The following is a 110,774-nucleotide window of genomic DNA, read 5'->3' as shown; positions in this document are numbered from 1 at the left end:
CTGACACACCGCTTTCGCGAGCAAGCCCGCTCCCACAGGGGCCTGCGTCAAATTTTAATCTAGTGCCCGCCGAGGTAGGCGTTGCGCACTTCCTCGTTGACCAGCAGCTCTTTACCGGTGCCGGTCAGGCGGATCTCCCCGTTGACCATCACATACGCCCGGTCCGACAGGCGCAGCGCATGGTTGGCATTCTGCTCCACCAGGAAGATGGTCATGCCGGTGGCCGCCAGCTCGCGCAGGGTGGCGAAGATCTGCTTCACCACAATCGGCGCCAGGCCCAGGCTCGGTTCGTCCAGCAACAGCAGCTTGGGCCGGCTCATCAGCGCACGGGCAATGGCAAGCATTTGCTGCTCGCCACCGGACATGGTCATGGCCCGCTGGTTACGCCGCTCCTTGAGCCGTGGGAACAGCTCGAACATGCGCTGCATGTCTTCTTGGGCGAACTTGTCACCAATGGGGATGGTGCCCATCAGCAGGTTTTCCTCGACGGTCATGTCGGGGAACACCCGCCGCCCTTCCGGCGATTGCGCAATGCCGTTGGAGGCGATGTAGTGGGACGACTTGTGGGTGATGTCGACACCGTTGTAGATGATCTGCCCCGACTCCGCCCGTGGCTGGCCGAAGATCGACATCAGCAGCGTGGATTTACCCGCGCCGTTGGAGCCGATCAGGCTCACGGTTTCACCTTCGTTGATGTGCAGCGAGACTTTTTTCAGGGCCTGGATCGGGCCGTAGAACACGTCCAGGTCCTTCATTTCGAGGATAGGCCCGTTCATACAAGCTCCTCTTCGTCGGCGCCCAGGTAGGCCGCAATCACTTTCGGGTCGTTGCGGATCGCGTCCGGCCCGCCTTCGGCGATCACGTTGCCGTGGTCCAGCACCACGATGTGGTCGGAAATACTCATCACCATGCCCATGTCGTGTTCGATCAGCACCACCGTGAGGTCGTGTTCGTCGCGCAACAGGCGAATCATCGCGCTGAGGGCTTCGGTTTCCTGGGGGTTGAGGCCCGCTGCCGGTTCGTCCAGGCAGATGATCTGCGGCCGGGTGCACATGGCGCGGGCGATTTCCAGGCGGCGCTGCTGGCCGTAGGAAAGCTCACCGGCCAGGCGGTTGGCGCAGTCCACCAGGTCCACCACTTCCAGCCAGTAGAAGGCGTGGTCGAGGGCGTCGCTTTCAGCCTTGCGGTAGCCCTTGGTATTGAGAATGCCCGCCAGCATGTTGCGGTTAACCCACATGTGCTGGGCCACCAGCAGGTTTTCCAGCACCGACATTTCCTTGAACAGGCGAATGTTCTGGAAGGTCCGGGCCAGGCCGGCGCGGTTCACCAGGTGGGTGCCGCCGAACATCTTGTAGTAGACGCGGCTGAGGAAGCTTTTCGGCGAAACAAAGTCGACAGGCTGGAAACGCTCGCCGAGCAGCTGGATCACATTGGTTTGCTTGCCGCGCACGTTGAGTTCGATCTTGCCGCCGCTGGCTTTGTAAAAGCCGGTGAGGCAGTTGAACACCGTGGTCTTGCCGGCGCCGTTGGGGCCGATCAGGGCGAAGATCGAGTTGCGTTCGACCTTGAGGCTCACATCGCTCAAGGCCTTGATGCCACCGAAGTGCATCATCAGGTGTTCCACGGAGAGCACGATTTCCTTGCTCATGGCGCCACTCCTTTACGTGGGGTCACACCGGTACGGCTGATGCGGATCAAGCCGCGCGGTCGCCAGATCATCATCACCACCATCAACACGCCAAACAGCAGCACGCGGTATTCGGAGAAGCTGCGCAGCAGTTCCGGCGCGACGGTCAGGACGAACGCCGCGATCACCACGCCCACCGTCGACCCCATGCCACCCAACACCACGATGGCCAGGATCAGCGCCGACTCGAAGAAGGTGAACGAGGACGGGTTGACGAAGCCCTGGTAGCTGGCAAAGAACACCCCGGCCAAACCGGCTGTAGAAGCACCGATGGTGAAGGCCGAGAGCTTGACCAGCACGTGGTTCAGGCCCATGGAACGGCAGGCGATTTCATCTTCGCGCAAGGCTTCCCAGGCGCGGCCCACCGGCATACGGGTCAGGCGGTGCTTGATGTACAGCACGGCCAGCACCACCAGAAACAGCACGATGTAGATGAACATGAACTTGATGTTGGGGTTGTAATCGATGCCGAAGAACTCGTGGAAGGGAATCCCGCCGTCCTTCGCCTTGCGCCCGAACTCCAGGCCGAGGAAGGTCGGCGACGGCACCGGCATGCCGTTCGGGCCACCGGTGAACGACAGCCAGTTGTTGAGCACCAGGCGGATGATTTCACCAAAGCCCAGGGTCACGATCGCCAGGTAGTCGCCGTGCATGCGCAACACCGGGAACCCGAGTATGCACCCTGCCAGCGCCGCACAGATTGCCGCTAGCGGCAGCACTGTCCAGAAGCCGAGGCCCAGGTATTGGTAGCCCAGCGCCAGGCCGTAGGCCCCGATGGCGTAGAACGCCACGTAACCCAGGTCTAGCAAGCCGGCCAGGCCGACCACGATGTTCAGGCCCAGGCCCAGCAACACGTAGATCAGCCCGAGGATCACCACGGTCAGCAGGTACTTGTTGGCGAAGATCGGGAACACGATGGCGATCACGATCAGCGCCGGGATGATCCAGCGCAGGCGTGACTTGTAGTCCGGTGGCAGCACATGCACGCCGGAGCCACTGCTCTCGAAGCCTTGCAGGATCTTCAGGCCCTTGGGGGTTTGCAGGAACAGGCTCAGGGCGAAGCGGCCGGCCATCACGATGGCGACCAGCGAGGCCACGCGGGCCGGTTCCAGGTTGAAGCTGTAGCCGTCGAGGACCACGCCGACGATCGGGCCGAATACAATCAGCGAAATCAGCCCGGCGAGGATCGTGTCGACCACACTTTTCTTGATATCAATCGATTTGGCAGCAGACATGTTTACACCTTCGCCACGAGTGGGCGACCGAGCAGGCCCTGGGGACGGAAAATCAGAATCACCACCAGCAGGGAGAAACTGAACACGTCTTTGTAGTCAGAGTTGATCAACCCCGAGAACAACGACTCGGAAATACCCAGGATGATCCCGCCAAGCATGGCCCCAGGCAGGGAGCCGATGCCGCCGAGTACCGCTGCGGTAAATGCCTTGATGCCGATGATGAAGCCGGCATAGAAGTCGAAGGTGCCGTAGTTCAAGGTGATCAATACGCCGGCCAGGGCGGCCATGGCGGCACCGATGACAAACACGTAGGAAATCACGCGGTCGGTGTTGATGCCGAGGATGGAAGCCATCTTGCGGTCTTGCTGGGTGGCGCGGCACATGCGGCCGAGCTTGGTGTATTTGATGACATAGGTCAGCAGGGCCATGCCTGCGAAGGCTGCGACCAGGATGAAGACCTTGGTGTACGTCAACTGAACAAAGCCTGTGCCGAAGTCGACACGCCAGGCCCCGGCCAGCAGGGTGGGAATACCTTGTTGCTTGGCGCCCTGGGCGATCTGGGCGTAGTTCTGCAGGATCAGGGAGATGCCGATGGCGCTGATCAGCGGTGCCAGTCGGGTGGAGTTGCGCAGCGGTTTGTAGGCGACACGCTCGATGACCCAACCGTAAACGCCGGTGACGACGACGGTGAAGATCAAGGTGCCGAGAATGAGCAGCGGGAAGGATTCGATGCCGAAGTAAGCCAGCAGTGCCAGACTGATCGCCGCGAGGTAAGCGGAAATCATATAAACCTCGCCATGGGCGAAGTTGATCATGCCAATGATGCCATAGACCATTGTGTAGCCGATGGCGATCAGGCCATAGACCGACCCGAGGGTCAGGCCGTTGACCAGTTGCTGCAGGAAAATACCATCCATAACGCAATCTCACGCGGTGAGCACCTGCACACCGGTGGGTGTGCGGCGCTTCTGGAGGAAAAGACAGATTTGTGGCCGGGCTCAAACAACCACAGTCCATGTGGGAGCTGGCTTGCCTGCGATGCAGACACCGCGGTGCTTCAGGTGTACTGCTGTGATGCAATCGCAGGCAAGCCAGCTCCCACAGGGATGGAGGGTGTTCAAGCTGTCGCGTTGATTACTTCTGTTTTTCCAGCTGGTGGTATTTGCCGTCTTTATCCCACTGGTAAACCACGTAGTCGGAGATTTTCAGGTCGCCCTTGCCATCCCAGGCTTTTTCACCCATGACGGTTTTCACCGGGTGAGCCTTGAGCCACTTGGCCGCGTCTTCGCCCTTGTTGGATTTGGCGCCGTTGAAGCCAGCAGCCAGGGCCTGGATCGAAGCGTAGGCGTACAGGGTGTAGCCTTCAGGTTCTACGCCGGCTTTGCGGAATTGCTCCACAACGGCCTTGCTGTCTGGCAGCAGGCGTGGGTCGGCGCCGAAGGTCATGTACACGCCGTCTACGTATTGCGCGCCGCCAGCGGTGGCGACCAGTTCGTCGGTCACGACACCGTCATCGGACATGAACTTGACGTCTTTGAGGCCCGCTTCACGGATCTGGCGAACCAGAGGACCGGCTTCCGGGTGCAGGCCGCCGAAGTACACGACGTCAGCGCCGGTGGAGCGGATCTTGGTGACCAGGGCGCTGAAGTCTTTCTCGCCACGGGTCAGGCCTTCTTCCAGCACAGGTTTCACGCCGCGCTTGGTCAACTGGGCAGCGGTGGCGTCAGCCAGGCCTTTGCCGTAGGTGTCTTTGTCGTTGATGACCGCGACTTTCTTGCCCTTGAGCACGTCGACGATGTAGTCGCCGGCCACGATGCCTTGCTGGTCGTCACGCCCGCACATACGGAATACCGCGCCCAGGCCACGCTCGGTCACCTGCGGGTTGGTGGAACCCGGGGTGATCATGATGATGCCTGCTTCGTCGTAGACCTCGGACGCCGGGATGGTGTTGGAGGAGCAGAAGTGCCCGACCACGCCGATCACTTTGTCCTGGTCGGCCAGGCGGTTGGCCACGGCCACGGCTTGCTTGGGTTCGCAGGCATCGTCGCCGGCCACCAGCTTGATCTGCTCGCCGTTGACGCCACCGGCCTTGTTGATCACATCGGCTGCCGCTTGGGCACCCTTCATGTACTGCTCACCGAAAGCTGCGTTGGCGCCCGTCATCGGGCCCGCTACGCCAATCTTCACGTCAGCTTGAACAAACGTAGAAACACCCAGTGCCGCTGTCACGGCGAGGGCCAGAAAACCTTTCTTGTAAAACGTCTGGGACATGAGTGGTGCTCCGAGGTTTTTGTTTATTGGCACTACGAGTTCACTGCAAACTTTCACGAGAAAGCCCAGAGCAAGGCGCGTGCCATTACGTTTTTATTAATCAAAAAGACACGGTGTCATTGTTATTACAGGCGTTTCGACTCCTTTTGCCAGGACGTGCAACCGTCTAGCATCAAGAGGTGCAACCAATGGATCCAAAAAGTACAACCCTGACGGGTCGCACCTGCAACCAGGCGTATAAACGACAGTTCCTGCACCTGTAACAATGTGCGTAACGGAACTGCACATTTACAGTGCGTGATTGCTACGACTTGCACCAATACAGATTAGTAGCCTGCTAAGAAAATGCAGGCTTCTGAGCGGTATTTCGCTGATCAGATCACGATCCGCAGGCATTGCCCGGCGTGATACAGCGAGAATCCGGCTTCATACAGGCAACTGCGCAGGCCCACCCCGGCCAGGGGACGCATCGGCGCGAAGGGAATCGGCAAGGCCTGGGGATTCTGGTGACACAGGTAATCGGCAAACGCCTTGCCGACCACGCTGCCGGTGGTCACGCCACGCCCGTTATAGCCCGTTACTGCCACCAGGCCCGGCGCTGGCTCGAACAGGCGCATCAGGTGGTCCGGCGTGAAGGCGATGCAGCCGGTCCAGGTGCACTCCCACTGCACCGATTTGAGGTACGGGAAGTAATGCTGCTGCACCCGATCGGCCCACGCCTTGAGGAACCACGCTGGTTTCTGATTGCCGTTGCCCAGGCTGCCGAGCAACAGGCGCCCGTCGGCATCGCGGCGGATGCTGCTCAACACCTGACGCGTGTCCCACGACCCCTGGCCACCCGGCAGGATCTGCTGGGCCGCGTCGTCCGTGAGCGGGGCTGACGCCACCTGGTAGTAATAGCCGGGGAAGAAATTGCGCCGCAGTTCGGTCCATTCGCCTTCGGTGTAGGCATTCGAGGCGATCACCACCTGCGCCGCCTGTACCGAACCCTGGGCGGTCTGCACCGACCAGTGCGCGCCCTGGCGCTCAAGCTGGGTGACCGGGGAATGGTCGAACAACTGCCCGCCCAGGCCGACGGCCGCATTCGCCAGACCGGTGGTGTAAGCCATCGGGTTCAGGGTGCCGGCCCGTCGGTCGAGCAAGGCAGCGGCGATCTTTTTAGTACCCGTGGCCTGCTCGCAGGCCTGGCCGGTGAGCAATTCCACCGGCGCGCCCCGGCGCTTCCATTGTTCTTCACGGCTGCGCAGGTCCGCCTCGCCCCGGGCGTTGTGCGCCATGTGCAAGGTGCCTTCACGGCGCAGTTGGCAATCAATGGTGTATTTGTCGATGAGGCTGAACACCAGGGACGGTGCCGCGCCGAGCATGCGGTTGAGCTGGCTGCCCACCGCTTCGCCGAAACCGGCTTCGATGTCGTCTGGCGGGATCCACAGGCCGGCGTTGACCAGCCCGACGTTGCGCCCCGAACCGCCGTGACCGGTGCGATGGGCCTCCAGCACGGCAACGCTTTTGCCCTGTTCCAGCAAGTGAATGGCCGCCGACAAACCGGTGATGCCGGCGCCGATCACGCACACATCCACCTTGACCTCGCCCTTGAGCGCGGCGCGATCCGGCCGGCCAGGGGTGAGTTGTTCCCACAAACACGTTTCGCGCAATGCCATTGCCAGACTCCAATGAGACCTAACAAACAACCATTATTCTGAATTGCAAACCCAATCAACTGTGGGAGCTGGCTTGCCTGCGATGGCGGCGGCGACTGATACACCGCTATCGCAGGCAAGCCAGCTCCCACATTTTTAACCGCGTTTCGACAGTGGATCAGTCGAAAGTGATGCCCTGTGCCAGCGGCAACTCCAGCGAGTAGTTCACGGTGTTGGTCTGGCGACGCATGTACCCGCGCCACGCATCCGAACCCGACTCACGCCCGCCACCGGTTTCTTTCTCGCCCCCAAACGCGCCGCCGATTTCCGCGCCGCTCGGGCCGATGTTGACGTTGGCGATGCCGCAGTCGCTGCCCACGGCCGACATGAACTGCTCGGCCTCGCGCACATCGGTGGTGAAGATGCACGACGACAAGCCTTGGGGCACGGCGTTGTTCAGGCGCAGGGCTTCAGGGAAATCCTTGTAGCCGATCACATAGAGGATCGGCGCGAACGTCTCGGTGCACACCACGTCGCTCTGCTCGGGCATTTCCACGATGGCCGGCGACACGTAGTAGGCGTTGGGGAATTTGTCTTCCAGCTGACGCTTGCCGCCGAACACCTTGCCGCCTTCGCTCAAGGCTTGTTCCAGGGCGTCCTGCATGTTGTCGAAGCCGTGCTTGTCGATCAGCGGGCCGATCAGGTTGCCTTCCAGTGGGTGGCCGATGCGCACTTTGGAATAGGCAGCCTTGAGACGGGTGACGATTTCTTCTTTCACCGACTCATGGGCGATCAGCCGACGCAGAGTGGTGCAGCGCTGGCCAGCGGTGCCGACGGCGCTGAACAGGATGGCACGCACGGCCATGTCCAGGTCGGCGCTTGGGCCGAGGATCATCGCGTTGTTGCCGCCCAGCTCCAGGATGCTGCGGGCAAAGCGCGCGGCGACTTTGGGGGCCACTTCGCGGCCCATGCGGGTGCTGCCGGTGGCGCTGATCAGGGCCACGCGCGGGTCATCCACCAGCGCGGCGCCGGCGTCGCGGCCGCCGATGATCACTTGGCTGAGGTACTGCGGGGCATCGTTGAAATTCTTCAGCACGCGCTCGAACAACGCCTGGCAGGCCAGGGCGGTGAGCGGGGTCTTTTCCGAGGGTTTCCAGATCACCGCGTTGCCGCAGACCAGCGCCAGGGTGGTGTTCCACGCCCACACGGCCACCGGGAAGTTGAACGCACTGATCACGCCGACCACGCCCAGCGGGTGCCAGGTTTCACGCATGTGGTGGCCCGGGCGCTCGGAGGCGATGGTCAAGCCGTACAACTGGCGCGACAGGCCGACGGCGAAGTCGCAGATGTCGATCATTTCCTGCACTTCACCCAGGCCTTCCTGGGTGATCTTGCCGGCTTCCCAGGACACCAACTCGCCCAGGTCGGCCTTGTACTCGCGCAACACATCACCGAACTGACGCACCAGCTCGCCGCGACGCGGTGCCGGCACTTTGCGCCAGGCCTCGAATGCATGCTCGGCGCGACTGACCTGTTGCTCCACCTCGGCGGCACCTTCCCACTGCACGCTGCCGATGCGGCTGCCATCAATCGGCGAATGCACGGGCTGTTTGCCCGCCTGGTACAGCGCCGGGTTCACCCCGAGACGATCAAGCAATGCGGCAACCATGGGTCACTCCTTCAATCTCAAACAGAAAATTCGCGCCGCGGCACACACGGCGATCCAGACCTTATTTGTAGCTGGCCCAAGACTTGCCAACAAACGACGATTAGGCGAGATATCATTCCGTTTATTCATGCAAAGCCTAAAAAGAGGCACGCCGTGCTGAACAAAAGACATTTGCCCTCGATCACCGCCCTGCAGTGCTTCGAAGCCGCCACCCGCCACTTGAGCTTCACCCGCGCCGCCGAGGAACTGAACCTCACCCAGAGCGCGGTGAGCAAGCAAGTGGCGCAGCTTGAAGAACTCTTGCAACACCTGCTGTTCCGCCGCGTGCGCCGGCGCTTGCAGATGACCCCGGCGGGTGACCTGTACCTGGTGGAAGTGCGCAAGATTCTGACGCAGGTGGAAATGTCCACCCACTACCTGCGCTCTTATGGCGGCGAGACCGAAGTGCTGCGGGTGTCCACGCCCTACACCTTCGGTGCGCGCTGGCTGGTGCCGCGCCTCAAGGGCTGGCGGCTGCGTCACCCGCAGATCCACCTGGACCTGTGCAACGAGCAGGAGCCCGATGAGCTGCTGCAAGGCAAGGCCGACATGGCCTTCTACTTCGGCCAGGGCTCACGACCTGGCACCGAGAGCCTGAAGCTGTTCAGCGAAGAGCTGGTGCCGGTGTGTGCACCGGAAAGCCTGCCGGCGCGGCCTTTTACTGACCCCACGCAATTGAGCGACCTGGTCCTGCTGCAAAATGCCTCGCGGCCGCAAGGCTGGCACGACTGGTTCGCCAGCCAGGGCTACCAGACCGAGCACAGCTACCACGGGCCGCGTTTCGACACCTTTTATATGTGCATTCGTGCGGCGCAAGTGGGTTGTGGCGTGGCGTTGTTGCCGCGGTTTCTGGTGGAGGAGGAGCTGGCGGACGGCAAGCTGGTGATTCCCTGGCAGCATGCAATGCCGAGCCAGGATGCGTATTACCTGGCCTACCCGGAGCATTCGGCTGAGGTGCCGAAGGTGAAGGAGTTTGTGAAGTGGATGATGGAGCAGGTGATTTAGTGCCTGGAATACCGCCATCGCAGGCAAGCCCGCTCCCACATTTGGAATGCATTTCATCTGTGGGAGCTGGCTTGCCTGCGATGAGGCCAGTGACTGCACTGAAAAAATCACTGGCAAACCACCCCTCGCCTATGCGCCACTAGCGCCATTCCTTAATTGTGCGTAAAGGCCGGCGCCCATCGCCGACCCGTCTGGAGATTCCCGTTATGAGCGAGAGTGTGTTTGCCGATCGCATCGTGCAGAACCTGCTCGACACCGACTTCTACAAGCTGACCATGATGCAGGCGGTGCTGCACAACTACCCGAACGTGGAAGTTGAATGGGAGTTTCGTTGCCGTAACAGTGAAGACCTGCGCCCGTACTTGGCGGAGATCCGCTACCAGATCGAGCGCCTCGCCGAGCTGAGCCTGAGCCCCGACCAGTTGGGTTTCCTGGAGCGCATCAGCTTCATGAAGCCGGATTTTTTGCGTTTTCTCGGGCTGTTCCGCTTCAACCTGCGCTACGTGCAGACCGGCATCGAGAACGGCGAATTATTCATTCGCCTGCGCGGGCCATGGCTGCATGTGATCCTGTTTGAAGTGCCGATGCTGGCCATCGTCAGCGAAGTGCGCAACCGCTACCGCTACCAGACCGTCATTCTCGAACAGGCCCGCGAGCAGCTGTATCGCAAGTTCGACTGGCTCACCGCCAACGCCAGCAGCGAAGAGCTGTCCGAGTTGCAAGTGGCCGACTTCGGCACCCGCCGCCGCTTCTCGTACCGTGTGCAGGAAGAAGTGGTCAATGTGCTCAAGCATGACTTCCCCGGACGCTTCGTCGGCACCAGCAACGTGCACCTGGCCCGCGAGCTCAACATGAAACCGCTCGGCACCATGGCCCACGAATGGATCATGGCCCACCAGCAACTGGGGCCGCGCCTGATCGACAGCCAGATCGCGGCCCTCGATTGCTGGGTGCGTGAATACCGCGGCCTGCTGGGTATTGCGTTGACCGATTGCATCACCACCGACGCCTTCCTGGGCGATTTCGATTTGTACTTCGCCAAGCTGTTCGACGGCCTGCGCCACGACTCCGGCGACCCGGTGCAATGGGCCGAAAAAGCCATCGCCCATTACCACAAGCTCGGCATCGAGCCGATGAGCAAGACCCTGGTGTTCTCCGACAGCCTGTCGCTGCCCAAGGCCCTGGAAATATTCCGGGCGCTGCGCGGTCGCATCAATGTGAGCTTCGGCATCGGCACCAACCTGACCTGCGACATCCCGGGCGTGGAACCGATGAGCATCGTGCTTAAAATGACCGCCTGTAATGGTCAGCCCGTGGCGAAGATCTCCGATGAAGCGGGCAAGACCCACTGCACCGATCCAAATTTTGTCGCCTATTTGCGGCACGTTTTCAAAGTACCTGCCCTTTCCAGCAAGGAGTGAATCATGCAAGCCGTACAGCGTGAGATTGCGCAGCAGCTCAAGGTTCAAGCACCGTTCAAAGACCAGGCCGCCCTTGAGGCCGAAGTTTCCCGTCGCATCACCTTCATCCAGGATTGCTTGCGCAATTCCGGGCTCAAGACCCTGGTGCTGGGCATCAGCGGCGGTGTGGACTCCCTGACCGCAGGCCTGTTGGCCCAGCGCGCGATGAAAGAGCTGCGCGAAAACACTGGCGATGCGGCCTACCGCTTTATCGCGGTGCGCCTGCCTTACGAAACTCAGTTCGATGAAATCGATGCCACCGCCTCAGTGGACTTTATCGAGCCCGACGAACGCCATACCGTGAACATCGGCCCGGCGGTGAAGGCGCTGGCCAATGAAGTGGCGGCGTTTGAAGGCAAGGCGGCGGTGTCCCGTGATTTCGTGCTGGGCAACACCAAGGCGCGCATGCGCATGGTGGCGCAGTACACCATCGCCGGCGCGGCTGGTGGCCTGGTGATTGGTACCGACCATGCGGCGGAAGCGGTGATGGGCTTTTTCACCAAGTTCGGTGATGGCGCGTGCGACTTGGTGCCGTTGAGCGGGTTGGTGAAGAATCAGGTGCGAGCCATTGCACGGCATTTTGGCGCGCCGGAATCACTGGTCGAGAAAGTGCCGACGGCGGATTTGGAAGACCTGTCGCCGGGCAAGCCGGACGAAGCGTCACATGGCGTGACCTACGCCGAGATCGATGCGTTCCTGCACGGTGAGCCCGTGCGTGAGGAAGCGTTCAAGATTATCTGCGATACCTACCGCAAGACGGAGCACAAGCGGGTCATGCCGTTTGCGCCGTGAGCTGAGACAGGTAGTTTTGTATTGATTATTTGATCGCCATCGCAGGCAAGCCAGCTCCCACAGTTGACCGAGTTCCAGCATGAGAATGCGGGCGAATGTGGGAGCTGGCTTGCCTGCGATGAACGATGACGCGGTCTTACTTAACCACCACCGTGCCTTTCATCATCGAGATGTGGCCCGGGAACGAGCAGAAGAACGCATAGTCAGTGCCCGCCTTCAGCTTGGACACATCAAAGCTCACCGAATCTTTCTCGCCAGCACCGATGATCTTGGTGTGGGCGATGATGCGTGCGTCGCCTTCTTTCAGGTAGTTCTTGTCGATGCCTGCGGCCATGCCGTCGCTGGCCACCGGCTGCATGTCGGCGGCCGTGGTCAGTACCCAGTTATGGCCCATGACGTTTTTCGGCAAGCTGCCCGAGTGCTCCAGGTTCACGGTGAAGGTCTTGCAGCTCTTGTCGATGGTGATTTCTTTGGTGTTGAACGACATCTGGTCGGTGGAGTCGACGGTGACCGCGCACTCTGCAGCAAGCAACTGGCCGCTCGCCAGAGTCAGCAGGGAAACAGCAACGAGTTTGGCAAACATGTGAATCTCCAAGGCAGGGTTTAAAAAACGCGTATTGCGACAAGGGTGCCTGAAGCAGGCAGGAATTCTTATGATCTGCATCAACAGATTGTATACAACTTTAGGCTATCAGACTGATCAACACAATCTACCAGCCAAAGTGCGACGACCTGCCTATGATCGGGCCATCACCCATTGGAGCCCGAGCCATGCACCTCAACCAACTGTTCAACGGCCTGCTGGCCGCCTACGCCTGCGGTAAGTGAAGGCCAAGCGCGCTGCTAAGCTGCTACCATGGCAGCCCAAGGCAGCTGCGCGCCGCCACCCTCACCTTCGACCCTAGAGGATCGCCCATGGCCAAACCTAATTACTCCTTCGCCAAACGTCAGAGAGACTTGGCCAAGGAGCAGAAGAAAGAGGAAAAACTGCAACGCAAGAAAGCCGCTGCAGAAGAAGAGGCCAATGGTCTGACCGCCGAAGTTGATGGTGAAGAAACGAACGACGAGACCGAAACACCAAAAGATCCTGCCGAATAACCGATTGCTGCAGGCTCGGTAAAACTGATCACAACAGACCTGTAGTGAGCGGGCTTGCCCCGCGCCGACGGTGTTTCAAGCACCGTAGTGTGTCAGGCAGAGCGCCGCGCGGGGCGAGCCCGCTCACTACAAAAGTGGCATCACCGTCACCCGCACTTCCGGGTCATGGTTCCCTCCCCCCAGGATCACCCCGCGCAACGGCGACACATCCGAGAAGTCCCGGCCCCAGGCCAGGGTGATGTGTTCCAGCGCCGGCTGAACGTTGTTCGTCGGATCAAAATCCACCCAGCCTGACACCGGGCAATACACCGAGACCCATGCGTGGGACGCATCGGCGCCGATCAGCCGTGGCTGGCCGGGCGGTGGCTGGGTGAGCAGGTAGCCACTGATGTAACGCGCCGCCAGGCCCCTTGAGCGCAGGCACGCGAGCATCAGGTGGGCAAAGTCCTGGCACACACCACGCCGGCGCTCCAGCACTTCCACCAGCGGCGTGGCGACCTGGGTGGCTTCGGCATCAAAGGTGAATTCGCCGAAGATCTTTTCCATCAGCGCCTGCACACCCAGTAACAGCGGGCGGCCGGCCGGGAAGCAGCTCTCGGAGAACTCGACGAAGTTCTTTTTCAAGTGCACGTAGGGCGATTCGAAGCGAAAGCGGCAGGCCTCGATCAACGCTTCGGACATGGGCTGACTGCCGTAGGTGAGGCTGTCGCGGGTCTGTTCCCAGGCCGGCGACAATTGAAAGTCCAGCGCCGGCCGCGCCAGCACTTCCACGGTCAAGCCGGCGTTGACCAGCAACTCATCATGGGGCCGTTCGAACGCCAGACGGGTGATCGGGTTGCCAAACACATCCAGCTCATCACGGCGCGACGACGGCTGCGGGCTGATGTCCAGCTGTTGCGAGCTGCAACGCTGCCAGGCGCAGGGCCGTGGCCAGAGGTGCGCCAACTGCTGGGCCAGGGACACCGGGCTGTCGTAGTGGTAGTGGGTATCGTGGAAAATCTGGTAGCGCGCACTCATTACACCGACACCGTTTGCTGGCTGACATCATCCACATGGGCAAAATGGCGCAACGCCAAACGATCCGACACTTGCCCACTCTCATCGGCCACCGCTTGCAGCAGGTCGGCCAGGCCGTCCAGTGCGGCACGCACGCTGGACTCGCCAAACAACGGGTTCTCCAGGCAGCCCAGGTCGAAACGCGCCAAGCGCTCCACCAACGGGCCCAGGCCGGTTTCCCGGGGCACGCCAAAATCATCATTGAGCCGCCGCAACGTACGGCTGACCAACTTGAGCTGGAACAACACCGCATGGGGGTTCTGCTCGTCCAGCAGCAACAGGTCGAGCACCGGGATCAACTGCGGCACCGCCAGGTAGCGCGAGCGGTAAGTGATGCTGCTGTTGCCCAGTTCCAGCAACCACTCCAGCCCCGCCTGGTCGAACACCGCCACGCCACGCAGGAACGCCGCCAGACTGCTGCTCAAAAATTGCAGGCGCTCGATGCGCCGGCCCATCATCAAGAAGCGCCAGCCTTCGTCGCGGGTCATGTCGTCCAGGGCAAACCCGGACAGCGCCGCCAGGGACATCACCAGGCGGTTGAGGAAGTCCAGCAACTCGCCAAAGTCCGGGGTTTCGCGTTCCAGCTCCAGGGCTTCGCGTTGCAGCTCCACCAACGCCTGCCAGTTCTCCCGGGACAGCTTGCCGCGCACCTGGGACGCCGCCCACTGCAAACGCTGCAGGTTGGCGCGCAGGCTCGATGGCCAATCATCGCCGAGCAAGGCCGCTTGCAGACGCTCGGGCAACTCGCCCTCGTCCGGCAGCAGGCGCAGGGTTTCACCCAGCTCGATCGCCGCCTGCAACGCCAGTGGATCGTCGCCATCGACATAGCGCGCCAGCACGATACGCAGCCAACGAGCGCTGTCATCGCAGCGCTCGCAGTAGCGGCCGAACCAGAACAGGTTTTCCACCACGCGCGACGGCAGATAGGGGTCGCGGCGCACCAGGTCATGGGCACCGATGGCGCGCTGGGCACGCCAGTGTTCGCCACCGGCAGCCCGTTCGCCGAGCACCCAGGTGTCTTTGCTGGCGCCACCGCGCTGCATCGACACCACTTCGGCGTCGGCCTCGGCGGCCACGCGGGTCAGGCCACCGGGCAGCACCCGGTAACCCTCGTCGCTGGCCACGGCGTACACGCGCATGCCGATGGCACGGTGTTGCAGGTGGTCATCCACGGTGTGCCACACCGGCGCTTGGGACAGCTGCGCCAGTTCCTGGGCGACATAGGCATAAGGCCGCGCCCGCATGCGATCGGCCAGGGCCTGACGCTGTTCGTCGTTCAAGTCACGACCAAACACCGGGGCAAAGCTCTGCGACGGAAAGGCCGGCTTGATCAACAGCTCCGGCAGCTTTTCCAGCGCTTCAGCCAGCACCGGCGCTTCGCCGCACCACCAGGTGGCGATGGACGGCAGGATCAGCTCTTCACCAAACAGATAGTGGTTGATCTTCGGCAAGAAGCCCAACAGACCGGGGGATTCCAGCACGCCGCTGCCTAGGGCGTTGGCCACCAACACGTTGCCCTGGCGCACCGCGTCGAGCAGGCCGGGCACGCCCAGGGCCGAGTCGGTGCGCAGTTCCAGCGGGTCGCAGAAATCGTCGTCCAGGCGCCGCATGATCGCGTGCACCCGGCGCAGGCCGCTGAGGGTCTTGAGGAACACGGTGCTGTCGCGCACGGTGAGATCGCCGCCTTCCACCAACGGGTAGCCGAGCTGCCGGGCGAGGTAGAGGTGCTCGAAATAGCTTTCGTTGAATCGCCCGGGCGTGAGCAGCACGATCAGCGGCGGCTGGTCATCACCCGGTGCCTGGCGGGCCAGGGTTTCCTGCAGCGTGCGGAAGAACCCGGTGAGGTGCTGCACCTGCAAATCACGGTAGAGGTCCGGGAACGCACGGGACACGATGGTGCGGTTTTCCAGCGCATAACCGGCACCCGACGGCGCCTGGGTGCGGTCGGCCGTGACCCACCAGCGACCGTCGGGTGTGCGTGCCAGGTCCACCGCGTACAGATGCAGGAACGCGCCGTCGGGGGGCTGGATGCCCTGGCACGGCCACAGGAAATTGTTGTGCCCGAACACCAGCTCAGCGGGCAGCAAACCTTCCTTGATCAGGCGTTGCGGGCCATACAGGTCGGCCAATACCGCATTGAGCAGGCGCGCACGCTGGGCGATGCCGGCCGACAGCTGCTGCCATTCATCGGCGGCCAGCACATGGGGCAACAAGTCCAGCTCCCATGGGCGATCGGCGCCCTTGGGGTCGGCGTAGACGTTGTAGGTCACGCCGTTTTCCTGGATCTGCCGGGTCAGCAGCGCCTGGCGCTGGGCCAGTTGCGCGGGTGTGCTGCGTTGCAGGTGGTCGAGCAGGCGCTGCCAATGGGCGCGCACCTGGCCACTGTCATCCAGCAGTTCATGATAAGTGCCCGCGGTCAGCGGGTAACGGTCGAGCAAGTCAGACATGGAACGCTCGGCAGAGGCAAGGGGGCTCAGATTAACTCAACAAACACTGCAAATCCCTGTACGGCCCCGGCTTTTGTAATGAGCGAGCTTGCCTCGCGCGGGTAAGCCCGCTCACTACAAAAGCCGGGCAATACCGCTATGGGTGAAAACGCCGCAGATCCAGGGTCATCGGCAACTCATCGTTGATCACCACGGCGGGCACCGGTTGCTTCCCAGGGGTGTGCCCCAAGCGGAAAAACCTCGCCATGCGTCGGCTCTCCGCTTCGTTGGCATTCACCGGCAGGCTGTCGTAATTGCGCCCACCCGGATGGGCCACGTGATACTGGCAGCCCCCCAGCGAGCGTTGCATCCAGGTGTCGAGCACGTCGAACACCAACGGCGCATGCACAGGGATAGTCGGTTGCAGGCAGTTGGCCGGTTGCCAGGCGCGATAGCGCACGCCCGCGACGAACTCACCCACCCGGCCAGTGGCGTGCAGCGGCACCGGGACGCCGTTGCAGGTCAGCAGGTAGCGTTGCGGCGCCAGCCCGGTGAGCTTGACTTGCAGGCGCTCCAGGGATGAATCCACGTAGCGCACCGTGCCACCCACCGCGCCCTCCTCGCCCAGCACATGCCAAGGCTCCAGGGCCTGGCGCAGCTCCAGTTCGATCCCACTGACGGCATAGTCGCCGACCTTGGGAAAGCGGAACTCCAGGTGCGCCGCAAACCATTCGGCACGCAGTGGGTAACCGGCGGCGTTGAGTTCGACGATCACGTCGGCAAAGTCTTGCTCGATAAAATGGGGCAGCAGGAAACGGTCATGCAGCTCTGTGCCCCAGCGCGCCAGCTTCGGCGGCGCATAGGGTTCGCGCCAGAAACGTGCGACCAAGGCACGCAGCAGCAACTGTTGGGTCAGGCTCATGCGCGCATGGGGCGGCATTTCAAAGGCGCGCAGCTCCAGCAGGCCCAGGCGGCCGGTGGCGCCATCCGGCGAGTAGAGTTTGTCGATGCAGAATTCGGCGCGGTGGGTATTGCCCGTCACGTCGATCAGCAGGTTGCGTAGCAGGCGGTCCACCCACCACGGCGGGCAGTCCTCACCCGGGGCCGGCATTTGCGCGAAGGCAATCTCCAGCTCATACAGCGCGTCGTTGCGGGCTTCATCCACCCGGGGCGCCTGGGACGTCGGGCCGATAAACAGGCCGGAAAACAGGTACGACAAAGAGGGATGGTTATGCCAATAACTGATCAAGCTGCGCAGCAGATCGGGCCGACGCAAAAACGGTGAATCCTTGGGCGTGGCGCCGCCCAGCACGAAGTGGTTGCCGCCACCGGTGCCGGTGTGGCGCCCGTCGATCATGAATTTTTCCGTGGTGAGGCGGGTTTGCCGCGCCTCTTCGTAGAGAAATTCGGTGCGCTCCACCAACTCGTCCCACGTCGCGGACGGCTGCACATTCACTTCGATCACACCCGGGTCCGGGGTCACACGGAAGTTGCTCAGGCGTGTATCGGCCGGCGGCTCGTAGCCCTCCAGCAGCACCGGGCAATGCAGTTCTTCGGCCGTGGCCTCGATGGCCGCCACCAGCTCAAGGTAATCCTCGACGCGCTCCAGGGGCGGCATGAACAGGTACAAGCGCCCTGCCCGGGCTTCGGCGCATAGCGCGGTGCGGGTCAGCCAGTCAGCGGACTGGTCCACCTTCGGCACGCGCTCATCACTCGGCGCGGGTTCGTCGTGGGTTTGCAACTGGGCCGTGGTCGGCAGCTCTGGCAGATCCTGATTGGGGTCGGTGGGATGCACAAACGGGTACTCGGCCGCCGTCACCCACGGCTGCGACGCCAGCGGCAAGCGATAGCCCAGCGGCGAGTCACCTGGCACCAGGCGGCAGTGATTGTCTCGCAGGTACCAGCGCCCACTCTGCCAACGGTCATTGGCCGCCGTGCGCGCCAGCGGCAGCACTTGGCCGATGACTTTATCCAGGCCCTGGCTGAACACTTTGCGCAGGCGTTCGCGCTCCAGATCGTCGCTCAGGCGTGGGTCCTGGGCGGTGACGTTTTGCGGCAACGCACCTTCGCGCCACAGGTAATAGAAGTTGTCCTCATAGGCCGGGAACACAAAGCGCGCCGGCAGCTTCAGGCGCTCGGCGACGCTGGCCAAGAAACGCCCGGCCATCTCGCCATCGGCGCCGTAGTCCTCTTGTTCATCGGCAATCAGCGCGCTGTTGTGCCAGATCGGCACACCGTCGCGGCGCCAGTAGCAGTTGAGCGACCAACGCGGCAATTGCTCGCCGGGGTACCACTTGCCCTGGCCGAAGTGCACCAGGCCCTTGGGTGCGTAATGCTTGCGCATGCGCTGGAACAGCTCGGCAGACAAGCGTCGCTTGTCTGGCCCAAGGGCGGCGGTGTTCCACTCGGCGCCGTCGGGGTCATCAATGGACACGAAGGTCGGCTCGCCGCCCATGGTCAGGCGCACATCGTCCTTGAGCAGGTCGCCGTCAATCTGCCGGCCAAGGGCCTGGATCGCCAGCCATTGTTCTTCGGTGTAGGGCTTGGTGACGCGCGGCGCCTCCCAAATTCGCTCAACCGACATCTCGTGGGTGAATTCGCACTCGCAGGGCTCCACCAACCCACTGATCGGCGCGGCAGACGAGGGATCAGGACTACAGGCCAACGGGATATGCCCTTCACCGGCGAACAGGCCCGAGGTGGCATCCAGGCCGATCCAGCCGGCGCCGGGCAAATACACCTCACACCAGGCGTGCAGGTCGGTGAAGTCCACTTCCGTGCCGGAAGGACCGTCGAGGGCTTTGACATCGGCGGTGAGCTGAATCAAGTAACCGGAGACAAACCGCGCCGCCAGCCCCAGGTTGCGCAGGATCTGCACCAGCAGCCACGCCGAATCACGGCAGGAACCGGAGGCGTTCTCCAGGGTGAATTCCGGGGTTTGCACGCCCGGCTCCATGCGGATCAGGTAGCCAATGTCGGCGGCCAGGCGCTGATTGAGGCCCACCAGGAAATCCACCGCAGGCAAGGGCGTGCGGTCGATACCGGCCAGGTAGGCGGCGAACTTCGGCGTCAACGGCAGGGTTTCCAGGTACGGCGCTAGCTCGCGCTGCTCATCGGCGGCGTAGCTGAAGGGGATTTTTTCGGCGTAGGGCTCCAGGAAAAAGTCGAACGGGTTGAACACCGCCATCTCGGCGACCAGGTCGACTTCGATACGCAGTTCGTCGGTCTTTTCCGGGAACACCAGGCGCGCCAGGTAGTTGCCTTGGGGGTCTTGCTGCCAATTGATGAAATGCTGCTCGGGCAGCACTTTCAGCGCGTAGGACAGAATCCGCGTGCGGCTATGGGCGGCCGGGCGCAACCGCACGATCTGTGGGCCGAGTTCGACAGCGCGGTCATAGCGGTAATGCGTAACGTGGTGCAACGCGACATGAATCGACACGGCGGCCTCCTGCGAGCCAGGGCATGGGAACAAAGCGCGCAAGACTTATGCCAGAGCGGCCGTCATTGCGCTTTATCGTGAGACCCGGTGCAGTACAGCACCAAAACGGCGCCGAGGGCGGTGCCATGGTGCAAGTGACGCACATATTTGTGGCGCGGGTGTGAAGCGGGGGTGGGGAATCTACCCAGTCAGCGGGCGTTGTGCCGGGTATTGAGCGCTTGGCGCAGGTGGCGAATTTCCACCAGTTTTTTGCGCATCTCCCGATGGCGCTTGCTGTTGAGTGTCAATAATCCGAGCAATGGGAATAACAGCGCCAACCCAAATAGAACCTTCTGAGGCTGGTATTGAACCATTGGAAACACAAACAGCAGGCAGCCGGCGTAGATTCCCACCATCACCCACACCCAGGAGGGTCGGCCTCGCAAAATCATAAAGTTGCTGTGGACCGTCAATAGAATCAGCAGCGCCCCGACAGACATGATCTTGAGCCCCACTTGGGCAAGGGGCGCATCACGAAAATAGGTAATGAACGCCAACGCCACAGCCAATGCCAAAGAAAAACAGGCGGCAAATACGCTGCCCATAAACGTCAGAAAGTATTGTCTGAAAAAGTCGCGCAGCGTGATCAATTCGCTCATTCGTTGACCTCCTCGTACAACCCGATCGCGATGGTATTGATGTTTCCGGAATAGGCGCTCCCACCAAACCCAATCGTTGCGCCCAAAACGTCTTTAATTTGGGTGGTCGTACTGTGCTTGAGCTGCGTAGGGGTGAAACGCTTGGTGAGTTCACCCGATGCCTGCCTGAGCTTGAGCAACTTCGAGGTCAAACTTGGATCATTGATGCTCAGCAGTTCTTTCGTCAGTTTGGCCCTTTCCTGGCGATTCAAACCGCGAAGCACTTCCCGCAGGCTCTTGCCCGTCGAGGCCTTAGCGACCTTGACCAACTTAACCGTCGTGAGGGCCGAAGCGCCAACGCCTGCCAGCGAAGCAGCGTCCAGCACAATGGAAGCATTCTGGTACCAACCTTCGCTGTCGAGCCAATCGTTTACCTCTGGCTTGGCAACTTCCAGCGCTGTGCGGGCAATACCATTGAAACACTGGAGCGTACTGGCGCCGGCAGCTGCATACCCCACCACCACGATGACGGAACTGGCGCCAGCACTGAAAGGCACCAGGATTGTTCCACTGGCGATCGCCGCCCAACTGATGACAGCGCCCAGGCAGGAGATCCCGGTATTCACGGCTTCACCGATGAGGCGAGATTCGCGAGGGTTACTCACCACATGCTCAGCAAACTGCGCCGGCGCGATGTACTTCTGTGCCTCGCGCAAAATGATGCGCTTGGGCTTGATGCTGCAAATGGGCTTGAATTCACGCAGGGTCACGACATTGAAATCGGCGTCGATATACACCACGCCTGCACCGACGATACCAGGGTCGGCATCAACGGCCGCGAACAGGCGCGGCAGGTTGATCTGGCTTTCAATACGCTGGCGCGCCATGAATTGGGAGCGGTTGGAGTCCATGCCGATGGAGGCCAGAGGGTTGCCCATAAGTGTTCTTCCTTGAGGATGATGTTGGCCATACTGGCCTCATCGCGGGCAAGCCCGGCTCCCACAATTCAACCGTGTGAATCCGATCAACTGTGGGAGCTGGCTTGCCTGCGATGGCGATTCAATGGGCGCCACCTTAACAAACAGGCTCGCCAGCGAATAGAAAGCAAAACGCCAGCACGAGGCTGGCGTTTTGCTCATTCAGGCTGCGATCAACGCGGCACGACCGGCTTGCGTGCAGGCTTGCCGCCCTTGCCCTTGGCGGCATCGCTGCGCTCCTTGGCGGCCTGCTTGTTGCGGGCCTGGGCCGCGGCCTTGGCTTGTTCGCGCTTGTCCCACGGATTGCTGCCATCACTGCCACGCGGCGGCAAGCCGGTGTGCTGGGTGAGGATCCTGGTGGTGGTTTCCTTGGCGACCTTGTGGCTGCCAGCCGGCGTCGAGTTCTTGCGACGGGCGCTCTGGTAGCTGTCGGTATTGGGCTGGTGCAGTGGAATCAACTGGTCCTTGCCCGGCCCGATCAAGTCGGCGCGGCCCATGCGGGTCAGCGCTTCGCGTAGCATCGGCCAGCCTTTCGGGTCGTGGTAGCGCAGGAACGCCTTGTGCAGGCGGCGTTGCTCCTCGCTCTTGACGATGGTCACCGCGTCGCTCTTGTACGTGACCTTGCGCAGCGGGTTCTTACCCGAGTGGTACATCGCAGTGGCGGTGGCCATCGGCGACGGGTAGAACGCCTGCACCTGGTCGGCGCGGAAGCCGTTGCCCTTGAGCCACAGGGCCAGGTTCATCATGTCTTCATCGGTGGTGCCCGGGTGGGCCGCGATGAAGTACGGGATCAGGTACTGCTCCTTGCCCGCTTCCTTGGTGTACTTCTCGAACATGCGCTTGAACTTGTCATAGCTGCCAATGCCCGGCTTCATCATTTGGTTGAGCGGACCTTCCTCGGTGTGCTCCGGGGCGATCTTCAGGTAGCCACCGACGTGATGGGTGACCAGCTCTTTGACGTACTCCGGCGATTCCACGGCGAGGTCGTAGCGCAGGCCGGAGGCGATCAGAATCTTCTTCACACCCGGCAACGCACGGGCGCTGCGGTACAACTGAATCAACGACGAGTGGTCGGTGTTCAGGTTCGGGCAGATGCCCGGGAACACGCACGACGGCTTGCGGCACGCGGATTCGATTTCCGGGCTCTTGCAGGCAATGCGGTACATGTTTGCGGTCGGGCCGCCGAGGTCGGAGATCACACCGGTAAAGCCCGGGACCTTGTCGCGGATCTCTTCGATCTCGCGAATGATCGACTCTTCGGAACGGTTCTGGATGATGCGGCCTTCGTGCTCGGTGATGGAGCAGAAGGTGCAGCCGCCGAAGCAACCACGCATGATGTTCACCGAGAAACGGATCATGTCGTAGGCCGGGATCTTCTCCTTGCCATACGCCGGGTGCGGAACCCGGGCGTAGGGCATGCCGAACACGTAGTCCATTTCTTCGGTGGTCATCGGAATGGGCGGCGGGTTGAACCACACATCCACTTCACCGTGCTTCTGCACCAGGGCGCGGGCGTTACCCGGGTTGGTTTCCAGGTGCAGCACGCGGTTGGCGTGGGCATAGAGCACCGCGTCGTTGCGCACTTTCTCGACCGACGGCAGGCGAATCACGGTCTTGTCGCGGGTCATCTTCGGGCTGGCCAAAATCTGCACGACCTTGGCTTCTTCCGGATCGTCCTGCGGCCCCTTTTCCTGCTCGATGGCACAGGCCTGGGTGTCCTGGGTATTCACGTACGGGTTGATGATCTTGTCGATCTTGCCCGGACGGTCAATACGGGTGGAGTCCACTTCGTACCAGCCCACCGGCGTGTCACGGCGGATGAACGCGGTGCCGCGCACGTCGGTGATGTCTTCAATCTTGTGACCCCACGACAGGCGCTGGGCAACTTCGACAATCGCGCGCTCGGCGTTGCCGTACAGCAGGATGTCGGCGGTGGCGTCGATCAGGATCGAGTTGCGCACGCGGTCCTGCCAGTAGTCGTAGTGGGCGATGCGGCGCAGGGAGGCTTCGATGCCACCAAGTACGATCGGTACGTTCTTGTAGGCTTCCTTGCAACGCTGGCTGTACACCAGGCTGGCGCGGTCCGGGCGTTTGCCAGCCATGCCGCCAGGGGTGTAGGCGTCGTCGGAACGGATTTTCTTGTCGGCGGTGTAGCGGTTGATCATCGAGTCCATGTTGCCGGCCGCGACGCCGAAGAACAGGTTCGGCTCGCCGAGCTTCATGAAGTCGTCTTTGGACTGCCAGTTCGGCTGGGCAATGATCCCGACGCGGAAGCCCTGGGACTCCAGCAGCCGGCCGATGATCGCCATGCCGAACGAAGGGTGGTCAACGTAGGCATCACCAGTGACGATGATGATGTCGCAGGAATCCCAGCCAAGCTGATCCATCTCCTCCCTGCTCATGGGCAGGAATGGCGCTGGACCGAAACATTCGGCCCAGTACTTGGGATAGTCAAATAACGGCTTGGCTGTTTGCATGACGGTGACCGGTGTTGAGATGAAAAATCGCGGGCGCGGAATATAGCACAAATTTTGACCAATTCCGACGGCAGCAGTCGGAATTGTGGAGAAGCCATCGCGGGCAAGCCCGCTCCCACATTTGAAGGTAGTTGCAGTCCAAGTGTGGGAGCAGGCTTGCCCGCGATGAGGCCCTTACAGGCGCAGGAGCACTACTCGTCGTCGTCGAAGTTATAGCTGCCCGGCGCGAGGTTCTCGAAGCGGGTGTACTTGCCGATGAACGCCAGGCGGATAAAGCCGATCGGGCCGTTCCGCTGCTTGCCGATGATGATCTCGGCAATGCCTTTGTGTTCGGTCTCGGGGTGATACACCTCGTCGCGGTACACAAACATGATCACGTCGGCGTCCTGCTCGATCGCACCCGATTCCCGCAAGTCGGAGTTCACCGGGCGCTTGTTGGGACGTTGTTCCAGGGAACGGTTGAGCTGGGACAACGCCACTACCGGGCAGTTGAATTCCTTGGCCAGGGCCTTGAGGGACCGGGAAATCTCGGAAATCTCGTTGGTACGGTTGTCACCGCTGGAACCCGGGATCTGCATCAACTGCAGGTAGTCGATCATGATCAGGGCGATGTCGCCGTGCTCACGCACCAGGCGGCGGGTACGCGCGCGCATCTCGGAGGGGCTGATGCCCGCGGTGTCATCGATGAACAGCTTGCGGTCGTTGAGCAGGTTGACCGCCGAGGTCAGGCGCGGCCAGTCGTCGTCTTCGAGTTGGCCGGAACGCACCTTGGTCTGGTCGATACGGCCCAGGGACGACAGCATCCGCATGATCAGCGATTCACCTGGCATCTCCAGGGAGTACACCAGCACGGCCTTGTCGCTGCGCAACACGGCGTTTTCCACCAGGTTCATCGCAAAGGTGGTCTTACCCATGGACGGACGGCCGGCGACGATGATCAAGTCGGCGGGCTGCAGGCCGCTGGTCTTCTCGTCGAGGTCGGTGTAGCCGGTGGAAATACCGGTGATGGCCGCATCGGTGTTGAACAGCGTGTCGATACGGTCGATGGCCTTGGTCAACAGCTCGTTGACGCCCACCGGGCCGCCGGTTTTCGGGCGGGCTTCGGCGATCTGGAAGATCTGGCGCTCGGCTTCGTCGAGGATCTCTTCGGCGGTGCGCCCTTCCGGGTTGAAGGCACTGTCGGCGATCTCGGTGCTGATGCCGATCAGCTGGCGCAGCGTGGCCCGCTGGCGCACGATCTGGGCATAGGCCTTGATGTTGGCGACGGATGGCGTGTTTTTCGCCAGCTCGCCGAGGTAGCCCAGGCCGCCGACTTGGGAGGTCTGGCCTTCCTTGTCCAGCTGTTCGGCCAGGGTCACCACGTCGATGGGCGAGTTCTGGTCGGCCAGCTTGGCAATGGCGCGGAAGATCAGGCGGTGGTCATGGCGATAGAAGTCACCGTCCGAAACTTGATCCAGCACGCGTTCCCAGGCGTTGTTGTCCAGCATCAAGCCACCGAGCACGGCCTGTTCGGCCTCGATGGAATGCGGCGGCACCTTCAGGGCAGCGGTTTGCAGATCGTATTGCTCAGGAGCTGAAATATCGTTCATGGCCACTTGGAATTTGGGGTGTGTAGAAAAACAAAAGGCACGACCTGTAAACAGGATCGTGCCCGATGTTAACCGCCTGGCACGCGAGGTGCCAGTCAGTTAGGTGCGGCTTAAGCTGCTACCACGACAACGCGTACGGTGGCTTCAACTTCGGCGTGCAGGTGCACGGCTACGTCGAATTCGCCTACGTTGCGGATGGTGCCGTTCGGCAGACGAACTTCGCTCTTCTGCACTTCAACGCCGGAGGCGGTCAGTGCATCAGCGATGTCGTGGGTGCCGATCGAACCAAACAGCTTGCCTTCGTCACCAGCGGTGGCAGTGATAGTCACTTCCAGCTCAGCCAGTTGGGCAGCGCGAGTTTCGGCCGACGCTTTTTTGTCTGCTGCTGCTTTTTCCAGCTCAGCACGACGCTCTTCAAACGCAGCCAGGTTGGCAGCGGTTGCAGCGGTGGCTTTGCCGTATGGCAGCAGGTAGTTACGACCGTAGCCGGCCTTAACGTTCACTTTGTCGCCCAGGTTGCCCAGGTTGGCGACTTTTTCCAGAAGGATCAGTTGCATGTGAAAATCCTCTAACTTTTAACCTTCACCGTTCGCGTTATCGGCGTCTTTCGGCGCCAGACGACCGCGAAAATCAATCAGGCCGTCGACAATGGCCAAGACCACGAGTAACGGATAGATCAGCTGCATGAACAGCAACAGCGTGACGTACAACCCCACCAGCCAGAACTTGGCCAGGCGCTTTCGCGCAACAAGCCCATGAATCAAGGCCAGCCCGGCAAACACCAGCGGTACGCTGCAAATCGGCGCCAGCAAGGCCATCTGTGGACCGAAGTTCGGCCCGACAACCATGCACGCCAGCAGCAACATCGCCGGCCCCGCGGGAATTCTAATACTGCGAAACTCGCGACCAAAACCACCCGGGTTATACAACAACGCCTGCCAATAACGCCCAAGAATCAGGCTCAGCACGCTGACGACCTGCAACAATGCCGCAATCAGGCCGGTCAGGACCGGGGCAATCAGTGACGCGAACCGCGCTCGCTCATCTACCGTCAACTGCTGGTAGAGATCCCCGAGGGCCAGCGGCAGGATCTTGACGATCTCTTGTGCCAGCGCCTCGATTTGCGGGCGGAAAGCCGCGCCAAGCATCACTGAATACACCAAACCCAATGCCACGCTGACCAGCAGCGTGCGGACCCAGGACTCACTTGCGCGTAAAACCAACGCAAGGCTCGATGACCCCAGCAGTACCAGAAGTACCCGTGGATCACCGAATTGCAGCCACCAGATCAAGGCCGGCAACAATCCCAGGGCAAGAACGCCAAGGGCGTCCTTCAAACCGCGCCGCAGCAGCACAAGGCAACCTGCGGCAGCACCCAACCAATAAAGCAACGGCAATGCCGCACATCCAGCCACTACCAGAGTGGCCTGCACGCGACCGCGCATGATGAACTCAGCTAAGGCGCGCATGCATTCAATCCCTTACTACTTGTCGACTGCCCGGTCTCAGCGGCCGTGGCTGTCGGTGTAGGCCAGCAGGGCCAGGAAGCGGGCGCGCTTGATAGCGGTGGCCAGCTGACGCTGATAACGAGCTTTGGTACCGGTGATGCGGCTTGGAACGATTTTGCCGGTCTCGGATACGTAGGCTTTCAGAGTGTTGAGATCTTTGTAATCGATCTCTTTCACGTCTTCAGCGGTGAAGCGGCAGAATTTACGACGACGGAAGAAACGTGCCATTTGATAGGCTCCTTAAAAGGTCCGTGGATTACTCGTCAGCGTTATCGCTGTTGTCGCTGTCATCACCATCAACGCCTTCGGCGTCGGAGTGCTCAGGACGGTCGCGACGCTCACGGCGCTCACTGCGGTTTTCTTCAGCCTTGAGCATCTCGGATTGGCCGGTAACGGCTTCTTCGCGACGGATGACCAGGTTACGGATCACTGCATCGTTGTAGCGGAAGTTGTCTTCCAGCTCGGCCAGGGCCTTGCCAGTGCACTCAACGTTCAGCATCACGTAGTGAGCCTTGTGAACATTGTTGATTGCGTAGGCCAGTTGACGACGGCCCCAATCTTCCAGACGGTGGATTTTGCCGCCGTCTTCTTCGATCAGCTTGGTGTAACGCTCAACCATGCCGCCGACTTGCTCGCTTTGATCCGGGTGGACCAAAAAGATGATTTCGTAATGACGCATGAATGCTCCTTACGGGTTGTAGCCTGCCGCTCAAAAACGGTCAGACAAGGAGTGAATGACACTTATGGATCTTGCCGCAGGGAGGCACATAGGTACCTGCCAGGAAGGCAAGGGGCGCAATTGTAGAGAAGGGGGAGAAAGGGCGCAAGGTGATTGGTGATTATTTGAACAATCTACCAATCGTCACAAACCCCATTGCAGGAGCCGGCCTTTGTGGAAGCCGGGCTTGCCCGCGATGCAGGCACCTCGGTCTTTCAGCATTACCGAGGTGATGCTATCGCAGGCAAGCCAGCTCCCACACAAGCCGGCGCCTACAGGGAGGGGATTACTTCTTGGTCTTGGCCTTGGCGCCGCGCTGGCGCTGGGCTTCGAACAGGCACACGCCGGTGGCGACCGACACGTTGAGGCTGCTGACGCTGCCAGCCATCGGCAGGTGCACCAGGTAGTCGCAATGCTCACGGGTCAGGCGGCGCATGCCTTTGCCTTCGGCTCCCATGATCAGGATGGTCGGGCCAGTGAGGTCCTGGTCATAAATGCTGACCTCAGCCTCCCCCGCCGTGCCCACGACCCACAGGCCGCGCTGCTGGAGTTTCTCCAGGGTGCGCGCCAGGTTGGTCACGGCCACCAGCGGAATCACTTCCGCCGCGCCGCAGGCCACCTTACGCACCACGGGCGTCAGGGTCGCAGACTTGTCCTTGGGCACGATCACCGCCAGCGCACCGGCAGCATCCGCCGAACGCAGGCAGGCACCGAGGTTGTGCGGGTCGGTCACGCCGTCCAGCACCAGCAACAGCGGCGCACCTTCGGTACGATCGAGCAGTTCGTCGAGCATGGCCTCACCCCAGACCTGGCTCGGGCTGACGTCCGCCACCACGCCCTGGTGGACGCCTTCGACCCACGCATCCATCTCGCGACGCTCGGCCTGGCCGATGGCAACCTTGTTTTGGGTAGCCAGCTCGACCAGCGCCTGTACGCGCGGTTCGCTGCGACCTTCTGCCAACCACACCTGCTTGACGCGCTTAGGGTGGTGACGCAGCAGTGCTTCTACGGCGTGCACGCCGTAGATTTTTTCCAGACTCATGACTTGGCCTTAGGTTTGCGCGACCCGCCGCTCTTGGCAGGGGCCGAACCCGCTTTTGGCGGGCCTTTACGGTGTTTGCTCGGTTTGCCCGACGGTTTTTCCGACCCGTGGGACTTTCCCCCAGACGCCGCTTTACCACCGCTTTTGGCTTCGTTGAGCAACTGCTGCTTCAACTCACGGCTCTTGCGCACTTCGGCGTTTTTCGCCGCCGCGTCGCTTGGGCGGTAGGCTTCAGGGGCCTTGTCCTTGGCAGAAGAGCGGCGAGCCGGCTTGGCTGGCGCAGGCTCGGTGGCAGCTGCTTTCGCAGGAGCGTCTTTGCCCTTAGCGGCCGGCGTCGCGGTTTTGCTGCCGCGGTTTTTACGGTTGCCAGGCGATTCGGCCGGCTTGTCGGACATGCCGAAGTCGATCTTGCGCTCGTCGAGGTCGACGCGCATGACCTGTACTTCCACCGTATCGCCCAAACGGAAGCTGCGACCGGTGCGCTCGCCCGCCAAGCGGTGATGCACAGGGTCGAAATGGTAGTAGTCACCCGGCAAGGCAGTGACATGCACCAGGCCTTCGACGTAGATATCGGTCAATTCGACGAACAGACCAAAGCCGGTCACGGCCGTGATCACGCCCGGGAACGATTCGCCCACGCGGTCTTTCATGAACTCGCACTTGAGCCAGTTCACCACGTCGCGGGTGGCTTCGTCGGCACGGCGCTCGCTCATCGAGCACTGCTCGCCCAACTGCTCCAGGGCCGCTTCGTCGTACGGATAGATCCGCGCCTTCGGAATGGTCATGGCGCCAGCACGCTTGACGTGCGGGGTGTTCTGCTTGGAATGGATCACGCTGCGGATGGCGCGGTGCGTAAGCAGGTCCGGATAACGACGGATCGGCGAGGTGAAGTGGGTGTACGCCTCGTAATTCAGGCCGAAGTGGCCCTGATTATCCGCGCTGTACACCGCCTGGCTCAGGGAGCGCAGCATCACGGTCTGGATCACGTGGTAATCCGGACGATCCTTGATGCTGGCCAGCAGAGCCTGGTAATCCTTCGGCGTCGGGCCGTCCTTGCCTTTGTGCAGGGACAGGCCGAGCTCGCCAAGGAACGCACGCAGTTTTTCCAGGCGCTCTGGCGGCGGGCCGTCGTGCACGCGGTACAACGCAGGAATTTCGTGCTTTTTCAGGAACTCAGCGGTGGCCACGTTGGCCGCCAGCATGCATTCCTCGATCAGCTTGTGCGCGTCGTTGCGCGTCGTCGGGGTGATCGCGGCGATCTTGCGCTCGGAACCGAAGACAATCCGGGTTTCCTGGGTTTCAAAATCGATCGCGCCACGGGTATGACGGGCGCCCAGCAGTACCTTGTAGAGCGCATAGAGCTGCTTGAGGTGCGGTACCACACCGGCGTATTCGCCACGCAAGGCCTTGGCTTCGCTGGTCTTCGGTGTTTCCAGGATGGTGCTGACCTTGTTGTAGGTCAGGCGTGCCTGGGAGTGGATCACCGCTTCGTAGAACTGGTAGTCGGTCATTTCGCCGGTTTTCGAGATAGTCATCTCGCACACCATGGCCAAACGGTCGACTTTCGGGTTCAGGGAGCACAGGCCGTTGGACAATTCCTCCGGCAGCATCGGAATCACGCGCTCGGGGAAGTACACCGAGTTGCCACGCACCTGGGCCTCGGCGTCCAGGGCCGAACCGATCTTCACGTAGCTGGAGACGTCGGCAATCGCCACGTACAACTTCCAGCCACCGGAGAACAGGCGCAGCTTGCCTGGCTTGGCTTCGCAGTAAACGGCATCGTCGAAGTCGCGGGCGTCTTCACCGTCGATGGTGACAAACGGCAGATGGCGCAGGTCGATGCGCTTCTCTTTGTCCTTCTCTTCCACTTCGGGCTTGAGCTTGCGTGCTTCTTTGACGACAGCTTCAGGCCAGACGTGCGGGATATCGTAGGTGCGCAGCGCCACGTCGATTTCCATGCCCGGCGCCATGTAGTTGCCGACCACTTCGATCACGTCACCCTGCGGCTGGAAGCGCGGGGTTGGCCAGTGGGTGATCTTCACCTCGACGAACTGGCCGATCTTGGCATTGGCGTTGCGACCCGGGGTGATCAGCACTTCCTGCTGCACCTTGGGGTTATCCGGCACGACAAAGCCGATACCGCCTTCTTCGAAGTAACGCCCCACGATGGTCTCGTGACCACGGGACACCACTTCGACGATCACGCCTTCACGACGACCGCGACGGTCGAGGCCGGAAACGCGCGCCAAAGCGCGGTCACCGTCGAACACCAGGCGCATTTGCGCCGGGCTCATGAACAGGTCATCGCTGCCGTCGTCCGGGATCAGGAAGCCAAAGCCATCACGGTGACCGGCGATGCGGCCCAGGATCAGGTCGAGCTTGTCCACGGGCGCGTAGGTGCCACGGCGGGTGTAGATCAGTTGTGCGTCGCGCTCCATGGCGCGCAGGCGGCGGCGCAGCGCTTCGAGTTGGTCTTCGGTGGTCAGACCGAATTCTTCAACCAGCTGCTCGCGGCTAGCAGGCGAACCCCGATCGGCGAGATGCGCCAGGATCAGTTCGCGGCTAGGAATAGGGTTTTCATATTTTTCCGCTTCACGAGCGGCCTCGGGATCGAGGGACTGCCAATCGGCCATTAGAGAGTTTTCACCTTGTCTATATGCGGGTTAGTTTGGCATACGCGTATTGAAACGGGAAATTTCAGGCATCAACAAGCGTTTAAAAGCCCTTTCCAGCCCCCGCGGCGCACCTTGCATGACCATTGGCGAAAAATTCCAGGCTTTTTTCATGGCAGGGGTTTACAGCTCAAAATCCGCTCCGTATAGTGCGCGCCATCGACGACGGCAACGTTGTTGATGCTGCCCAGGTGGTGAAATTGGTAGACACGCCAGCTTCAGGTGCTGGTGATCGCAAGGTCGTGGAAGTTCGAGTCTTCTCCTGGGCACCAATTTCAAACTCAAGGTTATGCCTTGAGTCTCCAGAAACCCGCGAAAGCGGGTTTTTGCGTTTCAGGCCTTTGATTTTTAACGAGATTTTTGATTTATATTTTCGAATCAGGGGTTTACAGATCAAAAAGCCCTCCGTATAGTTCGCTCCATCAACAGCGCAAGCGCTGCTGACAAGCCCAGGTGGTGAAATTGGTAGACACGCCAGCTTCAGGTGCTGGTGACCTTACGGTCGTGGAAGTTCGAGTCTTCTCCTGGGCACCACATTCAGATCAAACCCGCGAAAGCGGGTTTTTTCGTTTCCGGGGTTTGAAAACTTATTCCCCCGATTCCCTCCTCGTCCGCACCTGAGAAACTTTATCGTTTATCCTTGCAACGATTTGTTGCACTCAAGTGAGGAACACCCCGGATGATGATCCGTGATACCCGTCTCAAGACATCCCTTCTGCGTGGCCTGACCATCACTCTGCTCGGCCTGACCCTGCTCTCTCCCACCGCCTACTCCGCCGACAAAGTCTCCCTGACCTTGTACAACGGCCAGCATAAAGAAGTTGGCGACGAACTCGCCAAGGCCTTCGAAGCCAAGACCGGCATTCACGTCAACGTGCGCAAAGGCAGCAGCAACCAGCTGGCCAGCCAAGTCGTGGAAGAAGGCGACCGCTCCCCTGCCGACGTGATCTACACCGAGGAATCGCCGCCCCTGAACAAACTCGGCGAACAAGGCCTGCTGGCCAAGATCGACGCCAGCACCCTCGACGTACTGCCCAAGGATTACGTAGGTGCCAATGGCGACTGGATGGGCGTGACCGCACGCACCCGCGTCGTGGCCTTCAACCCGAAACTGATCGCCGAGAAAGACCTGCCCAAGTCCGTAATGGATTTCGCCGGCCCCGAGTGGCAAGGCAAGGTCGGCTTCGTGCCCACCAGCGGCGCCTTCCAGGAGCAGGCCGTGGCGATCATCAAGTTGCACGGTCGTGAAGCGGCCGAAGAATGGCTGACCGGCCTGCGCGCATTCGGCAAGGTGTACAGCAACAACATGGTCGCCCTCAAAGCCGTGGAAAACGGCGAAGTGGCCACCGTGCTGGTGAACAACTACTACTGGTTCGCCCTGAAGAAAGAAAAAACCAACCTGGACTCCCAACTGCACTACTTCACCAACGGCGATGTCGGCGGCCTGATCACCGTGTCGTCCGCCGCCGCGCTCAAATCCAGCAAGCACCCCAAGGAAGCCCAGCAATTGCTGGCGTTCATGGCCAGTGAAGAAGGCCAGCGCGTGATCACCAATACCTCGGCCGAATACCCGTTGCGCAAGGGCATGGAATCCAACCGCGGCCTCAAGCCTTTCAGCGAACTGCAACCACCGAAAGTCACCCCGGCGGACCTTGGCAATGCTGAAGAAGCCCTGGACCTGGAACGTGACGTTGGCTTGAACTGATGACCCCATCGTTGACCGCCCCCACCCTGCGTGGGGGCTTGAGCCCCAGGCGCAAACGCCCGTCGATCTGGCTGCTGCTGCCAGTACTGTTGCTGGTGGGCCTCAGCCTGCTGCCGCTGGTGTATGTCGGGCTCAAAGCGTGGCAAGCCGGCTGGGCGCAGGCCCTGCACCTGTTGTGGCGGCCTTATGTCTTCGGGCTGCTGCGCAACACCCTGGCGCTGATGGTCGGGGTCACAGTGACTTGCGGCGTGATCGGCCTGTCGCTGGCCTGGCTGCTGGAACGCAGCAACCTGCCGGGGCGGCGCATCTGGGGCGTGATTCTGTGCCTGCCGTTTGCGGTGCCGGCGTTTGTCAGCAGCTTTACTTGGGTGTCGCTCAGCGCGAACTTCGAAGGCCTGGGCGGGGCGATCCTGGTGATGAGCCTGTCCAAATACCCGCTGGTGTTTCTGCCGGTGGCGGCGACATTGCGCAATCTTGATCCCTCCCTGGAAGAATCGGCCCGCACCCTGGGACTGAATCGCTGGGGCGTGTTTTTGCGCATTACGCTGCCACTGCTGTGGCCTTCGCTACTGGCCGGTGCACTGCTGATCGCGCTGCACATGCTGGTGGAATTCGGCGCCCTGTCGATCATCGGCCTGCAGACCTTCACCACGGCGATCTACCAGCAATTCGAGCTGGAATTCAGCAATGCCAACGCTGCGATGCTGTCCGCAGTGCTGCTGGTGATGTGCCTGACCCTGCTGTGGCTGGAGTTGCGCGTGCGCGGCAAAGGCCGACACGTGCGCATCGGCCAGGGCGCGGCGCGGCACGCCGAACAAGTAAGGCTGGGCAAGTGGGCGCCGCTAGGGCAACTCTATTGTCTGGTGCTGGCAATCATCGGCAGCGGTATACCGCTGGGGATGCTCGGCTACTGGCTGGCCGTGGGTTCGTCAGCCGCGTTTCCGGCTGCCGAGATCGGTGAGGCGCTGCTGTCATCACTGGCGCTGTCTCTGGGGGGCGCGGCGTTGTGCCTGGTGCTGGCGGTACCTGTCGGGCTGTTGGTGGTGCGCTATAAAGGCCCGTTGGCGATCTGGGCTGAACGCCTGCCTTACCTGCTGCACGCCCTGCCCGGCCTGGTGATTGCGCTGACGCTGGTGTATTTCGCCCTGCATTACGTGCCTGCGCTGTATCAGACCTCGGCACTGCTGTTGATCGCTTATGCGCTGCTGTTTTTGCCGCTGGCCCAGGCGCCGATCCGTACGGCGCTGAACAAGGCTGCTCCGCAGCTTGAAGAGGCTGCACGCACGCTGGGGGCTTCATCGTTCAGTGCGTTTTGCCGGGTGACCTTACCGATTATTTTCCCGGCGCTCGGCGCTGCATTTGCATTGGTATTCCTGGATGCGATGAAGGAATTGACCGCGACGTTGCTGCTTAGCCCGACAGGGTTGAATACATTGGCGACGGCGGTGTGGGCGCATACCTCGAATGTAGAGTTTGCGGCGGCGGCGCCTTATGCGGCGCTGTTGATTCTAGTGTCAGGGTTGCCGGTGTATTTGCTCACGACTCGGATGTATCTGAGCCGTTGAGATCGCTTTCGCGAGCAAGCCCGCTCCCACATTTTGAAATGCATTCCAAATGTGGGAGCGGGCTTGCTCGCGAAGGGGCCGGCACTGACGACGCTAAGCCCTGAACTGCCCCAGACTCGCCTTCAACTGCGCCGCCAACCCATCCAGCACCTTGCCACTGGCCGTGGTTTCCACCACCGCCTGCGCCGCCCGCTCGGCCTGGGCATGGATCACCTCGACCCGACCACGCACCGCATGGGCGCCCTGAGCCTGATGCTCGGCCGCACGCGTCGCCAAACCAATCGCCGCATGCACCTGCTCCACCGAAGCCTGCACCGTCTGTTGCAGGCGCACGCTTTCACGCAGCACCAGCAACCCTTCACTGGCCTGGCGCCCGGCCTTGCCGATGGTCTCCACCGCCTCGCGCGCACCTTGCTGCAACGCCACGATATGCGCCTGGATGTCGCCGGTGGAGCTTTGGGTCTTGCTCGCCAACGCACGCACCTCGTCTGCCACTACGGCAAAGCCGCGCCCGGTTTCACCAGCGCGCGCCGCTTCGATTGCCGCATTGAGGGCCAGAAGGTTGGTTTGCTCGGCAATGCCATGGATCACCGTCAACACCACTTCAATCTGCTCGCTTTGCTGCGCGAGCCGCTCGATCACTGTGGACCCAGCCTGCACCTGCCCTGCCAACGCTTCGATCAAACTGCCGACTTCCGCCGAAGTGCGTGAGTTCTCATCCGTGGCCTGGCGAATATCCACCACCTGTTGCAACGCTGCCTGCATGGCGTGGCTTTCAGCCTGGGCTTCATCGGCCATTTGCGACAGCGCGCGCAAGCTCTCGGCCACTTCATCGCGCTGCAAGCCAGCCGCCGCATCAGCACCGGCATTGCGTAAGGTCAAGGCGCCGATTTCCACGCCGGTGCGCTGGGCCACATCCCCCGCTTCGCGCACGATCGGCTGCAACTTATCCACAAAGCGATTGACGGCCGACGCCATGTCGCCGATTTCGTCTTTGCTGCTAATCTGCACACGCTTGGTCAGGTCGCCCTCGCCCGCCGCCAAGTCATCCATGGCCGCAATGAGCAGCTTCAAACGGTTGACCACACGACGCCCCAGCACGATGGCGATCAACAGCAACACACCAAAACCGACCAACGCCAGGCCCATGCCGATGCGCCAGCGCAAGGTGCCAGCGGCGTCCTGTACGGCACTGGTGGTGTTGGCGGTCATCTGGGTGGCAGTGGCTTGCGCAGATTGCAGGCGCGCGCCCATGGCCGCAGCACTGTCGGCCGCTGCGCCCTTGAGGCTGTCACCCACTAACTGGTCGCCGCTGGCGATCAGCGCGGCGAAGCGCTTGTCCAGCGCAGCCAAATCGGCCTCCACCGCCGCAGTGGAAACACCCATGCGCACCTTGCCAATCTCCACGCCGTTGGGGCTGATGGACGCTTCGACGTAGAACACGGAAGGGTCATCTTTCGCCGCATCCAGCACTTTATCCAGGGCGCGGTCGCCCTTGCCCTTTTCCAGCAGCGCCTGGTTGATGGGGTTTTCACGATTGAGGTAGCGGGTCAAATGCTCGCCCGCCGCGTCGTCGTAGACCACGAACAGTACGTTGGGGTTGCGCTGGGCACGCCGAGCAAACTCCGACAGCGTCGGTACATCGCTGTCCCACATGGCCCGGGGCGCCACCGAAGCCAGCAGTTGCGCCATGTCATTGGCAGAGTCTTTCAGGTCTTTTTCCAGGGTCGCACGCAGTTGCTTCTGCTCTTCCTGCAGGCGAGTCGAAAGCCCCGCAGTCAGGCGCTGGCGGGTACTGGTCGATAGGCTGTCCAGGCTGGACGTCACTTCCTTGCCAGCTTGCGCCAGCTCGCCAGACAGCTTCTGGCTGTCGATACCCAGGCGATTGCCCAGATCCGCTTCCAACGCAGTGACGGTGCTCCGCGTCAGGGCGACGGCCACCAGCACTTGCACCAAAAGAGCGATACCTAGGGTAACGAACACCGGCCGCAACAGCCGGCTTTGTAACAATGAGAGAACGGCAGACACAGGGAATCCCTCCATCACGGGTGCCATTAATTTGATAGCACCGCGAAAGAAAGAACCATAGCAAGGGTCGTGCCGTTTGCCAGCCAGAAACGACAAAGGGCTCCCGAGGGAGCCCTTTGCTTTCTACATCAACAGCTTATTAAGCGAACGGGTGGCGCAGAACGATGGTCTCGTTACGGTCCGGGCCCGTCGAAATAATGTCGATTGGCGCGCCGATCAGCTCTTCCACACGCTTGATGTAAGCGCGAGCGTTGGCTGGCAGCTCTTCCAGGGTCTTGGCGCCCACGGTCGATTCAGTCCAGCCCGGCACTTCTTCGTACACAGGCTGCAGGCCTACGTAGCTGTCAGCGTCGGTCGGCGCCACATCTTTACCTTGTGCATCTTTGTAGCCGGTGCAGATGTTGATGGTTTCCAGGCCGTCGAGTACGTCCAGCTTGGTCAGGCAGATGCCCGAGATGCTGTTCACATCGATAGCGCGACGCAGGATAACCGCGTCGAACCAGCCGCAACGACGAGCACGGCCGGTGGTGGCGCCGAACTCGTGGCCTTGCTTGGCCAGGTGCGCACCGACTTCGTCGAACAGCTCAGTCGGGAACGGACCGGAACCTACGCGCGTGGTGTAAGCCTTGGTGATGCCCAGGATGTAGTCCAGGAACATCGGGCCAACGCCCGAACCGGTGGCAACGCCACCAGCGGTGGTGTTGGAACTGGTCACGTACGGGTAGGTGCCGTGGTCGATGTCCAGCAGGGAGCCTTGGGCGCCTTCGAACATGATGTCCTTGCCGGCGCGACGCAGGTCGTGCAGTTCGGCGGTCACGTCCAGCATCAGCGGCTTAAGCAGCTCAGCGTATTCCTTGCACTCGGCCAGGGTCTTTTCGAACTCGATGGCCGGCTCTTTGTAGTAACCCACCAGCATGAAGTTGTGGTAATCCACCAGTTCACGCAGCTTGTCTTCAAAACGCGGCATGTTGAGCAGGTCGCCCACACGCAGGCCACGACGGGCAACCTTGTCTTCGTAGGCCGGGCCGATGCCACGACCGGTGGTGCCGATCTTCAGCTCGCCACGAGCCTTTTCACGGGCCTGGTCCAGCGCAACGTGGAAGGACAGGATCAGCGGGCAGGACGGGCTGATACGCAGGCGCTCGCGCACCGGTACGCCTTTCTCTTCCAGCTTGGTGATCTCGCGCAGCAGGGCGTCAGGTGCAACCACCACGCCGTTGCCGATCAGGCACTGCACGCCTTCGCGCAGTACACCCGACGGAATCAGGTGCAAGACGGTTTTTTCGCCATCGATGACCAGGGTGTGGCCAGCGTTGTGGCCACCTTGGTAGCGCACTACGGCGGCAGCATGTTCGGTCAGCAGATCAACGATCTTGCCTTTGCCCTCATCACCCCATTGGGTGCCCAGGACTACGACATTCTTACCCATAACACTTGTCCTCATTCGCGCAAACTTGGTGCCGGCGATGGCCGGCAGGAAAACTCAAGAAGCCAGTGGCGATACTTGCCAAAGCCCGTTCTGCAGAATCAATTGCTGGTCGCAGTCCGCTTCACGGGCGGCGGCCAATAGCTGCCCAGGCAAGGCCTGGACGACACGCTGACCCTCACTGCGCAACTGGCAAACCCGCTGCCAGAGTGCTGCGTCCGTACTGTCGGGCATCCAGATGCCACCAGACGGTAGCTCGACCTCAGCACGCCCCAGGGTCACCAGGGTTTTCAAATCGGTAGAAAAGCCAGTCGCGGGACGCGCGCGACCGAAGTCAGCGCCGATATCGTCATAACGACCGCCTTGGGCGATGGCTTGGCCAACACCCGGCACAAACACGGCGAATACCACACCGGTGTGGTAGTGGTAGCCGCGCAACTCACCCAGGTCAAAGTACAGCGGCAGGTCCGGGAACCGCGCCGACAACTGCTCGGCAATCGCCAGCACGTCGTCCAGCGCAGCCAATACCGGCGCCGGCGCATTGGCCAGGCGCTCGCGGGCAGCTACCAGCACCTCACGGCCACCGCACAGGTTCACCAGCGCACGCAGCATGTCAGCCAGGTCGGCAGGCACGCCAGCGGTCAGGGCGATCACTTCATCGATGGCCTTGCGTTGCAGGGCATCGAACAACTGTTGCTCCACTTCACCGGACAAACCGGCCGCACGGGCCAGGCCACGGTAGATACCGACATGGCCCAGGTCCATGTGCACATCCGGCACGTCAGCCAGTTGCAGCATGGCCAGCATCAAGCTGATCACTTCAACGTCGCTGCTCGGGCTGGCGTCGCCGTACAACTCGGCGCCCAACTGGATCGGGCTGCGGGACGACGACAAGGCACGCGGCTGTGCATGCAGCACACTGCCGGCATAGCACAGGCGGCTCGGGCCTTCACGACGCAGGGTGTGCGCATCGATGCGCGCCACTTGCGGGGTGATGTCAGCACGGAAACCCATTTGCCGGCCCGACTGCGGGTCGATGACCTTGAAGGTGCGCAGATCCAGGTCCTGGCCCGCGCCGGTCAGCAGGGATTCCAGGTACTCGATATGGGGGGTCACGACAAACTCGTAACCCCAGCTCTGGAACAGATCCAACACCTGGCGACGCGCTACTTCGATGCGCGCAGCTTCCGGTGGCAGTACTTCTTCGATGCCATCTGGCAGCAGCCAGCGGTCTACCGTTGCCATTACGCCATTCCCCTATGATCCGGGCGGCCAGCCCTCGGCCGAGCCTTGAGTGAAGCAGAAAATGCCCGGCCCCTGCATAAACAACGCGCAAGAACGACGTGACGAAATGGCCTGCTAGCGGCCTCGTCGGGCACTTTCCTCGAAAAACCTGTGGCGTCTGCGCGGCCAAACAACAATCAAACATGCAGACGCAAAAAAGCCGGGAATTTCCCGGCTGCCGCATCATACACCCGTTTTCTGAAAGGATCACCCCGCCAGGCGTTTTAGCCGCCCGACGGAGTGGGTCCTACACAGTGACGAGCTGATTACTTGGCTTTTTCCAGGTAGCGGAAGAAATCGCTACTTGGGTCCAGCACCATGACGTCGGTTTTATTCGCAAAGCTTTCACGGTAGGCGCGCAGGCTACGGTAGAACGCGTAGAACTCCTGGTCCTGGCCGTAGGCCTTGGCGTAGATCGCCGCGGCTTGAGCATCACCATCACCGCGGGCCTCTTCGGACTCGCGATAGGCTTCTGCCAGCAGTACACGGCGCTGACGGTCGGCATCTGCACGGATACCTTCAGCCAGCTCGTTACCCTTGGCGCGGTGCTCACGAGCCTCACGTTCACGCTCGGTGCTCATACGCTCGAACACGCTGCGGTTCACTTCCTTGGGCAGGTCGATGGCCTTGACCCGAACATCGATCACTTCGATGCCCAGCTCTTTTTCCGCCATGGCGTTCAACGAGCGCGTGATGTCGGCCATCAGCGCGTCGCGTTCACCGGAGACCACCTCGTGCAGGGTGCGCTTACCAAACTGGTCACGCAGGCCCGATTCCAGACGGCGCGACAGACGCTCATCGGCAATCTGCTTGAGGCCGGAAGTCGCGGTGTAGAAACGCTCGGCGTCCTTGACGCGCCACTTGGCGTAGGCGTCAACCATCACGGCTTTCTTTTCCAGGGTCAGGAAGCGTTGTGTCGGTGCATCCAGGGTCATCAGGCGGCCGTCGAACTTGCGCACCTGGTTCACGTAGGGGACCTTCACATGCAAGCCCGGCTGGACATCCGCCTGCACCACACGACCGAATTGCAGCAACACCGCGCGCTCGGTCTGAGACACGATGTAGAAGCAGTTCCAGGCAGCGATGACCACGACGACACCCACAATCAGGGCTGTCAGCGATTTATTGCTCATCAACGACTCTCCCTGGTACGTGTTTGCTGCTGCAGCAAGTCAGCGGCCGCACGGGCGCTCGCTTCATTGGCAGCGGCATTCGAACTGGTGGACGGCGCGCTGGTGCCGCTACGACCCCCTTCGATCATCTTGTCCAGCGGCAGGTACAGCAGGTTGTTCTGCCCACCTTTGCTGCCGGTAACGAGAACCTTGCTGGTGTTGCTGAAGACTTCCTGCATGGTGTCCAGGTACAGACGCTCACGGGTAACCTCAGGAGCCTTGCGGTACTCGGCGACCAGTTTGGTGAAGCGATCCGCCTCACCCTTGGCGCGGGAGACCACTTCGTCACGGTAACCATTGGCATCCTCGAGGATACGCTGGGCCTGACCACGAGCTTCCGGCACGACGCCGTTGGCGTAGGTTTCAGCCTGGTTTCGCGAACGCTGCTCGTCTTCACGGGCGCGGATCACGTCATCAAAGGCTTCCTGCACTTCACGCGGTGCCGCTGCGCTCTGTACGTTCACCTGGGTCACGGTGATACCGGTGCGGTAGGTATCGAGGAACCGTTGCAGGCGCTCCTTGATTTCGCTGGCCATCAATTCACGACCTTCAGTCAGCACCTGGTCCATCGCGGTAGAACCGACGACATGGCGCAGGGCGCTTTCGGTAGCGTGTTGCAGGCTGATTTCCGGCTGATCAACGTTCAGCACGAAGTCCTGCAGGTTGCTGATCTTGTACTGCACGGTCAGCGGCACTTCGACGATGTTCTCGTCTTCGGTCAGCATCTGGCCCTGCTTGGTGTAGGCACGCTCACGCGTGACGTTCTCCATGTACTTCTTGTCGATCGGCGGGAAGTAGATGTTCAGGCCCGGCCCGACCGTCTCGTAGTATTTGCCGAAGCGCAGCACCACGGCTTGCTCCTGCTCGTCCACGACGTACACGGCGCTGTACAGCCATACGGCCGCCAGCACGACAAGGCCCAGGCCCAACAGGCCATAGCCACCGCCCTTGCCTGTGCGACCGCCGTCGTCACCACCACGTTTTTTTCCACCACCGAACAACCCATTCAGGCTTTCCTGCAGCTTTCGGAAGGCCTCGTCGAGATCTGGTGGCCCCTTGCGGTCGCCATTATTGCGGCGTTTACCACCCCAAGGATCCTGATTATTCGAGTTGCCACCCGGCTCATTCCAAGCCATAGCGCTCTCCATCTGATAAAGCAAAGACGCACCCACGGCGCGCCGACCAATGCTACAGAATGCCTGCTACTGCGGCACAACCGCTTTCGGAGGCTTTTATTGCAAAGTGTGTTGTTCGATGAACTCTGTCGGCACCACGCCTTCACGGCTGACCAGCCGATTCAGCTCCGAGCGCGGCAATCGAACGGCCAGCAAGCTGACACCTTCTTCGTCGTGTTCTTCTTTCTGTACCGCGCCCAACTCGAAAAACTGTGCACGCAGTCGAGCAAAACGCTGGGGCAAGCGCAAGGTGCCGACGAACAAATCACTGCCGAGCAACTCGGCGATGGCTTGCTCGAGCAGCTCCAAACCACTGCCATCACGCGCCGACAGCCAGACCCGCTGGGGCTTGCCGTTTTCGTCACGCTGGATTTGTGGCTCAACGCCCTCAAGCAAATCGAGTTTGTTATAGACCTCGAGGATCGGCAAGTCCTGGGCCCCAATCTCACCCAGTACCAGCATCACCTGCTCGATCTGCAACATGCGATCCGGTTCGGCCGCATCGATCACGTGCAACAGCAGGTCGGAATTGCTCGACTCTTCGAGCGTAGACCGAAATGCCTCGACCAGCTTGTGGGGCAAGTGACGAATGAAACCCACCGTGTCCGCCAGGACAATCGGCCCCAGGTCAGCCAGGTCCAGACGGCGCAAAGTAGGGTCGAGGGTGGCGAACAGTTGGTCGGCCGCATACACGTCGGACTTGGTCACGTTGTTGAACAGCGTGGATTTGCCGGCGTTGGTATAGCCCACCAGGGAAACGGTCGGGATATCCGCACGGGAACGGCCGCGGCGCGATTGCTCGCGCTGGCTGCGCACTTTCTCCAGGCGGCCCTTGATCTGGCGCAGGCGCACCCGCAGCAGTCGACGGTCGGTTTCCAGCTGGGTTTCACCCGGACCGCGCATGCCGATGCCGCCACCTTGACGCTCAAGGTGAGTCCAGCCACGAACCAGCCGGGTGCTCATGTGGTCAAGCTGGGCCAGTTCTACCTGGAGCTTGCCTTCGTGAGTACGGGCGCGTTGGGCGAAGATATCGAGGATCAGGCCGGTACGGTCGATCACGCGACACTCGAAGACACGTTCGAGGTTACGTTCCTGACTGGGCGTGAGGGTGTGATTGAAGATCACCAGATCGGCTTCTTCGGCATGAACCAGGTCGCGCAGTTCCTCGACCTTGCCGCTGCCAATCAGGAATTTGGCGGTTGGCCGATGACGCGGCACGTTAAAAAACGCAACGGTCTCGGCGCCGGCCGAATTTGCCAACTCCTGAAACTCCTGCGGATCTTCGCGCGCCTCAGGGTCCTGTCCATCCAAGTGAACGAGGATGACTCGCTCACCACCACCGTGGCGCTCAAAGAACAAAGGAGACTCCTATCAGGCGTTACCTGGCTCAGCGTCAGCTGCATCGTCACCGGTTGCGCTAGGCAGACGGATTGGACGGACTGGAACGACTGTCGAGATAGCGTGCTTGTAGACCATCTGGCTGACGGTGTTCTTCAGCAGGATCACGAACTGGTCGAACGACTCGATCGTGCCTTGCAGCTTGATACCGTTGACCAGGTAGATGGAAACCCCCACTTTCTCTTTACGTAAAGTATTCAAGTAAGGGTCTTGTAGCGAATGCCCTTTTGACATGTGCCGCACTCCTTTAAGGATCAATAATAAAAAATCGGAAAATAGATAGCTTATGGCCGTCACACCCCCAAGGATAGACGGCAATTGCAAGGACTCAGCTCAATATGGAGACCGTTCCCAAGTATTTCAAGGCGCGTGACAGATTGTCGCTGTCCAGGCTGTCCAGCCAGTGCAAATCACTCCAGCTGCGCAACCAGGTGAACTGGCGTTTCGCCAATTGGCGCGTGGCAATGATGCCGCGTTCCTGCATTTCGGCTGACGTCAGCTTGCCATCCAGATGATCCCAGACTTGGCGGTAGCCTACAGCACGTATCGAAGGTAACCCTGGATGCAGGTCACCTCTGGAACGCAGAGCTACGACCTCGTCCACAAACCCCTGTTCCAACATAATTGTGAATCTTTGTGCAATTCGTTCATGCAGCACCTGGCGATTTGCCGGAGCGATGGCCAGATTCGCCACAGTATAGGGCAATTGTGACGCGCCAGATGCGCCTGCGTCAGCACTTTGCGCACTTTGTTTCAGCCGATGTTCAGTCATGGTCTGCCCGCTCACCCGCCAGACTTCCAGGGCGCGCGTCAGGCGCTGGGGGTCATTGGGGTGAATGCGGGCGGCGGACACCGGGTCTACCGCTGCCAACTGGTCGTGCAGGGCTTGCCAACCAAGGCGTGCAGCCTCTTCTTCAAGCTCGGCGCGCACCTGGGCGTCAGCGGGCGGCATATCGGCCAACCCTTCCTGCAAAGCCTTGTAGTAGAGCATCGTGCCGCCCACCAGCAGCGGAATATTGCCCCGCGCGGTGATGGCGGCCATGGCCTCAAGGGCGTCGGTGCGAAAATCCGCCGCCGAATAGCTCTCGGACGGGTCGATGATGTCGATCAACTGATGCGGGTATTGGGCCAACAGCGCCTTGGACGGCTTGGCGGTGCCAATGTCCATGTCCCGGTAAACCAGGGCAGAGTCGACACTGATCAGCTCGCAGGGCAGCACCTTGGTCAGCTCGATCGCCAGGTCGGTCTTGCCGGCGGCCGTGGGGCCCATCAGGAAGATAGCGGGGGGCAAGGCACTCATCAGCGACCGCGCAGGAACAGTTTGTCCAGATCGTCCAGGCCCATCTGGGTCCAGGTCGGTCGGCCATGGTTGCACTGCCCGCTGCGCTCGGTGTTTTCCATGTCGCGCAGCAAGCCGTTCATTTCCGGCAGCGCCAGGCGGCGATTGGCACGGATGGCGCCGTGGCAGGCCATGGTGCCGAGCAATTCGTTGATGTGGGCCTGGATGCGGTCACTGGTGCCGTACTCCATCAGGTCCGCCAGCACGTCGGCGACCAGGCGGTTGGCCTCGGCCTGCTTGAGCAACGCGGGAATCTGGCGGATCGCCAGGGTTTCCGGGCCCAGGCGTTGCAGCTCAAAGCCCAGGCTCTGGAACACGCTGGTGTGTTCTTCCGCGCAATCGGCCTCCCGCTGGCTCACGGCCAGGGATTCAGGCACCAACAGCGGCTGGCCGCTGAGGCCTTCGCTGGCCATGGCGATCTTCAGACGCTCGTACATGATCCGCTCGTGGGCGGCGTGCATGTCCACCAGCACCAGCCCGTGGGCGTTTTCCGCCAGGATGTAGATGCCCTTGAGCTGGGCCAGCGCGTAACCCAGCGGCGGAATATCCCCACCGCCCTCCGGCAAGGCAACAGGCGCGCCCGGCTCGGCACCTGGCAGCGGCGCGAAAAACTCGCGGTATGCCGCCTGGGCCTCGGCCACCGGCACCGTCGACTGCGGACGCGGGGTGTATTGGTACTGGTAACCCGCTCCCGAGCCAGAACCTGGCGCGGTGTACGAAGGTTGCGGCGCAGGCGATTGCAGCAAATTGCCTGCCAGGCTCATTTCACCCTGGGGGCCGAACTCGCCGGCCTCCGGGCCGCTCGGCCGCACCACTGCCGTCACAATCGGCGCAGACAACTGGTCATCCGGACGCACATCACCCAAGGCGCGGTGCAAGGTGCCGTAGAGGAAGTCATGCACCATGCGTCCATCACGGAAGCGCACTTCGTGCTTGGTCGGGTGCACGTTGACGTCGACCACCGAAGGGTCGACCTCAAAAAACAGCACAAACGTCGGGTGCCGCCCATTGAACAGCACGTCGCGATAGGCCTGGCGCACCGCGTGGGCCACCAGTTTGTCGCGCACCGCACGGCCGTTCACGAAGAAGTACTGCAAGTCCGCCTGGCTGCGGGAGAACGTCGGCAAACCGACCCATCCCCACAGGCGCAGACCATTGCGCTCAATTTCAATCGGCAGTGCCTGCTCCAAGAAGCCTGAGCCACAAATGGCCGACACCCGGCGCGCACGCGCGGCATCGTCATGGGCTTCGTACAGGCTGAGGATGGTCTTGCCGTTGTGACGCAGGTGAAATGCCACGTCAAAACGCGCCAAGGCCAGGCGCTTGATGACTTCCTGCAGGTGATCGAATTCGGTTTTCTCGGCCTTGAGGAATTTGCGGCGCGCCGGGGTGTTGAAGAACAGGTCACGCACTTCCACCGAGGTGCCCACCGGATGGGCAGCCGGCTGGACTCGCGGCGCCATGTCACGCCCCTCGGTCTCCACCTGCCAGGCCTGGTCGGCACTGCGCGTGCGCGAGGTCAGGGTCAGGCGGGCCACGGAGCTGATGGACGCCAGTGCCTCACCACGAAAACCCAGGCTCATCACCCGTTCAAGGTCTTCGAGGTCGCGAATCTTGCTGGTGGCGTGTCGGGCCAGGGCCAGCGGCAGGTCATCGGAAGAGATGCCGCTGCCGTCATCGCGCACGCGCAGCAGCTTGACGCCGCCCTGCTCCACATCCACATCAATACGCTTGGCGCCGGAGTCGATGCTGTTCTCCAGCAGCTCCTTGATCACCGATGCAGGGCGCTCGACCACCTCGCCTGCGGCAATCTGGTTGGCAAGGCGCGGGCTGAGCAGCTCAATGCGCGAGCCGTTGTTCAAGACTGATTCGCTCATTACTGCGCCGCCAATTCAGTGCCAGGGATGGTCAACACCTGGCCGACTTTCAACTCGTCGGTTTTCAGGTTGTTCGCACTGCGCAACGTCGAAGGTGAGACCTGGAAACGCACCGCCAACATGGCCAGGGTGTCACCGGGCTGCACCCGATGGTCACGCGGTCCCTGGGCGATTTTCCCGGAATCACGCAGCCAGGCGATGTACGTGCCCGGTGGCGGGTTCTGCTGGAAGAACTGGCGGATACCCGCGCTGATCGAGCGCGCCAACGCCTGCTGGTGGCTCGCGCTGGCCAGCTTGGACGCCTCGTTGGAGTTGGAGATAAACCCGGTCTCCACGAGGATCGACGGGATGTCCGGCGACTTCAACACCATGAACCCAGCCTGCTCCACGCGCTGTTTGTGCAGCGAGGTCACACGGCCGATGTTGCTCAGGACCTTCTGGCCGACGTTCAGGCTGGAGGTCAGCGAGGCGGTCATGGACAGGTCGAGCAGCACGCCAGCGAGCATCTTGTCCTTGTCGTCCAGGGACACGTTGCCGGCCCCGCCGATCAAGTCGGAACGGTTTTCGCTGTCGGCCAGCCAACGGGCGGTCTCGGACGTGGCGCCGCGATCCGACAAGGCAAACACCGAGGCACCGAAGGCGGCAGCCGAAGGCGCGGCGTCAGCGTGGATCGACACAAACAGGTCGGCGCCTTTCTTACGCGCAATCTCGGTACGGCCGCGCAGCGGGATGAAATAGTCACCGGTGCGGGTCAACTCGGCGCGGTAGCCTTTCATCGCGTTGACCTGGCGTTGCAGCTCGCGGGCGATGGCCAGTACCACGTCTTTTTCATGCTGGCCGCGCGAACCGGAAGCGCCCGGGTCTTCACCGCCGTGGCCGGCGTCGATCACCACGATAATGTCGCGTTTACCGGCTGGTGCCGGTGGCGGCGGAGGCAACTTCACCTGCGGCTGCGATGGGTTGACCGGCACGGCAGGCACCGTCGCTACGCTCGGAGGCGGAGCGGGTGGCGGGTTGGCATCGGCGGCGTTGTCGAACAGGTCGACCACCAGCCGGTTGCCATATTGCGCGTTCGGCGCCAGCACAAAACTCTTGGGGGTCACGACCTTTTTCAGGTCGATGACCACACGCAGGTCGGTCGGCGTGCGCTGGGCCGAACGCATGGCAGTAATCGGAGTGTTAGCGGTGGAGACTTTCAACGGCGCGGCCAGGGTCGCACCGTTGATGTCGATCACCAGGCGATCAGGCGCCGTCAGGGTAAAGACACTGTGCTGGACCGGGCCAGACAGGTCGAACACCAGTCGCGTGTTATCCGGCGCTCGCCACAGGCGAACACTTTTCACCTGTGAAGCAGCCAGAGCATTGACAGTCATTGCCGCAAGCAACACCCCTACGACAGCAACCAACGCGCGAAAGCGCATACCTAACCCCACCAATTATTTGAATTCCAATGCCAAAGCGGCGCACCACGACTGGCCGCGCGCGCTCTGGGGCAACAACTTCAGCTGACGTCCGTGCTCATGCGGCGTAATGGTAATGGTCAGGTCCGGCTTTGGCAAAAAGCCTGTGCCTTTATCTGGCCACTCGATCAGGCACAGCGCGTCTTCATCGAAATAGTCGCGAATGCCCATGTATTCCAGCTCTTCGGGGTCTACCAGACGATAAAGGTCGAAGTGGAAGGCCCGCACATCACCGATTTCGTAGGGTTCTACCAGGGTGAACGTAGGGCTTTTTACTGCCCCTGTATGGCCCAGCCCTCGGATAATCCCTCGCGACAAGGTGGTCTTGCCCGCGCCCAAGTCACCTTCAAGAAAGATCAGGCCCGCGCCCGCTGTCACCTGGGCAATGCGCTGACCGAACGCAACCATGGCGTCTTCATCGGCCAGGAAAAGGATTACTTCAGACACGGCGATTGCTCCTCCAGCAATTGACGAATGGCGGGTATCAAGTCGCTGGCAGCCAAGCCGCGACCAAAGGTGCCCTGGCGATCCCCCGCCGTGGCGTGCAACCACACGGCCAGGCAACTGGCCTCATAAGCCGGCATGCCTTGGGCGAGCAGCGCGCCCACCAGGCCGGCCAGCACGTCGCCAAGCCCCGCCGTGGCCATCGCCGGATGGCCCTGGTCGCAGCGCGAAACACGCCCGTCCGGGCTGGCAATCAAACTGCCAGCACCCTTGAGGATAGCCACTGCATTGAATTTCTGGCTCAGCGCGCGCACCACCTTAAGACGGTCGGCCTGAACCTCATCTGTCGACAGGCCCAGCAAGCGTGCCGCCTCACCCGGATGCGGCGTGATCACACAGTGGGTGGGCAGCTGCACGCCGCCCTTGGCCAGCTGGTTCAAGGCATCGGCGTCCCAGACCTGCGCCTGCTTGGCATTGGCGGCGACCGACAGCAGGCTTTTGCCCCACGCGGCCTCACCGAGGCCCGGGCCAATGACGATGACCGAGATTTTTTCCAGCAAGCCCATTAGCTGATTCGCCGAGCTGACGCCCACGCTCATGACCTCTGGCAACCGCGCCAACGCGGCGGGCACGTGCTCGGGACGCGTGCCCAGGGACACCATGCCTGCGCCACTGCGCAAGGCGCTTTCGGCGCTCAGCAAGGCCGCGCCGCCAAAGCCGCGATCCCCCCCGATGACCAGCAAGTGCCCGAACTGGCCTTTATGAGCGTCGGGTGAACGCGCAGCCAGTTGCGGCAAATGGCCGTGCAACAGGGGCTGAACGTCGGTTATTTCATGTTTTGTCTGCGGCATGCGTCTTCAAGCTCCGATGTCTGGCAGAATTATACGCATCTAACCTGCGGTTTCCTGTGTCTCATGCCTGCCATTACCTCCGATCTGCCTGCCCTCGCCCAATCGATCAAAGACTGGGGCCGCGAGTTGGGCTTTCAACAAGTCGGCATCAGCGGCTTGGACCTGGGCGAGCATGAACAGCACCTGCAACGCTGGCTCGACGCGGGCTACCACGGCGAGATGGAGTACATGGGCGCCCATGGCAGCAAACGCTCCCACCCGGATGAGCTGGTGCCGGGCACGCTGCGCGTGGTGTCGCTGCGCATGGACTACCTGCCGGGCGACACACAAATGGCGCAGTTGCTGGCCAAGCCAGAAAAAGCCTATATCTCGCGCTACGCCCTGGGCCGCGACTACCACAAGCTGATCCGCAAGCGCGTGCAGCAACTGGCTGACCGCATCCAGGCGCAGATTGGACCATTTGGCTTTCGCGCCTTTGTCGACAGCGCCCCCGTGCTGGAAAAAGCCATCGCTGAAAAGGCCGGGCTGGGTTGGATCGGCAAGAACACCCTGGTGCTCAACCGCAAAGCCGGCAGCTATTTTTTCCTGAGCGAGCTGTTTGTCGACCTGCCGTTGCCAGTTGACGAACCCCACAGCACCGAACACTGCGGCCGCTGCACGGCGTGCCTGGATATCTGCCCCACCAATGCCTTCGTCGGCCCCTATGTGCTGGACGCGCGGCGCTGCATTTCCTACCTGACCATCGAACTGAAGAACGCGATCCCCGAAGACCTGCGCCCGTTGATCGGCAACCGTGTGTTCGGCTGCGATGACTGCCAGATCGTGTGCCCGTGGAACCGCTTCGCCCGCTCGACCGCCGAAGGTGATTTCAAGCCGCGGCACAACCTGGACAACGCCGAACTGGCCGAACTGTTCATGTGGGACGAGGATAAATTCCTCAGCAGCACCGAAGGCTCGCCGCTACGCCGCGCCGGTTACGAGCGCTGGCTGCGCAACCTGGCCGTGGGCCTGGGCAATGCGCCGTCGAGCATCCCGGTGCTGGAAGCCCTGAAAGCCCGGCGGGACTACCCTTCTGAGCTGGTGCGCGAACACGTGGAGTGGGCGCTGGCCCAGCACGCCAGCCGTTAATGCACGTCGTCGTTGTAGACGAACTTGGGCATTTCCCAGTGAAAACGGATCGCCAGCAGGCGGAGTAAAAAGCCGCTGAACAGGGTCAGCAGGATCGCTTGCTCGCTGGGCAATTCCAGGTAGAGGCACAGCATGTAGAACCAGGCGGCGAGGAATGACACGCTGGCGTACAGCTCACGGCGGAAGATCAGTGGGATGTCGTTGCAGAAAATGTCCCGCAGGATGCCGCCGAACACGCCGGTGATCACGCCACTGACCGAGGCCACCAGCATGCCGTGGCCCATTTCCAGCGCGGTCATGCAGCCGATCAGGGTAAAGGCCACCAGGCCCAGGGCGTCCAGCGCCAGGAATAAAGAGCGCAAACGACGCATCAGCGGCGCAATGAAGATTGTCACCAGCGCGGCGATGGAGGTCAGCACCAGGTATTCGGGGTGCTTGACCCACGTCAGCGGGTAATGCCCCAGCAGCACATCCCGTACGGAGCCGCCGCCCAATGCTGTCACACAGGCGATCAACACCACACCGAACCAGTCCATGCCGCGCCGCCCGGCGGACAACGCGCCCGTCATGGCTTCGGCGGTGATGGCGATGAGGTAGAGCATCAACAGCATGATGGCGATCCTTGCAAAGAGGCGCGCAGTCTAATCATTTGGTGATGGCACCAAAAGGGGGCGCCAGGCGAAAGACCGAATCACGCCCTTCGCGAGCAAGCCCGCTCCCACATTTGATCGCATTCCAAATGTGGGAGCGGGCTTGCTCGCGAAGGCGTCATGTCAGGCGCCGCTTAATCAGGCCTTGATGAAATGCTTGCGGTAATGCTGCAGCTCGGCAATCGACTCGCGAATATCATCCAGCGCCAAATGCGTGCTGCCTTTATGGAAGCTGTCTTTGACTTCCGGCGCCCAGCGCGCAGCCAGCTCCTTAAGGGTGGACACATCCAGGTTGCGGTAGTGGAAGTAGCTTTCCAGCGCCTTCATGTGGGTATAGAGGAAGCGGCGATCCTGGCAGATGCTGTTGCCGCAGATCGGCGACTTACCCTTCGGCACCCATTTTTCCAGGAAGGCAATGGTTTCGGCCTCGGCCTCAGCCATGCTGATGCGGCTGTCGCGCACGCGCTGGGTCAGGCCGGAGTTGCCATGGGTGCGGGTGTTCCACTCGTCCATGGTGGCGAGCACGGCGTCGCTGTGGTGGATAGCGATCACCGGACCTTCGGCCAAGGTATTGAGGTTGCTGTCGGTGACAATGGTGGCCATCTCGATGATGACGTCGGTGTCGGGGTTCAGACCGGTCATTTCCAGATCGATCCAAATCAGGTTCTGTGGGTTTTGCATGGCTCTATTCTCTTGGCACCTTGGCTTAGCTGCGCAGTTTAGCAGGCGGGGCCGTGCTAGACTCGCGACCGTTTTACCCAACCTTTGCATTATCGACACGGAACACCCATGGCCAAACGCCAGCTCAATCGTCGCCAAAACTGGCGCATCGAAAAGATTCAAGGTGAACGCGCCGCTCGCGCCGCCAAACGTGAATCCTCCGCCGTGGAAGCGCTTGAGGGCGGCGACCTGGGCCCTGAACAAACGGGCCTGGTGATCGCGCACTTTGGTGTGCAGGTCGAAGTGGAGGCGCTGGAAGGCGAACTCGCCGGCCAGGTGTTCCGCTGCCATTTGCGCGCCAACCTGCCAGCGCTGGTGACTGGCGACCAGGTGGTCTGGCGTGCCGGCAACCAGGGCATCGGCGTGATCGTCGCCCAGTTGCCACGCACCACCGAGCTGCGCCGCCCGGACAGCCGCGGCCAGCTCAAGCCGGTGGCGGCCAACGTCGACATGATCGTAATCGTGTTCGCGCCACTGCCCGAGCCCCACGCCAACCTGATCGACCGTTACCTGGTCGCGGCTGAACATGCCGGCATCCGCCCGCTGTTGCTGCTGAACAAGTACGACCTGATCGACGAGCAGAACGCCCCGGCGCTGAATGCGCTGCTGGCGGTGTACCGCACCCTGGGCTACCCGGTGCTGGAAGTGTCGGCCCATCACGGCAACGGCATGGAACAGCTGCAACAACAGTTGGACGGGCGCATCAGCGTGTTTGTCGGCCAATCGGGCGTGGGCAAGTCCTCGCTGGTCAACAGCCTGCTGCCGGACGTCGAAACCCGCGTGGGCCCGCTGTCGGAACTGTCCGGCCAAGGCACCCACACCACCACCACGGCGCGGTTGTTCCACTTCCCGGGCGGAGGTGAGTTGATCGACTCCCCAGGCATCCGCGAATTCGGCCTCGGCCACGTCAGCCGCAGCGACGTGGAAGCCGGTTTCATCGAGTTCAACGACCTGATCGGCACCTGCCGTTTCCGCGACTGCAAGCACGACCGCGAGCCGGGCTGTGCATTGCTCAAGGCGCTGGAAGACGGCCGCGTGCAGCAGCAGCGGATGAACAGCTATCGGTCGATCATTGCGAGTTTGCCGGAAAGCAGTTACTGACAGGCCCCTGCAAGGTAGAAACAACAAGGCCGCGGTTATCGCGGCCTTGTTGTATGTGCGGGTTAGGAACCTGCCTTGGGAACCGTAGGATCCTTCACCCCACCATCATCAAACAGATTCAGCTTCTGACGCAGTTCATGGGCTGGCAACGGCTCCTGCCCTGGCGGAATCGCGTTCGGGTCAGCTGGAACCTCGCCCGGCGCGCCGGCGCCTGGGGTGGGTGCGGGTGGCGGTTGGTCACCTTCAATCGCACGCTGGGCCTTTTTGGTCAGCACCACGATGTCGATCCTGCGGTTGACCGGGTTGAACGGGTCTTCATGATCAAACAGCTGCGAGGAAGCAAAGCCCACCACACGCGCCACTTGCGGGTCGGGGTAACTGCCCGCCACCAGCGCACGGCGAGCGGCGTTGGCACGGTTGGCCGACAGTTCCCAGTTGCCGAAGTCGCCCTGGCCAGCATACGGCTTGGCGTCGGTGTGGCCGCTGATGCTGATCTTGTTCGGCACCGCCTTGATGGTGTCAGCCATGGCCAGCAGGATGTCTTCAAAGTACGGCTTCAGGCGGGCGCTACCGGAGTCGAACATCGGCCGGTTGGCGGCGTCTGTGATCTGGATGCGCAAGCCTTCAGGCGTGATTTCGAAGGAAATCTGGTCCTTGAACTTCAGCAGCTGCGGGTTTTCCTCGACCTTGGTCTGCAGCTCCTGCAGCAGCAACTCCAGGCGTTCCTTCTCGACCTGCTCCGCCATGGACTCGACGGTTTCACGCTCGATCGGGATGTTCTGCTGTGGCGTCTCGGTCTTGACCTCGGGGTTGATGGTGCGCTCGGGCGCCAACTGCGGCGAGCCGCCCAGGTCGATCACGAAGGGCGTGCCGCTTTCCGAGAAACCAATCGGGTCCTTGAAGTAACCGGCGATGGCGATCTTCTGTTCAGGCGTGGCGGTAGACATCAACCACAGCACCAGGAAGAACGCCATCATCGCCGTCGCGAAGTCGGCGAAGGCGATTTTCCAGGCGCCGCCATGGTGCCCCGCAGCGAAGCGCTTGACGCGCTTGATGATTATCGGCTGGTTGTTTTCCATGACTTAGCGACCGCGAACCGCTTGTTCCAGCTCGGCAAAACTTGGGCGGTGTTTCGGGTACAGCACCTTGCGCCCGAACTCCACCGCCAGCGATGGCGGCATGCCAGAGGCCGAAGCCACCAGGCACGCCTTGATCGCTTCGTAGAGGTTCACTTCTTCCTTGGCGTCGTGGGCCAGGGAAGTGGCCAGCGGGCCGAAGAAACCGTAGGCCGCCAGAATACCGAAGAAGGTACCCACGAGTGCCGCGCCCACGTGCATGCCGATGGCCTTCTGGTCGCCTTCGCCCAGGGAGGCCATGGTGACCACGATACCCAGTACCGCCGCGACGATACCGAAACCGGGCATGCCGTCGGCAATGCCGGTCACCGCGTGAGAAGGGTGTTCCAGCTCTTCCTTGAGGCTGAACAGTTCCATGTCGAACAGGCCTTCCAGCTCATGGGGGGCCATGTTGCCGGAGGACATGATGCGCAGGTAGTCACAGATGTAGGCAGTCATGCGCTCATCTTTGAGCACGGCCGGGTACTTGGCGAAAATCGGGCTGGCCGCGGCATCTTCGATGTCAGCTTCGATGGCCATCATGCCTTCGCGGCGGCTCTTGTTGAGGATCTCGTAGATCAGCCCCAGCACATCCAGGTAGAAGGTGTGGGAGAAGCGCGAGCTGAACATGCCCAGCGACTTCTTGATCACGTGCATGGTCATGTAGCCAGGGTTGGCCTGCAGGAATGCACCAAACGCGGCACCACCGATAATCAGCACTTCGAAAGGCTGGATCAGTGCAGCAATTTTACCGTGGGACAGGACGTACCCACCGAGCACGCTTGCGATGACGACGATGATGCCGATAATTTTAGCCATAGGGGATCTGTACTTGCGCCGTCGGGTTCATGGACATATTGGGTGTAGCCGAAAACTCTTGTTCTACTTATCGGCAAAACTGCGCCAGACTATAGCCCGTTAAGGCGAAAAGCCAATTCGGCCCGTTCCGGGCGTGTTGAATGCAAGTGATGATCGCGCCCCAATCATGGCTAATGAAACGACAGTCCCAAGTTCAAGACCCACCACCCTCGCCGCTTGGATCAAGCGCCTGGACGATGTGCTGCTGCCCGTCCCGCAGGCCAGCCACGAGCGCGTGTGCAAGGCCATCCGCGACAGCCGCAGTTCGTTGCGAGACATTGCCGAGCTGATGCAGAACAGCCCCGCGCTGGTGCTCAGCGTGATGCGTGAAGCCAACAGCCACACCCATGGCAGCCTGGCGGAGCCGGCCGAAAACCTCGAAGTGGCGCTCAACCGTCTTGGCCTCAAGCGCGCCGAAGAGCTGCTGGCGCGGTTGCCTTCGGTGCCGGCCAACGAGATTCCCGTGGCGCTGCGCCAACTGCTGCTGGTGAGCCAGCATGCCTCGCAGCAAGCCAACGGCCTGTTCGCCAGCCGCCTGGCAAGGCTGTGGCAAGACATCCACTGGGGCAGCCTGTTGTTCCTGTCGCCGTTGTGGCCAATGGCCGTGGCGTACCCCAAGCTCCTGGAAGAATGGGAACTGCGGGTGATCCACAAGGGGCAGTCCGCGCGCCAGGTCGAGCAGGAATTGTTCGGTGTGCGCCTGCTGGACCTGTGCATCGGCCTGACCGAAACCTGGCACCTGCCGATCTGGGTCTCCCAGGGCTACACGCTCTTGCTGACCGAGCAGCGCCTGCTGGTCAAGGCCCTGCACATCGCCCGTGAAGATGACCCGCTGCGCCACCAGCAGCTGCTCGATGCCGAACCCAATTTGCGTCGCTGGCTGAATCAGCCCGCCAATACAGTACTGCTGGCCAACGGCCTGGCGATGTCGACTCAAGAGTCCTGGACCTGCCCACACACCGAGCGCTGGCAATACCTCACCGCGCTTTACCTGCAAGCGCCTCTGGGTGATGTGCAGCAACAGGTTCACCAGCAAGCGGTGACCAGCGCTCGTGCGACCCTGATGCCCGACCTGTGGCACCCGGCGCTGTCGCTGATCTGGCCGTGGCATGTGCAGAAGATCCATCGCGGCTTGCTGCCGGCGCCGCCACCCACGGCCGAATCCCTGGCGGTGTGGCGCAAGCGCTGCACCGAATTGCTGGTGGAGCCAAGCCGCTTTGCCAACGCCATGCACCTGACCACCTGCGCCAAAGAGGCCCTGGTGGCCAGCGGCATGCAACGGGTCTTGCTGTTCATGGCCGATCGCGCCCTGAGTACGCTGCGGGTGCACCAGGCTGACGGCTTGCCGAAGGACGCCGCGAACCTGAGCCTGGACGTGGTCAACAGCACGCTGCTGCAACGCTTGCTGGAGAAATCCGCCCAAGTACGCCTCAACCCCGAGAACCATGCGCAATTTTCGGCGCTATTGCCGCCGATCCTGCGTCGCCTGTTCACCGGCGAGCATTTGCTGCTGCGCTCCCTGAGCTGCAATGGCCGCGTGGTAATGCTGATGGTGGCCGACCAGGGTGGCGGGCCGTTCTCGGAAACCACCGTGCAGGCCTTCGGCAAAACCGCCCAATGCATCGAGAAAGCCCTGCACAGCTTTACCAACCGCAGCGCCTGATGCTTGCGCTACAATCGCCCTCTTTTATCGCCAACATTTGTGCCCAGGAGACCTCACATGCCTGACTTCTCTGGCTTGCCGCTGGTGATCGAGTCCAGCGACCTGCAAGGTCGCCTTGATGCCGAACACCTGATTCTGGTGGATCTCACCAGTGCCGCCCGCTACGCCGAAGGGCATATCCGCGGCGCGCATTTCGTTGACCCCAAGCGCACCCAACTGGGCCAGCCACCCGCCCCGGGCTTGCTGCCCCACAAGGCCGACCTGGAAAAACTGTTCGGCGAGCTGGGCCACACCCCGGACGCGACCTACGTGGTCTATGACGACGAAGGCGGCGGCTGGGCCGGGCGCTTCATCTGGATGCTCGACGTGATCGGCCACCAGAAATACCACTACCTGGACGGCGGCCTGCTGGCGTGGCTCGAAGGTCAGCACCCGGTAACCACCGACGTGCCCGCGCCTGTCGGCGGCCCGGTCAGCCTCACGTTGCACGATGGCCCCACGGCCACCCGCGAATACCTGCAAAGCCGTCTCGGCGCTGCCGATCTGGGCATCTGGGATGCGCGCGGCCCACTGGAATACTCCGGCGAAAAAGTGCTCGCCGCCAAGGGTGGCCACATCCCTGGCGCCGTGAACTTCGAATGGACCGCCGGCATGGACAAGGCGCGCAACCTGCGCATCCGCCGTGACATGCCGCAGATCCTCGAAGACCTCGGGCTGACCCGCGACAAAGAAATCATCACCCATTGCCAGACTCACCACCGCTCTGGCTTCACCTACCTGGTGGCCAAGGCGCTCGGTTATCCGCGAGTCAAAGGTTATGCCGGTTCCTGGGGCGAATGGGGCAACCACCCCGACACCCCCGTCGAGATTTAAGGTTTAAGGACAGTTATGAAAAAGCAGTTGTTTATCCTCAGCCAGTACTTGCTGCCACACCACTTGCTGTCGCGCCTGGCCGGCTGCATCGCCGAGTGCCGCGTGCGCTGGTTCAAGAATGCCTTCACCAGTTGGTTCGCCAAGCGCTATCAGGTGGACATGTCCCAGGCCCTGGTGGAAGACGTGACCGCCTACGAGCATTTCAACGCCTTCTTCACCCGCGCCTTGAAAGACGGCGCCCGCCCGCTGGATCAAACCCCTGGCGCGGTACTGAGCCCGGCCGACGGTGCCGTCAGCCAATTGGGCCCGATCGAACACGGTCGCGTGTTCCAGGCCAAGGGCCACAGCTTCAGCGTGCTGGAGTTGCTGGGCGGCGACGCAGCCGTTGCTGCACCGTTCATGGGCGGCGACTTCGCAACCGTGTACCTGTCGCCGAAGGACTACCACCGCGTGCACATGCCGCTGGCCGGCACCCTGCGCGAGATGATCTACATTCCGGGGCGCATCTTCTCGGTGAACCAGACCACCGCCGAAAACGTGCCTGAGCTGTTTGCCCGTAACGAACGCGTTGCCTGCATCTTCGACACCGAACGCGGCCCAATGGCCGTGGTACTGGTGGGTGCGATGATTGTGGCGTCGATTGAAACCGTATGGGCTGGCCTGGTGACGCCGCCGAAACGCGAGCTGAAAACCTTCCGTTACGACGAAGCCGCGCGTGCGCCGATTCATCTGGAAAAAGGTGCGGAGCTGGGTCGCTTCAAGCTGGGTTCGACCGCGATCGTGCTGTTCGGGCCAGATCAGGTGAAGTGGGCTGAAGCGTTGGCGGCGGGCACGCCAGTGCAGATGGGCCAAGGTATCGCTGCACCTAAAGCCTGACGTAAAACCCACTGTGGGACGGGCTTGTGTGGGAGCGGGCTTGCTCGCGAAGGCGGTGTATCAGTTCATATATCTGTGACTGAACCACCGCCTTCGCGAGCAAGCCCGCTCCCACATTTTTTTGACCGTATTTCTTCAGTTACAGCTGTCCGTCGCGGTCGCGGAAGCCCAGCAGATACAGCACGCCATCCAACCCCAACGTCGAAATCGCCTGCTTGGCCGACTGCTTCACCAACGGCTTGGCGCGGAACGCCACACCCAGCCCGGCAATCGCCAGCATCGGCAAATCGTTCGCACCGTCGCCGACCGCAATGGTCTGCTCCAGACGCAAGCCTTCCTTGTGGGCCAATTCCTTCAGCAGATCCGCCTTGCGCTGCGCGTCCACAATCGGCTCGACCGCCACGCCCGTCACCTTGCCATCCACCACTTCCAGCTCGTTGGCGAACACGTAGTCGATGCCCAGCTTGGCCTGCAATTGCTTGGCGAAGTAGGTGAAGCCACCGGACAGGATCGCGGTCTTGTAGCCCAGGCGCTTGAGTTCGGCGAACAGGGTCTCGGCGCCTTCGGTCAGGCGCAGGGAGGCGCCGATGGAATCCAGCACGCTGACGTCCAGGCCCTTGAGCAGCGCCAGACGCTCCTTGAAGCTTGCACGGAAGTCCAGCTCACCCGCCATGGCGCGCTCGGTGATTTCAGAGACCTGCTCACCCACACCGGCCGCCTTGGCCAGTTCGTCGATGACTTCGGCTTCAATCAGCGTGGAGTCCATGTCGAACACGGCCAGGCGGCGGTTGCGACGGAACAGCGAATCCTCCTGGAAGGCGATGTCGACATTCAGCGCCTGGGCCACGCTGAGGAACTCGGCGCGCAGCGCTTGCGGGTCAGCCGGTTCGCCGCGCACGGAGAACTCGATGCAACCCTTGCCTTTGTCGGCCGGCGTGTCCAAAGGCATGCGGCCCGACAGACGGTCGATATGGTCGATATTCAGGCCGTATTGCGCGGTGATAGCGCTGACACGCTGCAATTGTTCGGCGGTTACCTTGCGGGTCAGCAGGGTCACGATGTGGCGCTTCTTGCCCTGGCCCGCCACCCAATGCTGGTAGTCCTCTTCGGACACCGGGGTGAAACGCACCTGCTGATCCAGCTTGTACGCCGTAAACAGGATGTCCTTGAGGACCGAGGACGCCTGTTCAGTGCTCGGGATCTCCACCAGGATGCCGAACGACAGGGTGTCGTGGATCACTGCCTGGCCGATGTCGAGAATGTTCACACCACCCTGGGCCAGAACGCCGGTAATAGCCGCAGTAAGACCCGGACGGTCTTCACCGGTGATGTTAATCAGGACAATTTCGCGCAAAGCGCACCCCCAGGCTGGAAAAAAACCGCATTCTACCCACTTTCAGTGACCATCGGGCACAGCCAGCGCTTTGCCGGTTCTAGGGCTGTCGCTATACTGCGCGTCAACTTCACGGACCAAGAGCCGAGCGCAAGTGAACCGGCCCACGCCAGTAAAAACCGATAACTTCTTCCTGCTGATCTTCCGGGCACTGCGCCACCGCCGTGTACCGATCGCATTACGCATCGCCAGCCATAACGTGATCCTGGTCGCCCTGGCCCTGGTGATCTACGCCTGCGTGATGGGGTTGCAGTTCAAGCAGGCCATGCACGAGCAAGCCGACGCCCTGGGCGAGAGCCTGACCACCCAGACCGCCACCTCGGCGACTGAGCTGCTGGTGTCCAACGACATCCTCAGCCTCAACGTGCTGCTCAACAACCTGACCAAGAACCCGCTGGTGGCCCATGCCGCCATCTACAGCGTGGACAACCGGATCATGGCCGAAGCCGGGCAGCGCCCGAAAAACGGCCTGTTGGGCGAAGTCGAAGGCCTGTACTCCAGCAATATCACGTTCCAGGACGTGAAGGCCGGCCAACTGCGCATCAGCCTCGACATGCAACAGTTCCAGCAGCCGATGACCATCAGCCTGCAAAGCATGGGCATTTTGAGCGCGATCCTGCTGGCATTGGCCCTGGCCTTGAGCCTGCGCCTGGGCCGGCACATCTCCACGCCTCTGATGCAACTGCGCATCTGGCTGCGCGATATCGACGAACACACCCCGGCCACCGACCGCCAGGATGAAATCGGCGACCTCGCCCGCCAGTTGCACGCCAGTTTCGCCCCGGAACCGGCCGTGCGCGAGCCGGAACCAGAGCCTGAATTCGATGACGTCGACTACGACGATGAACCTGAGTTTGAAGTGCGCAACCTGCGCGACCCGGGTTTTGATGAAAGCACGCCGGTGGCTGGCCTCAAGCCAGCGACCCGCCAGGTGATCAGGGCTGAAGAAGACGAACTGGACGACGAAGACCCGTTCGCCGACTTGCGCGACAACTCATCGGCCCCAGTTGCAGCGCCCAAGCCCGTGCCAGTGAAGAACGCCGAGCCTCAGCACAGCGCCGTACTGGCGGTGCAACTGGGTGCCCAGGACCAACTGCGCCGCCTGCCCCGCGCCCGCCTGACCGAGCTGCTGGAGCGCTACCGCGACTGCCTGGACCAGGCGGCCTCGCTGTACCAGAGCGAGCTGCATACTCTGAACGATGGCAGTACGCTGATGCTGTTCCATAGTGAAGACAGCGGCGAAGACTACCTGACCAACGCCATCTGCTGCGGCGAGTTGCTGCGTGCCCTGGGCCATGCCCTGCAAATCGAAGTGGCCGACAGCGGCATTACCTTGCAACTGCAACTGGGCCTGACGGTGGGCGACGACCTGTTCGGCATCAGCCAGATCGACCTGCTGCTCACCGAAATCGCCCAGGATGCACTGGCCTTGTCCCAGCACAGCCGCAACCTGCTGCTGGTTGAACGCAAGATCAGTGAAGACACGCTGATCCGCCAGCGTGCACGCATCCGCCCGATTGCCAGCCCTGAGGGCGCAAGCTGCGTGGAGCGGTTGATGGAGCCATACCCGTCGATGCTTGAGCGACAACTGGCGCGGATGCACGAGACCCGTACAAAACCTTGATGATCGCCACATAACCCCTGTGGGAGCGGGCTTGCTCGCGAATGCGGAATGTCAGCCGGATACATCGGTGACTGAACCACCGGTTTCGCGGGCAAGCCCGCTCCCACAGTTGATCTTCGGTGTCACTCAAATCTCGTACAAACAAAAAGGCCCGCTGAATCAGCGGGCCTTTTTTGTATCTGCATTGCGCTTAGAACCTGAACACTTCCATATCCGTACGGATTGGCGTGGCCATCGGCATCTTTGGCTTCTGCGGCTCAGCAGGCTTGGCCGGGGCCGGAGCCTGCTTGCGCGGTGCCTCGGCAATCGGCGGCTGGTTAGCCAGCGGCTTGAGGGCCACCGACAACTGCTGTGCCAAGTGCTGCAACAACACGCCCTGGGCCTGGACCTGGGACGCGGTGGTACCGGTGTGTTCTTCCTGCAGGTGCACGATACGGTTGTCCCGCACTTGCCCGCGACGGTCGATCAAACGCCACTGTGCATCCAGGATCGCCGGTTGCGAAGCGCCCGAATCGAGCCGCGTGATGGTCAGCAACACCTGCACATCCGGGGTGAACCCGGTGGGTGCAGGCGCCAGCACCACACGCTGGCTGTCCAACTGACCCGCCACCTGGCGCAGCATCAGCTGGTTGATGTCGGAGGACAAACTGCCCGCCCAACGACCGTCAGTGGAACCTTGGAGGCTGCCATCGTTCTGACGTTGCAGCAGGGTTTCGCGTTGCAGGTAGTCCGCAACGACTACCGGGCCCAGCAATACGGCCATACCAGCGGTTTGAGCTGGCTGAGCCGGACTTCCGCTGTCCAGCTGGTACAGCGACACAGGCTGGTGTGTGCTGCAACCCGCCAGCCCCAGAAGGCCAGCGAGCATCAAAATTAGAGGAAGGCGTGGAGCAGTCATCATCCCATCCAGGTGGCTGCCACAAGGCGAACCACAATGTAATACTAAAAATAACCTAAACACGCTCGGCCACGCCGGCGTTGGAAAGGCCATATCATCCGTGAATATGCGCCATGACTCCAGCGCCAAAGCGCCGATCTACGCGTTAAATCGTAGATCGGGGGCTCTAATCGGCGTTAAACCGGCGTTTCTACCAACAAAGCATCCACACGCTGGAAGCCACGCGGCAGTTTGTTACCACGCCGGCCGCGCTCGCCCTTGTAGTGCTCAAGGTCGTCGGGGCGCAGCGACAGCGTACGCTTGCCGGCTTGAAGCACCAGGGTAGCGCCTTCCGGGATCACCGCGATGTCGGTCACGTACTCTTCGCGACTGGCCACGCGCTCGCCCGGGATACCAATGATCTTGTTGCCTTTACCTTTGCCCAGTTGCGGCAGGTCGCTGATCTTGAAGACCAGCAAGCGGCCTTCGGTGGTCACCGACGCCAGCCAATTGCTATCACGGTCATCCACCGGACGCGGCAGGATCACCTTGGCGTTGTTCGGCAGGCTCAACAGTGCCTTGCCCGCCTTGTTCTTGGCCTGCAGGTCTTCGCCTTTCACGACAAAGCCATACCCGGCGTCGGAAGCGATCACATACAGCGCGTCATCGTCGGGCAGCAGCACACACTCGAAGTTTGCCCCCGGTGGCGGCGTGAGGCGCCCGGTAAGCGGCTCGCCCTGCCCCCGTGCGGATGGCAACGTATGGGCCGGCACCGAATAGCTGCGCCCGGTCGAGTCGATAAACACCGCAAACTGGTTGGAACGCCCGGCTGCGGCGGTCTTGAACCCGTCGCCAGCCTTGTACGACAAGCCAGTGGCGTCAATATCATGCCCTTTGGCTGAACGAACCCAACCCTTTTCCGACAGAACGACGGTAATTTTCTCGTTTGGCAGCAGCTCGGTTTCTGTCAGAGCTTTCGCCTCAGCGCGCTGAACGATCGGCGAGCGACGGTCATCACCGTAGGTTTCGGCGTCTTTGATCAATTCGCTGCGCACCAGCTTCTTGAGCTTGGCTTCGCTGCCCAGCAGGGCCTGCAGCTTGGCTTGCTCCTTGAGCAGGGCATCCTGCTCGTCGCGCAGCTTCATTTCTTCCAGTCGTGCCAACTGGCGCAAGCGGGTGTCGAGGATGTAGTCGGCCTGGATCTCGCTCAGCTGGAACTCGGCGATCAGCTCGGCCTTCGGGTGTTCGGCCGTGCGGATGATGTGGATCACTCTGTCCAGGTTGAGATAGGCAATCAGCAAGCCGTCCAACAGGTGCAGGCGGCGCTCGACCTTGTCGAGGCGAAATTGCAGGCGGCGACGCACGGTCTGTATGCGGAACTCCAGCCACTCCACCAGCAGGTTGCGCAGGTTCTTGAGCTGCGGCTTGCCGTCCAGGCCAATGATGTTGACGTTGACCCGATAGCTGGACTCAAGGTCGGTGCTGGCAAACAGGTGCTGCATCAGCACTTCGTGGTCGACCCGGCTGTTGGTCGGGATGATCACGATGCGGCACGGGTTCTCGTGGTCGGATTCGTCGCGCAAGTCGGCAACCTGCGGCAACTTCGACGGCTTGGCCTGCATCAGCGCGGCGATCTGTTCCAGCACCTTGGCGCCGGACACCTGGTGCGGCAGCGCGGTGACGATGATGTCGCCGTCTTCGACGTGGTACACGGCGCGCATGCGCACCGAGCCCTTGCCGGTTTCGTACATTTTCAGCAAGTCGGCGCGCGGCGTGATGATTTCCGCTTCAGTCGGGTAGTCCGGCCCCTGGATGTGCTCGCAGAGCTGTTCCACCGTGGCCTTGGGCTCATCGAGCAAGCGCACGCAGGCCGTGGCGACTTCCCGCAGGTTGTGCGGTGGCACGTCGGTGGCCATGCCCACGGCGATACCGGTGGTGCCATTGAGCAGGATATTCGGCAAACGTGCTGGCAACACCAGGGGTTCGTCGAGGGTACCGTCGAAGTTCGGGCCCCAGTCAGCGGTGCCCTGCCCCAATTCGCTCAGCAGCACTTCCGAATAACGCGAAAGTCGCGCTTCGGTGTACCGCATGGCGGCGAAAGACTTGGGATCATCCGGCGCCCCCCAGTTGCCCTGGCCGTCCACCAGCGTGTACCGGTAGCTGAACGGCTGGGCCATCAGCACCATGGCTTCGTAGCAGGCGGAGTCGCCGTGGGGGTGGAACTTACCGAGCACGTCACCGACGGTACGCGCCGACTTCTTGTGCTTGGAATCGGCATCCAGGCCCAACTCACTCATGGCGTAGATGATGCGCCGTTGCACGGGCTTCAGGCCGTCGCCGATATGCGGCAAGGCACGGTCCATGATCACGTACATGGAGTAGTTGAGGTAGGCATTTTCGGTGAAGTCAGCCAGCGACCGGCGTTCTACGCCATCTAAGCTGTCTGCGAGGATGTCACTCATGCGGGCCTCATCATTTGGTAAGACGCAGCGAAAATGTCGCGACGTCGGGTCAATTCAAGAAAATTCACGTTCATGGCTGGGCACTCCAGCCACCGGCCGGGGCGGCAAAACGATAGACCACCGGGCGTTTTTCACCATCGGCGCGCGGGCCGAAGTTATTGTCGATGCCCAGCCAGGCACCGTCAGCATCCACCACCAATGCTTCGGCCAGGCCATACGGCTGGGCGTAGCGACGCTCGGGCGTCAGGGTTTCGTCGGCAAACGACCAGCACCGCTCAACCTTGGCGGTGACCGCATCGCGCCGGCAAATCTGGAACGCATTGCGCTCCAGGGTAAACAGCTTGCCGTTGAACAGCGCCAAGTCGGCAAAGTCCTTGGACACCGCCTTGGCGTTGGTGAACTGCGACGGCTGTACGTCCTGGCCAGCCTCGCTCAGCAACACGCAGGGCCCATCGCAGTCCCATACGCTTTGCGCACGCTTGATCGAGATCAGGCCGCGCCGCTCACGTTCGGCCGCCAACCAGAGTTGATTGCCTTCAGGATTGATCGCCAGGCCTTCAAACAACGCATTGAAGTGCAGCAACATGCCACTGGCCCGTGCTTCACGCACCATGCCCGGGGCGATCTTCAACCACTGCGACTCACCGCTGACCGGCACTTGCAGCACCGCCGCATGGGCTTCGCTGACAATGTAGCGGTTGCCCGCCGCATCGCAGGTGATGCCTTCGAAATCCAGGTCGCCGCCACGAATGAACGAAGCGACCTTCGTGCGCGAACGCAGGCCCCAGGGCAACCCGGACTCGGGCACCGGTGGCACGTCGATCTTTACGGTTTCGGCCTGCCAGGTCGGCGCGCTGATATCCAGGCGGTAGATCTGGTCATCATCACGATCGGAAACCGTCCACAGGTCCTTGCCACACAGGGCCAAGCCAGAGAGGTTGCCGCCGCGCATGCCGTCGACCGGGTGCTCGGACACCAGCTTCAGTTCTGCAACGGGCGCGGCAGCCACCTGGGTGGCCGCCAACCCGCTCAACATCAGGATCGCCAGGGCGAAACCTGTGCGCATCAGCCCAGAACCTCGGCCAGATTGCCCTTGGATTCCAGCCAGGACTTGCGGTCCGGCGCGCGTTTCTTCGCCAGCAGCATATCCATCATTTCCGAGGTTTCGGCAAAGTCTTCGCCCAACGTCAACTGCACCAGGCGCCGGGTGTTCGGGTCCATGGTGGTTTCGCGCAGTTGCGGCGGGTTCATTTCACCCAGGCCTTTGAATCGCGTGACCTGCGGCTTGCCGCGTTTCTTCTCGGCCACCAGGCGGTCGAGGATGCCATCGCGTTCGGCTTCGTCCAGGGCGTAGAAAATCTCCTTGCCCAGGTCGATGCGGTACAGCGGTGGCATGGCGACATAGACGTGGCCAGCATCCACCAACGGACGGAAGTGCTGCACGAACAGTGCGCACAGCAGCGTGGCGATGTGCAGGCCGTCGGAGTCGGCGTCGGCGAGGATGCAGATCTTGCCGTAGCGCAGCTGGCTCATGTCCGCTGCGCCCGGGTCAACACCGATGGCCACAGCGATGTTGTGCACTTCCTGGCTGGCCAGGACTTCACTGCCATCGACTTCCCAGGTGTTGAGGATCTTGCCGCGCAACGGCAGGATCGCCTGGAACTCCTTATCCCGCGCTTGCTTGGCGGAACCACCGGCGGAGTCACCTTCCACCAGGAACAGTTCGGAGCGCATCGGGTCTTGCCCGGCGCAATCGGCCAGCTTGCCGGGCAGAGCCGGGCCCTGGGTGATGCGCTTGCGCTCGACCTTCTTGCTGGCTTTCAGGCGGCGGCCGGCGTTGTTGATCGCCAGCTCGGCCAGGGCCAGGCCCAGCTCAGGGTGCTCGTTGAGCCACAGGCTGAAGGCGTCTTTGACCACACCGGAGACAAACGCCGCCGCCTCACGGGACGACAGGCGCTCTTTGGTCTGGCCGGAGAATTGCGGCTCCTGCATCTTCATCGACAGCACGAACGCGATACGCTCCCACACGTCTTCCGGCGCCAGCTTCACGCCACGTGGCAGCAGGCTGCGGTATTCGCAGAATTCGCGCATGGCATCCAGCAGGCCCTGGCGCAAACCGTTGACATGAGTACCGCCCTGGGCCGTCGGGATCAGGTTGACGTAGCTTTCCTGCACGCTGTCGCCGCCCTCGGGCAACCACAGCAGCGCCCAGTCGACCGCTTCTTTATTACCGGCCAGGCTGCCGCAGAACGGCTCGTTGGGCAGGCGCTCGAACTCACTGACAGAGTCTTCGAGGTAAGAGCGCAGGCCGTCTTCGTAGTGCCACTCGACCTTTTCACCGGTGCCTTTGTCTTCAAAGGTCACCAGCAGGCCCGGGCACAACACAGCCTTGGCCTTGAGCACGTGCTTGAGGCGGCTGATGGAGAATTTTGGCGAATCGAAGTATTTCGGGTCCGGCGCGAAGTACACGCTGGTGCCGGTGTTGCGCTTGCCAACGGTGCCGATCACGGCCAGGTCGGTGGCTTTGTAGCCATCGGCGAAGGTCATCTCGTATTCGTTGCCGTCGCGCTTGACCCGCACCCGCACCAGTGTGGACAGGGCGTTGACCACCGAAATCCCCACACCGTGCAAGCCACCGGAGAACTGGTAGTTCTTGTTGGAGAACTTGCCACCTGCGTGGAGCTTGGTGAGGATCAGTTCGACGCCAGGCACACCCTCTTCCGGGTGGATGTCCACCGGCATGCCGCGACCATCGTCGGACACTTCCAGGGAATGGTCAGCGTGAAGAATGACATGCACCGACTTGGCGTGGCCCGCCAGGGCTTCGTCGACACTGTTGTCGATGACTTCCTGGGCAAGGTGGTTCGGCCGACTGGTGTCGGTGTACATGCCGGGGCGTTTGCGCACCGGGTCGAGGCCCGAGAGGACTTCGATGGCGTCGGCGTTATAGGAGCTAGCGCTGGGAGTGGCCATAGGGTCTCGTCGTGAGTCGTTCGATTAAAAAATGACCTGCGATTTTCAAAGAGCTGCGAAATCGAAGGATTGATAGTGATCAGGGCCAATGCCGGCAAAACTCAGCATTGCCGGTAACTGCCGGGCAAACCCCTGGTAACCATGATCGCCACCCGCCTGGATGCGCAAGGCACAGGCCCGGTAATACTGTTGGGCAAGGCGATAATCCAGGGTTTCATCCCCGGTCTGCAACCACACCTGATAACGCGCGGCATCCTGGGGCGCCGGCACTTCCAGCTCGGCCAGGGCCGTGACGTGGTCGTGGGTCAGTTCCCAGGTTTCATCGGTGTAGAGGTTCTTCTGGGTGCCCAGGTAACCGTCGAACATGCGATGCGGGCTGACGGCCGGGTTGACCAGCAGCGCCTTGAGGCCATGGCGTTCGGCAAGATGGGTTGCATAGTAGCCGCCGAGTGAGCTGCCGACCAGCAGTGGCCGCCCCAGTTCGGCAATCGCCGCTTCCAACTGGGGAATCGCCTGGCGTGGGTGGTGATGCAAAGCCGGCACACGCAGTTGGTCGGCCAGGCCGAGTGCGCCCATCACGGTAGTCAACTGAGTGGCCTTGTTGGACGCCGGCGCGCTGTTGAAACCGTGGATATAGAGGATCGAAGCAGACATGCCGGGCTCTCCGTGCATCAGCCAAAGAGGCGCAGTTTACAGGGATCGGGGTGGTGTGTGAGGCCCTCAATCTTCAAGACACCGAAGATCCCATGTGGGAGCTGGCTTGCCTGCGATGGCGGTCTACCTGCCAATAAATGTGTGACTGACACACCGCTATCGCAGGCAAGCCAGCTCCCACATTTTGATCAGTGTTTTCAGCTTTTAATAACCGTTGCTGCCGTAATCCACGGTGAAGGCGAAGCCCTGGACCCGTTCAATGCCTGTCTCCAACCGTCCGTCGGGGTGCAGGCGCAGCCAGCGGTAACCCGGCGCCTGCTCGCTGACGTTGAAGTCCTCGCTGCCCGGCGCGAACTGGATACAGGTGGACGGCGAAGCCAGCAACCGCACGCCATTGCGCTGGCGGTCGATTTCCTGGTGCACATGGCCCCAGAGCACCGCCTTGACCTGCGGGAAGCGATCAAGCACGGTAAACAGCGCGTCAGGGTTGCGCAGGCCGATAGGCTCCATCCACGCGCTGCCGATCGGTACCGGATGGTGATGGAAGCACACCAGATGGTGCCTGTTTGGCGCCTCGCTCAAGGCCTGGGCGAGCAATTGCAATTGTTGGTCCTGCAGATAACCCGGCACCGAACCCGGCACGGCGGAGTCCAGCAGGGTGACGCGCCAGTTGCCGATGTCGACCACCGGCTCCAGCAAATCGCTGTGTATGGCGGCGTGCGCCATGATCTGCGGCTCGTCGTGGTTGCCCGGAATCCAGCGCGCCGGAGCGTCGATGGCCCGGGTCATCTCGCGAAACTGCTGGTACGACGCCAGCGTACCGTCCTGGGAAAGGTCGCCCGTGGCCAGTATCAGGTCGATCTGCGGCTGCTGCGCGCACACCAAGTCGATCACCCGCTGCAGGCTTTCGCGGGTGTTCATGCCCAGCAGCGTGCCGTCGGCCTCGGCAAACAGGTGGCTGTCGGACAGTTGCACCAGCAACGCCGAAGCATCGGGGCTCACGGTGGATACGCTCGGCAAGGCGCTCTCCCTAGGCAATCACAGGAATGGACAGTTGGCGTGATTATGCTGGGCAGGACACAAAGGGGAAACCCAAGGAAGCAGACACAGTTCACATCTACCGCACGACTTCGAACTCGTGGCCCAGGGCCAGGCAGTGACTCAACCACTCGCCGAGGAACACATTGAGCTGTGCTTTCTCATCGGGCTGGTGCATGAACACGTTGGGGTAAGGATAGATGCTGCGAAAGCGTCGCGCATGTTCGGCGCTGATCACTTCGGCCATCCGCGCGTCGTGGTACACCTGCACTTCCAACTGCGGCACCGGCAGCCAGGGTAGGCTGTGCTCCTGGCGCACCCGCAGGGTGGTGGTGTACGGGCAGGTGAGCATGACCTCCAGGGTCAGCACGCCGAGCATCTGGTCGCCGTGGGTCACGGCAATGCGCCGCGCCTCAGGCGTATGGCGCATGTCGGGAAGCAGGCGCATCAATCGCGCATAGTTGGCCTCGCAGGCCGCTTGCAGCCCCACCAGGTCAACTCGATAACGTTCCCGTGCCTTTACTGCCATAACCCCCTCACTTCCGCGCGATTAAGCGCAAGCCATTGCAGGGCGATGATGCTGGCTGCGTTGGAAATTCTGCCGTCGCGCACCGCTTGCAGGGCATCCTCGAACGCCCAAGTGGTGACGCGGATATCTTCAGCCTCTTCTTCCAATCCATGGACGCCACCTGCACCTTTGCTGTCGCAACGGCCGAGGTACAGGTGGACAAACTCGGTACTGCCGCCGGGCGAAGGGAAATACTTGGTGATCGGCCACAACGCGGAGAACGTCAGCCCAGCTTCCTCCTCGGCTTCGCGGTGTGCAACCTCCTCCGGCTCTTCATCCTTATCGATCAGGCCGGCGACCATTTCCACCAGCCAGGGGTTGTCGGTACGGCCCATGGCGCCTACGCGAAACTGCTCGATCAACACCACTTCATCGCGCTGCGGGTCGTAAGGCAATACGCACACGGCGTCATGACGCACAAAGACCTCACGGTTGATCACCCGGCTCATGCCGCCGTCGAACTTCTCGTGACGCAGCTGCACGCGATCAAGCTTGTAGAAGCCCTGGTAGGCATTGTCACGCTGAACAATCTCGATCTTGCTCGGCGCCGATTTCGCAATGTCCGTCATATCCTTCCTCGTAGTGCCGGTGCAATGGGCGCCATCCTAACGCGCTCCCGCCCCTTGGTGCAGCCCCTTTCCAGTTGCCGGGATAGACGGCGGGCGTCAAACTCTGGGGGCATTCTCAATTAGTTTCCCCGTCGCGCCGGGCCTGCTGCTGTGCAGGGCAAGGCGCGAGAAGCGTAGTTTGGTTTTCCAAATAAGCTTCGAGCAACGCAGCCCTGCGCAGCAACAGGCCCGGCCCTTCGGGTTGTGCCTTAAAGCGGGCCATGCTGCGTTGCAGGCCTTGAAAAGGGAACACCATTCCCTGCGGCCTGCGCCTTGCCTGGCCCGCTTTAAGGCGACAACACGACGGGGAAACTAATTGAGAACGCCCCCACTAATCAGCTTAGTGGCGAACTGACTGCTTTGTCGGTAGTCGAAGCTCCACAAATTTCGCTCTTATCGTTAGACGAAGGACTTCCATGTCGCTTTTGAAAATCGCCTCTGTGGCCTGTATCGCGCTGACCCTGGGCGCCTGCCAGAGCCTGTTCCAACCCAGCTACCTCAAGCCGCTGGACACCACGCCGGACGCCTCGGAACAGATCAAGCCCGGCTGCGACAGCCCGGATTGCCCGCTGGTGAACATTGATACCGTGCACTTCCCCACCGAGCCGCAACTGGACGCCTTGGTGGAACAGCGCCTGCTGCAGATGACCCGCACCACGCCGGGCGCCAGCGTGCCGCCCACCTTGAATGCCTACCGGGACAAGTTCCTGCGCGAGTCCGCCGACCGCAACAGCATGTACCTGCAAGCCAAGGTACGTGAGCAGCATGACGGACTGGTGATCATCGAAGTCTCCAGCTACCTGGACACTGGCGCCGCCCACGGCGAGCCCGGCCGTGGCTTCATCAACTATTCACGCATCCTGCACAAAGAGCTGAGCCTGACCGACATGTTGCTGCCGGGCCAGGAGCAGGCGTTCTGGAATACGGCCAAAGTCGCCCACAACAGCTGGCTGATCAACTCGCAGATGGACCGTGACCCGGAGTTCGTGAAGAACTGGCCGTTCCAGAAAACCCCGAACGTGGCGCTGACCAGCAACGGCGTGGTGCTCAAGTACAACGTGGCCACCATTGGCCCGTACGCGTTGGGGCTGATCGAAATGACCATCCCCTACGCGCGCCTCACCGGTGTACTCAAGCCTGAGCTGATGCCCGCACGCCGCTAACGGCGCGGCCCAGCACCAATTGCAACAGCCCTGCCAGCACCAGTGCCGGCAGGGTCGCACCGACATCCGGATACAGATTGGCCAGCAGGTGGTAAGTCGCAATGCCACCCAACCAGGCCAGCAGCGACGGCCAACGCAGGCTGGCAACCACGCCCTCGCCACGACGGCGCAGGATGAAGTGATCCACCAGCACCACGCCGAACAGCGGCGCAAACACCGAGCCAATCAACAACAGGAAGTTCTGGTACTGCGCCAACGGCGCAAAGCAGGCGATCAGGGTGCAGATCACACCGATGGCCAAGGCCAGGTGCTCGACTTTCAAGCGCAACAAAATGCCGCTGGAGACTGCTGCCGAGTGAATGTCGGCAAAGGCGTTTTCCGACTCGTCCAACAGGATCAGCAACAGCGGAATCCCTAGGCCCGCACCGGCCAGCGCCAGCAACAGCGCATTCACTTCACCGCTTGGCGCAAACGCCAGTGTGTAGGCCACGCCCAGGCTCATCAGCCAGAAGTTACCGATAAAGAATCCCAGCGCAGTGCCGCCGAACACGCTTTTTGCGCGTTTGCCGAAGCGCGAGTAATCGGCGATCAACGGCAGCCACGACAGCGGCATGGCGATCGCGATATCAAACCCCACGGCAAACGGCATTGAGCCGTCACCGGATTTGGCCCACAGCGCGACAAGGTCGGCCTTGGCGAACAGGTTCCAGGTCAGCCACAGGCAGGCGGCGAGCAGCAGCCAGATACCCCACTTGCGCAGGATCTGACGTACGAACGTCAACGGGCCGCTCACGGCGAGCAAGGTCGCCAAGCCGCCGAAAAACAGCGTCCACAACAACGGACTGGACAACAGGCTGCCGTCGCTGAAGGCACGGGCGCCCAGCAGGCTGGCGGCGTCGCGCATCACGATGATCTCGAACGAACCCCAGCCAACCAGTTGCAACAGGTTCAACAGCGCCGGCAGGCTGGCGCCTTTGGCACCGAGGCTGAGTTTGAGCGCGGCCATGGCGGACAGGCCAGTGTCGCTGCCGATCACGCCGACGGCGGCCAGCAACAGCACGCCCACCAGGGTGCCCAGGAAGATTGCCAGCAAAGAACCGGACAAACCCAGGCCCGGCGCCAGCAGCGCGCCGGTTTGCAAGACCATCAGGCCGATGCCGAGGGAGAACCACAGGGAGAACAGGTCGCGGGCGCCGAAGACGCGCTTGTCGCTCGGCACTGCAATATCAGGAGAATAAGTGCTGGGTTGAATGCTCAAGGGGGCTATCTCAGAGGGACATTTGTTGTTTGAAAGATTGCTTTCGCGGGCAAGCCCGCTCCCACATTTTGAGTTGTGAACACATTCAAATGTGGGAGCGGGCTTGCTCGCGAAGAGGCCCTTACAGGCGCCCGCGCTCCCGGATCAGACCTTCTTGTAGAGCTGGCTGCCTTCCTGCTTGAACCGCTCCGCCTGCTCGGCCAAGCCCTTGGCCACGTCCACGTCCACCGCCTCAATGCGCTGGTTGGCCGCGTACTCACGCACTTCCTGGGTGATTTTCATCGAGCAGAACTTCGGCCCGCACATCGAGCAGAAGTGTGCGACCTTGGCCGAATCCTTCGGCAGGGTTTCGTCGTGGTACGAACGCGCGGTGTCCGGGTCCAGGCCGAGGTTGAACTGGTCTTCCCAACGGAATTCGAAGCGCGCCTTGCTCAAGGCGTTGTCGCGGATCTGCGCGCCCGGGTGCCCCTTGGCCAAGTCCGCCGCGTGTGCAGCGATCTTGTAGGTGATGATCCCGGTCTTCACGTCATCCTTGTTCGGCAAGCCCAGGTGCTCCTTGGGCGTGACGTAGCACAGCATGGCGCAACCGAACCAGCCGATCATCGCCGCGCCAATCCCCGAGGTGATGTGGTCGTAGCCCGGCGCAATGTCGGTGGTCAGCGGGCCTAGGGTGTAGAACGGCGCCTCGTCACAGCATTCCAGCTGCTTGTCCATGTTCTCCTTGATCAACTGCATCGGCACGTGGCCAGGGCCTTCGATCATGGTTTGCACGTCGTGCTTCCAGGCGGTCTTGGTCAGCTCGCCGAGGGTTTCCAGCTCGCCGAATTGCGCGGCGTCGTTGGCGTCGGCAATCGAGCCCGGGCGCAGGCCATCGCCAAGGGAGAAGCTGACGTCGTAGGCCTTCATGATTTCGCAGATTTCGTCGAAATGCGTGTAGGTGAAGTTCTCTTTGTGGTGCGCCAGGCACCATTTGGCCATGATCGAGCCGCCACGGGACACGATGCCAGTGACACGCTTGGCGGTCAGCGGCACATAGCGCAGCAGCACACCGGCGTGGATGGTGAAGTAGTCGACGCCCTGCTCGGCCTGTTCGATCAGGGTGTCGCGGAACAGCTCCCAGGTCAGGTCTTCGGCGGCGCCGCCGACTTTTTCCAGGGCCTGGTAGATCGGCACCGTGCCGATCGGCACCGGCGAGTTGCGGATGATCCACTCGCGGGTTTCATGGATGTGCTTGCCGGTGGACAAGTCCATCACGGTGTCCGAGCCCCAGCGGATGCCCCAGGTCAGTTTCGCCACTTCTTCTTCGATGGACGAACCCAGGGCGCTGTTGCCGATGTTGCCGTTGATCTTCACCAGGAAGTTACGGCCGATGATCATCGGTTCCAGTTCGGTGTGGTTGATGTTGGCCGGAATGATTGCGCGACCACGGGCGATTTCTTCGCGCACGAATTCAGGGGTGATGATCTTCGGCACACTGGCGCCGAAGCTGTGGCCGGCGTGCTGCTGGCCGAGCAGGCCGGTGGCGCGGGCTTCTTCGAGCTTCATGTTTTCGCGGATGGCGACGTATTCCATCTCGGCGGTGATGATGCCTTTGCGCGCGTAGTGCATCTGCGTGACGTTGGCACCGGCCTTGGCGCGGCGCGGGTTTTTCACGTGGGCGAAGCGCAGGGCGGTCAGCTCGGCGTCGCTCAGGCGCTGTTGGCCGAAGTGCGAAGTGAGACCTGGCAGGCGCTCGGTGTCGTTGCGCACTTCGATCCACGGCGAGCGCACATCGGCCAGGCCTTTACGCACATCGATGATCACATTGGGGTCGGTGTAGGGGCCGGAGGTGTCGTACACAGTGACAGGGGCGTTGATTTCACCGCCGAAATCGGTGGGGGTCACGTCCAGGCTGATTTCGCGCATCGGCACGCGAATGTCCGGGCGGGTGCCTTGTACGTAGATTTTTTGCGAGCGGGTAAACGGCTGCACGGAGCCGGAGTCGACCTTGGCCGATTCACTCAGGTGCACGGTATTTTTTAGTTTTGTCGTCATCACAGGCTCTCCAACTATCCAGGCGGTGGATTTTTGTCGGAGCGAACCTGGGACGGATGGACGCACTGAAACCAGTGCTGTGCTTGGCGCACGAGGGCTGCTCTATAAATGAACAGCATCCCGGACGAAGCACAAGAGGACTCGCCGGGTGACGAGAAATCTTGTTCCCTACGCAGGCGCTAACCTGATCAGGTTCAACGGGATCCGGTATTTACCGATCTCAGCCTTCCAACAAGGCACCCCGACAAGAACGCGGCCAGTCTAGACCATGCCGAGGGCAAATTGCCAATGGCGGTGCATTCAGCGTGATGAATGGCGTGATTGCAGGATTGTTGTGCCGTGATCCGGCCACTACACTCGGGAGCTGCCCCAAGGCTTGACGCCAGGAATGGCCAGCCTTAGCCTTGGGCGCTAAATTATCGCCGTAATATTCACTCTAGGGATCGCCTCATGCTGCGCAAACTCTCACTGGCTCTCGCCGTGTCTTGTGCGACCAACGGAATGGTCTGGGCAGCAGAAGCGCCCTTGTCCGCCAAGACCGACTTGGTCAGCGTCTACCAGGAGGCGGTAAACAACAACGCCGACCTGGCCGCTGCCCGCGCCCAATACGGCGCGCAGAAAGAAGTGGTGCCCCAGGCCCGCGCCGGGTTGCTGCCGAACCTGTCGGCCGGCGCCGACAGCAACAACGTGCGCACCCAGATCGACCAGCCCGCCGCCACCGTCAACCGTGATGCGCACTCCTGGCGGGCCACCCTCAGCCAGCCGCTGTTTCGTGCCGATCGCTGGTTCCAGCTGCAGGCTGCCGAAGCCGTCAACGAGCAGGCCTCGCTGCAACTTTCGGCCACTGAGCAGAACCTGATCCTGCAAAGCGCGGAAAACTACTTCGCTGTACTGCGTGCCCAGGACAACCTGGCTTCGACCAAGGCCGAAGAAAACGCCTTCAAGCGCCAGCTCGATCAGTCCAACGAACGCTTCGATGTCGGCCTGTCGGACAAGACCGACGTGCTGCAATCCCAAGCCAGCTACGACACGGCGCGCGCCAACCGCATCGTCGCCCAGCGCCAGGTGGATGACGCCTTCGAGGCGCTGATCACCCTGACCAATCGCCAGTACAACTCCATCCAGGGCATTGTTCACACGCTGCCGGTGCTGCCACCAGCACCGAACGACGCCAAGGCCTGGGTTGAAACGGCCGGCCGCCAGAACCTGAACCTGCTCGCCAGCAACTACGCGGTGACCGCCGCCGAAGAAACCCTCAAGCAGCGCAAGGCCGGTCACGCTCCGACCCTAGACGCCGTGGCGCAATATGAAAAAGGTGACAACGATGCGTTGGGCTTCAGCAACCCGAACCAGTTGCCGGTGCCCTACGGGGGCGATGTGTCCCAACGCACTATCGGCCTGCGCTTGAACATCCCGATCTACAGCGGCGGCCTGACCAGCTCGCAAGTGCGTGAATCCTATTCGCGCCTGGACCAGACCGAACAGCAACGTGAAGGCCTGCGCCGCCAGGTGGTGGAAAACACGCGCAACCTGCACCGAGCAGTGAACACCGACGTGGAACAGGTACAGGCACGCCGCCAGTCGATCATCTCGAACCAGAGCGCGGTGGAAGCCACGGAGATCGGTTACCAGGTGGGTACGCGCAACATCGTCGACGTACTGGACTCACAGCGCCAGCTCTACTCGTCGGTGCGCAACTACAACAACAGCCGCTACGACTACATCCTCGACAACCTGCGCCTGAAGCAGGCCGCGGGCACCTTGAACCCGGGGGATCTGCAGGACCTGACGCGCTACCTCAAGGCTGACTACAACCCGGACAAGGACTTCCTGCCGCCCGACTTGGCCAAAGCCGCGGCCGAGCAGCTCAAGGCCCGCCCGGGTAATTAAGCCCACCACAAAACCAGTGTGGGAGCTGGCTTGCCTGCGATGCAGACACCTCGGTGCAACTGAAGTACCGAGGTGATGCAATCGCAGGCAAGCCAGCTCCCACAGCGTTATCGGTTGATCAAACGATCGAGGCCATCCAGCAAGCGCTTTAACGCGCCCTGGTTGGCCTGCATCACCGCAAGCCCCGCCTGCCCCATCTTGCGCGCATCCTGCGGCAGCTCGAACAATTGGCGCACCGCCTCGGCCAAACCTTGCGCGTCATCCACCTCACGCAACGCCCCGGCCTCGCGCATCATCGCGGTGATTTCGAGGAAGTTGAACACCTGCGGCCCCATGATCACCGGCAGCGCCAGCGCTGCAGGTTCCAACGGGTTGTGGCCGCCGGTGGGCACCAGGCTGCCGCCGACAAAGGCGCTGTCGGCCAGCGCATACAAAAACAGCAACTCGCCCATGGTGTCGCCGAGCAACACCGAAGTCTGCGGCGTGACCGGCTCGCCACTGGAGCGGCGCACCGTGGCAAACCCTTGCTGCTGGCACAGCTCGAACATCGGGCCGAAACGTTCCTGATGACGCGGCACCAGAATCAGCAGCGCGTTTGGGTAGCTATCGAGTAACTGGCGATGGGCTGCCAGCACCACCTCGTCTTCACCTTCGTGGGTGCTGGCGGCGATCCACACCGGGCGCTCGCTGGCGCCCCACTGTTCGCGCAACGCGGCGGCACGCACCGGCAACTGCGGGTCAACGGTCAGGTCAAACTTGATCGAACCGGTCACCTCGACGGTTTCCGGGCGGGCGCCCAGGCTCAGGAAACGCTGGGCTTCGGTGTGCGTCTGCACCGCCAGCAAACTCATTTCGGCCAGCATCGGCGCGGTCAACTTGGCAAAACGGCCATAGCCCTTGGCCGAGCGCGCCGACAAACGCGCATTGGCCAGCGCCACCGGAATTCCGCGCTGGGCACAGGCGTGAATGTGGTTGGGCCACAGTTCGGTTTCCACGATTACCGCCAGTTTCGGCTGCACACGATCAAGGAAACGCTTGGCCGCACACGGCACGTCATAGGGCAGGTAGCAGTGCTGGATGCGCGGTTCATGGGCAAACATCGCCTGGATGCGCTCGGAGCCGGTCGGCGTCATGCACGTCACCGTGATCGGCAACGTGGGATGGCGCTGCAGCAACTCGCGCACCATCGGCGCAGCGGCGATGCTCTCGCCCACCGACACCGCGTGCACCCAGATCCCGCCCGGCTGCATCACCGGCAAGCCGTAGGAAAACCGCTCGCCGACGCGCTTGGCGTAGGCCGGCGCCTTACGCGCACGCAGCCACAGACGTAAAGCCACCAACGGCAGCGCCAGGTAAAACAGACAGCTGTAGAGAGTTCTATTCATGGCGGCGGAGTTTATCGGCTTTTTCAGTCAATCGCCTGCAAGCACTCAGCAAAACGTTTGGCCAGGAAGCGCGCAGCGGGGCCCAGGTGCTCATCGCGGCGCCACACCAGCTCCACCACCAGGGCCGGCGGCGTCCATTCGCTATCCAGCTCGACCATCTGTTGCTGGTAAGTCGGGTACTGCACGATATGTCGGGGCAGCCAGGCCCAGCCCAGGCCGCTCATCAACCATTCGGCCAGTACGTAGAAGCTGTCGGCGCGCCACACCAGAGGGCTCGCGGCCTCACTGCCGGGGTAGACGCTGGTCTGGGTCGACATCAGCAACTGGCGAAATTGCGCCAGGCGTTGGCAATCCACGTAGGTCTCTTTCGCCAGTGGGTGATTCACGCCACAGACCGTGACCATTTCCACACTGCCCACCACCCGCCGCTCAAGGGCCTCGGGGATCTGGTCGTGATAGAACAACAGGCCCAGGTCAGCCTTGCGCTCCACCAATTTGCGCGCCACGTCACCCTGGGCAGCGCTGGACAGTTGCACTTCCAAATGCGGGTATTGCCCGGCCAACGCCTCAAGGCTGTCGAGCACCGGCTGGAACAGCATGGCTTCGTCCTGGGCCAGGCGCAGCAAGGCTTCCTCGCCACGCGTCAGCGAGAGTGCCCGACCATTGAGCCGCTCACATTGGCGCAACACTTCGCGTGCCTCCTCCAGCAACACGCTGCCGGCCTCGGTCAACGTGGGCTGGCGCCCGCTGCTGCGCTCAAACAGGGTCAACCCCAAGTCCGCTTCCAGCAAGGCAATCGCGTTGCTCACCGCCGACTGCGCCTTGCGCTGACCACGCGCCACGGCCGAAAACGAACGCTGCTCGGCGACGCTGACAAACAGGCGCATCTGGTCCAGGTTCCATTGCACACTCATGGCTCAACCCATCTTTAATTCGGATAGGTAATGACTTTACCCCATCTGTCGAACCCCTAAAATGCCAACCCTGTAGAAACCCACTCCGAGGATTACCACCATGAATGCCGCCTACGTCTATCTGGCCATTGCCATCTGCTCGGAAGTGATCGCGACCGTTTCGATGAAAGCCATCAAGGGCTGGAGCACTCCCATTCCCCTGTTGCTGGTCATCGTCGGTTATGGCGTGGCGTTCTGGATGCTGACGCTGGTGGTGCGCACTGTACCGGTGGGCGTGGCCTACGCGGTCTGGGCGGGGATGGGGATCGTGATGGTCAGTGTCGCGGCGCTGTTCATCTATGGGCAGAAACTCGATACGCCGGCGATCATGGGCATGGGCCTGATCGTACTGGGCGTGGTGGTGATCCAGCTATTCTCGAAAACTGCCGGGCACTGATACCCGTCGGGCGCCCACCCATTTCGATCCCTGTATACTGCGCCTCTTGTCTTGAACACTGAGGTCGCCCATGCCATCCGTTATTTCCACCGACGTTCTGATTGTCGGCGCCGGGGTTGCCGGCCTCTGGCTGAATGCGCGCCTGCGCCGCCAGGGGTTTTCCACGGTGGTGGTGGAAAGCGCTACTTTGGGTGGCGGGCAAAGCGTGAAGTCCCAGGGGATCATCCACGGCGGTGCGAAATACGCCCTGCACGGCGCCCTCACCGGCGCGTCCGAAGCCATCGCCGATATGCCGCGCCGCTGGCGCGAAGCCCTGGCGGGCAAGGGTGAACTGGACCTGAGCGGCGTGCGCTTGCTCTCCGAAGCCCATTACCTGTGGTCCCCTGGTACCCTCGCCGGCAACCTCACCAGTTTCTTCGCCAGCAAGGCCGTGCGTGGCCGCGTCGACCAGGTCAAGGGCGACGACCTGCCCCCGGCCCTGCAGGACCGCCGTTTCAAGGGCAAGGTCTATCGCCTGGCGGAACTGGTCATCGACGTGCCCAGCCTGATCGACCGCCTGGCGCACCTGGCCGGTGACGGCTTGCTCGCCGGCCAGCAGATCGAACCACTGCTCGAAGACGACACGCTGGTGGGCCTGAAGGTGGATGGCCGCGAGATCCGCGCCCAGCGCATCGTATTGAGTGCCGGCGCCGGCACGGCAACGCTGTTGACGGCCCTCGGCCTGAGCCAGCCGGCCATGCAGACGCGCCCGCTGCACATGATCATCGCCAAGGGCCCCGGCCTGAAACCGCTGTACGCCCACTGCCTGGGTGGCGGCACCAAGCCGCGCATCACCGTCACCACTCACCCGGCCGCCGACGGCAACTGGGTGTGGTACATGGGCGGCGATATTGCCGAGGCTGACGGCGTAGCGCGCACGCCAGAAGAACAAATCGCCACTGCGCAAAAAGAGCTGGCGCAGTTGCTGCCCTGGATCGACATGAGCCAGACACAATGGGCCACCTTGCGCGTCGACCGCGCCGAACCCCTGCAATCGGGCCTCACCCGCCCCGACAACGCCTTCCTCGCTGAGCAGGGCAGCCTGTTGGTGGGCTGGCCAACCAAGCTGGCCCTGGCGCCGGACTTTGCCGACCGAGTGATCAGCAGCCTGGAACGCGACGGCATCCACCCAGCCACGCGTGAGCCCCTGCCCGAATTGCCAAAACCCGCCATCGGCGTACCTGCCTGGGAGCAACTGCTGCCATGACCCTGCCAACCTTGCACGATCTGCATCGCCCCCTGGGCAGCACTGGCCTGCTGGTATCGCCCCTGGGCCTGGGCACCGTGAAGCTGGGCCGTGACCAAGGGGTGAAATACCCCAGCGGCTTCCAGATACCGGGCGACGACGAGGCGCGGATGCTGCTGCGCCAGGCCCGCGAATTGGGCATCAACCTGATCGACACCGCGCCGGCTTATGGCCGCAGCGAAGAACGCCTGGGGCCGCTGCTGCGCGACCAGCGCAAGGACTGGGTGATCGTCAGCAAGGTCGGCGAAGAGTTCGAAGAGGGGCTGTCCAGCCACGACTTCAGCGAGGCCCATACCCGGATGTCGATCGAGCGCAGCTTGAAACGGCTTGAAACTGATTTTATCGACCTGGTGCTGGTGCATTCCGACGGCAATGACATGCACATCCTCAACGAGTGTGAGGTTTACCCGACCCTCGAGGCGCTGAAAAAGGAAGGCAAGATCCGTGGTTTCGGCTTTTCCGGCAAAACTGTTGAAGGCGGCGTAAAGGCTCTGGAACGCGGTGATTGCGCAATGGTCACCTACAATTTGAACGAACAAGCCGAGAAAGCCGTCATTGATTATGCAGCCGCCCACGGCAAAGGCATCCTGGTGAAAAAGGCCTTGGCCAGTGGCCACGTTTGCCTGGAGCCAGGAATGGATCCAATTCGAGCCAGTTTCATGTTGTTGTTTGCGCAAACGGGCGTCGCCAGTGCTATTGTCGGGACCATTAACCCGCTGCACCTGGCCCATAACGTGGCGACCGCTGCCCAGGTCATTCGTCAACTCTGATGCCGCCCACGCGGCCGACCCCGTCGCAAGAAGGAGCCGACATGCCGCGAACGCTCATAAGAAAAAACCCCAGCAATTTCAAAACACTGCCGCTGCACGTCGAAGCCACCCCCGAAGGCCTGAGCTACCAGAGCGTGGGCATGCCGCTCAACTTTGCCCAGACCCTGCAACGGCGCAAGCCGGTAGAAGTGGCAGACCCCGAGCGATTCGTCCTGGAGCTGGCCAACCTGGGGGTGTCGGTACGCCTGACCCTGCACTGGCAAAACAAGGATTACTGGGTGCTGGTGCGCCAGCGCCGCCAAGACCGTGGTGACGTGGTGCTCAAGCTGATCTCCGGCTACGTCCCCGCCCACGAACTGAACCTGCCGCTGCACACCGCCATCCAGGAAATCGCCGAGGAATGCTTGCTGGAAACCCCGGAAGGCTGGCTCGGAGGACGTTTCAACGACACCTGGCTGCCAGCGCCCTACTCCGCTGCACTGCATTACCGTGAAGCCCTGCCGTTTCGCCTGAGCCCCTTGTCGGGTGCAGCACGCCCGGTGCGTTGCGCCACCACCCAGCTTATCGAACGGCCGCGAGCCTACGTGCACTTGCCCACGGCGTCGCTGCAGTTGATCTACGACCTGCGCCTGGAAGTGCCCAAGGAAGCCAAATCCTTGAGCCTGTTCCATGTGGATGAACGCCTGGAAGGCGACCAACTGGTGGCCCGCCTAGACCGCCAGCGTCCGGACCTGTACCTGATGCCCTTGAAGGACGGCCAGCCCCTGGCCGAGCTGTACACCGTCAAGAAAGACCAACTCTACCCAGCGAGCACGCGTGGCCTATACCTGGCGGAAAGCTTCGCCCAGCAGGAGGGTTGGTTGGTGCGTGATGAGCGGATTCGCTGGAAGGATTGGCTCAGGCAGCAAGGCCTGGCAGAGCCGGAGAAAGAGTCGAAGCTCAAGCGCCTGGCGCAGCGCGTGTTGCGCAAGATCGTGCCGAAGAAAAAAGCCAAGACCTGACGCAAAACCACTGTGGGAGCCAGCTCCCACACAAACCAGCTCCCACAGCGATTGGGTCAGCGGTTGAGCAGGCGGGCGAGGCCAACCTTCAAGGGTGTGGGCTCGGGCAGCGTGAAGCTCGCCAGCAACCGCTGGTTATTCGCCCGCGAATGCCGGATATCCCCGGAACGCGCCGGCCCGTAAGTCACCGCCGGCAACTTGCCGACGATCTCTTCCAAGGCCTGCAGCACGTCCTTGAGCGTCGTGGTGCGGTTCCAGCCGACGTTGATCGCGCCCAGCGGCGCCTCGGGCGCTTCGATGGCCTGTACCAGCACATCGACCAGGTCTTCCACGTACATGAAATCGCGGGTTTGCTCGCCATCGCCGAACACGGCAATCGGCAGGCCCTGCTGCACACGCTCGCTGAAGATACTGATCACACCGGAATACGGCGACGACGGATCCTGGCGCGGCCCGAAGATATTGAAGAAGCGGAAAATCACCGGCTCCAGGCCATGCTGGCGGCGGTAGAAGTCAAAGTAATGCTCGCCCGCCAACTTGTCGGAAGCATAGGGCGTCAACGGTGCCTTGGTGGTTTCTTCGTCAATCGAAGCCCCCTCGCCGTTGTTGCCATACACCGCCGCGCTGGAAGCGAATACCACGCGCTTCACACCCGCCTTGCGCATGGCCTCGCACACATTCAAAGTGCCGACAAAATTGCTCTGGTGCGTGCTCACCGGGTCATCCACCGAGGCTTGTACCGACGCCACGGCTGCCAGGTGTACCACCGCCGCAGCGCCGACAGCGGCTTGCGCCACCAACTCAGCGTTGGCGACGTCACCTTCGATCAGTTGCACCTGTGGGTTGTCCAGCGGCAGGTTGCTGCGCTTGCCGGTGGACAGGTCGTCCAGGACCCGCACGCTATAGCCCCTGGCGAGCAATGCATCCACCAGGTGCGAGCCGATGAAACCCGCCCCTCCGGTGATCAGAACCCACTTATCAGCGTTACTCATTGTTGCGGATCTTCTCGACAATGGCCGTGGTCGAGCTGTTCTCGACCAGGCCCAGCACTTTGACCTTGCCGCCATAGGCGCTGACGATATCGGCACCGACCACTTGATCGACCGAGTAATCACCGCCCTTGACCAGCACGTCCGGCTTGACCTGGGCCAGCAGGTTTTCAGGCGTCCCTTCAGGGAAGCTGATGACCCAGTCCACGGCACCCAGGCCGGCCAGCACGGCCATGCGCCGATCAACACTGTTGATCGGACGGCCCGGGCCCTTGAGACGACTGACCGAGGCGTCGTCATTGACCGCGACGATCAGGCGATCGCCTTGGGCACGCGCTTGCTCAAGGTAAGTCACGTGGCCGGCGTGCAGGATGTCGAAACAGCCGTTGGTGAACACGATGGTTTCGTTGTGGGCGCGGGCATCGTCAATCGCCAGCAGCAATTGCTCGATACCCAGCACGCCACGCTCGGAACCTTCGGAACGCTGGATCGCCCGGCGCAGCTCAGGTGCACTGATGGCTGCCGTACCCAGCTTGCCTACCACGATGCCCGCCGCCAGGTTGGCCAGGGCCACGGCGTGAGGCAATTCTTCACCGGCGGCGATGGAGGCGGCCAGGGTCGAAATCACGGTATCGCCAGCGCCAGTCACGTCGAACACTTCACGGGCACGGGCCGGCAAATGGATCGCCGGGTGATTGGGGCGAAGCAAGGTCATGCCGTGCTCCCCACGGGTCACCAGCAACGCGCCCAGGTCGAGATCGGCCATCAGTGCAGCGCCTTTGCTCACCAACTCGTGCTCATCGGCACAGCCGCCAACAATGGCTTCGAACTCACTGAGGTTTGGCGTGATCAGGCTGGCGCCCCGATAAATCGAAAAGTCCTTGCCCTTGGGATCGGCCAGCACCGGAATGCCCTTGGCCTTGGCCGCCTGGATCAGCACCTGGTGGTTCTTCAGGGCGCCTTTGCCGTAGTCGGACAACACCAGCACCTTGATGCCTTCGAGCAACTCGTCGACCTGGCCGCTCAAGGCCAGGGCGTCGGTGGAGAAGGGTTCTTCAAAATCAATACGCAGCAATTGCTGGTGACGGCTCATCACCCGCAGCTTGACGATGGTCGGCTGGTGAGCGATGCGCTGGAACAACGCACGCACGCCAGCACCGCGCAGGCTGTTGGCCAGGCTGTCGGCAGCTTCGTCGTCGCCGGTCACCCCCACCAGGGAGGCCGGCGCGCCGAGGGCGGCAATATTGAGGGCAACGTTGGCAGCGCCACCTGGACGGTCTTCGATTTGCTCGACCTTGACTACCGGTACCGGTGCCTCAGGGGAAATCCGTGAGGTACCGCCATGCCAGTAACGGTCGAGCATGACATCGCCGACCACCAAGACAGGGGCTTGATCGAATCGCGGCATGGACAACTTCATGGAGCAACCCACATACAAAATGAACAGGGGCGCGATATTAGCACAGGGTGGTGGGAGGTTTTGCACTGTAGGAGCCGGCTTGCTGTGGCGAGGGAGCTTGCTCCCGCTGGGCTGCGAAGCGGCCCCAAAGATCTTGGGTGCGCTACGCACACCAGCGGGAGCAAGCGCCCTCGCCACAAGCAGCGCCCCCCAAAGGGATCAGGTGATGTCGGCCGAGACAGGCGCATCCAGGCCCATGGCATGCAGGCGGGCGTAGTAGCCGTTCTGTGCCAACAGCTCGCCGTGGGTGCCTCGCTCGACAATCCGGCCGTCGTCCATCACCAGGATCAGGTCGGCCTTCTCGATGGTGGACAAGCGGTGCGCGATCACCAAGGTGGTGCGGCCCTGCATGACCTTGTCCAGCGCCGCCTGGATGTGGCGTTCGGATTCGGTGTCGAGGGCCGAGGTCGCCTCGTCGAGAATCAGCAGCGGCGCGTTCTTGAGCAAAGCGCGGGCGATGGCCAGGCGCTGGCGTTGGCCGCCGGACAACAGCACGCCATTCTCACCCACCTGGGTGTCGAAGCCCTTGGGCAACTGGTCGATGAAGTCCTTGGCGTTGGCATCCCGCGCCGCCGCTTCAACATCCGCCCGCGGTGCACCGGCCAAATCGCCATAGGCGATGTTGTTGGTCACCGTGTCGCTGAACAGGGTCACATGCTGGGTCACCTGAGCGATGTGCCTGCGCAGATTGAGCAGCTTGTAGTCTTCGATCTCCACGCCATCGAGCAGGATTTCGCCGCTCTCATGGTGGTAGAAACGCGGGATCAGGCTGGCCAGGGTCGACTTGCCACTGCCCGAACGCCCCACCAGGGCAATCATCTGCCCAGGCTCCGCTACGAAGCTGATGTCCTTGAGCACATGGCGCTCGGTGCCCGGGTAGGTGAAGTTCAGGTTGCGCACTTCCAGGCGACCGCTGACCTTGTCGCGTTCGATGGTGCCGTGATCGACCTCCACCTCTTCGTCCAATTGCTCGAAGATGCTTTCGGCACCGGCCACGCCTTTCTGGATGGTCGAGCTGACTTCCGACAACTGGCGGATAGGCTTGGGCAACAGGCCGGCCAGGGTGATGTAGGCCACCATGTCACCGGCCGAGGCATCGCCGCGAAGGTACAGAACCAGGAACATCAACACCGCCATGGCGGTGTAGATCACCAATTGCAGCGCCGGGGTGTAGATCGCCCCGGTGCGGGTCATGCGCAACTGCTTGTCGGTGTTGCTCTGGCTGGCCTTGAGGAAGCGTTTTTCCTCGTAGACCTCGCCGCCGAAGCTGCGCACCACACGATAGCCCTGGATGGTTTCCGAAGCGACGTGGGTCACGTCGCCCATGGCCACCTGGATCTTCTTGCTCTGCTTGCGGAATTTCTTGCTGGCCGTGCTCACCATCACCGCGATCAGCGGCAGGATGGCGATCATCACCAGCGTCAGGCGCCAGTTCATGAACAGCAGGGAGGCGAACAGGAAGATCACCGTCATGCCTTCGCGGATCACCACCTTGATGGCATCGGTCGCCGCCCCCGTGACCATGGTCACGTTGAAGGTGATGCGGGAGATCAGGTGCCCGGAGTTGTGGTTGTCGAAGTAGCGGTTGGGCAACGTCAGCAGGTTGTTGAACAACTGCACGCGCAGGTCATGGACCAGGCCCAGGGAAACCTTGGCCAACAGGTAGTTGCCCAGGAACGAACCCAGGCCCTGCCAGGCGGCAATCAGGATGATCAGCAGCGGCACGGCCTGCAGCAGTTGCAGGTCACGCAGAAAGGGCACGGTGGGGAACAGCACGGCTTCCGGGTTGGAGAGGCCATCGACAAAGTACTTGAGGATGTAACCCAGCATCGGCTGGGTCGACGCGAAAATCAGAAATCCGACGATGCTCAACGCAAACAGGCCCATGTAGGGCTTAACGTAACTGAGCAGGCGGAAGTATATTTTCAAGCTCGAAGGGCTTGCGCTCGGACTGGAGTCGGTCATATCACGCGGCGTTTTGAAAAAGGAGGCTGACTTTAGCACAGCTTCTCTGTTGTACTTGCACCCTGCATGACCCTCAACTCGGTTGGATCCAACCGGCGACATTATATAGCCACTACTCTAAGATGGTCGGCTTTCTCTTTCCGGAATGGCTTTTCTGTATGCACTCCAAGCGCCTGATCTATGGCTCAAACCGTGTTTTCGACTTCCTGGTCCTATGGATTTTGCCCATTGGCTTGTTGCTGCTCCTGAGCTCGCTGTTCTTCGTGACCAACCGCAATGTGCTGCACAAGTTCTACTACGGCCTCTTCAGCGCACCGACCCTGCTGCTCCTGCTCCTGCGCCCGCGGGAATTCAAGGAGTTGCTGCGTGAGCCGCTGGCCATTGGCTTCCTGGTGTTTTCCGCCTGGGCACTGACCAGTTTGCTGTGGAGTCCGGAACCCACCGCTGACACCGACCTGTTCAAACGCCCCCTGCACACCTTCCTGCTGTTCGGCGGCTGCGGGCTGTTGCTGCATTATCGCAATGACCTGTTCAAGCCGATCTTCTTCAGTGCTGCGGTGATTGCGTTGGTGTCCTGCCTGTTCAGCCTTTCGGCCTTTGTGAAAGACTTCTCGCCAGGCATGCGCATGATCGGCGGGCGTGGCGCGCTCGACAATCCGCTGCTGAGCTCCCATCTCTTCGGCTTTTTCTGTGTCTACTGGCTCTACGTGTGCATGACCACCAAGCGCCTGCAGGTGCTGTGGTTCAGCATACCGGCACTGGCCATCATGGCTGCAACCGTGCTCGCTACCGGCTCACGTACGCCGTTGGTGGCGCTGACCCTGGCCTCCCTGTGGATGGCCTTTGTCAGCCGCAACCACCGCTCTGTCTTGCTGATCGCGAGCATGGTGTTGGGGGCTGTCGGACTATTACTGCTCTACCCGGAATCCATTACCGAACGCGGCAGCTCATTTCGCCTTGAACTGTGGGGCATGTCACTGCACCGCATTGCCGAACATCCGTGGATCGGCCACAGCTATGACTCCGAGCTATACCTGACGATTTCAGAAGGTTCCGAGTTGCGCGAGCCCCACAGCTTTGCGTTGGGCGTGCTGTATTACGTCGGCATCATCGGCTTCATCCCGTGGATCTTCATGCTTGGCTGGGGCTTGTACAAAGGCCTCAAGCAACGCGCACAACCGCTGTTCATCCTGGCGTCGTCCCTGCTGGCCTACGGCATCGGCGCCGGCCTCACCGAAGGCGGTGGCATCCTGTCGCGCCCCAAGGAGCATTGGTTCCTGCTGTGGATTCCCCTGGCAATCATCGCCGGCCTGAGTATCGCCCAACGCCGCAACAGCGTACTGCGCATGCCGGTGCAAAGCCTCAAGCCCGAAGCCTTTGAGCAATTGAGCAGCAATGCCCACGTGATCGAAGCCGATGGCCTTGGCCCGAAAGTGCTGCGCCTGGAAGACGGCCGTTTCCTCAAGGTATTCCGCCCGCGTCGCTGGTACACCTCGGGCAGCTTCAACCCTTACTCCGAACGGTTTGCCAGCAACAGCGAGCAATTGCATAACCTGGGCATCCCTGCACCACAGATTCTCAACCTCTACGCCCTGCGCGATGGCAGCAGCGCCGTGGTCTACGCGCCACTTTCCGGCCTGACCCTGCGCCAAGCCTTGCAAAGCCTGGACAGCAGCCTGCGTGAATCGTTGATCGAACGCTTCGGTCGCTTCGTCGCCGTGCTTCACGAGCGTGGCGTGTACTTCCGCTCGCTGCACCTGGGCAACGTCCTGCTGATGGACGACGGTGAGTTTGGCCTGATCGATGTGGCTGACCTGCGCATCTACCCATCGCCCCTGCGCAACGCGCTGCGCCAGCGCAACCTGAACCATATGCAGCGCTACCCTCAGGACCGCAACTGGCTGTTCGAAACTCATTTCGAGCAATTGGCCAAAGGGTACGCCTCGATCGCCACCCCAGAGGCCACGGCGAAAATCCGCGCCCGGGTGTTGAGCCTGGCCAAGCCCGCTACCTGAATAAAAAAGGCGACTATCACACACTGATAGTCGCCTTTTTCACATCCTGCGCCGACTCACTTCCTGAGCGGCGACACATACAGCCGCACCAGCCCACGCAAGGTCTTGCGCCCCCAGAACTTCAATGGAATCTGCTTGAGAATCTCTCGCGCCAGCGGCCGGTCACGGTCGGCGGTCTTGAGGAACATCGAGTTCAGGAAGTTGTAGCGCACGGCGTCGTAAGCCGGATGCTCGCTGAACTTGGCGTAGGTCTTGAGGATGTTCTGGATCATGTAGCGGTGGTTCTTGTAGGTGTTGCTGGCATGCTGCCGATAGCGCGCCATCACCACACCCAGCGCGTCAATGGTGTACCCCGCCGCCGTGATCTTCAGCTGGATCAACAGGTCTTCCAGCGGGATATCCGGGTCGAAGCCGCCGACTTCATCCAGCACTTCGCGGCGAATCAGCATGGTCGGCGCAGGCGGGAAAGGCTTGCGATCCATGAACATGTCGTCGAAATCCAGGCTGCGAAACGGCACGTCGCGACGCTGCTTTTTCTCTGGGTGCAGGTTGCCGTCGGCATCGATCAGCTCGATGTTACCGGCGCAAATCCCGACCTTGGGCTTGTCTGCCATATAGGCCACCTGGGTGGCGATGCGATCCGGCAACATGATGTCATCGGAGCCGAAGGGCGCAATCAAGCTGCCCTTGGCTCGGGCGATCGCCCCGTTCAGCGTGGCAGTCAAGCCCTGGTTCTGCTGCACCTGAAAATCAAAACCATGCTCGGCCTGCAAACGCCGGATACGTTCGACACTGTCATCCTTGGAACCGTCGTCCACCACCAGCAACTCGATGTTGGGATACGTCTGACCAAGCACACTGAGGATACTTTGCTCGATGTATTGGGCGTGGTTGTAGGACGCGATGATTACCGAGACCAGGGGTTGTTGCGACGTCATGCTCTACCTACTTCTTTCAAACCGGTTTCGATCAGGTCTAGGTATTTCTGCTGGAATTCCGCCAGCGCGTGATTCTGTTCCAGGTACTGGAACACCTGCTCGCCCTTGGCGCGCAGTTGCTCGTCGCTCATGGCCAGGTAAGTGTCCAGGGCCGTCGTCAGTTGGTCCACATTGCCAGGCTCATGGGACAAGCCGCCCGCCCCCTCGACCAGCGGCAACATGGCCGGGCCGTTGGAGGCGATCACCGGCAGGCGCCCGCTCATGCCTTCGAGCAATGCCAGCCCCAGGCCTTCGAGCAGGGACGGCATGGTCCAGATGTCAAAGGCACGTACGTACTGGAGGCCGTCTTCACGAAAACCCAGCAGGTGTGCACGGCCGGTCAGGCCCAGGCGCTCGATGTCTGCGCGCAGGTCCGCCTCGGCGCGGCCAGAACCGATGATGCCGACCTGGGCGTTCGGGTACTTGTCCTTCAGGCGGGCAAAAGCCTGCAGCAGATGGGTGTGGCCCTTGATCGGCACCAGGCGGCCCAGGGCCCCGATGATGCGCGCATCCATGGGCAGCCCCAAGGCTTGCCGCGCTTGCTCACGGGGCAGCTGCAAGGCTTCGGCCTGAGGGATGTCGATGGCATTGGTCACGAAGGAGGTGTTGTCGCGCGTGAAGCCGCAATTGAGACCGACCAGATAATCCCTGACCGCCGCCGACACCCCGACAAAGCGCCACGCCGGGCTGACCAACCGACGCGTCTGGCGCCGGCGATAGGCTCGCTCGTATTCGCCAAAGCCGTGGGAAATGCCGATGCACAGCGGGATCTTCAACCAGCGGTTGAGCGACAGCATCATGTTCACCGACTTGAAACGGTTACAGATGACCACATCGAACTTCTGCTCACGGCAATACTTGTAGATTTCCCACATGGCACCGAGGCGGATGCCCTTGAGAGCCTTCTCCGGAAACTCGAAATACTTGGAATGGTCAGCCACGCTGAGGGGCTGGCCCGGTTGCGGGCGACCGCTGAGAAACGCCGAGGTCACCTCAAAACGTTCAACCGGCAACGACTTGACGATCTGCTCACCGAGGTCGGCGAAATCATTGACCTTGACGTTGTAGTCCGGCTGTAACTGCAACACCTTGAAACGAGGTTCCATATCACTCCATGGGGCAATCAGGCTGCGGGCGGCAGCCCAACGAATAGGTAAAGGCTCAATCCTGTTTCAGGACCCAGAGCAGCTCGTGACGCCGTACCGCCTTGCGGAAGAACTCATTCTCCCCGTAAGGCGATGGTCCACGCCCTGCCAGCACTCGCTGCAACAGGCGACGCACACGGCGTTTGAACGGCGGGCGTGGCTGCAGGTCATGCATCATGCCCAGCGCCATGGCCTTGTCTTGTTGAGTGCGCAACGATAGCACCCGGCAGCACGGCTCAAGCACCTGATCCGTATCAAGCTGTGGCGGCAAGGCCACACCGGCGCCGGAGTCGCCCATGGGCCAACGGTCATTATCATGCAGATGGTTGGCATAACCGAGCAACGTGGTCGGTTGCCATTCAAGTCCTTCCAGCGCTTCCACCACTGCGGCATGCGCATAGATGTGGTCCGGATGCGGGTCAAGGACCGGCGTGGGCAACACAATCACCTCGGGACGCGCCTTGAGCAGCAACGCCCGCAGGTCCGCAATCAGGTTGACCCAGGTCGGCGCGCCGTCCACATCGCCCGGCAGGGCGAATGCATTGAACTGACGAAACAGCCGTGTATCGTCCATTTCCGCTTCGCGAGAGGCCTGGGGCTGATCCGGCGTGGCGCGCATGGCCGGCAGTTGCAGGCAAAAATAACCCAGCTGCACGCAGTGCGCTTCGGGAACCCCGGCCCAACGCGGCACGGCAATGCTGTCCCAGGCGCGCAGGCGCCCCTTGTTCCGCGCGGCATCGGCCTTGGGCATGCCCATCTGTTGATAGTGCTCAGCCTCGATTTCGCCTGCCGTCAGCGTCACGATCCAGCTTTCATCCGCCTGGCCGTACAAACCGAACGCCGCCAGCTCGGCATCATCGGCATGGGGCGCAATCACCATGACCCGCTGGCGGGCGTAATCCGGTTGGCGGAACACCCACAGGGTCAGGTCGCCGACCACGCGGCAGTAGCGCCCGCGCAGGCTCAGCTCACCGGCTGCCAACGCCTGTGCCGAGCCCGTGAGGTTCAGGTAACGCTTGCCAGATACCCCACGCTCAAACACTTGGCGATCGCCCGACAACAGCACGGCCGGGTCAAGAAAACGCCCCAGCAGATTACTTTTCAGCTGCACTTCGACGATCAACGTCTCATCGCCCACCAGGCTCAGCGGTGCCTGGGGAACCAGGCGACCAGCCTCCACGCGCAAGGCGGCCGTCTGGCTGCCCGCGGGGAAGCGGTACTGATAGTCTTCCTTGGGTGAATAAAACAGATGGTCGGCAAACCACGCTTCATGGGCAGCCCACAGCAGCACCGCCAGCAGCGGCGTCAACCACCAGGCCACCAGCACACCGGCGAGCAACAGCCCTACAAGGGCGATCAACAGCGCCACGCGCTTGTTGCGTCGGTGGCGCTGCAGCAATTGACGTTTACGGCTCATAGGCTGAACACCGGCACGGGGTTGCACCAACGCTCTTTGTATTCACGGTCGGCGCGTCCGAAGGAGAAACGCAGGGGTTTATTCACGGCGCGCGCCTGCTCCCAGGCACTTTGCGTATTGAGAAAACTCAATACGCTGCCGGGGCTGAACGCACGGGTTTCAGGGTCAACCCCGCCATTGACGTACTCGATGCTCACCCACTCGGGCGCCTCGACGCGGTACACCAACTGCACGGCGATGGGGGCGTCATTGAGAAACAGCACCGAGCCGATCAAAAATTCCTTGAGCAACTCCAGCACGTCGGCCAGTCGCTCGGCGCCGGTGGCTGCAAACCCCCAGCGGCGCTGGAACAGGTCGCAATAGATCGCCGCCAGTTCAGTGCTGGAAAACTCGCTGACGGCCCGTACCACGCCGCCCGCTTCTTCCAGCAAGCGCAACTCGCGGCGCTGGTTGTAGCGAAACTTCTTCGACAGGTCTTCAGGGGTACGCGCCATGGCCAGTTGCTCGGCCTGAGGTTTGAGGGTGCTGATGCGCCCTTCGTTCAGCGCCGACAGGTAGCGCCCGCGATGGCGTACCGGCAACTGCGCGTCTGCAGCAATCGGCAGGATGATCTCGGCATTGCCCAGGTCAAACAGGCCTTTCTTGCCGCTGCGCTTGAGCACGTCCTTGGACAAGGCCAGGTCGCGGCCCCAGGCGGCTATCGCCCCCTTGAGCTCGCCGCCCTGCTCCCAGCCAAGGTAACGCACGGGAATCTGTGCCAGGCGGGCCAGCCGCTCGATCACGTGCGGATGAGTCGCCACACTGCCGCCAAAACGCTGCCAGGCCTGGGCGTAAACCTCGGCCTCGACAGGCGCCCAGCCACGTTCACGCCAGCCCTGGAAGCGGTTCAGCATTTAGACCACAGCGTCATAAGGGTCCACGCCGTCCTTGACCACCAGGATGTCTTCCATGATCAGGTACTGCAGGTCGGAACCGAAGAACATGTTCAGCGCGTCGGTCGGCGAGCAGATCATCGCCTCGCCACGACGGTTGAGCGAGGTGTTCAGCGACACACCGTTGCCGGTCAGCACTTCCAGCTCTTTCATCATGTCGTAGTAGCGCGGGTTGTACTCGCGCTTGAGCACCTGGGCGCGGGAGGTACCATCTTCATGGACCACTTCCGGCACGCGGGTCTTCCATTCTTCAGCCACTTCAAAGGTGAAGGTCATGAACGGTGCGGGGTGATCGACCTTGATCATCTGCGGGGCCACGGTGTCGAGCATCGACGGGCAGAAAGGCCTCCAACGCTCGCGGAACTTGATCTGGTGGTTGATGCGATCGGCCACGCCGGTGGCGCTTGGGCAACCGATGATCGAACGACCACCCAACGCACGCGGGCCAAACTCCATGCGGCCCTGGAACCAGGCCACCGGGTTGCCGTCGACCATGATCTTGGCGATGCGCTTGGGCATGTTCTCGATCTTGCGCCAGTTCGGCTTGCTCTCGTGCTTGGCGCACGCGGCAATCACGTCTTCGTTGCTGTAGGACGGGCCGAGGTAGACGTGTTCCATCTTCTCCACCGGCACACCACGGGCGTGGGACACGTAGGCCGCCGCGCCAACGGCGGTGCCGGCATCGCCGGACGCAGGCTGTACGAACAGCTCTTTCACGTCATCACGGGCAATGATTTTCTGGTTCAGCTTCACGTTCAACGCACAACCACCGGCAAAGGCCAGCTTGCCGGTGTCCTTGAGGATGTCGCCCAGGTAGTGGTCGATCATCTGCAGGGCCAGCTTCTCGAACAGCGCCTGCATGCTCGCGGCGTAGTGGATGTACGGCTCGTCGGCAATATCGCCTTCGCGCTTCGGACCCAGCCACTCGATCAGTTTTGGCGAGAAGTAGAAGCCCTTGCCCTTCTCTTTGTAACGGCGCAGGCCGATGACGTTGGCGTATTCGGTGTTGATCACCAGTTCGCCGTTCTCAAAGGAGGCCAGGCGCGAGAAGTCGTATTTGCTGGCGTCGCCGTACGGCGCCATGCCCATGACCTTGAACTCGCCGTCGAGCATCTCGAACCCGAGGAACTCGGTGATCGCGCCATACAGGCCGCCCAGGGAGTCCGGATCGTAGAATTCCTTGATCTTGTGGATCTTGCCGTTCTCGCCGTAGCCGAAGAACGTAGTGGCGTACTCACCTTTACCGTCGATGCCCAGGATCGCGGTTTTCTCCTGGAAGCCGGAGCAGTGGTAGGCGCTGGAAGCGTGGGCCAGGTGGTGTTCAACCGGCTCGATCTTGATTTTCTTCGGATCGAAGCCCAGTTGCTCCAGGCACCAGACGATCTTGTTGCGATAGCGCTTGTAGCGACGGTTGCCCATCAGGATTGCGTCGAGGGCGCGGTCCGGGGCGTACCAGTAACGCTTGGCGTAGTGCCAGCGCGCTTCGCCGAACAGGCTGATCGGGGCGAACGGGATCGCAACCACGTCAACGTCGGAAGGCTTGATGCCGGCCTGCTCCAGGCAGAACTTCGCCGACTCGTAGGGCATGCGGTTCTTTGCATGTTTGTCGCGTACGAAGCGCTCTTCTTCGGCGGCCGCGATCAGCTTGCCGTCGATATACAGGGCTGCGGAAGGATCATGGCTAAGGGCGCCGGACAGGCCAAGAATCGTCAATGCCACAGGGGTCTAGCCTCTTTTAGTCTGCATGCAGGCGGGTTGCGCCTGAAAAAAGTGTGCCTCTCGCCTGGGCGAGAAACAGCTAAAGGGCGGGATTATAGCGTAAACACGCCGCGTGATGATCTAGGGAATGTGGTGACCGGTTGTCACTGCACCCTAGCGGTAGATCTCGATACTGCCGTCCTTGCTCTGGCGGTAGATCGTGTAGGGCAGCACCAGCGTGTCCAGCACGCCCGAGGCCACGGCTTCGATGGCGATGACCGGGAAGGCATTGCCCGCGCTGTCCAGCACGCTCTGGTCTTTCAGGCTTTTTTCAGGCCTGGGTTCACCGTTGAGCGTGCAAAACCCGTAGATCACCCCGCTGTAGATACGCGGTACGTTTTCACAGTGGCTGCGCGAATCCTTGAGGTTCTGGCTGGCCACGGCGTCCGGGCGAAAAACCGTGTTGATGGTTCCGCAACCGGAAAGCAACAGCACGGCTGCTACCAGCAGTACTTGGGTTCCACGATTCATGGACGTCTCCTTTTACCCGAAAGGCTAGAACCGAGCCTGGCCCGGAACACCTATGTGGCTCCAGCTCATGATCGACTCGACCGCCAATAGATCCCCAGGTTGCCCAGCGTATTCTGCTGGTAAATCGTATAGGGCAGCACAACGGTATCAGCAACCCCGGAAGCTGCCATGTCGACCAGGACCAACGGTAACAACACACCGGTGTAGTCGGGCGCTGCATTCAGCAGGCAAAAGTCGAAAGCCAGGCCACTATAAACGCGGGGGATGGACTGACAGTAAGTCTTCTGGTTACGCAACTCCCGGGTGGCCGCCACATCGTCGCGCAGTACGGTATTCAGCGTACCGCAGCCGTTCAAGGCAAGGGCAACGACACTCAGTATCGTCGTGTTTTTCAAGGTCATGACGAGTCCTCTCCAAGGGTCCGCCACGCTAGCACCCACCCACTCCGTACCCCAGCCAGGCGCGCCGATGCGACTCGTAAGAAAACTCCGAAATGGTAAAAATCGCCCAAACCACTAAACTCGCGCCCTTTTGCGCGTCTATGACCTATGCGCCACAGATTTCGGCTGCCCCATGAAAACCCTTGCCCGCTTTACCCTGTTACTGCCCAGCCTGCTCGCCTTGGGCGCCCCCGCATGGGCGGAAGACGCCCCACTGATCCTCGACCCCAGCGTGGTCACCGGTTCACGCAGCGCCAGCCCGACCTTCGACCTGCCCTACTCGGTAAACAGCATCAGCCACGAGCAGATCAGTGACGGCCAACTGGGCATCAACGCCTCCGAAGCCTTGTCCCGCGTGCCCGGCCTGGTGGTACAGAACCGCCAGAATTATGCGCAGGACCTGCAGATCTCTTCCCGTGGCTTCGGCGCCCGCTCGGCGTTCGGCGTGCGCGGCATCAAGCTGATCGCCGATGGCATTCCGGCCAGCACGCCGGACGGCCAGGGCCAGGCAGCGACGTTCAACCTTGATACGGCCGAACGCATCGAAGTGCTGCGCGGTCCGGCCGCCACCCTGTACGGCAGCAACGCCGGCGGGGTGATCCAGATGTTTTCCCGCGACGGCGAAGGCCCGCCACGCATCGGTGCCGAGACCCTGGTGGGCAGCGACGGCCTGAGCAAAAACCACCTCACGGCTGAAGGCGCCGCGAATGGCGCAGGCTTTGTGCTCGACGCTTCGCGCATGGACACCGATGGCTACCGCGACCACAGCAGCGCACGTCGCGACCAGACCTTTGCCAAGCTCAACGTCCAGCCGGACGATGACAGCAAGCTCGCGCTGATCTACAGCAGCCTGGAGCAGAACGGCACCCAGGACCCACTGGGGCAAACCTGGGCGGCTTACAAGGCAGACCCGCGCTCGGTGGCACCGGCGGCGTTGTTGTACAACACGCGCAAAAGTATCGATCACCAGCAAATAGGCCTGAATTACGAGCGCTACATCGGCGATGCAACCCTGCAAGTGAATGCCTATACGGGGCGGCGGAGCGTGATTCAGTACCTGTCGATCCCAGGTGGCACCGCCGCCGACAAGCGCGGCGGCGTTGTCGACTTCGACCGCACGTTCTACGGCGGCTCCGTCCATTGGCTGCAACCCATCACCAGCGCCCCCGGCGACCTGACCCTGATCACCGGCCTCGACTACGACCGCAGCCGGGAGGACCGCCAGGGCTATTCCAATACCGTCAATGGCGTGCACGGCGTCAAGGGCGCCCTGGGCCGTGATGAAATCGACACCGCTACCAGCCTCGATCCGTTCGTGCAGGCCAACTGGCTGCTCGGCGACTGGACCCTGCAAGCGGGCCTGCGCCACAGCAGCATGACCATGGACGTGGACGACCACTACCTCAGCGACGGCAATGACAGCGGCAACAAGACCTATCAGAAGAACACGCCGTCGGTCAGCGTCATGTATGCCTTCACCCCGGACCTGCATGGCTATGTAAGCGCGGGCAAGGGGTTTGAAACCCCGACCCAGGCTGAGTCGGCCTATTCCAGCACCGCCAACGGTTTCAACTTTGCGCTCAAGCCATCGGTCAGCAAGCAATATGAAGTCGGCTTGAAAGCACGCGTCGGTCAAGACACCCGTGTTAACGCCGCGCTGTTCCAGATCACCACCGAGGACGAGTTGGTGGTGCAACAATCCGTCGGCGGCCGCACCACCTACCAGAATGCGGGCCGCACCTTGCGTCGGGGCTTTGAACTGGGCCTGGAAAGCCAGTTGAGTGAACAGTGGAACACCAGCCTCGCCTACACCCGCCTGCAGGCCACCTACGACAGCGACTTCGTCAGCGGCGGCACTACCACTGTCGACAAAGGCAACTACTTGCCCGGCGTGCCGCAGACCACCTTGTTTGCCGAGTTGAACTGGAAGCCCCGGGACTGGGTGAGCACCGCCCTCGAAGGCCTGTACCGCAGCAAGGTCTACGTCGAAGACACCAACCAACAGCACGCAGCACCCGGCTACAGCGTGTTCAACTGGCGTGCGCGCTTCGAGCAGAAGGTCGACCACTGGACCTTCCACCAGACGTTGCGCCTGGACAACCTGCTGGACCGCCAATACGTCGGCTCGGTGATCGTCGGTGACGGCAATGGCCGCTACTACGAAGCCGCGCCAGGGCGCTCGTGGTATGCGGGCGCCGGCGCCGAATATCAATTTTGATCGGCGCGCCGCGCTCAAGAAGCGCAGGGCCCAGCCGAAAGCGTGTGATCGCCTTTTCTCCGTCTCTGCGCAAGGAACACCCATGAAACGCATCGCGGTTGTCGTCGCCCTCAGCTTGCTCAGTGGTTGCAGCCTTCAAACCATGAACAGCCGCGCCAAGGCAGAGCCGGCGTTTGCCGAAGTGCTCAAGCAGCCGCCGCTGGTCGACTCGATCCTGCGTGATGGCGATGACCTCAGCTATCAGGTACAGGTCACGCCGGGCAAAGGCGCCAGCGTGCCGGATATCGCCCAGGTTCGGGCGTCTTGCGCCACCCCGAGCGCAAGCCTGCTGTTTCTGGAATCGCCCGGCACCCCAGCGGCCGATGGTCAACCCAAGCGCTTTACCGTGATGCGCGAGCTCACCCCACAGGTCATCGACTACCTCAAGCAAAACGCCGCCTTTATCGACGCCTGCGCACGCACGCCGCGCCCGGACTGGCGCGTCGTCAGCAGCACCGCGACGCAACGCCAACTGCTGATCGACCGTGCCAGCCTCAAGGCGACGGCTGACACTCTGCAATTCTGGGGTGCCTACGACGAGCCGTTTGTCTTGATCAACCGGCTGCAAAAAATGCCCTACGCTCAGACGCGCCTGCATTTTCAGGCCAATTGCAGCCGCCAGACCTACCGCACTCTGGCCAGCTTCGGGATCCACAAGAAAAACGTCGTGACCTTCGGCAAGACTGAAACCTCGCCTCAGGACGCGCCCTTCAGCACGGCCGAAAGCGATACCCAGGCCCTATTGAATGCCGCCTGCGGCCCAGCGGCAGCCCTTGAGCGCCTCCCTGTCGCGACACCCCGCGACAAGATCACTCAAACCCTGATGCCGACGCCTCTGCCCCCTGCAGTGCTGGACGCCATTACTGCCCTGGGCCTGGCAAAACCCGACAAGACGCTAAGCCATCTGGTGGTGAAAACCGAGTTCGGCTCCAGCAGCCTGCAAAATCAAGTGTTCATTGAAACCGACGCTGCAAGCGGGCAACTGCACCTGCGTCATGTGAGCGACTTCTCCACCCATGACGACGTGACATTCAGAGGCTTGATCCCCCTGACCTACCAGGCCCAGTACGAATTTGAAGGGCTGACGCGCACAGCTGCCACCACGGTCGAACAACTCAGCTTCAGCGGCGACTGGAAACAGATGCCCACGGGCACAACGCTGGGGTTCAGCTACACCACCCACGAGCGCAGCAATGAGCGCGACGAGCGCAACTACACCCGCGACAACCTTTGCCTGGTGAAGCGCCAATTACCCGCCAGCAAAATCAATTCGGCGTTGAGCGGCGATGCCAAGGAGCTTGACTGCCAAACCATCGGGTCGGGTAACACCACGCTCAGCACGGTGTATTACCTGCAAGACTATGGCTACTTTTTCAGCGGTACCCGGAGCGAGGCGCGCTCGTCCAAAGACCGCATGATCCTGCTCAAGGCCCAATAACCCGCTAGTGGCCCGCCACCACTCGACGACTGGCAAAGCTGAAGCTCAACACCACAAAAATCAGCACGCCGGTCGCCACCTGCTGCCAATAGAAGTTCCAGCCAATCAGCAGCAGGCCGTTGGCGATGACGTTGATGAACAGCACGCCGAGCAGAGTCCCGGGGATATTCGCCCGGCCCTGCCGACTCAACGTGGTGCCGATAAACACCGCGCCGATGGCATTGAGCAGGAATGCATTGCCAGACAAGGGGACATAGGCACTGACCGTCGAACTGAGCAGCACCCCGGCCACCCCGCACGCCAGGGCAGTGGCCAGCGCCACCACGGTGACGATCCGCCGCACCGACAACCCCGAGTAGTACGCCAACAGCGGCTGCGTACCTTGGGCCAGCAGCTCGCGCCCCAGGCGCCCGCGAGCCAGTGTCAGGCCATAGAACAATGCCAGCCCCAACACGATCAACAGCGCAGGCAGGCCGGTCAGCCCCGGCTTAAGGCCCTCGGCGATGTAAATCGGCTGGCCGCCGTCCGACATCAGTTGCTGGGCGCTGGTGCCGATAAATAACGTACCGAGCGTGGCGAGAAACGGACTGATCCGCAGCCCCGCGATCAGCCCTGCATTCACCAGCCCCACTGACAACGCAGCCGCCAGCGCCCCCACGACTGCAATCGCCCAGCCATGGCCGCCATTGAGCAGCACCACGAACGTAAAGCTGGCGAAATCCAGCGCGGTGCCCACCGACAGGTCGATGCCGCCCGCCGCCACCGCGTAGGTCATACCGATCGCCACGACCGCCAGCAACACGAAATTGTTCAGCACCAGGCTTTTCAAGTTGCCGCTGCTGAGAAACCCCGGCGCCTGTAGCGCAAACACCAGGACGATGACCGCGAACACCAACGGCAATGTCAGCGGCAGTAATGCACGTGGGTTCATGAGCGGGCTCCTCGATTCAAGGCACTGGAGGCCGCCACCACCAACAGGATCAACACACCCTGCACGCCGTTGACCCAGAAACTCGACACGTTCAACAGCTGAAATCCGTTGATCAGAAAACCGATCAGCAAGGTCGCGAGCAACGTGCCCGGGATGCTTGCCACCAACCGCCAGGAAAACACCACGCCGAGAAACGCGATCGCCACCACCGAAAGCAGCATCTCACCGGAACCGGTGGTGCTGCCGCTGAAAAAAGCCGCCGAGCACAACGCGGCCACCGCCGCACACGCGCCCGACAGCAGGTAACTCGACACCACATACCCTGCATTGTGCAGACCCGCCGCCTCGGCCGCCTGAGGGTATTCACCCACCGCGTGCAAACGCAGCCCATAGGCTGAATGCTGGATCAGCAGCGTCAACAGCCCGCCCGTGACCAGCAACACCCACGCCAGCGCCGGCACGCCCAGCCAACTGCCGCCGCTGAGCACATCGAGCAGGGGCGAGTCGGTGGAAACCACGGTGTTCTCGGTCAGCACCAGTTCGAGTCCGGCCAGCACATTCATGCTTGCCAGCGTCGCCAACAAAGGCGGCAAGCGCAGCACTACCACCGCCAAGCCATTGAGCAGCCCGACCGCGAGACCGCAACCCAGGGTCAGCAACAGGGTGAGCCAGAGTTCCAGCCCGGCATTGTTGAGCCGGCTGAATACCGCCGCGCACAAGCCAAGGTTCGCTGCCAGTGACAGGTCCAACCCACCGGCGACCACATTCGAGCCGCCGCCGATAATCACGCAGGTGAGCCCAAAGGCCAGCACCCCGAGGATCGCCGACTGGCTGAACACATTCGCAAGGTTGGCCACCGAGAGGAAGTTCGGCGCCGCCACGGCAAACCCCAGCAGGATCGCCACAAACACGCCCACGGCCCCTCGACGTAACACCAGCACCCACACGCGTTGCGAAAAACCTGACGCGGTTGCCTCAAGCATGTTCGACCTCCCGCGGTTGCACAGCAGGTACTGGCACCGCGCCCGTGGCACACGCCAACAACAGGTCACTGTCGGCGTCCCCTGCGCGAAACTCACCGGCTATTTCGCCACGATGCAGGACCAGAATTCGATCGCTGATGCCCAACAATTCCGGCAAGTCCGATGACAACACCAACACCGCGGCGCCCCCCTCGACCAAGCGCCCGATCAATCGATAAATTTCCACTTTGGCGCCGACATCCACGCCCACACACGGCTCATCCAACAGGTACACCGCCGAGCGCCGACTCAGCCATTTACCCAGGGCAACTTTCTGCTGATTGCCACCACTGAGCTGGCTCACCGCCGCGTGGGGCCCGGGCGCCTTGATCGCCAGTTCGTCGATCAAGCGCAGGCTTTCTGCCTGCTCCTTGCGGCGGCTCAGCAGGCCCCCGCGACTGAACCGCGAAAGCCCTGCCAACGTGAGGTTTTCCAGCACCGACAGCAGCGGCGAAATCCCTTGGCTGCGGCGCTCTTCCGGCACCAGGGCGATACCGGCCGCAATCGCCTGGCCGGGGGAACGCAGGCGCAATACACGCCCATCAAGATGAATGCTGCCGCTGTCTGCACGCACCACGCCAAACAGGGTCTTGAGCAATTCCTTGGCCCCCGAGCCCACCAGCCCGGTCAGCCCGACGATCTCACCACGCCGCACCTCAAGATCGATCTGGCGGTAACGCCGGGCCAGGTTCAACCCACGCACTTGCAGCAGCGGCTTGCCAAGTTCGACGCGGGCCTTGGGGTACATGTCCTGCACGTCGCGGTTGACCATCAGCCGCGCAATCTCGGCACTCGAGGTGCGCCGAGGCTCCACCACCGCGACGTCCCGGCCATTGCGCAACACCGTGACCTCATCACACAAGCTGTCGATTTCCTGCAGGTAATGGGAGATGTACAGGATCGACAACCCCTGGTCGCGCAGGCGCTTGACGATACGCAACAACTGGTCGACCTCGCGCTTGACCAACGCCACGCTGGGCTCATCGAACACCAGGATCTTCGGTTGGCGAATCAGCGCGCGGGTGATTTGCAGCACCTGGCGCTCGGCGCTGTTCAACTCGCTGATCAACGCGCTGGCCGGTAACTGCAGGTCGAAATACTCCGCCAGCAAGCGCTCGGCTTCACGCTGCTGCCGCCGACGGTCGACAAACGGCCCACGGCGCAACTCATGCCCGAAAAACAGCGCTTCGCCCACCGTGAAACTCGCCGGCAGCAGACGCTCCTGATGGATGAACTGCACGCCCAATGCATCCACTTGGCGCGGCGACAACGCGGCATAGGCCTGACCGCCAATGCTCACCTGCCCGGCATCCGCCTTGTGAATGCCGGCGAGAATCTTGATCAGCGTCGACTTGCCCGCGCCGTTCTCACCCACCAGGCCGTGAATCGTGCCGCGCTCGACCTTGAGGCTCGCATCCTCCAGCGCCAACGTGGCGCCAAACCGCTTGCGCAGATGCTGCAAGTGCAACGCTGTCATCAATCACCCCGCAGTTGCTGAACCTGTGACAGGTTGGCGGCAGTGGTCAGCAACGTCGCTACATGAGTTTCCTTCGGCAGGTCATGCTGCCCGGCCAGGTAGCGTGCAACGTTCTGCACCGCCGTCTTGCCGATCAGCGCGGGCTGCTGCGCCACCACGGCGCCGACCGACGAATTCGCCTGGCCCAACAGCGCCAGCACTTCCGGCGTACCGTCGACGCCATAGGTCTTGATCTCAGTGCGCTTGGCATCGATCAACGCCTTGCTCGCGCCGAGTTGCGGGATATCCCACGCCGACCAGATCGCCGACACCGTGCCCGCCGGGTATTTGTTCAGCAGCGCAGAGACCTGGGAATACGCGTCCTGCACGGTGTTGGGAATCACATCGCGCAGTTCCGGCTGGATGATTTCGAGCTGCGGGTAATCCTTGAGTGCCAGCTTCAACTGGTCATAGCGAATCGCGCAGACCGGCACTCCGTAGAAGCCGTTGAACACCAGAATCTTGCCCTTGCCGCCGGCATCCTTGATCAACTGGTCGGCCAGCGCCTTGCCCGTGGCGACGTTGTCCGACGTGGTGTTATTGAGGCTGTACTGCGACGGCGCATCGATGGTGAACAGCGGGATGCCGGCCTTACTGATGCGCTTGAGCCAGGGGTCGATCACGCTGAGGGTACCGAGGGTCTGGATCACAGCATCGGGCTTTTGCGTGACCACGGTTTGCAGCTGGGTCACCAGGTTTTTGTCGTTGCGCCCGGCGTCGAGGGTGATGGGTGTACCGCCCAAGCGCTTGATTTCTTCGACCTGGGCCTGGAACGCCTTGATATCAAAATAGTGACTGGTGCCCGTCATGCTCACAGCGATACGTTTGCCGGCCAGTGACGGCACGGCATCATCGCCGTCTGCGGCGTGGGCGGTGCAGCTCAGCAACAAGGCGGCGCCGAGGCAGATCAAGCGGGAAAGCGAGGAAAGGCTGGAAGGCATACAGGGCTCCTGAGCCACCGGTGAAAGGGTTCACCCGATGGCATTGCAGCGCCCGTGCCAGGATTTTTATCGTTTTAAATCAGAAAGATAGAAAACGCGCGTAAAAACGGACTGTCATTCCTAAGCACAACTGCCCAATCACTGTTGCCCACGCAACACTTGTAGTGAGCGGGCTTGCCCCGCGCCGCGGTGTATCAGGCGCCTCAAGCGTGACTGACACGCCGCCGCGCCGTAGTGTGCCAGGCACCTCACGCGTGAATGACGCGCCGCCGCGCGGGGCAAGCCCGCTCACTACAATTGCGTAAGCCCGTGAGGGTTAGAGGGTCTGTTTGGGCAGGCGTTGATCGATCAGTTGGTACAACGCGCTGCGTTCAGGCCAGTTGCGCATGAACCGCGCGCGGTCCTTGGCGTACGCCGGAGCGAAGCTGGCGTCAGAGCTGTGTTGGCGCATGGCGTCCAGGTCGATCAGCGACCAGCGGTCCTTGTCCCAGAACAGGTTATGGCCCTTGAAATCACCATGGCTGATGCGCTCGCGGATCAGTTCGGCGAACAGGTGATCCAGGGCCTGCAGTTCATTTTCCGGCGCGTCGCCGCTTTCGACGTAGGGCGCGAAACGCTCGATGATGTCCGGGCCCGCGATCAATTCCGTCACCAGATAGGCGCGACTGCGCAGCCAGAAAAAGCGCTTTTCCAGCACAGCCAGCGGCTTGGGCGTGGCGATGCCGAGAAACGCCAGGCGATTGCCCTCGCGCCAGGAATGCCAGGCGCGGCTCGGGCGCCAGAAGCGCTTGAGCCAATGGACGAACCCTTTGATGTTGTAGCGCTTGATCACCAGCGCGCGCCCAGCCAGGTCGGTCTTGGCCACCGTCGCGGCACCACCGGTCTTGAAGAGGTGGCCGCTGTCGAGCAACGTGTCAGCCTGCTCCAGCACTGGCAGCATGGCGGCTTCTTCCTCACGGCGGACCGCACGCAATGCAAACGGACCACGCACCACGCTGAACAGCGTGCACTCGCGGCCGACTTTGCTCAGGAAGTCCTTCAGGCGCCAGGCGCTGACCTTGCGCACCTGTTTTTCCAAGGCCTCAAGCGGCAAGGCATGTTCACCGTTGGCCAGCAGGTAGTACACCAGCAACTCTTCGGTAAAGGGTTCGAGGTTCTTCGGCAACTGGGCGAAAAACACCCCGAGGTTTTCTAGCACACGGTTGCGCGACAGTGGCTTGCCGGCCTCTTCGACGCGAATCCCCGCGCCATCGATCAAATACAGCTTGCCGTCTTGGCGCAGCAGGTTGTCCAGGTGCAAGTCTTCCTGCCACAGGCCCCGGGTATGCATCTGGGCAATCTCCCCCAGCGCTTCGGCGAGCACGGCGGTTTGTTCGTCTGCCAAGGGCGGCAGGTGTTCGACGACGTGCCAGGCATCAGCCAGGCTCTCGGCGCCCTCGATAAATTCGAACAGCAGCCAACCGCCCTCGCCTTCCTGCAACCCGTCGGCCAGCAGCAACGGTGTGGTCAGGCCTTGTTCGGCCAGCAAGCGTACGCCGCTGAGTTCACGCTGAAAATGCCGCGCCGCCTTGCCTCCCACCAGCAACTTGGCCAGCACCGGGCGACCGCGCCAGACGCCCGCGCCCACGTAGCGCTCGCCCGGCAGCACGCGCAGCAGGCTGAGCAGTTGCAACTGACCAGGGCCCGCCGCATCGGCAAGCTCAATCGTCATCGGCAAACTCGGGGTACGACCGGCGGTTTTCAGCTCGGACAAACGCATCAACGGTTTTCCTTGTGGCTACGGCGGGCGCTCAAACGCTGGTACCACGTGGCGACCAGCGAGCTGTCCGCAGGCTGCTCCAGGTACGCCGCCAACAGCTGGCGCACCTGCGCATCCGACCATTGTGGCGCGCGACGCAACAACGGTTCCAGATCCTTGACCCGATCACGCCAGCCAAAGAGCAGCGGGCGGGTTTTCTCCAGGTCGATCAACTGCGCGGCATAACCGTCAGCAGTAGCCTGCAGGAAAATATGCTTGGGGTAGAAACAGCCATGCACCTGCCCAACGCTGTGCAGGCGGCGCGCCAATTGGCCGCACGCCAGCAGGATCGCGCGGTGCTGGGCATCGCTCAACTGCGGCCATTGCTCCAGCAGGGAGTCCAGGTCATTCCAGCCATCCAGCGCACGCGTCAGCAACATTGCGCGGTATTCACCGGCGACCTTGCGTTCGCCGTAGAACGCCGCTTGCAAGGCAGGAATGCCCAACGAGCGGTAGCGGCTGATGTTGCGAAACTCGCGGGAGAAACTGGGCTCGCCAAACGGGCGGTGCAAGCTGCGCGTCAGGTAGTTGCTCTGGCGCTTGAGGTAGTAACCCTGGCCTTCAAGCTCCAGGCGGAACACGCTGCTCCAACCGCCACGGCTGGTGTTGGGCTCATCCACTGCGTCCAACTGCTTGGCCCACAAGGCATCGAAGCTTGCCAGGCCGTTGCGCTCAAGCAGGGCACGGTCTTCGGCCGCCAGGAAATCACTCATTCGCGTCCCTCGAAAAACTTCACCACATGGCGAATTCGCTGTTTGTCCGACGCCGTCAGGTGCGTGCGTTGGCGATATTGCATGTAGAAACGCAGGCGCTGGGTGGCCGACAAGTGATACTTGGCGACCTTGTCCAGGCAGGCCAGGTCTTTGGTGATGCGGTACTTGAGCCAGAAACCGCGCCAGAAATCACCGTTGGGGCAGTCGATCAGGTACAGGGTCTGCTGGTCATCGATCAGCAGGTTGCGCCACTTCAAGTCGTTATGGGTGAAGCGGTGATCGTGCATGGTCCGGGTGTATTCGGCGAGCTGGCGGCTGACCGCATCGACCCACTTGGGGTCCTTGAGCCTCGCGTCACGGCGCTCGGCGAGTGCCGACAGGTCTTCGGTTTCTGGCAGCTCACGGGTGATCATCGCGCCACGGTCGTAGGCCAGGCCCTTGCGCTCCAGGCCCCAGGCAACCACGTCGGCGGTGGGAATGCCCCACTTGGCAAAACGCTTGAGGTTCTGCCATTCGGACTTCACTCGGGGCTTGCCCAGGTAGCGGCGCAGGCCCTTGCCGGCGCCGGTGTAGCGCTTGACGTAATAATTGACCCCGCCCCGTTCCACGCGGATCACTTCCGACAAGGGGTCACGGGTCAATTGTTCACCTTGCAGCGCGAACACCGCTTCAAGGGTTCCAAAATCATCCGCCAGGGCAGAGTAGGCCGGTTCCAGGTTCCAACCCGCCATCAGATCGCATCCCCCAAGCGTTGCTTGCGCGCGTACAGCTTGTCCGCCTTGCGCTGCAGCAGGTTCAAGGACGCCGATTGCTCGGCCAGGATCTGGCGCAGCGGCTGGCGGAAGTAGCCCTTGAGGAAACGCAGCTTGTCACGGCGGGTCAGGCCGATTTCCAGCGCCGAGTAGTACAGCGCCGACAAGTCCTTGTCGCGCCAGCGCAGCGGCAGGTGCGCCCGCAACTGGGCACGGTGCAGGTCGATCACCGACAGCTTGATGTGCTTTGCATCGACAGGTTGCGCGGTGTCCAGCAGGAAGTGGCACAGGTAGCAGTCGCGGTGGTTTACACCGCCACGGTGCATGTCGCCGACCATGCGCGCCAGCTCAAGGGTGAGCGCATGGCGCAACGCAGGCGCGGGCGGCTCGGCCACCCAGTTGATCGTCAGGTCTTCGAGGCTGACGGTCGGCGCCAGCTCTTCGGTGATGATGAACGAGTGCTGGTCGGCCGGGTTGTTGCCTTTTTCACCGAACGCCACGCCGGTCATGGTCGGCACGCCGAGCTGCTGCAAGCGATGAATCGCCGCCCACTCAAGGCCTGCGCCGAGCACCGGCAACTTGGCGGTGATCAGGTTCTTGAAGATCTCACCCCAGCCGATGCCACGGTGGATCTTTACGAAATACGGCCGGCCCTCCACCACGGTACGCAACGTGCGGCGCGCCGCCAGTTCACGGAATACTTCGCCTTGCAGCTTCTCGACTTCGGCAAAGGCATCACGCCCGGCCCATAACGTCTTGAACGGTTCGGCAAGAATCAACTTCATCGGTTCGGCTCCGCCAGAATCACATCCGCAGCGTGCTGCGGCATGCTGTAGAGGTCGGCCGTCTCGGCGAAGGCCAACCCATTGCGGCCCCAGGCCGCGCGCTGTGCAGTGTCGGTAAGCATCTGCGTCAGGTACTCGTTGAGCTGGTTCTGTTCGAACGGCTCATCCAGCACCAGGCCGCTGTCGGCCTCGCTGATGTAGTGGGCATAACCACACACCGCCGAGACCAGCACCGGCAACCCAGCCACCAGGGCTTCGAGCAACACGGTGCCGGTGTTTTCGTTGTACGCCGGGTGAATCAACAGGTCAGCGCCCAGCAGGAAGCGCGGGATATCGCTGCGGCCCTTGAGGAACTGCACATTGTCCCCCAGGCCCAGGGTGGCGCTTTGCAGTTGGAATACTTTGGGGTCGTCCTGGCCGATTACAAACAGGCGCGTGCGTTTTTTCAGTTCAGCCGGCAGTGCGGCCACGGCCTTGAGGCTGCGGTCGACGCCCTTGGTCTTGAAACCCGAGCCGATCTGCACCAGCAGCAAGTCGTCGTCACCCAGGTTGAATTCCTTGCGGAAACCTTCGCGGATTTCGGCGGCATTCGGCGGCGCACGACGGTCCTGGGCAATGCCCGGCGGCAGCAGGTGGAAACGTTCCAGCGGCGTGTCGTAGTGCTTGATGAACAGCGGCTGCTGCACTTCGGAAATCATCAGGACTTCGGTCTTGGCGTCCTTGGCAAACACCGCGCGTTCGTACTCGGCAAAGTGTTTGTAGCGGCCAAAATAGCGGTACAGCGAGTGGCGCAGATTCTGCGCCTTGTCTTCAAAGCAGCCGTCGGCGGCGTAGTACACGTCCAGGCCGGGCATCTTGTTGAAGCCGATCAGGCGGTCCACCGGGCGTTTGGCCAGGTCGGCTTCCATCCACGCGCTGAGTTTCTCGTTGCGCCGATGGTTGAAGAACGCCTTGACCGGCGCCACCAGCACTTCGAAGCCGGGCGGGATGTCGCCTTCCCAGATCAGCGTATACACACGAATCTGGTGGCCGCGCTGCTGGCATTCCAGGGCGATGCGCATGAAATCGCGCTGCAAGCCGCCGAAGGGGAAGTATTTGTACAGAACAAAAGCCAGTTGCATCAGTGCAGCTCCTCAGCCAGTAACAACGTGCTCAGCCGGCTTGCCACACGCTCAGGGTTCAGGCGCGTGAAGCACAGGGGCGATTCGCGCTTGATGTCGAACCGACGCAGGTCGTCGGCCGTCGGTTGATAGGTACAGTTTTTTTGCAGGCACGGTGCACAGGGGAAGTCGCTGGCGAGGTGAATCTGGCCCTTGCCGTAGGCGCCGGTCAGGCCGGGGTTAGTCGGGCCGAACAGGGAAATGGTCGGCACGTCCAGGGCTGCAGCCAGGTGACCCAGGCCGGTGTCTACCGCCACACAGGCACGGGCGCCGGCCAGTACGCGGGCGACGCCGGCGAGGTTCAACTTGGGCAGCACTTCGGCGTTGCTCAAGCCTTTGGCCAGGCGTTCGGCCCGGGCTTTTTCGGCGGCATTGCCCCACGGCAATTTCACGTCCACGCCCAACCGGCCCATCCGTTCGGACAGCTCGCGCCAGTAGGCTTCGGGCCAGTGCTTGGTGTCCCAGGTGGTGCCGTGCAACAGCAGCACGAACGGTTTTTTCGGCGGCAGGCCGAGCAGTTTGTCGACACTCAGGCCGTAGTCGCCCAGGGCCTTGGGCAGGTCATACCCCAGGGCCACGGCGAACAGCTGGCGCAAGCGCTCCACCGCATGCTGCCCACGGGCCACGGCCAGGCGTCGCGAGTAGAAGCGTGCGGCAATGGGTTCGCGGGCGGAGTTTTTGTCGAAACCGGCCACCGGGGCACGCACATAGCGCGTCAGCCAGGCGCTTTTGAACAAGCCTTGGGCGTCGATCACCAGGTCGTACTTGGTCGACTGGACGCTCTGCTTGAAGCGTCGCCACTCGCCGCTCTTGATGGTTTGCCAGATGTTTTTGCGCCAGCGGCGGATGGCCACCGGGATCACCTTGTCCACCGCAGGGTGCCAGGTGGGGATCTCGGCAAAGCCTTCTTCCACCACCCAGTCGAAACGGATGCCGGGGATCGCCCGCGCCGCATCGGTCAGCGCCGGCAAGGCGTGGATCACATCGCCCAGGGATGAGGTCTTGATTACCAGAACGCGCAAACTATCGGACCTCGACCACAGTGCCCTGCAACCGCTGCAAGGCTTCGTTCACCGGCTGGGGCAGCAACTGGCGCATGCAGTTGTAGTGGCCAAAACGGCAAGTGCGTTCAAAACACGGGCTGCAGTCCAGGCCCAGGCGCACCACTTCGACCTTGTCGGCCAAGGGCGGGGTGAAACCCGGCGAGGTGGAGCCGTACACTGCGACCAATGGGCGATTCAGCGCCGCGGCCACGTGCATCAGGCCGGAGTCGTTGGACACCACCGAGTCGGCGCAGGACAGCAGGTCGATGGCCTCGGCGAGCGACGTGTCGCCACTCAGGTTCACCGCTTCTTCGCGCAGGCCGGGAATCAGGCGCTGGCGGATGTCTTCGCCCACCGGATGGTCCTTTTTCGAACCGAACAGCCACACCTGCCAG

92 protein-coding genes, 2 tRNA genes and 1 riboswitch (1 of these 95 only partly in view) are annotated in these 110,774 nt (G+C 61.8%); of the genes, 23 read left to right on the top strand and 71 right to left on the bottom strand.

Annotated elements, in window-relative coordinates:
• Positions 1-59 precede the first annotated feature (59 nt).
• The 7 genes from HX803_RS02025 to HX803_RS01995 all read right to left on the bottom strand — a co-directional run bounded on the left by HX803_RS02025 (position 60) and on the right by HX803_RS01995 (position 8,499).
• Positions 60-776, bottom strand: coding sequence for an ABC transporter ATP-binding protein (locus HX803_RS02025; RefSeq protein WP_178918701.1), 717 nt, complete (start codon positions 774-776; stop codon positions 60-62).
• Positions 773-1,648 carry an ABC transporter ATP-binding protein gene (locus HX803_RS02020; protein ID WP_178918700.1) on the bottom strand — a complete coding sequence of 292 codons (876 nt, stop codon included), beginning with the start codon at positions 1,646-1,648 and terminating at the stop codon, positions 773-775. The genes HX803_RS02025 and HX803_RS02020 overlap by 4 nt, the downstream gene beginning before the upstream one ends.
• On the bottom strand, positions 1,645-2,922 hold the full coding sequence (gene livM / locus HX803_RS02015) for a high-affinity branched-chain amino acid ABC transporter permease LivM (protein ID WP_178918699.1): 1,278 nt from the start codon (positions 2,920-2,922) through the stop codon (positions 1,645-1,647). Before livM ends, HX803_RS02020 begins: the two co-directional genes overlap by 4 nt.
• Before the next feature lie 2 nt (positions 2,923-2,924).
• Positions 2,925-3,839, bottom strand: coding sequence for a branched-chain amino acid ABC transporter permease (locus HX803_RS02010; RefSeq protein ID WP_058423439.1), 915 nt, complete (start codon positions 3,837-3,839; stop codon positions 2,925-2,927).
• 217 nt (positions 3,840-4,056) lie between these two features.
• Complete coding sequence (locus tag HX803_RS02005) at positions 4,057-5,193, bottom strand: branched-chain amino acid ABC transporter substrate-binding protein (protein WP_178918698.1); 1,137 nt, start codon at positions 5,191-5,193, stop codon at positions 4,057-4,059.
• A gap of 374 nt (positions 5,194-5,567) precedes the next feature.
• Entirely contained in the window at positions 5,568-6,851 is a 1,284-nt protein-coding gene (locus HX803_RS02000; RefSeq protein ID WP_178918697.1) for an FAD-binding oxidoreductase, read from the bottom strand.
• A 157-nt stretch (positions 6,852-7,008) separates the two neighbouring features.
• Positions 7,009-8,499, bottom strand: coding sequence for an aldehyde dehydrogenase family protein (locus HX803_RS01995; RefSeq protein ID WP_178918696.1), 1,491 nt, complete (start codon positions 8,497-8,499; stop codon positions 7,009-7,011).
• A gap of 153 nt (positions 8,500-8,652) precedes the next feature.
• Here HX803_RS01995 and HX803_RS01990 point away from each other — a divergent pair, with 153 nt between their 5' ends.
• From HX803_RS01990 to nadE, 3 genes are all read left to right on the top strand, one after another.
• Positions 8,653-9,543 carry a LysR family transcriptional regulator gene (locus HX803_RS01990; RefSeq protein WP_178918695.1) on the top strand — a complete coding sequence of 297 codons (891 nt, stop codon included), beginning with the start codon at positions 8,653-8,655 and terminating at the stop codon, positions 9,541-9,543.
• 206 nt (positions 9,544-9,749) lie between these two features.
• Positions 9,750-10,964, top strand: a complete 1,215-nt coding sequence (gene pncB / locus HX803_RS01985; RefSeq protein ID WP_176997113.1) for a nicotinate phosphoribosyltransferase — start codon at positions 9,750-9,752, stop codon at positions 10,962-10,964.
• 3 nt (positions 10,965-10,967) lie between these two features.
• Positions 10,968-11,795, top strand: a complete 828-nt coding sequence (gene nadE, locus HX803_RS01980; RefSeq protein ID WP_178918694.1) for an ammonia-dependent NAD(+) synthetase — start codon at positions 10,968-10,970, stop codon at positions 11,793-11,795.
• Between the two features lie 136 nt (positions 11,796-11,931).
• Here the strand turns inward: nadE and azu are convergent, their stop codons facing one another.
• Positions 11,932-12,378 (bottom strand): azurin, encoded by a 447-nt coding sequence (azu, locus tag HX803_RS01975; RefSeq protein WP_178918693.1) that lies wholly within the window; start codon positions 12,376-12,378, stop codon positions 11,932-11,934.
• A 332-nt stretch (positions 12,379-12,710) separates the two neighbouring features.
• Between azu and HX803_RS01970 the strand changes: the two genes are divergently transcribed.
• Complete coding sequence (locus HX803_RS01970) at positions 12,711-12,893, top strand: hypothetical protein (protein WP_178918692.1); 183 nt, start codon at positions 12,711-12,713, stop codon at positions 12,891-12,893.
• Positions 12,894-13,019: 126 nt separating this feature from the next.
• Here the strand turns inward: HX803_RS01970 and HX803_RS01965 are convergent, their stop codons facing one another.
• The 13 genes from HX803_RS01965 to rnr form a co-directional block, all read right to left on the bottom strand.
• On the bottom strand, positions 13,020-13,910 hold the full coding sequence (locus tag HX803_RS01965) for a transglutaminase family protein (RefSeq protein ID WP_178918691.1): 891 nt from the start codon (positions 13,908-13,910) through the stop codon (positions 13,020-13,022).
• Complete coding sequence (locus HX803_RS01960; protein WP_178918690.1) at positions 13,910-16,396, bottom strand: circularly permuted type 2 ATP-grasp protein; 2,487 nt, start codon at positions 16,394-16,396, stop codon at positions 13,910-13,912. Before HX803_RS01960 ends, HX803_RS01965 begins: the two co-directional genes overlap by 1 nt.
• A gap of 136 nt (positions 16,397-16,532) precedes the next feature.
• Positions 16,533-19,814 (bottom strand): transglutaminase family protein, encoded by a 3,282-nt coding sequence (locus HX803_RS01955; protein ID WP_178918689.1) that lies wholly within the window; start codon positions 19,812-19,814, stop codon positions 16,533-16,535.
• A gap of 188 nt (positions 19,815-20,002) precedes the next feature.
• Positions 20,003-20,452, bottom strand: coding sequence for a hypothetical protein (locus HX803_RS01950; protein ID WP_178918688.1), 450 nt, complete (start codon positions 20,450-20,452; stop codon positions 20,003-20,005).
• A complete protein-coding gene (locus tag HX803_RS01945) occupies positions 20,449-21,369 on the bottom strand; it encodes an NAD synthetase (RefSeq protein WP_178918687.1) in 921 nt (306 codons plus the stop codon). The genes HX803_RS01950 and HX803_RS01945 overlap by 4 nt, the downstream gene beginning before the upstream one ends.
• 212 nt (positions 21,370-21,581) lie before the next feature.
• Positions 21,582-23,885 carry a YgiQ family radical SAM protein gene (locus HX803_RS01940; protein WP_178918686.1) on the bottom strand — a complete coding sequence of 768 codons (2,304 nt, stop codon included), beginning with the start codon at positions 23,883-23,885 and terminating at the stop codon, positions 21,582-21,584.
• Between the two features lie 191 nt (positions 23,886-24,076).
• Positions 24,077-25,474 (bottom strand): replicative DNA helicase, encoded by a 1,398-nt coding sequence (gene dnaB, locus HX803_RS01935; RefSeq protein WP_016972593.1) that lies wholly within the window; start codon positions 25,472-25,474, stop codon positions 24,077-24,079.
• A gap of 110 nt (positions 25,475-25,584) precedes the next feature.
• On the bottom strand, positions 25,585-26,031 hold the full coding sequence (gene rplI, locus HX803_RS01930) for a 50S ribosomal protein L9 (RefSeq protein ID WP_003171376.1): 447 nt from the start codon (positions 26,029-26,031) through the stop codon (positions 25,585-25,587).
• A gap of 18 nt (positions 26,032-26,049) precedes the next feature.
• The gene (locus HX803_RS01925) at positions 26,050-26,943 is read right to left on the bottom strand and encodes a hypothetical protein (RefSeq protein ID WP_178918685.1); all 894 of its coding nucleotides are present in this window, start codon (positions 26,941-26,943) and stop codon (positions 26,050-26,052) included.
• Positions 26,944-26,979: 36 nt separating this feature from the next.
• Positions 26,980-27,210 carry a 30S ribosomal protein S18 gene (gene rpsR / locus HX803_RS01920; protein ID WP_002551829.1) on the bottom strand — a complete coding sequence of 77 codons (231 nt, stop codon included), beginning with the start codon at positions 27,208-27,210 and terminating at the stop codon, positions 26,980-26,982.
• Between the two features lie 28 nt (positions 27,211-27,238).
• On the bottom strand, positions 27,239-27,661 hold the full coding sequence (gene rpsF, locus HX803_RS01915) for a 30S ribosomal protein S6 (RefSeq protein ID WP_008035342.1): 423 nt from the start codon (positions 27,659-27,661) through the stop codon (positions 27,239-27,241).
• A 325-nt stretch (positions 27,662-27,986) separates the two neighbouring features.
• Positions 27,987-28,742: a 23S rRNA (guanosine(2251)-2'-O)-methyltransferase RlmB gene (gene rlmB, locus HX803_RS01910; RefSeq protein ID WP_178918684.1), complete on the bottom strand. Its 756-nt coding sequence runs from the start codon at positions 28,740-28,742 to the stop codon at positions 27,987-27,989.
• The gene (gene rnr, locus HX803_RS01905) at positions 28,739-31,375 is read right to left on the bottom strand and encodes a ribonuclease R (RefSeq protein ID WP_178918683.1); all 2,637 of its coding nucleotides are present in this window, start codon (positions 31,373-31,375) and stop codon (positions 28,739-28,741) included. Before rnr ends, rlmB begins: the two co-directional genes overlap by 4 nt.
• A 224-nt stretch (positions 31,376-31,599) precedes the next feature.
• On the opposite strand from rnr, the gene HX803_RS01900 reads away from it, so the two are divergent.
• The 4 genes from HX803_RS01900 to HX803_RS01885 all read left to right on the top strand — a co-directional run bounded on the left by HX803_RS01900 (position 31,600) and on the right by HX803_RS01885 (position 34,684).
• Positions 31,600-31,686, top strand: a tRNA-Leu gene (locus HX803_RS01900).
• Between the two features lie 175 nt (positions 31,687-31,861).
• Positions 31,862-31,948 (top strand) — tRNA-Leu (locus tag HX803_RS01895).
• Positions 31,949-32,093: 145 nt separating this feature from the next.
• Positions 32,094-33,119, top strand: coding sequence for an iron ABC transporter substrate-binding protein (locus tag HX803_RS01890; protein WP_178918682.1), 1,026 nt, complete (start codon positions 32,094-32,096; stop codon positions 33,117-33,119).
• A complete protein-coding gene (locus tag HX803_RS01885; RefSeq protein ID WP_178918681.1) occupies positions 33,119-34,684 on the top strand; it encodes an iron ABC transporter permease in 1,566 nt (521 codons plus the stop codon). The genes HX803_RS01890 and HX803_RS01885 overlap by 1 nt, the downstream gene beginning before the upstream one ends.
• 93 nt (positions 34,685-34,777) lie before the next feature.
• On the opposite strand, the gene HX803_RS01880 is transcribed toward HX803_RS01885, so the two are convergent.
• The 12 genes from HX803_RS01880 to HX803_RS01825 all read right to left on the bottom strand — a co-directional run bounded on the left by HX803_RS01880 (position 34,778) and on the right by HX803_RS01825 (position 49,138).
• On the bottom strand, positions 34,778-36,712 hold the full coding sequence (locus HX803_RS01880) for a methyl-accepting chemotaxis protein (RefSeq protein WP_178918680.1): 1,935 nt from the start codon (positions 36,710-36,712) through the stop codon (positions 34,778-34,780).
• Positions 36,713-36,851: 139 nt separating this feature from the next.
• On the bottom strand, positions 36,852-38,141 hold the full coding sequence (locus HX803_RS01875) for an adenylosuccinate synthase (RefSeq protein ID WP_176997131.1): 1,290 nt from the start codon (positions 38,139-38,141) through the stop codon (positions 36,852-36,854).
• A gap of 54 nt (positions 38,142-38,195) precedes the next feature.
• A complete protein-coding gene (locus HX803_RS01870; protein WP_178918679.1) occupies positions 38,196-39,383 on the bottom strand; it encodes an ATP phosphoribosyltransferase regulatory subunit in 1,188 nt (395 codons plus the stop codon).
• Between the two features lie 305 nt (positions 39,384-39,688).
• The gene (gene hflC, locus HX803_RS01865) at positions 39,689-40,555 is read right to left on the bottom strand and encodes a protease modulator HflC (protein ID WP_016976907.1); all 867 of its coding nucleotides are present in this window, start codon (positions 40,553-40,555) and stop codon (positions 39,689-39,691) included.
• Positions 40,555-41,730 (bottom strand): FtsH protease activity modulator HflK, encoded by a 1,176-nt coding sequence (gene hflK, locus HX803_RS01860; RefSeq protein WP_176997133.1) that lies wholly within the window; start codon positions 41,728-41,730, stop codon positions 40,555-40,557. Before hflK ends, hflC begins: the two co-directional genes overlap by 1 nt.
• Positions 41,731-41,826: 96 nt before the next feature.
• Positions 41,827-43,128, bottom strand: a complete 1,302-nt coding sequence (hflX, locus tag HX803_RS01855; protein ID WP_178918678.1) for a ribosome rescue GTPase HflX — start codon at positions 43,126-43,128, stop codon at positions 41,827-41,829.
• A 12-nt stretch (positions 43,129-43,140) separates the two neighbouring features.
• On the bottom strand, positions 43,141-43,401 hold the full coding sequence (hfq, locus tag HX803_RS01850; RefSeq protein WP_176997135.1) for an RNA chaperone Hfq: 261 nt from the start codon (positions 43,399-43,401) through the stop codon (positions 43,141-43,143).
• Positions 43,402-43,495: 94 nt separating this feature from the next.
• Entirely contained in the window at positions 43,496-44,467 is a 972-nt protein-coding gene (miaA, locus tag HX803_RS01845; RefSeq protein WP_178918677.1) for a tRNA (adenosine(37)-N6)-dimethylallyltransferase MiaA, read from the bottom strand.
• Positions 44,467-46,383, bottom strand: a complete 1,917-nt coding sequence (gene mutL, locus HX803_RS01840) for a DNA mismatch repair endonuclease MutL (RefSeq protein ID WP_372339883.1) — start codon at positions 46,381-46,383, stop codon at positions 44,467-44,469. The genes miaA and mutL overlap by 1 nt, the downstream gene beginning before the upstream one ends.
• Positions 46,383-47,804 (bottom strand): N-acetylmuramoyl-L-alanine amidase, encoded by a 1,422-nt coding sequence (locus HX803_RS01835; RefSeq protein ID WP_178918676.1) that lies wholly within the window; start codon positions 47,802-47,804, stop codon positions 46,383-46,385. The genes mutL and HX803_RS01835 overlap by 1 nt, the downstream gene beginning before the upstream one ends.
• 15 nt (positions 47,805-47,819) lie before the next feature.
• The gene (gene tsaE, locus HX803_RS01830; RefSeq protein WP_178918675.1) at positions 47,820-48,290 is read right to left on the bottom strand and encodes a tRNA (adenosine(37)-N6)-threonylcarbamoyltransferase complex ATPase subunit type 1 TsaE; all 471 of its coding nucleotides are present in this window, start codon (positions 48,288-48,290) and stop codon (positions 47,820-47,822) included.
• Positions 48,278-49,138, bottom strand: a complete 861-nt coding sequence (locus HX803_RS01825) for an NAD(P)H-hydrate dehydratase (protein WP_178918674.1) — start codon at positions 49,136-49,138, stop codon at positions 48,278-48,280. Before HX803_RS01825 ends, tsaE begins: the two co-directional genes overlap by 13 nt.
• Positions 49,139-49,201: 63 nt before the next feature.
• Between HX803_RS01825 and queG the strand changes: the two genes are divergently transcribed.
• On the top strand, positions 49,202-50,266 hold the full coding sequence (gene queG / locus HX803_RS01820) for a tRNA epoxyqueuosine(34) reductase QueG (RefSeq protein WP_176997140.1): 1,065 nt from the start codon (positions 49,202-49,204) through the stop codon (positions 50,264-50,266).
• Here the strand turns inward: queG and HX803_RS01815 are convergent.
• Positions 50,263-50,880 (bottom strand): trimeric intracellular cation channel family protein, encoded by a 618-nt coding sequence (locus HX803_RS01815; protein ID WP_176997469.1) that lies wholly within the window; start codon positions 50,878-50,880, stop codon positions 50,263-50,265. The two genes, queG and HX803_RS01815, sit on opposite strands and share 4 nt — an antisense overlap.
• Positions 50,881-51,054: 174 nt before the next feature.
• Positions 51,055-51,597: an oligoribonuclease gene (gene orn, locus HX803_RS01810; protein WP_010213620.1), complete on the bottom strand. Its 543-nt coding sequence runs from the start codon at positions 51,595-51,597 to the stop codon at positions 51,055-51,057.
• A gap of 108 nt (positions 51,598-51,705) precedes the next feature.
• Here orn and rsgA point away from each other — a divergent pair, with 108 nt between their 5' ends.
• Positions 51,706-52,737 (top strand): small ribosomal subunit biogenesis GTPase RsgA, encoded by a 1,032-nt coding sequence (rsgA, locus tag HX803_RS01805; protein WP_178918673.1) that lies wholly within the window; start codon positions 51,706-51,708, stop codon positions 52,735-52,737.
• A gap of 62 nt (positions 52,738-52,799) precedes the next feature.
• On the opposite strand, the gene motB is transcribed toward rsgA, so the two are convergent.
• Positions 52,800-53,816 carry a flagellar motor protein MotB gene (gene motB, locus HX803_RS01800; RefSeq protein ID WP_176997142.1) on the bottom strand — a complete coding sequence of 339 codons (1,017 nt, stop codon included), beginning with the start codon at positions 53,814-53,816 and terminating at the stop codon, positions 52,800-52,802.
• Positions 53,817-53,819: 3 nt separating this feature from the next.
• A complete protein-coding gene (gene motA / locus HX803_RS01795) occupies positions 53,820-54,671 on the bottom strand; it encodes a flagellar motor stator protein MotA (protein WP_176997143.1) in 852 nt (283 codons plus the stop codon).
• A gap of 166 nt (positions 54,672-54,837) precedes the next feature.
• Here motA and HX803_RS01790 point away from each other — a divergent pair, with 166 nt between their 5' ends.
• The 3 genes from HX803_RS01790 to asd are packed head-to-tail and all read left to right on the top strand — an operon-like array spanning position 54,838 to position 58,122.
• Entirely contained in the window at positions 54,838-56,373 is a 1,536-nt protein-coding gene (locus tag HX803_RS01790; RefSeq protein ID WP_178918672.1) for an HDOD domain-containing protein, read from the top strand.
• 57 nt (positions 56,374-56,430) lie between these two features.
• Positions 56,431-57,246 (top strand): rhodanese-like domain-containing protein, encoded by an 816-nt coding sequence (locus HX803_RS01785; protein WP_178918671.1) that lies wholly within the window; start codon positions 56,431-56,433, stop codon positions 57,244-57,246.
• A gap of 15 nt (positions 57,247-57,261) precedes the next feature.
• A complete protein-coding gene (gene asd / locus HX803_RS01780; protein ID WP_178918670.1) occupies positions 57,262-58,122 on the top strand; it encodes an archaetidylserine decarboxylase in 861 nt (286 codons plus the stop codon).
• Positions 58,123-58,261: 139 nt separating this feature from the next.
• Here the strand turns inward: asd and serB are convergent, their stop codons facing one another.
• Entirely contained in the window at positions 58,262-59,476 is a 1,215-nt protein-coding gene (gene serB / locus HX803_RS01775) for a phosphoserine phosphatase SerB (protein ID WP_178918669.1), read from the bottom strand.
• 133 nt (positions 59,477-59,609) lie between these two features.
• On the opposite strand from serB, the gene HX803_RS01770 reads away from it, so the two are divergent.
• Positions 59,610-61,139 carry an AhpA/YtjB family protein gene (locus HX803_RS01770; RefSeq protein WP_178918668.1) on the top strand — a complete coding sequence of 510 codons (1,530 nt, stop codon included), beginning with the start codon at positions 59,610-59,612 and terminating at the stop codon, positions 61,137-61,139.
• Between the two features lie 190 nt (positions 61,140-61,329).
• Here the strand turns inward: HX803_RS01770 and HX803_RS01765 are convergent, their stop codons facing one another.
• The 8 genes from HX803_RS01765 to HX803_RS01730 form a co-directional block, all read right to left on the bottom strand.
• On the bottom strand, positions 61,330-62,037 hold the full coding sequence (locus HX803_RS01765) for a membrane integrity-associated transporter subunit PqiC (protein ID WP_176997148.1): 708 nt from the start codon (positions 62,035-62,037) through the stop codon (positions 61,330-61,332).
• A 176-nt stretch (positions 62,038-62,213) separates the two neighbouring features.
• Entirely contained in the window at positions 62,214-64,478 is a 2,265-nt protein-coding gene (gene parC / locus HX803_RS01760; RefSeq protein WP_176997149.1) for a DNA topoisomerase IV subunit A, read from the bottom strand.
• 70 nt (positions 64,479-64,548) lie between these two features.
• Positions 64,549-65,544 carry an esterase-like activity of phytase family protein gene (locus HX803_RS01755; protein ID WP_178918667.1) on the bottom strand — a complete coding sequence of 332 codons (996 nt, stop codon included), beginning with the start codon at positions 65,542-65,544 and terminating at the stop codon, positions 64,549-64,551.
• Positions 65,544-67,451, bottom strand: a complete 1,908-nt coding sequence (parE, locus tag HX803_RS01750; RefSeq protein ID WP_178918666.1) for a DNA topoisomerase IV subunit B — start codon at positions 67,449-67,451, stop codon at positions 65,544-65,546. The genes HX803_RS01755 and parE overlap by 1 nt, the downstream gene beginning before the upstream one ends.
• A 45-nt stretch (positions 67,452-67,496) precedes the next feature.
• Positions 67,497-68,105, bottom strand: coding sequence for a YqiA/YcfP family alpha/beta fold hydrolase (locus tag HX803_RS01745; RefSeq protein ID WP_178918665.1), 609 nt, complete (start codon positions 68,103-68,105; stop codon positions 67,497-67,499).
• Positions 68,106-68,309: 204 nt separating this feature from the next.
• Entirely contained in the window at positions 68,310-69,125 is an 816-nt protein-coding gene (gene cpdA / locus HX803_RS01740; protein WP_178918664.1) for a 3',5'-cyclic-AMP phosphodiesterase, read from the bottom strand.
• 97 nt (positions 69,126-69,222) lie between these two features.
• Entirely contained in the window at positions 69,223-69,672 is a 450-nt protein-coding gene (locus HX803_RS01735; RefSeq protein ID WP_176997154.1) for a DUF1249 domain-containing protein, read from the bottom strand.
• On the bottom strand, positions 69,663-70,280 hold the full coding sequence (locus HX803_RS01730) for an NUDIX domain-containing protein (protein WP_178918663.1): 618 nt from the start codon (positions 70,278-70,280) through the stop codon (positions 69,663-69,665). The genes HX803_RS01735 and HX803_RS01730 overlap by 10 nt, the downstream gene beginning before the upstream one ends.
• A gap of 455 nt (positions 70,281-70,735) precedes the next feature.
• Here HX803_RS01730 and HX803_RS01725 point away from each other — a divergent pair, with 455 nt between their 5' ends.
• Positions 70,736-71,482 carry an RsiV family protein gene (locus HX803_RS01725; RefSeq protein ID WP_178918662.1) on the top strand — a complete coding sequence of 249 codons (747 nt, stop codon included), beginning with the start codon at positions 70,736-70,738 and terminating at the stop codon, positions 71,480-71,482.
• On the opposite strand, the gene cytX is transcribed toward HX803_RS01725, so the two are convergent.
• On the bottom strand, positions 71,451-72,740 hold the full coding sequence (gene cytX / locus HX803_RS01720; RefSeq protein WP_178918661.1) for a putative hydroxymethylpyrimidine transporter CytX: 1,290 nt from the start codon (positions 72,738-72,740) through the stop codon (positions 71,451-71,453). The genes HX803_RS01725 and cytX overlap by 32 nt on opposite strands.
• Before the next feature lie 144 nt (positions 72,741-72,884).
• On the bottom strand, positions 72,885-74,774 hold the full coding sequence (gene thiC, locus HX803_RS01715; protein WP_178918660.1) for a phosphomethylpyrimidine synthase ThiC: 1,890 nt from the start codon (positions 74,772-74,774) through the stop codon (positions 72,885-72,887).
• Positions 74,775-74,922: 148 nt separating this feature from the next.
• A riboswitch (TPP riboswitch) is annotated at positions 74,923-75,028 on the bottom strand.
• A gap of 196 nt (positions 75,029-75,224) precedes the next feature.
• Here thiC and HX803_RS01710 point away from each other — a divergent pair.
• Positions 75,225-76,664: a TolC family outer membrane protein gene (locus HX803_RS01710; protein WP_176997159.1), complete on the top strand. Its 1,440-nt coding sequence runs from the start codon at positions 75,225-75,227 to the stop codon at positions 76,662-76,664.
• A 107-nt stretch (positions 76,665-76,771) separates the two neighbouring features.
• Here HX803_RS01710 and waaA read toward each other — a convergent pair whose 3' ends face one another.
• Complete coding sequence (waaA, locus tag HX803_RS01705; RefSeq protein ID WP_178918659.1) at positions 76,772-78,049, bottom strand: lipid IV(A) 3-deoxy-D-manno-octulosonic acid transferase; 1,278 nt, start codon at positions 78,047-78,049, stop codon at positions 76,772-76,774.
• 23 nt (positions 78,050-78,072) lie between these two features.
• Positions 78,073-78,963, bottom strand: coding sequence for a LysR family transcriptional regulator (locus tag HX803_RS01700; RefSeq protein WP_178918658.1), 891 nt, complete (start codon positions 78,961-78,963; stop codon positions 78,073-78,075).
• A gap of 100 nt (positions 78,964-79,063) precedes the next feature.
• On the opposite strand from HX803_RS01700, the gene HX803_RS01695 reads away from it, so the two are divergent.
• From HX803_RS01695 to HX803_RS01680, 4 genes are all read left to right on the top strand, one after another.
• Positions 79,064-79,399 carry a multidrug efflux SMR transporter gene (locus HX803_RS01695; RefSeq protein WP_178918657.1) on the top strand — a complete coding sequence of 112 codons (336 nt, stop codon included), beginning with the start codon at positions 79,064-79,066 and terminating at the stop codon, positions 79,397-79,399.
• A 70-nt stretch (positions 79,400-79,469) separates the two neighbouring features.
• Complete coding sequence (locus HX803_RS01690) at positions 79,470-80,645, top strand: FAD-binding oxidoreductase (protein WP_178918656.1); 1,176 nt, start codon at positions 79,470-79,472, stop codon at positions 80,643-80,645.
• Positions 80,642-81,454, top strand: coding sequence for an aldo/keto reductase (locus tag HX803_RS01685; RefSeq protein ID WP_178918655.1), 813 nt, complete (start codon positions 80,642-80,644; stop codon positions 81,452-81,454). The genes HX803_RS01690 and HX803_RS01685 overlap by 4 nt, the downstream gene beginning before the upstream one ends.
• Positions 81,455-81,495: 41 nt before the next feature.
• A complete protein-coding gene (locus HX803_RS01680; RefSeq protein WP_178918654.1) occupies positions 81,496-82,455 on the top strand; it encodes a metal ABC transporter ATPase in 960 nt (319 codons plus the stop codon).
• Between the two features lie 56 nt (positions 82,456-82,511).
• On the opposite strand, the gene HX803_RS01675 is transcribed toward HX803_RS01680, so the two are convergent.
• The 3 genes from HX803_RS01675 to msbA all read right to left on the bottom strand — a co-directional run bounded on the left by HX803_RS01675 (position 82,512) and on the right by msbA (position 86,868).
• Complete coding sequence (locus HX803_RS01675; RefSeq protein WP_178918653.1) at positions 82,512-83,447, bottom strand: NAD-dependent epimerase/dehydratase family protein; 936 nt, start codon at positions 83,445-83,447, stop codon at positions 82,512-82,514.
• Entirely contained in the window at positions 83,440-84,864 is a 1,425-nt protein-coding gene (hldE, locus tag HX803_RS01670; protein ID WP_178918652.1) for a bifunctional D-glycero-beta-D-manno-heptose-7-phosphate kinase/D-glycero-beta-D-manno-heptose 1-phosphate adenylyltransferase HldE, read from the bottom strand. The genes HX803_RS01675 and hldE overlap by 8 nt, the downstream gene beginning before the upstream one ends.
• A gap of 198 nt (positions 84,865-85,062) precedes the next feature.
• Positions 85,063-86,868: a lipid A export permease/ATP-binding protein MsbA gene (gene msbA / locus HX803_RS01665; protein ID WP_178918651.1), complete on the bottom strand. Its 1,806-nt coding sequence runs from the start codon at positions 86,866-86,868 to the stop codon at positions 85,063-85,065.
• Between the two features lie 158 nt (positions 86,869-87,026).
• Here msbA and HX803_RS01660 point away from each other — a divergent pair, with 158 nt between their 5' ends.
• Positions 87,027-88,883 (top strand): bifunctional O-antigen ligase/aminoglycoside phosphotransferase family protein, encoded by a 1,857-nt coding sequence (locus HX803_RS01660; protein WP_178918650.1) that lies wholly within the window; start codon positions 87,027-87,029, stop codon positions 88,881-88,883.
• Positions 88,884-88,939: 56 nt separating this feature from the next.
• On the opposite strand, the gene HX803_RS01655 is transcribed toward HX803_RS01660, so the two are convergent.
• From HX803_RS01655 to HX803_RS01625, 7 genes are all read right to left on the bottom strand, one after another.
• Positions 88,940-89,821, bottom strand: coding sequence for a glycosyltransferase (locus tag HX803_RS01655; protein WP_178918649.1), 882 nt, complete (start codon positions 89,819-89,821; stop codon positions 88,940-88,942).
• The gene (locus HX803_RS01650; protein WP_178918648.1) at positions 89,818-90,966 is read right to left on the bottom strand and encodes a glycosyltransferase family 4 protein; all 1,149 of its coding nucleotides are present in this window, start codon (positions 90,964-90,966) and stop codon (positions 89,818-89,820) included. The genes HX803_RS01655 and HX803_RS01650 overlap by 4 nt, the downstream gene beginning before the upstream one ends.
• Positions 90,967-91,021: 55 nt before the next feature.
• Positions 91,022-92,422, bottom strand: a complete 1,401-nt coding sequence (locus HX803_RS01645; protein ID WP_178918647.1) for a PIG-L deacetylase family protein — start codon at positions 92,420-92,422, stop codon at positions 91,022-91,024.
• Complete coding sequence (locus tag HX803_RS01640) at positions 92,419-93,315, bottom strand: antimicrobial resistance protein Mig-14 (RefSeq protein ID WP_178918646.1); 897 nt, start codon at positions 93,313-93,315, stop codon at positions 92,419-92,421. The genes HX803_RS01645 and HX803_RS01640 overlap by 4 nt, the downstream gene beginning before the upstream one ends.
• Positions 93,316-95,073: a carbamoyltransferase gene (locus HX803_RS01635; RefSeq protein WP_178918645.1), complete on the bottom strand. Its 1,758-nt coding sequence runs from the start codon at positions 95,071-95,073 to the stop codon at positions 93,316-93,318. It lies immediately after the preceding gene.
• Positions 95,074-95,226: 153 nt separating this feature from the next.
• Complete coding sequence (locus tag HX803_RS01630) at positions 95,227-95,583, bottom strand: YceK/YidQ family lipoprotein (RefSeq protein WP_178918644.1); 357 nt, start codon at positions 95,581-95,583, stop codon at positions 95,227-95,229.
• 65 nt (positions 95,584-95,648) lie between these two features.
• The gene (locus HX803_RS01625) at positions 95,649-95,984 is read right to left on the bottom strand and encodes a YceK/YidQ family lipoprotein (protein ID WP_178918643.1); all 336 of its coding nucleotides are present in this window, start codon (positions 95,982-95,984) and stop codon (positions 95,649-95,651) included.
• A 172-nt stretch (positions 95,985-96,156) separates the two neighbouring features.
• Between HX803_RS01625 and HX803_RS01620 the strand changes: the two genes are divergently transcribed.
• Together HX803_RS01620 and HX803_RS01615 are read left to right on the top strand one after the other, a co-directional pair.
• The gene (locus HX803_RS01620) at positions 96,157-98,241 is read left to right on the top strand and encodes a TonB-dependent receptor (RefSeq protein WP_178918642.1); all 2,085 of its coding nucleotides are present in this window, start codon (positions 96,157-96,159) and stop codon (positions 98,239-98,241) included.
• 82 nt (positions 98,242-98,323) lie between these two features.
• The gene (locus HX803_RS01615; protein ID WP_178918641.1) at positions 98,324-99,718 is read left to right on the top strand and encodes a hypothetical protein; all 1,395 of its coding nucleotides are present in this window, start codon (positions 98,324-98,326) and stop codon (positions 99,716-99,718) included.
• Between the two features lie 4 nt (positions 99,719-99,722).
• On the opposite strand, the gene HX803_RS01610 is transcribed toward HX803_RS01615, so the two are convergent.
• From HX803_RS01610 to waaF, 11 genes are all read right to left on the bottom strand, one after another.
• Complete coding sequence (locus HX803_RS01610) at positions 99,723-100,649, bottom strand: ABC transporter permease (protein ID WP_178918640.1); 927 nt, start codon at positions 100,647-100,649, stop codon at positions 99,723-99,725.
• Positions 100,646-101,632, bottom strand: a complete 987-nt coding sequence (locus tag HX803_RS01605; RefSeq protein WP_178918639.1) for an ABC transporter permease — start codon at positions 101,630-101,632, stop codon at positions 100,646-100,648. Before HX803_RS01605 ends, HX803_RS01610 begins: the two co-directional genes overlap by 4 nt.
• Complete coding sequence (locus HX803_RS01600) at positions 101,625-103,148, bottom strand: sugar ABC transporter ATP-binding protein (RefSeq protein WP_178918638.1); 1,524 nt, start codon at positions 103,146-103,148, stop codon at positions 101,625-101,627. The genes HX803_RS01605 and HX803_RS01600 overlap by 8 nt, the downstream gene beginning before the upstream one ends.
• Complete coding sequence (locus HX803_RS01595) at positions 103,148-104,128, bottom strand: sugar ABC transporter substrate-binding protein (protein WP_178918637.1); 981 nt, start codon at positions 104,126-104,128, stop codon at positions 103,148-103,150. Before HX803_RS01595 ends, HX803_RS01600 begins: the two co-directional genes overlap by 1 nt.
• A gap of 316 nt (positions 104,129-104,444) precedes the next feature.
• Positions 104,445-105,887 carry a lipopolysaccharide kinase InaA family protein gene (locus HX803_RS01590; RefSeq protein WP_178918636.1) on the bottom strand — a complete coding sequence of 481 codons (1,443 nt, stop codon included), beginning with the start codon at positions 105,885-105,887 and terminating at the stop codon, positions 104,445-104,447.
• Positions 105,887-106,639, bottom strand: a complete 753-nt coding sequence (locus tag HX803_RS01585; protein WP_178918635.1) for a lipopolysaccharide kinase InaA family protein — start codon at positions 106,637-106,639, stop codon at positions 105,887-105,889. The genes HX803_RS01590 and HX803_RS01585 overlap by 1 nt, the downstream gene beginning before the upstream one ends.
• Positions 106,636-107,370 carry a lipopolysaccharide kinase InaA family protein gene (locus tag HX803_RS01580; protein ID WP_178918634.1) on the bottom strand — a complete coding sequence of 245 codons (735 nt, stop codon included), beginning with the start codon at positions 107,368-107,370 and terminating at the stop codon, positions 106,636-106,638. The genes HX803_RS01585 and HX803_RS01580 overlap by 4 nt, the downstream gene beginning before the upstream one ends.
• Entirely contained in the window at positions 107,370-108,176 is an 807-nt protein-coding gene (gene rfaP, locus HX803_RS01575) for a lipopolysaccharide core heptose(I) kinase RfaP (protein ID WP_178918633.1), read from the bottom strand. The genes HX803_RS01580 and rfaP overlap by 1 nt, the downstream gene beginning before the upstream one ends.
• Positions 108,173-109,297, bottom strand: a complete 1,125-nt coding sequence (locus HX803_RS01570; protein ID WP_178918632.1) for a glycosyltransferase family 4 protein — start codon at positions 109,295-109,297, stop codon at positions 108,173-108,175. The genes rfaP and HX803_RS01570 overlap by 4 nt, the downstream gene beginning before the upstream one ends.
• Positions 109,297-110,358 carry a lipopolysaccharide heptosyltransferase I gene (waaC, locus tag HX803_RS01565; RefSeq protein WP_178918631.1) on the bottom strand — a complete coding sequence of 354 codons (1,062 nt, stop codon included), beginning with the start codon at positions 110,356-110,358 and terminating at the stop codon, positions 109,297-109,299. The genes HX803_RS01570 and waaC overlap by 1 nt, the downstream gene beginning before the upstream one ends.
• A 1-nt stretch (position 110,359) precedes the next feature.
• Positions 110,360-110,774, bottom strand: partial view of a lipopolysaccharide heptosyltransferase II gene (gene waaF / locus HX803_RS01560; RefSeq protein WP_178918630.1) — the 3' portion only. The gene runs 620 nt beyond the window's last position; only the last 415 of its 1,035 coding nucleotides appear in the window; its start codon lies beyond the right edge, outside the window; it ends in the stop codon at positions 110,360-110,362.

It is taken from the genome of Pseudomonas sp. P7548 (genome assembly GCF_013386585.1).
Lineage (GTDB): Bacteria > Pseudomonadota > Gammaproteobacteria > Pseudomonadales > Pseudomonadaceae > Aquipseudomonas.
The sequence above is the reverse complement of the archived record's forward strand: the minus strand, read 5'-3'. Positions and strand labels throughout refer to the sequence as shown.

What these genes read in the sequence shown, in the direction of transcription:
- HX803_RS02025 (WP_178918701.1), bottom strand. Translation starts at nt 776, where the DNA reads ATGAACGGGCCTATCCTCGAAATGAAGGACCTGGACGTGTTCTACGGC.
- HX803_RS02020 (WP_178918700.1), bottom strand. Translation starts at nt 1,648, where the DNA reads ATGAGCAAGGAAATCGTGCTCTCCGTGGAACACCTGATGATGCACTTC.
- livM (WP_178918699.1), bottom strand. Translation starts at nt 2,922, where the DNA reads ATGTCTGCTGCCAAATCGATTGATATCAAGAAAAGTGTGGTCGACACG.
- HX803_RS02010 (WP_058423439.1), bottom strand. Translation starts at nt 3,839, where the DNA reads ATGGATGGTATTTTCCTGCAGCAACTGGTCAACGGCCTGACCCTCGGG.
- HX803_RS02005 (WP_178918698.1), bottom strand. Translation starts at nt 5,193, where the DNA reads ATGTCCCAGACGTTTTACAAGAAAGGTTTTCTGGCCCTCGCCGTGACA.
- HX803_RS02000 (WP_178918697.1), bottom strand. Translation starts at nt 6,851, where the DNA reads ATGGCATTGCGCGAAACGTGTTTGTGGGAACAACTCACCCCTGGCCGG.
- HX803_RS01995 (WP_178918696.1), bottom strand. Translation starts at nt 8,499, where the DNA reads ATGGTTGCCGCATTGCTTGATCGTCTCGGGGTGAACCCGGCGCTGTAC.
- pncB (WP_176997113.1), top strand. Translation starts at nt 9,750, where the DNA reads ATGAGCGAGAGTGTGTTTGCCGATCGCATCGTGCAGAACCTGCTCGAC.
- nadE (WP_178918694.1), top strand. Translation starts at nt 10,968, where the DNA reads ATGCAAGCCGTACAGCGTGAGATTGCGCAGCAGCTCAAGGTTCAAGCA.
- azu (WP_178918693.1), bottom strand. Translation starts at nt 12,378, where the DNA reads ATGTTTGCCAAACTCGTTGCTGTTTCCCTGCTGACTCTGGCGAGCGGC.
- HX803_RS01970 (WP_178918692.1), top strand. Translation starts at nt 12,711, where the DNA reads ATGGCCAAACCTAATTACTCCTTCGCCAAACGTCAGAGAGACTTGGCC.
- HX803_RS01965 (WP_178918691.1), bottom strand. Translation starts at nt 13,910, where the DNA reads ATGAGTGCGCGCTACCAGATTTTCCACGATACCCACTACCACTACGAC.
- HX803_RS01960 (WP_178918690.1), bottom strand. Translation starts at nt 16,396, where the DNA reads ATGTCTGACTTGCTCGACCGTTACCCGCTGACCGCGGGCACTTATCAT.
- HX803_RS01950 (WP_178918688.1), bottom strand. Translation starts at nt 20,452, where the DNA reads ATGAGCGAATTGATCACGCTGCGCGACTTTTTCAGACAATACTTTCTG.
- HX803_RS01945 (WP_178918687.1), bottom strand. Translation starts at nt 21,369, where the DNA reads ATGGGCAACCCTCTGGCCTCCATCGGCATGGACTCCAACCGCTCCCAA.
- HX803_RS01940 (WP_178918686.1), bottom strand. Translation starts at nt 23,885, where the DNA reads ATGCAAACAGCCAAGCCGTTATTTGACTATCCCAAGTACTGGGCCGAA.
- dnaB (WP_016972593.1), bottom strand. Translation starts at nt 25,474, where the DNA reads ATGAACGATATTTCAGCTCCTGAGCAATACGATCTGCAAACCGCTGCC.
- rplI (WP_003171376.1), bottom strand. Translation starts at nt 26,031, where the DNA reads ATGCAACTGATCCTTCTGGAAAAAGTCGCCAACCTGGGCAACCTGGGC.
- HX803_RS01925 (WP_178918685.1), bottom strand. Translation starts at nt 26,943, where the DNA reads ATGCGCGCCTTAGCTGAGTTCATCATGCGCGGTCGCGTGCAGGCCACT.
- rpsR (WP_002551829.1), bottom strand. Translation starts at nt 27,210, where the DNA reads ATGGCACGTTTCTTCCGTCGTCGTAAATTCTGCCGCTTCACCGCTGAA.
- rpsF (WP_008035342.1), bottom strand. Translation starts at nt 27,661, where the DNA reads ATGCGTCATTACGAAATCATCTTTTTGGTCCACCCGGATCAAAGCGAG.
- rlmB (WP_178918684.1), bottom strand. Translation starts at nt 28,742, where the DNA reads ATGAGTCTGGAAAAAATCTACGGCGTGCACGCCGTAGAAGCACTGCTG.
- rnr (WP_178918683.1), bottom strand. Translation starts at nt 31,375, where the DNA reads ATGGCCGATTGGCAGTCCCTCGATCCCGAGGCCGCTCGTGAAGCGGAA.
- HX803_RS01890 (WP_178918682.1), top strand. Translation starts at nt 32,094, where the DNA reads ATGATGATCCGTGATACCCGTCTCAAGACATCCCTTCTGCGTGGCCTG.
- HX803_RS01885 (WP_178918681.1), top strand. Translation starts at nt 33,119, where the DNA reads ATGACCCCATCGTTGACCGCCCCCACCCTGCGTGGGGGCTTGAGCCCC.
- HX803_RS01875 (WP_176997131.1), bottom strand. Translation starts at nt 38,141, where the DNA reads ATGGGTAAGAATGTCGTAGTCCTGGGCACCCAATGGGGTGATGAGGGC.
- HX803_RS01870 (WP_178918679.1), bottom strand. Translation starts at nt 39,383, where the DNA reads ATGGCAACGGTAGACCGCTGGCTGCTGCCAGATGGCATCGAAGAAGTA.
- hflC (WP_016976907.1), bottom strand. Translation starts at nt 40,555, where the DNA reads ATGAGCAATAAATCGCTGACAGCCCTGATTGTGGGTGTCGTCGTGGTC.
- hflK (WP_176997133.1), bottom strand. Translation starts at nt 41,730, where the DNA reads ATGGCTTGGAATGAGCCGGGTGGCAACTCGAATAATCAGGATCCTTGG.
- hfq (WP_176997135.1), bottom strand. Translation starts at nt 43,401, where the DNA reads ATGTCAAAAGGGCATTCGCTACAAGACCCTTACTTGAATACTTTACGT.
- miaA (WP_178918677.1), bottom strand. Translation starts at nt 44,467, where the DNA reads ATGAGTGCCTTGCCCCCCGCTATCTTCCTGATGGGCCCCACGGCCGCC.
- mutL (WP_372339883.1), bottom strand. Translation starts at nt 46,383, where the DNA reads ATGAGCGAATCAGTCTTGAACAACGGCTCGCGCATTGAGCTGCTCAGC.
- HX803_RS01835 (WP_178918676.1), bottom strand. Translation starts at nt 47,804, where the DNA reads ATGCGCTTTCGCGCGTTGGTTGCTGTCGTAGGGGTGTTGCTTGCGGCA.
- HX803_RS01825 (WP_178918674.1), bottom strand. Translation starts at nt 49,138, where the DNA reads ATGCCGCAGACAAAACATGAAATAACCGACGTTCAGCCCCTGTTGCAC.
- queG (WP_176997140.1), top strand. Translation starts at nt 49,202, where the DNA reads ATGCCTGCCATTACCTCCGATCTGCCTGCCCTCGCCCAATCGATCAAA.
- orn (WP_010213620.1), bottom strand. Translation starts at nt 51,597, where the DNA reads ATGCAAAACCCACAGAACCTGATTTGGATCGATCTGGAAATGACCGGT.
- rsgA (WP_178918673.1), top strand. Translation starts at nt 51,706, where the DNA reads ATGGCCAAACGCCAGCTCAATCGTCGCCAAAACTGGCGCATCGAAAAG.
- motB (WP_176997142.1), bottom strand. Translation starts at nt 53,816, where the DNA reads ATGGAAAACAACCAGCCGATAATCATCAAGCGCGTCAAGCGCTTCGCT.
- motA (WP_176997143.1), bottom strand. Translation starts at nt 54,671, where the DNA reads ATGGCTAAAATTATCGGCATCATCGTCGTCATCGCAAGCGTGCTCGGT.
- HX803_RS01790 (WP_178918672.1), top strand. Translation starts at nt 54,838, where the DNA reads ATGGCTAATGAAACGACAGTCCCAAGTTCAAGACCCACCACCCTCGCC.
- HX803_RS01785 (WP_178918671.1), top strand. Translation starts at nt 56,431, where the DNA reads ATGCCTGACTTCTCTGGCTTGCCGCTGGTGATCGAGTCCAGCGACCTG.
- asd (WP_178918670.1), top strand. Translation starts at nt 57,262, where the DNA reads ATGAAAAAGCAGTTGTTTATCCTCAGCCAGTACTTGCTGCCACACCAC.
- HX803_RS01765 (WP_176997148.1), bottom strand. Translation starts at nt 62,037, where the DNA reads ATGACTGCTCCACGCCTTCCTCTAATTTTGATGCTCGCTGGCCTTCTG.
- parC (WP_176997149.1), bottom strand. Translation starts at nt 64,478, where the DNA reads ATGAGTGACATCCTCGCAGACAGCTTAGATGGCGTAGAACGCCGGTCG.
- HX803_RS01755 (WP_178918667.1), bottom strand. Translation starts at nt 65,544, where the DNA reads ATGCGCACAGGTTTCGCCCTGGCGATCCTGATGTTGAGCGGGTTGGCG.
- parE (WP_178918666.1), bottom strand. Translation starts at nt 67,451, where the DNA reads ATGGCCACTCCCAGCGCTAGCTCCTATAACGCCGACGCCATCGAAGTC.
- HX803_RS01745 (WP_178918665.1), bottom strand. Translation starts at nt 68,105, where the DNA reads ATGTCTGCTTCGATCCTCTATATCCACGGTTTCAACAGCGCGCCGGCG.
- HX803_RS01735 (WP_176997154.1), bottom strand. Translation starts at nt 69,672, where the DNA reads ATGGCAGTAAAGGCACGGGAACGTTATCGAGTTGACCTGGTGGGGCTG.
- HX803_RS01730 (WP_178918663.1), bottom strand. Translation starts at nt 70,280, where the DNA reads ATGACGGACATTGCGAAATCGGCGCCGAGCAAGATCGAGATTGTTCAG.
- HX803_RS01725 (WP_178918662.1), top strand. Translation starts at nt 70,736, where the DNA reads ATGTCGCTTTTGAAAATCGCCTCTGTGGCCTGTATCGCGCTGACCCTG.
- thiC (WP_178918660.1), bottom strand. Translation starts at nt 74,774, where the DNA reads ATGACGACAAAACTAAAAAATACCGTGCACCTGAGTGAATCGGCCAAG.
- HX803_RS01710 (WP_176997159.1), top strand. Translation starts at nt 75,225, where the DNA reads ATGCTGCGCAAACTCTCACTGGCTCTCGCCGTGTCTTGTGCGACCAAC.
- waaA (WP_178918659.1), bottom strand. Translation starts at nt 78,049, where the DNA reads ATGAATAGAACTCTCTACAGCTGTCTGTTTTACCTGGCGCTGCCGTTG.
- HX803_RS01700 (WP_178918658.1), bottom strand. Translation starts at nt 78,963, where the DNA reads ATGAGTGTGCAATGGAACCTGGACCAGATGCGCCTGTTTGTCAGCGTC.
- HX803_RS01695 (WP_178918657.1), top strand. Translation starts at nt 79,064, where the DNA reads ATGAATGCCGCCTACGTCTATCTGGCCATTGCCATCTGCTCGGAAGTG.
- HX803_RS01690 (WP_178918656.1), top strand. Translation starts at nt 79,470, where the DNA reads ATGCCATCCGTTATTTCCACCGACGTTCTGATTGTCGGCGCCGGGGTT.
- HX803_RS01685 (WP_178918655.1), top strand. Translation starts at nt 80,642, where the DNA reads ATGACCCTGCCAACCTTGCACGATCTGCATCGCCCCCTGGGCAGCACT.
- HX803_RS01680 (WP_178918654.1), top strand. Translation starts at nt 81,496, where the DNA reads ATGCCGCGAACGCTCATAAGAAAAAACCCCAGCAATTTCAAAACACTG.
- HX803_RS01675 (WP_178918653.1), bottom strand. Translation starts at nt 83,447, where the DNA reads ATGAGTAACGCTGATAAGTGGGTTCTGATCACCGGAGGGGCGGGTTTC.
- hldE (WP_178918652.1), bottom strand. Translation starts at nt 84,864, where the DNA reads ATGAAGTTGTCCATGCCGCGATTCGATCAAGCCCCTGTCTTGGTGGTC.
- msbA (WP_178918651.1), bottom strand. Translation starts at nt 86,868, where the DNA reads ATGACCGACTCCAGTCCGAGCGCAAGCCCTTCGAGCTTGAAAATATAC.
- HX803_RS01660 (WP_178918650.1), top strand. Translation starts at nt 87,027, where the DNA reads ATGCACTCCAAGCGCCTGATCTATGGCTCAAACCGTGTTTTCGACTTC.
- HX803_RS01655 (WP_178918649.1), bottom strand. Translation starts at nt 89,821, where the DNA reads ATGACGTCGCAACAACCCCTGGTCTCGGTAATCATCGCGTCCTACAAC.
- HX803_RS01650 (WP_178918648.1), bottom strand. Translation starts at nt 90,966, where the DNA reads ATGGAACCTCGTTTCAAGGTGTTGCAGTTACAGCCGGACTACAACGTC.
- HX803_RS01645 (WP_178918647.1), bottom strand. Translation starts at nt 92,422, where the DNA reads ATGAGCCGTAAACGTCAATTGCTGCAGCGCCACCGACGCAACAAGCGC.
- HX803_RS01640 (WP_178918646.1), bottom strand. Translation starts at nt 93,315, where the DNA reads ATGCTGAACCGCTTCCAGGGCTGGCGTGAACGTGGCTGGGCGCCTGTC.
- HX803_RS01630 (WP_178918644.1), bottom strand. Translation starts at nt 95,583, where the DNA reads ATGAATCGTGGAACCCAAGTACTGCTGGTAGCAGCCGTGCTGTTGCTT.
- HX803_RS01625 (WP_178918643.1), bottom strand. Translation starts at nt 95,984, where the DNA reads ATGACCTTGAAAAACACGACGATACTGAGTGTCGTTGCCCTTGCCTTG.
- HX803_RS01620 (WP_178918642.1), top strand. Translation starts at nt 96,157, where the DNA reads ATGAAAACCCTTGCCCGCTTTACCCTGTTACTGCCCAGCCTGCTCGCC.
- HX803_RS01615 (WP_178918641.1), top strand. Translation starts at nt 98,324, where the DNA reads ATGAAACGCATCGCGGTTGTCGTCGCCCTCAGCTTGCTCAGTGGTTGC.
- HX803_RS01610 (WP_178918640.1), bottom strand. Translation starts at nt 100,649, where the DNA reads ATGAACCCACGTGCATTACTGCCGCTGACATTGCCGTTGGTGTTCGCG.
- HX803_RS01605 (WP_178918639.1), bottom strand. Translation starts at nt 101,632, where the DNA reads ATGCTTGAGGCAACCGCGTCAGGTTTTTCGCAACGCGTGTGGGTGCTG.
- HX803_RS01600 (WP_178918638.1), bottom strand. Translation starts at nt 103,148, where the DNA reads ATGACAGCGTTGCACTTGCAGCATCTGCGCAAGCGGTTTGGCGCCACG.
- HX803_RS01595 (WP_178918637.1), bottom strand. Translation starts at nt 104,128, where the DNA reads ATGCCTTCCAGCCTTTCCTCGCTTTCCCGCTTGATCTGCCTCGGCGCC.
- HX803_RS01590 (WP_178918636.1), bottom strand. Translation starts at nt 105,887, where the DNA reads ATGCGTTTGTCCGAGCTGAAAACCGCCGGTCGTACCCCGAGTTTGCCG.
- HX803_RS01585 (WP_178918635.1), bottom strand. Translation starts at nt 106,639, where the DNA reads ATGAGTGATTTCCTGGCGGCCGAAGACCGTGCCCTGCTTGAGCGCAAC.
- HX803_RS01580 (WP_178918634.1), bottom strand. Translation starts at nt 107,370, where the DNA reads ATGGCGGGTTGGAACCTGGAACCGGCCTACTCTGCCCTGGCGGATGAT.
- rfaP (WP_178918633.1), bottom strand. Translation starts at nt 108,176, where the DNA reads ATGAAGTTGATTCTTGCCGAACCGTTCAAGACGTTATGGGCCGGGCGT.
- HX803_RS01570 (WP_178918632.1), bottom strand. Translation starts at nt 109,297, where the DNA reads ATGCAACTGGCTTTTGTTCTGTACAAATACTTCCCCTTCGGCGGCTTG.